The organism is Flavobacterium sp. P1_E4, from assembly GCF_056405915.1.
Map to the genome: position 1 here is coordinate 1 of NZ_JBFUBE010000016.1, position 101,175 is coordinate 101,175.

80 protein-coding genes and 1 rRNA gene are annotated in these 101,175 nt (G+C 33.6%); 50 read left to right on the forward strand and 31 right to left on the reverse strand.

Annotation, left to right across the window (positions count from 1 at the left end; translation table 11 throughout):
• The 7 genes from AC1DY0_RS14145 to AC1DY0_RS14175 form a co-directional block, all read left to right on the forward strand.
• The coding region (locus AC1DY0_RS14145; protein WP_477189234.1) for a hypothetical protein at positions 1-2,214 on the forward strand (2,214 nt) is incomplete at its 5' end.
• 26 nt (positions 2,215-2,240) lie between these two features.
• The gene (locus AC1DY0_RS14150; RefSeq protein WP_477189235.1) at positions 2,241-3,302 is read left to right on the forward strand and encodes a glycoside hydrolase family 130 protein; all 1,062 of its coding nucleotides are present in this window, start codon (positions 2,241-2,243) and stop codon (positions 3,300-3,302) included.
• Positions 3,295-4,593 (forward strand): MFS transporter, encoded by a 1,299-nt coding sequence (locus tag AC1DY0_RS14155; protein ID WP_477189236.1) that lies wholly within the window; start codon positions 3,295-3,297, stop codon positions 4,591-4,593. The genes AC1DY0_RS14150 and AC1DY0_RS14155 overlap by 8 nt, the downstream gene beginning before the upstream one ends.
• A 532-nt stretch (positions 4,594-5,125) precedes the next feature.
• Positions 5,126-6,844 carry a hypothetical protein gene (locus AC1DY0_RS14160; protein WP_477189237.1) on the forward strand — a complete coding sequence of 573 codons (1,719 nt, stop codon included), beginning with the start codon at positions 5,126-5,128 and terminating at the stop codon, positions 6,842-6,844.
• Complete coding sequence (locus AC1DY0_RS14165) at positions 6,828-6,968, forward strand: hypothetical protein (protein WP_477189238.1); 141 nt, start codon at positions 6,828-6,830, stop codon at positions 6,966-6,968. Before AC1DY0_RS14160 ends, AC1DY0_RS14165 begins: the two co-directional genes overlap by 17 nt.
• Positions 6,969-7,141: 173 nt before the next feature.
• Entirely contained in the window at positions 7,142-8,764 is a 1,623-nt protein-coding gene (locus AC1DY0_RS14170) for an alpha-amylase family glycosyl hydrolase (RefSeq protein ID WP_477189239.1), read from the forward strand.
• A gap of 56 nt (positions 8,765-8,820) precedes the next feature.
• Positions 8,821-9,336: a cupin domain-containing protein gene (locus AC1DY0_RS14175; protein WP_477189240.1), complete on the forward strand. Its 516-nt coding sequence runs from the start codon at positions 8,821-8,823 to the stop codon at positions 9,334-9,336.
• A 56-nt stretch (positions 9,337-9,392) separates the two neighbouring features.
• On the opposite strand, the gene nagB is transcribed toward AC1DY0_RS14175, so the two are convergent.
• The 5 genes from nagB to AC1DY0_RS14200 all read right to left on the reverse strand — a co-directional run bounded on the left by nagB (position 9,393) and on the right by AC1DY0_RS14200 (position 15,761).
• Complete coding sequence (nagB, locus tag AC1DY0_RS14180; RefSeq protein ID WP_477189241.1) at positions 9,393-11,321, reverse strand: glucosamine-6-phosphate deaminase; 1,929 nt, start codon at positions 11,319-11,321, stop codon at positions 9,393-9,395.
• Positions 11,322-11,365: 44 nt separating this feature from the next.
• Positions 11,366-12,748 carry a sugar MFS transporter gene (locus tag AC1DY0_RS14185; RefSeq protein ID WP_477189242.1) on the reverse strand — a complete coding sequence of 461 codons (1,383 nt, stop codon included), beginning with the start codon at positions 12,746-12,748 and terminating at the stop codon, positions 11,366-11,368.
• A gap of 84 nt (positions 12,749-12,832) precedes the next feature.
• Entirely contained in the window at positions 12,833-13,762 is a 930-nt protein-coding gene (locus AC1DY0_RS14190; protein WP_477189243.1) for an NAD-dependent epimerase/dehydratase family protein, read from the reverse strand.
• Positions 13,763-13,785: 23 nt separating this feature from the next.
• Entirely contained in the window at positions 13,786-14,664 is an 879-nt protein-coding gene (locus tag AC1DY0_RS14195) for a sugar phosphate nucleotidyltransferase (RefSeq protein WP_477189244.1), read from the reverse strand.
• Positions 14,665-14,684: 20 nt separating this feature from the next.
• Positions 14,685-15,761, reverse strand: coding sequence for a mevalonate kinase family protein (locus tag AC1DY0_RS14200; protein ID WP_477189245.1), 1,077 nt, complete (start codon positions 15,759-15,761; stop codon positions 14,685-14,687).
• A gap of 484 nt (positions 15,762-16,245) precedes the next feature.
• On the opposite strand from AC1DY0_RS14200, the gene AC1DY0_RS14205 reads away from it, so the two are divergent.
• From AC1DY0_RS14205 to kbl, 3 genes are all read left to right on the forward strand, one after another.
• Complete coding sequence (locus AC1DY0_RS14205) at positions 16,246-17,286, forward strand: substrate-binding domain-containing protein (RefSeq protein WP_477189246.1); 1,041 nt, start codon at positions 16,246-16,248, stop codon at positions 17,284-17,286.
• 562 nt (positions 17,287-17,848) lie between these two features.
• Positions 17,849-18,805 carry an NAD-dependent epimerase/dehydratase family protein gene (locus AC1DY0_RS14210; protein ID WP_477189247.1) on the forward strand — a complete coding sequence of 319 codons (957 nt, stop codon included), beginning with the start codon at positions 17,849-17,851 and terminating at the stop codon, positions 18,803-18,805.
• A gap of 3 nt (positions 18,806-18,808) precedes the next feature.
• Positions 18,809-20,002, forward strand: a complete 1,194-nt coding sequence (gene kbl, locus AC1DY0_RS14215; RefSeq protein ID WP_477189248.1) for a glycine C-acetyltransferase — start codon at positions 18,809-18,811, stop codon at positions 20,000-20,002.
• Positions 20,003-20,230: 228 nt separating this feature from the next.
• Here the strand turns inward: kbl and AC1DY0_RS14220 are convergent, their stop codons facing one another.
• The gene (locus tag AC1DY0_RS14220) at positions 20,231-20,881 is read right to left on the reverse strand and encodes a sugar-binding protein (protein ID WP_477189249.1); all 651 of its coding nucleotides are present in this window, start codon (positions 20,879-20,881) and stop codon (positions 20,231-20,233) included.
• Between the two features lie 717 nt (positions 20,882-21,598).
• On the opposite strand from AC1DY0_RS14220, the gene AC1DY0_RS14225 reads away from it, so the two are divergent.
• The 9 genes from AC1DY0_RS14225 to AC1DY0_RS14265 all read left to right on the forward strand — a co-directional run bounded on the left by AC1DY0_RS14225 (position 21,599) and on the right by AC1DY0_RS14265 (position 40,286).
• Positions 21,599-24,685 carry a SusC/RagA family TonB-linked outer membrane protein gene (locus AC1DY0_RS14225; protein WP_477189250.1) on the forward strand — a complete coding sequence of 1,029 codons (3,087 nt, stop codon included), beginning with the start codon at positions 21,599-21,601 and terminating at the stop codon, positions 24,683-24,685.
• 35 nt (positions 24,686-24,720) lie between these two features.
• Entirely contained in the window at positions 24,721-26,232 is a 1,512-nt protein-coding gene (locus AC1DY0_RS14230; protein ID WP_477189251.1) for a RagB/SusD family nutrient uptake outer membrane protein, read from the forward strand.
• 125 nt (positions 26,233-26,357) lie between these two features.
• A complete protein-coding gene (locus AC1DY0_RS14235) occupies positions 26,358-27,767 on the forward strand; it encodes an aryl-sulfate sulfotransferase (RefSeq protein ID WP_477189252.1) in 1,410 nt (469 codons plus the stop codon).
• Between the two features lie 72 nt (positions 27,768-27,839).
• Positions 27,840-28,829 carry a c-type cytochrome gene (locus AC1DY0_RS14240; protein ID WP_477189253.1) on the forward strand — a complete coding sequence of 330 codons (990 nt, stop codon included), beginning with the start codon at positions 27,840-27,842 and terminating at the stop codon, positions 28,827-28,829.
• Positions 28,830-28,886: 57 nt separating this feature from the next.
• Positions 28,887-31,904, forward strand: a complete 3,018-nt coding sequence (locus tag AC1DY0_RS14245; protein WP_477189254.1) for a glycoside hydrolase domain-containing protein — start codon at positions 28,887-28,889, stop codon at positions 31,902-31,904.
• 204 nt (positions 31,905-32,108) lie between these two features.
• A complete protein-coding gene (locus AC1DY0_RS14250) occupies positions 32,109-35,207 on the forward strand; it encodes a DUF5107 domain-containing protein (RefSeq protein WP_477189255.1) in 3,099 nt (1,032 codons plus the stop codon).
• Positions 35,208-35,327: 120 nt separating this feature from the next.
• Entirely contained in the window at positions 35,328-37,508 is a 2,181-nt protein-coding gene (locus AC1DY0_RS14255) for a M1 family metallopeptidase (RefSeq protein ID WP_477189256.1), read from the forward strand.
• A gap of 20 nt (positions 37,509-37,528) precedes the next feature.
• On the forward strand, positions 37,529-38,827 hold the full coding sequence (locus AC1DY0_RS14260) for a DUF3472 domain-containing protein (protein ID WP_477189257.1): 1,299 nt from the start codon (positions 37,529-37,531) through the stop codon (positions 38,825-38,827).
• A gap of 79 nt (positions 38,828-38,906) precedes the next feature.
• Positions 38,907-40,286: a Gfo/Idh/MocA family protein gene (locus AC1DY0_RS14265; RefSeq protein WP_477189258.1), complete on the forward strand. Its 1,380-nt coding sequence runs from the start codon at positions 38,907-38,909 to the stop codon at positions 40,284-40,286.
• Between the two features lie 9 nt (positions 40,287-40,295).
• On the opposite strand, the gene AC1DY0_RS14270 is transcribed toward AC1DY0_RS14265, so the two are convergent.
• Together AC1DY0_RS14270 and mnmE are read right to left on the reverse strand one after the other, a co-directional pair.
• Positions 40,296-40,532, reverse strand: a complete 237-nt coding sequence (locus AC1DY0_RS14270; RefSeq protein WP_477189259.1) for a hypothetical protein — start codon at positions 40,530-40,532, stop codon at positions 40,296-40,298.
• A 92-nt stretch (positions 40,533-40,624) separates the two neighbouring features.
• The gene (gene mnmE / locus AC1DY0_RS14275) at positions 40,625-42,037 is read right to left on the reverse strand and encodes a tRNA uridine-5-carboxymethylaminomethyl(34) synthesis GTPase MnmE (RefSeq protein ID WP_477189260.1); all 1,413 of its coding nucleotides are present in this window, start codon (positions 42,035-42,037) and stop codon (positions 40,625-40,627) included.
• Positions 42,038-42,212: 175 nt separating this feature from the next.
• Between mnmE and AC1DY0_RS14280 the strand changes: the two genes are divergently transcribed.
• The 3 genes from AC1DY0_RS14280 (at position 42,213) to AC1DY0_RS14290 (ending at position 46,016) form a co-directional block, all read left to right on the forward strand.
• A complete protein-coding gene (locus AC1DY0_RS14280; RefSeq protein WP_477189261.1) occupies positions 42,213-43,040 on the forward strand; it encodes a universal stress protein in 828 nt (275 codons plus the stop codon).
• 258 nt (positions 43,041-43,298) lie between these two features.
• Positions 43,299-44,135: a universal stress protein gene (locus AC1DY0_RS14285; RefSeq protein WP_477189262.1), complete on the forward strand. Its 837-nt coding sequence runs from the start codon at positions 43,299-43,301 to the stop codon at positions 44,133-44,135.
• A gap of 108 nt (positions 44,136-44,243) precedes the next feature.
• Complete coding sequence (locus AC1DY0_RS14290) at positions 44,244-46,016, forward strand: MutS-related protein (protein WP_477189263.1); 1,773 nt, start codon at positions 44,244-44,246, stop codon at positions 46,014-46,016.
• Positions 46,017-46,237: 221 nt separating this feature from the next.
• On the opposite strand, the gene dnaN is transcribed toward AC1DY0_RS14290, so the two are convergent.
• The 5 genes from dnaN to AC1DY0_RS14315 form a co-directional block, all read right to left on the reverse strand.
• The gene (dnaN, locus tag AC1DY0_RS14295) at positions 46,238-47,356 is read right to left on the reverse strand and encodes a DNA polymerase III subunit beta (protein ID WP_326400158.1); all 1,119 of its coding nucleotides are present in this window, start codon (positions 47,354-47,356) and stop codon (positions 46,238-46,240) included.
• A 107-nt stretch (positions 47,357-47,463) separates the two neighbouring features.
• The gene (gene gldG, locus AC1DY0_RS14300) at positions 47,464-49,149 is read right to left on the reverse strand and encodes a gliding motility-associated ABC transporter substrate-binding protein GldG (RefSeq protein ID WP_477189264.1); all 1,686 of its coding nucleotides are present in this window, start codon (positions 49,147-49,149) and stop codon (positions 47,464-47,466) included.
• Positions 49,149-49,874: a gliding motility-associated ABC transporter permease subunit GldF gene (gldF, locus tag AC1DY0_RS14305; protein ID WP_477189265.1), complete on the reverse strand. Its 726-nt coding sequence runs from the start codon at positions 49,872-49,874 to the stop codon at positions 49,149-49,151. The genes gldG and gldF overlap by 1 nt, the downstream gene beginning before the upstream one ends.
• Positions 49,875-49,973: 99 nt before the next feature.
• Entirely contained in the window at positions 49,974-50,270 is a 297-nt protein-coding gene (locus tag AC1DY0_RS14310) for a putative quinol monooxygenase (RefSeq protein ID WP_477189266.1), read from the reverse strand.
• 47 nt (positions 50,271-50,317) lie between these two features.
• Positions 50,318-51,148 (reverse strand): SAM hydrolase/SAM-dependent halogenase family protein, encoded by an 831-nt coding sequence (locus AC1DY0_RS14315; protein ID WP_477189267.1) that lies wholly within the window; start codon positions 51,146-51,148, stop codon positions 50,318-50,320.
• Positions 51,149-51,277: 129 nt separating this feature from the next.
• Between AC1DY0_RS14315 and AC1DY0_RS14320 the strand changes: the two genes are divergently transcribed.
• From AC1DY0_RS14320 to AC1DY0_RS14340, 5 genes are all read left to right on the forward strand, one after another.
• On the forward strand, positions 51,278-51,550 hold the full coding sequence (locus AC1DY0_RS14320; protein WP_477189268.1) for a hypothetical protein: 273 nt from the start codon (positions 51,278-51,280) through the stop codon (positions 51,548-51,550).
• Between the two features lie 144 nt (positions 51,551-51,694).
• Positions 51,695-52,648, forward strand: coding sequence for a PhoH family protein (locus tag AC1DY0_RS14325; protein ID WP_477189269.1), 954 nt, complete (start codon positions 51,695-51,697; stop codon positions 52,646-52,648).
• A gap of 236 nt (positions 52,649-52,884) precedes the next feature.
• Positions 52,885-53,727 (forward strand): Cof-type HAD-IIB family hydrolase, encoded by an 843-nt coding sequence (locus tag AC1DY0_RS14330; protein WP_477189270.1) that lies wholly within the window; start codon positions 52,885-52,887, stop codon positions 53,725-53,727.
• A gap of 184 nt (positions 53,728-53,911) precedes the next feature.
• The gene (locus AC1DY0_RS14335) at positions 53,912-56,260 is read left to right on the forward strand and encodes an alpha/beta hydrolase family protein (protein ID WP_477189271.1); all 2,349 of its coding nucleotides are present in this window, start codon (positions 53,912-53,914) and stop codon (positions 56,258-56,260) included.
• Positions 56,261-56,361: 101 nt separating this feature from the next.
• Positions 56,362-57,315: a phosphoribosylaminoimidazolesuccinocarboxamide synthase gene (locus AC1DY0_RS14340; RefSeq protein ID WP_477189272.1), complete on the forward strand. Its 954-nt coding sequence runs from the start codon at positions 56,362-56,364 to the stop codon at positions 57,313-57,315.
• A 277-nt stretch (positions 57,316-57,592) separates the two neighbouring features.
• On the opposite strand, the gene AC1DY0_RS14345 is transcribed toward AC1DY0_RS14340, so the two are convergent.
• From AC1DY0_RS14345 to porX, 5 genes are all read right to left on the reverse strand, one after another.
• A complete protein-coding gene (locus AC1DY0_RS14345; protein WP_477189273.1) occupies positions 57,593-57,967 on the reverse strand; it encodes a DUF4258 domain-containing protein in 375 nt (124 codons plus the stop codon).
• Between the two features lie 126 nt (positions 57,968-58,093).
• Positions 58,094-59,287, reverse strand: a complete 1,194-nt coding sequence (locus AC1DY0_RS14350) for an alanine dehydrogenase (RefSeq protein ID WP_477189309.1) — start codon at positions 59,285-59,287, stop codon at positions 58,094-58,096.
• Positions 59,288-59,572: 285 nt separating this feature from the next.
• The gene (locus AC1DY0_RS14355; protein ID WP_477189274.1) at positions 59,573-60,049 is read right to left on the reverse strand and encodes a GNAT family N-acetyltransferase; all 477 of its coding nucleotides are present in this window, start codon (positions 60,047-60,049) and stop codon (positions 59,573-59,575) included.
• Between the two features lie 7 nt (positions 60,050-60,056).
• The gene (gene tsaE / locus AC1DY0_RS14360; RefSeq protein ID WP_477189275.1) at positions 60,057-60,464 is read right to left on the reverse strand and encodes a tRNA (adenosine(37)-N6)-threonylcarbamoyltransferase complex ATPase subunit type 1 TsaE; all 408 of its coding nucleotides are present in this window, start codon (positions 60,462-60,464) and stop codon (positions 60,057-60,059) included.
• A gap of 100 nt (positions 60,465-60,564) precedes the next feature.
• Positions 60,565-62,118 carry a T9SS response regulator signal transducer PorX gene (porX, locus tag AC1DY0_RS14365; protein WP_477189276.1) on the reverse strand — a complete coding sequence of 518 codons (1,554 nt, stop codon included), beginning with the start codon at positions 62,116-62,118 and terminating at the stop codon, positions 60,565-60,567.
• Between the two features lie 329 nt (positions 62,119-62,447).
• Here porX and AC1DY0_RS14370 point away from each other — a divergent pair, with 329 nt between their 5' ends.
• Positions 62,448-63,302, forward strand: a complete 855-nt coding sequence (locus AC1DY0_RS14370) for an EamA family transporter (RefSeq protein ID WP_477189277.1) — start codon at positions 62,448-62,450, stop codon at positions 63,300-63,302.
• Between the two features lie 307 nt (positions 63,303-63,609).
• Here AC1DY0_RS14370 and AC1DY0_RS14375 read toward each other — a convergent pair whose 3' ends face one another.
• Both AC1DY0_RS14375 and AC1DY0_RS14380 read right to left on the reverse strand, forming a co-directional pair.
• Entirely contained in the window at positions 63,610-64,095 is a 486-nt protein-coding gene (locus tag AC1DY0_RS14375; protein ID WP_477189278.1) for a hypothetical protein, read from the reverse strand.
• A 135-nt stretch (positions 64,096-64,230) separates the two neighbouring features.
• Positions 64,231-64,755 carry a hypothetical protein gene (locus AC1DY0_RS14380; protein WP_477189279.1) on the reverse strand — a complete coding sequence of 175 codons (525 nt, stop codon included), beginning with the start codon at positions 64,753-64,755 and terminating at the stop codon, positions 64,231-64,233.
• A gap of 757 nt (positions 64,756-65,512) precedes the next feature.
• Between AC1DY0_RS14380 and fabG the strand changes: the two genes are divergently transcribed.
• From fabG to AC1DY0_RS14400, 4 genes are all read left to right on the forward strand, one after another.
• Complete coding sequence (gene fabG / locus AC1DY0_RS14385; RefSeq protein ID WP_116798052.1) at positions 65,513-66,259, forward strand: 3-oxoacyl-[acyl-carrier-protein] reductase; 747 nt, start codon at positions 65,513-65,515, stop codon at positions 66,257-66,259.
• A 74-nt stretch (positions 66,260-66,333) separates the two neighbouring features.
• Complete coding sequence (locus AC1DY0_RS14390; RefSeq protein WP_477189280.1) at positions 66,334-68,361, forward strand: hypothetical protein; 2,028 nt, start codon at positions 66,334-66,336, stop codon at positions 68,359-68,361.
• Between the two features lie 26 nt (positions 68,362-68,387).
• The gene (locus AC1DY0_RS14395; RefSeq protein WP_477189281.1) at positions 68,388-69,284 is read left to right on the forward strand and encodes a LysR family transcriptional regulator; all 897 of its coding nucleotides are present in this window, start codon (positions 68,388-68,390) and stop codon (positions 69,282-69,284) included.
• Positions 69,285-69,356: 72 nt separating this feature from the next.
• Positions 69,357-70,319 carry a YeiH family protein gene (locus AC1DY0_RS14400; protein WP_477189282.1) on the forward strand — a complete coding sequence of 321 codons (963 nt, stop codon included), beginning with the start codon at positions 69,357-69,359 and terminating at the stop codon, positions 70,317-70,319.
• Here the strand turns inward: AC1DY0_RS14400 and AC1DY0_RS14405 are convergent.
• Positions 70,308-71,036, reverse strand: coding sequence for a YoaK family protein (locus AC1DY0_RS14405; protein ID WP_477189283.1), 729 nt, complete (start codon positions 71,034-71,036; stop codon positions 70,308-70,310). The two genes, AC1DY0_RS14400 and AC1DY0_RS14405, sit on opposite strands and share 12 nt — an antisense overlap.
• 96 nt (positions 71,037-71,132) lie before the next feature.
• On the opposite strand from AC1DY0_RS14405, the gene AC1DY0_RS14410 reads away from it, so the two are divergent.
• Positions 71,133-72,137 carry a zinc dependent phospholipase C family protein gene (locus tag AC1DY0_RS14410; RefSeq protein WP_477189284.1) on the forward strand — a complete coding sequence of 335 codons (1,005 nt, stop codon included), beginning with the start codon at positions 71,133-71,135 and terminating at the stop codon, positions 72,135-72,137.
• A gap of 77 nt (positions 72,138-72,214) precedes the next feature.
• Here the strand turns inward: AC1DY0_RS14410 and AC1DY0_RS14415 are convergent, their stop codons facing one another.
• The 5 genes from AC1DY0_RS14415 to AC1DY0_RS14435 all read right to left on the reverse strand — a co-directional run bounded on the left by AC1DY0_RS14415 (position 72,215) and on the right by AC1DY0_RS14435 (position 77,283).
• Entirely contained in the window at positions 72,215-74,317 is a 2,103-nt protein-coding gene (locus tag AC1DY0_RS14415; RefSeq protein WP_477189285.1) for an LTA synthase family protein, read from the reverse strand.
• Positions 74,318-74,482: 165 nt separating this feature from the next.
• Positions 74,483-75,673 carry a DUF3570 domain-containing protein gene (locus AC1DY0_RS14420; RefSeq protein WP_477189286.1) on the reverse strand — a complete coding sequence of 397 codons (1,191 nt, stop codon included), beginning with the start codon at positions 75,671-75,673 and terminating at the stop codon, positions 74,483-74,485.
• A gap of 17 nt (positions 75,674-75,690) precedes the next feature.
• Positions 75,691-75,903, reverse strand: a complete 213-nt coding sequence (locus tag AC1DY0_RS14425) for a DUF4266 domain-containing protein (RefSeq protein WP_477189310.1) — start codon at positions 75,901-75,903, stop codon at positions 75,691-75,693.
• 17 nt (positions 75,904-75,920) lie between these two features.
• Positions 75,921-76,814 (reverse strand): FAD:protein FMN transferase, encoded by an 894-nt coding sequence (locus AC1DY0_RS14430; protein ID WP_477189287.1) that lies wholly within the window; start codon positions 76,812-76,814, stop codon positions 75,921-75,923.
• Between the two features lie 34 nt (positions 76,815-76,848).
• The gene (locus AC1DY0_RS14435) at positions 76,849-77,283 is read right to left on the reverse strand and encodes a thioredoxin family protein (protein WP_477189288.1); all 435 of its coding nucleotides are present in this window, start codon (positions 77,281-77,283) and stop codon (positions 76,849-76,851) included.
• A gap of 107 nt (positions 77,284-77,390) precedes the next feature.
• Here AC1DY0_RS14435 and AC1DY0_RS14440 point away from each other — a divergent pair, with 107 nt between their 5' ends.
• The 5 genes from AC1DY0_RS14440 to AC1DY0_RS14460 all read left to right on the forward strand — a co-directional run bounded on the left by AC1DY0_RS14440 (position 77,391) and on the right by AC1DY0_RS14460 (position 81,079).
• Positions 77,391-77,963: a QcrA and Rieske domain-containing protein gene (locus AC1DY0_RS14440; RefSeq protein ID WP_477189289.1), complete on the forward strand. Its 573-nt coding sequence runs from the start codon at positions 77,391-77,393 to the stop codon at positions 77,961-77,963.
• Between the two features lie 21 nt (positions 77,964-77,984).
• The gene (locus AC1DY0_RS14445; RefSeq protein ID WP_477189290.1) at positions 77,985-78,416 is read left to right on the forward strand and encodes a thioredoxin family protein; all 432 of its coding nucleotides are present in this window, start codon (positions 77,985-77,987) and stop codon (positions 78,414-78,416) included.
• A complete protein-coding gene (locus tag AC1DY0_RS14450; protein ID WP_477189291.1) occupies positions 78,413-79,081 on the forward strand; it encodes a response regulator transcription factor in 669 nt (222 codons plus the stop codon). The genes AC1DY0_RS14445 and AC1DY0_RS14450 overlap by 4 nt, the downstream gene beginning before the upstream one ends.
• 4 nt (positions 79,082-79,085) lie before the next feature.
• Entirely contained in the window at positions 79,086-80,462 is a 1,377-nt protein-coding gene (locus AC1DY0_RS14455) for a sensor histidine kinase (RefSeq protein ID WP_477189292.1), read from the forward strand.
• A gap of 122 nt (positions 80,463-80,584) precedes the next feature.
• On the forward strand, positions 80,585-81,079 hold the full coding sequence (locus AC1DY0_RS14460) for a DUF2231 domain-containing protein (RefSeq protein ID WP_477189293.1): 495 nt from the start codon (positions 80,585-80,587) through the stop codon (positions 81,077-81,079).
• Between the two features lie 74 nt (positions 81,080-81,153).
• On the opposite strand, the gene AC1DY0_RS14465 is transcribed toward AC1DY0_RS14460, so the two are convergent.
• Positions 81,154-82,698 carry a hypothetical protein gene (locus AC1DY0_RS14465; RefSeq protein WP_477189294.1) on the reverse strand — a complete coding sequence of 515 codons (1,545 nt, stop codon included), beginning with the start codon at positions 82,696-82,698 and terminating at the stop codon, positions 81,154-81,156.
• A 154-nt stretch (positions 82,699-82,852) separates the two neighbouring features.
• Between AC1DY0_RS14465 and AC1DY0_RS14470 the strand changes: the two genes are divergently transcribed.
• From AC1DY0_RS14470 to AC1DY0_RS14510, 9 genes are all read left to right on the forward strand, one after another.
• Entirely contained in the window at positions 82,853-84,016 is a 1,164-nt protein-coding gene (locus AC1DY0_RS14470) for a 2-isopropylmalate synthase (protein ID WP_477189295.1), read from the forward strand.
• A gap of 37 nt (positions 84,017-84,053) precedes the next feature.
• Positions 84,054-85,169, forward strand: a complete 1,116-nt coding sequence (leuB, locus tag AC1DY0_RS14475) for a 3-isopropylmalate dehydrogenase (RefSeq protein WP_116798073.1) — start codon at positions 84,054-84,056, stop codon at positions 85,167-85,169.
• A 277-nt stretch (positions 85,170-85,446) separates the two neighbouring features.
• Positions 85,447-87,120: a dihydroxy-acid dehydratase gene (ilvD, locus tag AC1DY0_RS14480; protein ID WP_477189296.1), complete on the forward strand. Its 1,674-nt coding sequence runs from the start codon at positions 85,447-85,449 to the stop codon at positions 87,118-87,120.
• Positions 87,121-87,188: 68 nt separating this feature from the next.
• On the forward strand, positions 87,189-88,877 hold the full coding sequence (gene ilvB / locus AC1DY0_RS14485) for a biosynthetic-type acetolactate synthase large subunit (protein WP_477189297.1): 1,689 nt from the start codon (positions 87,189-87,191) through the stop codon (positions 88,875-88,877).
• A gap of 52 nt (positions 88,878-88,929) precedes the next feature.
• Entirely contained in the window at positions 88,930-89,451 is a 522-nt protein-coding gene (ilvN, locus tag AC1DY0_RS14490) for an acetolactate synthase small subunit (RefSeq protein ID WP_477189298.1), read from the forward strand.
• Positions 89,452-89,535: 84 nt separating this feature from the next.
• Positions 89,536-91,005: a ketol-acid reductoisomerase gene (gene ilvC, locus AC1DY0_RS14495; RefSeq protein ID WP_477189299.1), complete on the forward strand. Its 1,470-nt coding sequence runs from the start codon at positions 89,536-89,538 to the stop codon at positions 91,003-91,005.
• A 427-nt stretch (positions 91,006-91,432) separates the two neighbouring features.
• The gene (gene acs, locus AC1DY0_RS14500) at positions 91,433-93,343 is read left to right on the forward strand and encodes an acetate--CoA ligase (protein ID WP_477189300.1); all 1,911 of its coding nucleotides are present in this window, start codon (positions 91,433-91,435) and stop codon (positions 93,341-93,343) included.
• Positions 93,344-93,751: 408 nt separating this feature from the next.
• Entirely contained in the window at positions 93,752-94,132 is a 381-nt protein-coding gene (locus AC1DY0_RS14505; protein WP_477189301.1) for an ankyrin repeat domain-containing protein, read from the forward strand.
• A gap of 81 nt (positions 94,133-94,213) precedes the next feature.
• The gene (locus AC1DY0_RS14510; protein WP_477189302.1) at positions 94,214-94,753 is read left to right on the forward strand and encodes a hypothetical protein; all 540 of its coding nucleotides are present in this window, start codon (positions 94,214-94,216) and stop codon (positions 94,751-94,753) included.
• Between the two features lie 100 nt (positions 94,754-94,853).
• Here AC1DY0_RS14510 and AC1DY0_RS14515 read toward each other — a convergent pair whose 3' ends face one another.
• From AC1DY0_RS14515 to AC1DY0_RS14530, 4 genes are all read right to left on the reverse strand, one after another.
• Positions 94,854-95,450: a DUF2238 domain-containing protein gene (locus AC1DY0_RS14515; RefSeq protein WP_477189303.1), complete on the reverse strand. Its 597-nt coding sequence runs from the start codon at positions 95,448-95,450 to the stop codon at positions 94,854-94,856.
• A gap of 25 nt (positions 95,451-95,475) precedes the next feature.
• The gene (gene cydB, locus AC1DY0_RS14520) at positions 95,476-96,513 is read right to left on the reverse strand and encodes a cytochrome d ubiquinol oxidase subunit II (protein WP_477189304.1); all 1,038 of its coding nucleotides are present in this window, start codon (positions 96,511-96,513) and stop codon (positions 95,476-95,478) included.
• A 10-nt stretch (positions 96,514-96,523) separates the two neighbouring features.
• Complete coding sequence (locus AC1DY0_RS14525; protein WP_477189305.1) at positions 96,524-97,876, reverse strand: cytochrome ubiquinol oxidase subunit I; 1,353 nt, start codon at positions 97,874-97,876, stop codon at positions 96,524-96,526.
• Between the two features lie 231 nt (positions 97,877-98,107).
• Positions 98,108-99,196 carry a M42 family metallopeptidase gene (locus AC1DY0_RS14530; RefSeq protein ID WP_477189306.1) on the reverse strand — a complete coding sequence of 363 codons (1,089 nt, stop codon included), beginning with the start codon at positions 99,194-99,196 and terminating at the stop codon, positions 98,108-98,110.
• Positions 99,197-99,279: 83 nt separating this feature from the next.
• Here AC1DY0_RS14530 and AC1DY0_RS14535 point away from each other — a divergent pair, with 83 nt between their 5' ends.
• From AC1DY0_RS14535 to AC1DY0_RS14545, 3 genes are all read left to right on the forward strand, one after another.
• Positions 99,280-99,939: a DUF4294 domain-containing protein gene (locus AC1DY0_RS14535; RefSeq protein WP_477189307.1), complete on the forward strand. Its 660-nt coding sequence runs from the start codon at positions 99,280-99,282 to the stop codon at positions 99,937-99,939.
• A 550-nt stretch (positions 99,940-100,489) separates the two neighbouring features.
• Positions 100,490-100,702, forward strand: coding sequence for a hypothetical protein (locus tag AC1DY0_RS14540; protein ID WP_477189308.1), 213 nt, complete (start codon positions 100,490-100,492; stop codon positions 100,700-100,702).
• Between the two features lie 48 nt (positions 100,703-100,750).
• Positions 100,751-101,175, forward strand: a 16S ribosomal RNA gene (locus AC1DY0_RS14545); the annotation flags it as partial.

Sequence of the window (101,175 nt, forward strand, 5' to 3'; positions counted from 1 at the left end):
AATATGGAACTAACCCGAAAAACCTATCTAGCAGACTTTGATTTGAATATTTCGGTTACCGTTTCGTATGAAGTTATCAATAAAAATATTGTAAAAAAGAAAATTGATATTACCCAAACGGGGATGCCAATTATATATTACACTTTGACCGAAACGTCAAAACCGGCACAAACACCTTCAAAATACGTAACCTTTGAATATGATAATTTTCCGGGAGGTTTTGCACATGAAATGTTTCCTTCAGCAGGATTTGTAACACCAGATAATTTGGTAGTTGGTTTCTTAATGGACGCAGGTTATAAAAATCATTATACAAGAACAACCCGAAGACGCTTTAACGGTCATGGTGGTGGATTTGTAGGTATGAGAAAACTTCCTGATCCAAATTTAGTATCTGTGGCAACTTTAGAGGAAAGAGCTAAAAATCAAAATTATATCAAACAAACCTTTGGTGAACTTTATAATTTAGATTCGGGAAAAGAACTGAAATTACAACTCAATAATCAATATAAGAAAGTTGGTTCTGTTGAAATTAGTAAAAATGACAGTATTTATAAATTAAATATTAATTCAAATGAGCAATCTGGTTTTGAAATGATTGCTCCTTTCAAAGATCAAAAAATATATACGGTTTCATTCCTATCTAAGGGATCTACGCCACTTGCATTAAAATTGTTCAGAATCAAAAATGGCAAGAAAACAGTTGAATTAGAAAACGGAATAAAATACATTGATAAGTTTCCCACTCAAGAAAAGGAGTGGACCATTTTTAAAGGAAGTATTTTGGTTCCTTATATTGAAAAAGACAGCGTTTCTTTGTTTATTGGAGCAAATGATGGAAAAGACTGTTCACTTCAGATAAAGAATCTTCAAATTGTAGCACATGAGCCAGCTATAGAGTCTTATAATAAGATAGCTATGGGCGAAACGGTGACTAAAACAACGTACATTTTTGTTGAGCCATTTATCAATCATCATGATTTTGTTATTTCTTCTCAAACCCGTTTGGCGGAAGCCAAAAAATTTGAAGGATCGCAAATAGAAAAAATGATGTATGCCAATTTTAATATGCTTACTTGGATTACTTCGATTGATGATTTTTCGCCTTTCAATGTTCCGAATATGAACTATTCGCCTGATATGTATAATAGAGATTCTTTTTTTTCGATAGTGTCAAGTTATAATAAGGAACTCAATCTGTCTATTTGGAATAAATGGGCGCAAACCCAAAATCAAAAAGGAGCAGTTGGTACCATTATAACGCCTTATATGGGTTCGATTGAAGTAAAAGACAACGAAGCTACCATTCAGTTCTTGATTTGGGCGATGATGAACAAAAGACGTTTTGGCGTTGAGTTGCCAAAAGATAAAATTGATAAAGCAGTCGATTTTGTCTTAAATGAATTTGATGATGACAAAGACGGAAAGTGCAAATCACATTTTCCTTTGTGCCAAGTAGATGTTCTTGATTTTAATCCAAAAACTGATAGACTTGCCGTCAATCAAGGGATGCTGGCGATTGCTTTGCGAACTATAAAAGAATTGGGTTATGAAATATCTGATTCCTATATTGAAAAAGCAGAAACAGAATATCGTAATTTTTATGATGTAAAAAGAAAACATCTTTTATACGACAAACAATTCCCAGACATTATAGCAATAACTGATTTAGAGCCAGAATTCTATTCTCTATGGTTATTTAAGCATCCTGTTTTGACAGATGAAATGGTTATAAATCATTTGAATCAAATTCCATTGCTGAATAAAGTACCCAATTCTCCACATCCCGAATACGGTACAACAGCGCCTTTAATTATTCAACTGACTAAAAATAAAAAAGGATATTCGTTTATGAATACCGATTACCAGCCTTTTGGTGAATTTGGAAAATCAAATTATGTAGGAGGGGCTAATGACGGAATATATTACAATGGGGGCAGTTGGTTTCGTGCTGAATATTGTGCTTATGTGGTCGGAGCAAAACATGGGTGGAAGAATGCTGAAAAAATTATGGAGAATAGAGCTTGGGCCGAAATTAACCTCAATCCGGAATGGCCTTACAGCAAAGAATTCATCCCAACAAAATGGACAACAACCGATTCATGGTGGCCTTCAACGCGAGGTTTGTGTTGGAATGTATTTATTCTGATGGCAGATGAGGTGTTAGGCAGCAGAACGCCAAAAATGGATCCAGACTTTAAAACTAAGAATTAGAAAATAAAAAACTAAAATTGAAGAGAATGAAAGACATAGCAAAACGATTCGAACAAAACCCATTATTATCACCAAAAGATTTGCCAGCAAGCATTGATGGTTTACAAATTACGTGTTTGTTAAATCCAGGTGTATTTCAATATGAGGGTAAAACTTGGTTGTTGGTAAGAGTTGCCGAAAGACCCGAACAAAAAGAAGGAATAATTTCATTTCCTATACTTACTGAAACAGGTACCGAAATTATTGAAATACTAACAAATGCACCAGAGTTAGATGCTTCTGATGCAAGAATAATTAATTACAAAGGTGTTGATTATTTAACTACCCTTTCCCATTTAAGGTTATTGTGTAGCGAAGATGGTGTCAATTTTTATGAGCCAGAAGGCTATCCATTATTGGTAGGCGAAGGAATTTTGGAGGCTTTTGGAATAGAAGATTGTAGGGTCGCTTTGATAGAAGGAAAATATTACCTGACTTTTACTTCGGTTTCAGACAATGGGGTTGGTGTAGGTTTACGTACTACCACCGATTGGAAAAATTTTGAGAAACATGGTATGATATTACCAGCTCATAATAAAGACTGTGCCATTTTTGAAGAAAAAATAAACGGTCTGTTCTATGCTCTTCATCGTCCTAGTAGTGTAGAAATTGGAGGGAATTATATATGGATTGCGTCATCTCCAGACGGATTGCACTGGGGAAATCATAAATGTATTATCAAAACAAGAAAAGGTCTTTGGGATAGCAAAAGAGTTGGTGCAGGAGCTGCGCCAATAAAAACAGAAAAGGGATGGTTGTCAATTTATCATGGTGCCAATGAAAATCATCAGTATTGTTTGGGTGCATTCTTAATGGACTTAGAAGATCCTTCAAAAGTGATTGCTCAAACGGAATTGCCAATTATGGTTCCTACAGCAGAATATGAATTAACTGGTTTCTTCGGGAATGTAGTATTCACAAACGGTCACATTGTAGAACCAGACGGAGATACCATTACATTTTATTATGGTGCTTCGGATGAATTTGTGTGTGGTGCTAAATTTTCAATCAAAGAAATCTATTCACTTTTAAAATTTAACCATGTTTAAAAAAATCCAAACTGAAATTGATCATTTTCAAAGTCAGACCCGTAATTTTCGCATCCTAATTTTTACAAATTTGGTCTATGCTTTAGTGTTGCCTGTAATCGATATTTTCGTGGCAGCGTATATCATGAGAAACTCCAATGACACTTCCAAAGTAGTTATTTATCAATTGGCTATTTATACTGGGATTCCGCTTACCTTTTTATTGAATGGTTTTCTGTTGAAACATTTTAATATTCGTAAATTGTATTCCTTGGGAATGATGATGAGCGGTGTTGCTATGATTATCATGATGTCGTTCAAAATATTGGATTTAACCGGTATTGGAATCGCTGGGATTACCATGGGAATGTCGTTTGGTTTGTATTGGTCAAACAGGGATTATTTGGCACTGGCCATTACAAATGACAAAAACCGTAACTATTATTATGGTTTGGAGACTTTTTTCTATACGATAATTGCAATTGTAATTCCCGCCACTATAGGTTGGTTTATTCAATCTAAAACTGGCGAAGCTGAAAAACATAGCGCCTATATTATCATTACAGGAGTTGTTTTTCTAATCACAATTGTAGCTTCGGTTGTTTGTTTCAGAGGAAAATTTGAAAACCCAGCACAAAAACAATATATCTTTTTCAAGTTTCATCCGTTATGGTATAAACTATTATCTTTGGCTACCTTCAAAGGTTTGGCACAAGGATTCTTGGTAACCGCACCAGCAATGCTTATTTTTAAATTATTGGGAGAAGAAGGCGTATTAGGGAATGCCCAATCGATTGGAGCTATATTGGCTGCCATCGTTATTTACCTAATTGGCCGTTTTTCTAAACCATCAGATAGAATAAAAATATTCTCTGCAGGGCTTATTCTTTTCGCTTTGGGAGCTTGTTTGAATGGATTCTTTTATAATAAAACGGGAGTAATTATATTCTTATTACTATTGTTGATCGCCAAACCTCTAATGGATTTAGCTTATTTTCCGATTCAATTGAGAGTTATTGATATTGTTTCCCATATTGAGAAAAGAGGAGAGTTCACTTATATTTTAAATCATGAAGCGGGATTGTATGTTGGAAGACTTTGCGGAGCTGGAACATTCTTGGTTTTATATTACACTCTTTCAGAAGACTTTGCCTTGCGTTATGCCATTGGTATTATTGCACTCTTGCAATTATGCTCTATTTATATCAGTAAAAAAATAATTGCCGAAGGGAATAGACTTTCTCCAGAAAATACAGAGTTAGAACTTATAGATCCGAAAGTTCTAGATCATGTTGCAGAACATATTGTTTAAAAAAAGATTTGATATTAGGGATTTTGATTAACGATTTAGGATGTAATTGAGCATAATTTAAAATCGTCTTTGTTTCTGTTTTAAAAGCTTTGTTAGTTCAGTAGTATCAAGTCCATCCAAGTGTACAGAGTAAATATTTAGCCAATTTGTCGCCTAATGTTTATCTGGATGTAATTTTTGTAAATCGTATAGAATGACTATATAAATCATATAATTATTCTATGCAAATCGTATAGAATATCTATATAAATCGTATAGAATATCTATGCAAATCGTATAGAATATTTATATAAAACGTATAGAATATCTATACAAATCGTATAGAATATCTATATAAGTCGTATAGAATATCTATACAAATCATATAGAATGACTATGCAAATCGTATAGAATATCTATACGAATAGTACAGAAGAACTATAAAAAAATTGTAAAAAAGAATTGGCAAAACAAAATCTGAGTAATCAGTTGCCAGTTTTATAGGTTTGGTATTAATCACGGATGCTCATAATTTTTATTCTAAATTCTAAAGATGAAAACGTATTTTAAAATTGCCATTTTGGGGTTGCTATTTTTAAGCACCAGTATAAATGCACAAGTTGCACAAAAAAAGATAGCTCGTGTAGAGCAAATGCCCAATATTCCTGCCCATTTGGAAATCATTGATTATAAGGAATTGGCACTTCGTTTTGATAAAACGGTGTTTGATTTTAATGCCAAAGGAAAATATTGGCCTATGGTATGGATGGACAACAGTAAAAAGAATTTTCCTCAAGATGTCGTAGGAATGTACACTGCCGTGGCCGATGTACGACAGGGAGTAAATAATAAAGGAATGTTTCATGAAGCATTGGCAACTATGGGAGCCACTTTAGGAGCTACTTTAGTTGGAATTGACAAGACCAAGCAGCAAAATCTGAATTATGTTGGCATGTTAAAAAACTATTTTAACAAAGATACAGGTTGGAATATTATGATGAATAATACCTGTCCGGAAGTCGCTTTGCTAGGAGGAGGCTATGGTCGTGACTGGTGGTATGATGTATATCCAAATCTTTTGTTTTATGCAATTTATAACCAATATCCAAATGAACCTGGATTTGATGAAATAGCAAAAAGTATAGCCGAAAAGTTTTTAATGGCCGATTCAATATTGAATGGAAATTATGACTATTCCTATTTTGATTATGGAAAAATGAAACCCATGAAAAATAACATCTGTGCACAGCCTGATGCAGCAGCTGGTCATGCTTGGGTTTTGTATGCAGCGTATAAAAAGTTTGGTGACCAAAGGTATTTAAAAGGAGCAAAGAGTGCATTAACTGCATTACAATCACAAACTATAAATCCAACTTATGAATTATTAATGCCTTTTGGAGCCTATTTGTCAGCCAGAATAAATGCCGAAGAAGGTAAGCAATTTGAAACTGACAAAATGTTGGGCTGGACTTTTGACGGAACAGCAATCTGTCGTGAAGGTTGGGGTGTATTAGTGGGTAATTGGAATGGAATGGATATATCCGGAACCGTTGGTAGTACGGTAGATCATGGTGGCTATGGTTTTTTGATGAACACTTATGATATGGCTTGGCCAATGGTACCTATGGTTCGTTATAATCAATCGTATGCTACAGCTATTGGAAAATGGATGTTGAATGCAGCAAACGCGTCCCGTTATTTTTATCCGCAGTATATGCCGGATGAACATGAAACTATTCCACAATTGGCCGAAGTTACCAAAGGAGTAATAGGGTATGAAGGAATTATTCGTCAATCGAGTTACAAAGCTCATGAAACTTTAAAAGGTCCTGTAGCACAAGGCGACGGTCCGCTTTGGGTACCGGGTCAAAATCCAGAAGAATCTCAATTTAGTGTGTATGGAAGTGGTCATGTTGGTATTTTTGGGAGCATTATTCGTCCAACCAATATTAAAGGGATTCTGCAATTGAATCTTTTGGCAACCGATTTTTATAGAGATAAGGCCTATCCTTCGTTTTTATATTATAACCCATATACTACAGACAAAACGGTATCTATAAAAACAGGAAAAGGAAAAAAAGTAAATTTATATAATACTGTTACAGGCAGTTTTGCTGCGAAAAATGTATCCGCTTCCGCAAATATTAAAATCACGGGATTAAATTCGGCTGTAATTGTTATCGTTCCCTCTAATGGAAAAATAACCTATTCTGGCTCAAAAATGTTGGTCAACGGAATTGTAGTTGATTATAATTTTGAAAATAAAAAATAGAATTGCTATTCAAACTATCAATGATTTTGAATTGCCTGTAGCTTTAGTTGAATTGCCTCCAGTTTTAGCTGAATTGCCTCCAGCTTTAGTTGAATTGCCTCCAGCTTTAGCTGGAGGAAAATGAATGAATCTCAAATTGGCTTTAGCCGAAAATTATATCTTTTTTGGCTAAAGCCATTTCATTATATTGCTCATTTTATGCTCCTCCAGCTAAAGCTGGAGGCAATTTAATACTTTGAAAAAATAAACTTTTGTACTTAGAATTGATTGAATGGCTACAAAATAAAATCTATACTTATGCAATCTAAATTTATCATTATCGTGCTCCTTTCTTTCTCTTTGTTTGATACCGGTTCTTCAAAAGCACAAAACACAGAAAATAAATGGTGGAAAGAATCCGTGTTTTATCAAATCTATATGCCGAGTTATGCAGACAGCAATGGTGACGGATATGGTGATTTTAAAGGAATGACTGCCAAGTTGGATTACCTGCAATCGCTGGGTATAAAAGGAATTTGGCTGACTCCTTTCCTGACTTCTCCCAAGGTTGACAATGGCTATGATATTGCCAATTATTATGAGGTAGATCCTACTTATGGAAGTAAGAGTGATTTTGATGTTTTTTTGAAAGAAGCCCACAAAAGGGGAATCAAAGTCATTATGGACATGGTTTTGAATCACACTTCCACCAATTGTAAGTGGTTTCAAGAATCTCGAAAATCAAAAGACAATCCGTATCGTGATTATTATATTTGGAAAGATCAGCCCAATAATTGGGAATCATTTTTTGGAGGAACTGCTTGGGAAATAGACACTTTGACCAATCAATACTATTATCATAAGTTTGATAAAAAAATGGCCGATCTCAACTGGTCTAATCCAAAAGTGGTGGCTGAGGTGCAAAAAGTCCTTCGCTTTTGGTTGGATTCTGGTGTAGATGGTTTTCGACTGGATGTGATTAATTTTTTGAGTACTGACGGAATTACAACCGACAATCCTTTTAAAGATGGTAAGCAACAACACATAAATGATATTGATCAAACCGGTGTTAAAAATGCCATTCGAATCATAAAATCGACCGTGAACGAGTATGATAATCGTTTTGTAGTTGGAGAAATTGGAAGCGATAAAATTGAAGTTCTGAAACAATACCAATCGCAGGATTTATTGGATGTGGTTTTTAATTTCAACTTTGGAAGCATCAAAACATTTTCCTCAAAACGTATTTTTGATGAGTTGCAAAGCATGGAAAAAAACATGAGTAATTATCCAACCTTGTTTTTTGGAAGTCATGATATGCCTCGAATGATTGATCGATTGGCAGATGGAAATCCAGACAGAGCTTTGGCATTAGCGGCTTTGATGCTTACCGCGAAAGGAGTTCCTTTTGTGTACTATGGTGAAGAAATCGGGATGCATAATATCATTGCTAATAATCTGGAAGAAATGGTGGATATTCAGGGAAAAACGCATTATGAATTGGCACTTGCCAAAGGAAAAAATTCTGTTGAATCACTTTTGGAAGGAAATGAACACAATCGTGATAAATCCCGTAGTCCAATGCAGTGGAATGGAAATCCTTTTGCAGGATTTTCAAATAAAAAAACATGGATTAAAATTAATTCTGATTTCCAAAAAAACAATGTCGAGGAGTTATTGAACAATGAAAATTCAATTCTGAATCGCTACAAAAAGTTGATAACCTTAAGAAATAATGAAAAAGTCTTGCAATATGGTAATTACAATAGACTTGAGCATATAGATGACCAAATTTTGTTCACACGATCTTTTGAAGGAGATCAAATTACAGTCGTAATTAATTTTGGTTCGGAAAAGAAAATAAACCTTCCAAAAGGAGGTGAAATTTTAATGGGCAGTACCCAATTAAAAACAAACAATTTTATTATTTACAGGAATTAGAATTAACAAACTTTAATTTCAAGCAGAACATTTACATTAAAAATAAAACTAAAAAAATGAATTTAAATATCTCAAATAATTTAGATAAGAGTGCTGTTTTTGAACAAATTTCAGAAGCACTAAAAAAAGAAAATTTTACAATAGTTAAACAAGATCAAACCCGACCATGGGGAGGTTTTTTTGTAATTGATGAAAGTCAGGCAAAAGCTTTCGCTACTAAATTTTTTCCGCATTTGGATATGGAAAACATTGAAATAACAAATAAGTTAAGCCCGAAAATTTTGGTGGTAGCTCCCAATAAACGATTGTCATGGCAATATCATTTTCGCAGAGCAGAAATATGGGAAATAGTCTCGGGTATAGTTGGTGTAAAAACAAGCTTAACAGATGAAGAAGGGGAGTTGCAAAAACTTTCTCCAGGAAGTTTTATCCAAATGGACAAAGGGGAACGCCATCGCTTAATTGGACTGGAATCATGGGGTATAGTTGCCGAAATCTGGGAACATACCGATCCAGAAAATCCTTCAGACGAGGAAGATATTGTTCGATTGCAGGATGATTTTGGTCGATAAATTAAATATTAAAAGGGGGCAAATAGCCCCCTTTTAATATTTAAACAGAAAGGAATTTAATATTCCCATCGAACAAAAGCTTCCATAGCGGCATAAGTAGAAAGTCCGAGTTGTTGGTAAAACATTGCAGTTTCTCGATTTCTGTCTTCGGCTCTTTGCCAGAATTCCCTAGCATCCGATCCTTGGAACACTACACCGTCTTTTTGGGACTGGTGTTTGAATATTCCCTGTCTTTTGGACAATACCTGATCAGGACTCATTGGCACAGCCATTTCAATTTCATCGATTCCCCATTCCTGCCAAGCTCCCCTGTATAACCATACCCAGCAATCTTCCATGAAATCTTTTGATTTCAATCGTTTAACGGCTTCAAAAATGGCATCTAAACAGACTTTGTGTGTACCGTGCGGATCTGCCAAATCACCAGCCGCGTAGATTTGATGTGGTTTAATCTTTTCGATAAGATTCATAGTTAATTGGATATCCTCTTCTCCCAAAGGTTTTTTCTCGATTGTTCCGGTTTCATAGAAAGGAAGCTCCATAAAATGAATTTGTTCGTCTGGCAAACCGACAAAATGGCTCGTTGAACGGGCTTCCCCTTTTCTGATTAACCCTTTTAAGTATCGAACTTCCGGAATGTCTATTTCGCTGGCTTTTTTATTTTTAAGAAATGCCTCTGCCTTTTTGTAGACATTCTCCGCTTCAACGCTTTTTATTCCGAATTTTTCATTGTAGTCACAAACAAAACTTGCAAATCGCAGTGCCTCATCATCGGCCACCGCAATATTTCCCGAAGTTTGGTAGGCCACGTGCACTTCATGTCCTTGCTGCTCTAGTCTCATGAAAGTGCCACCCATACTGATGATGTCATCATCTGGATGCGGACTGAAAATCAGTACTCTTTTTTTTGAAGGTTCCGCTCTTTCGGGTCTGTTCGAATCATCTGCATTGGGTTTTCCCCCAGGCCATCCTGTAATTGTATTCTGTAATTTATTGAATATTTTGATGTTGATGTCGTAGGCTGGTCCAGAATCGGCTAATAAATCGCTCATCCCGTTTTCTATATAATCTGCATCGGTAAGCATTAAAATAGGCTTCTTTAGATGAAGCGCCAAACCCAATACTGCTTTTCGAATCAATTTATCGGTCCACACAATTTTTTCAACCAGCCAAGGAGTGTTGATTCTTGTCAGTTTTGAGGAAGCCTCTTTGTCTAAAACAAAAACGGCATTTTTATGTTCCTGTAAAAAGGAAGCTGGTATCTGATTCGTCACTGTACCTTCAACAGAAGCTTTGATAATGTTAGATTTTCCTTCGCCCCAAGCCATTAGAATAACCTGTTTGGCCTCCATTATTTTTTTTACACCAAGTGTGATGGCTGTTCTCGGAGTATTGCTTAATCCGGAGAAATCGCCGCTTGCCGCCACCCTTGTGATATGGTCTAATGCCACCAATCTTGTTTTGGAATTCTGCAAAGATCCCGATTCATTGAATCCAATATGACCATTACCACCAATTCCTAAAATCTGCAAATCAATACCTCCCAAAGCCTCTATTTTGGCTTCATAACTGGCGCAATAATCCGCAATTTCTTCTTTTGACAAAGTTCCGTCGGGAATATGGATGTTTTCAGGTAAGATATCAACCTGGTCAAACAACAATTCTTTCATAAATCGCACGTAACTATTTATGGAATCGGGCTCCATAGGGTAATATTCATCCAGATTGAATGAAATCACATTTTTGAAACTCAGCCCTTCTTCCTTGTGCATTCGCACCAATTCGGCATATAATCCTTTTGGCGAAGATCCTGTTGCCAGTCCTAATATGCAAGATTCATTATTCTTTTGTTTTAATTGGATAAGATTCGCTATTTCTTTTGCAACAGCCATCGATGCCGAAGTTGAGTTATCAAAAACAAAGGTGTTAATGTTCTCAAATCTTTTTTCAAATCCTGTTGACTTATCTATATTGCTCTTTAACATTTTTTGATTTATTATGTTACTGTTTCTTTTACTGTGCTATTATTTTAGGCTCTAGACCAGCTTCTGTATTTGTGCCCTTTTATTGCAAAAAACAGAATCATAAAGTAAGAGGGCAATAATATTAAATAGGCGAGTTGATTTCCGCTTTTTGTTGTTGCCTCAATTACTTGAGCTTGGTTTGTTATATTAATGGAATCGGCTAATGCACCATACATTAATGGAAAAATGGCACCACCAATAATTGCCATAATTAGCATTGCACCACCAATTTTGGTATAACCTCCCAAGTCTTGAAGTGCCATAGGCCAAATTGCGGGCCAACATAGTGCGTTTGAAAGTCCCATCAACGCCACCAAAATAATTACGAGTGGTAATACTGGAATTCCAGGTATTGCAATCATCGTATTAGGTGAAACAGATACAATTGACAGTACCAAAATAACACCCAGTAAACCTGAAATTTTTAATGCTGTGATCTGAGAAACATATTTTGGAATTAAAGTCATTCCTAAAATGTAGCCTATAACCATTGCGGTCATAGTAAAGGAAGTCAGCTTTAAATAAAAATCACCATTATCACCGTATACCCCTAATTTTTTTCCGAAACTGCCTATTGAATCTCCTGCTAAAACTTCTGCGGCTATATACAACATCAAAGTTATCACACCCAAAACTAATTGAGGACGTTTTAATACATCTCTAATTTGCTGAAAAATGCTTAGATGTGCTACATTTCCATCTTCATCGAGGCTTATTTCTGGAAGTGGAGAAAATTTAACCAATATAGCTAAAACGAGAATAATTAATCCTATATAAATATAAGGGGTTTGTAGTTGTAGTGCAAGAGAATCTAATGCTGCTGATTTAGCAGCAGCGTCTAGAGCAGCAATTTTATCGACTGTATAATCTGCCATATTAGACAATACCAAAGTCGTTAATGCAAGTGGTGCTATAAATCCGGCCAACTTATTGGCCGTACCTAAAATACTTATACGCGCAGCTGCACTTTCGCGAGGACCAATTACTACAACATAAGGGTTGGCGGCAGTTTGTAAAATAGCCAAACCAGTTCCCATAATGAATAGTGCCCCCAAGAATAAACCAAAAGTTCTTGTTTCCGCAGCTGGATAAAACATAAATGCTCCAAATGCAATTATTATCAGTCCTATTGACAAGCCATTTTTATAACCTACTTTTTCAATCAACCAAGAAGAGGGGATTGCCATAACAAAATAGGCAATATAAAAGGCAAAAGTCACGAAATATGCCTGTGATTCGGATAGTTCACATGCTAACTTGAAAAACGGAATTAAAGGGCCGTTTAACCAAGTCACAAATCCAAAAATAAAAAACATAAAGGTTAAAATAGCCATTGGCACCAATGTACTATTCTGTTTATTTGCAAGGGAATTATTCATTTCGTTCATACTATTCTTGTTACTATTTATAATTTAAATCAAGGATTTTTTGGGTAGTTTGGTATAATAAAAAAAACTTCTTTAGTGAAGTAACTATTTTATTTGCATTAATTCATTCTCATAGAAACTAATAGTTTCCTGTAATGCCCTATCAATCGTATAGTCTGGTTTAAAACCTAATTGATTAAATTTGGTTGGATTTGCAATCGAATGTTTAATATCCCCTGGTCTTTCTTCTAAAAATTGAATCTGAGATTTTGAGTTGGTAATTTCGATTATTTTTTTGGCTAGCTCCAAAATAGAAGTGCTATATCCCAAAGCTACATTATAGGTTTCTCCACCCATTTTTGAAGCTAAAATATTTGCTTTAACAACATCCTTCACATAAATAAAATCTCTTGTTTGTGAACCATCTCCATAAATAGTTATGGGGTGATTTTGAAGTGCTTTATTTATAAAAATAGGCACTGCGGCTGCATATGCTGATTGCGGATTTTGACGGGGTCCAAAAACGTTGAAATATCGCAATGAAGCAGTAGGGACTTTCCATTGATCCTGGTACATTTTCAAATAAAACTCTCCATCTAGTTTTGTAACAGCATAAGGAGTCATTGGCTCGGGAGACATTGTTTCAATTTTGGGTAATATGGGATTATCTCCATAATTTGCCGCAGAAGACGACAGCACCACTTTACAGCTGTCGTTCTTCTTTGCAGCCTCCAAAATATTTATTGTTCCCAATGTATTTATTTCAATACACTCCTTGATGTTCAAAAGGGATTCAGGCACACTAACCAAAGCCGCTAAATGAAATATTCCACTGGCTCCTTGCACTAGTTCATCTACAAGATCTTTATCCCGAATGTCTCCTTTTATGAATTCAACATTCAAGCCATTGAGATTCTTTTCAAATCCTGTTCTTAAACTATCCAATATGATAACTTCGTGTCCTTTTCCTGATAAATATTCGGCAATATGACTTCCTATAAAGCCAGCTCCTCCTGTAATTACATATTTATTCATGATTTCCTTTTTTGAGTTTTTGCCTAGTTTTCGTGCCAGTTTATTTCAGGGTAATATTTTTTCAAATATTCTTTTACCTCGAGTATATCTTCTTTTGCTGTTAAGTCAGGCACGTGTTCAGAAAAAGGAATTCCAACAGTCCTATTTGGATGATCTTTTATGGCATTTAAAAGAGCTGTTGGAAGTTCTTTTTCGTCTCTTTCTGGATGAGCAGGACAGTTTTTTAGATAAGGATATAAAAGTGCTCCGTTAAATTTGAAGGCATTCATACTTACTCTTAATTTGCCTTCAGAATCTTTATAATTCTCAATACTATCAGCCGATGGTTTTTCAAGAATATCCAAGAGTTGATTATCTGTACCTAATTTTGCAATGGCAAAGCGCGAAATTCGCTCTGAAGGAAATTCCATAGCATCCCGATCATAACTTATGAAAGCATTCGGGCTACTCGTTTCTCTAAGTGCCAAAAGGGCTTTGGTTGAATATAAATTATCACTATTGCAAACCGAATATAATTGAGTGTTCAGTTCAGGATACTGTTCTACTGCCTGAAATAAAGCATCTGCTGTACCAAATGGCTTTATTCTGTTTTTAGGAATATATTGAACAGCAAATGAGATGTTTAATCCATGAAAATCATTGTTTTTATTTTTACTTCCGTAAAATTCTTTGAATAGTTCTCCCTGTTCACCAATGATAATATATATGTTCTTGTATCCGGCTTTTTTAGCATTTAGCAAAAGGTAATCTAATAAAGGCCTTCCATTTGGACCTACTCCAATAAGTCCTTTACTTCTCTCATTGGCTTGTTGGATTTCTTCATTGCTTAAATTTTCCAATGAAGCTTGCTTTTTCATTCTTGAAGAAGCTCCTCCAGCCAAAATAATTAAATTGTTATGCATGTTTTTTATATTTAATTATATTATAATATTCTTGCTCCAGGATCTACACCAACAGCATAAGCCTCTTTTGCACCTGCATCCAAAATGGATTGTACAACTCGGTCTTGATTTTTAGGGTCAGCAATTGCTACTATACAGCCTCCTCCGCCTGAACCAACAATTTTTGCTCCGTAGGCACCTGAGTTTAATGCGGCATTTATCATAGCATCAATTTTTGGCACTGTGATTTTTAATAAATCTCTCAAAACGGCATGATGTCCATTCATTAATTCACCAATCTTTTTTAAATCCAGAGTTGGTTTCTGAAATTCTTTCAAAGCAAGTTTAGTATATTGATGATTTTTTATTGCCGCTTCGAAATATGGAATCAAACGATCTGGTAAAAAGTTGCAATATTTCTTTAAATCTTCATTTTCGGCAGTATTTAAATCAAAATCTGTATAATTCTGTTTTACAATATCTATCGCCAATAATGCATTATTTTTTAATTCACCAATTAGCCCAATGGTTTCTTTAGGGACACCCGAAACACCTATGATAAGGCCTTTTAAATCAGTACCAATAATAGAGCACTGAAACGGTTCTTTTGTATTGATATGTACAATATTGCCCATACTGATGCTATAATGATCCATCATTCCTCCGGGTTCTCCATGTTCTAATACCTCAGAAACATAACCCATTTGTGCAATAAATTCAGGTGTTACTTCCTCATCGACACCAAATGCGGTTATCAAAAAGTTGATCCATGCAATTAGTAGGGCAGATGAACTTGATGTACCAGAATTGATTGGAATATCTCCGGTTATAGTGATATCATATCCAACATTTGGAATGCAACCATGTCTTCTCAGTACCCTTAATGAAGATGCAAAATAATCACGTGGTTTTAATTCTGGAAAAGTCTCATTGATGTTAATGATTCTTATTTCATTAATATCAATCATATTTAATTTAAATACGTCGGTGGTATTTTGTACTGCGGTTAATTTTATGTCTCTGTCAATTGCGCATGCTATAACAGGTAATCCAAGATAATCTTGATGGTCTCCAAAAAGACAAGTTCGACCTGGGGCTAAGGATATAATTTTCTTCACTTATAAAATATGTTAAGTTGCTGTATATTAATGTTTTAAATTTAAAATGAATGTAGGTAACTATTCTTTAAATCCTTTTCAACGCAACGAAATTATATATTAAGTTTTAATAAAACAAGTAAAAATCAATAAAATGTGCTCGAACACACTAAATTTATGTTTTCGAGCACACAATATTTGTGTTTTCGAGCACATTATTTGTAAAGTATCCTTAAATTAGCAAAATTATGTGCTGGATTTACTGATGTTAATTTTAAAATTTGATTAGGATTCTATTGTGTTTAAAATTTAAGTTACTATTTATAAAGTATTTCTTTGAACTCTTTGTTTAAAAGCTAAAAGAATGATTATTCTAAATGTTATGAAATAGTAAAACGATAATTCAATTTAAATCAAACACATTTGTTTCTATAAATTAGGAAAAATAGTTGTTAGTAATACATGAGGGTTAAAAACTTAACGAAAAACTTATATATTTGCGAATATGGATAAGAAATATACAATAAAAGATATTGCTCAGTTAGCTGGAGTTTCGAAAGGAACTGTAGATAGAGTTCTGCATAAAAGAGGAAAGGTTTCTGATGATGCTTTAAAAAAAATCAACGAAGTTTTAAATGTTATAAACTACGAACCGAATCTTATTGCCAGGAATTTAAAGAACAATAAAGTGTATCGCATTTGTATATTGCTTCCTGATCCTGAAATAGACCCCTATTGGCTGCCTTGTATCAAAGGTATTGAAGATGCTGTGCAAGAATTTAGAGCATACAATTTTGCAATTGAGACTTTTTTCTTTAATCCGGAAGGGAAAAAATCTTTTTTAAAAATTAATGAAACAGTTTTGGAAAAATCGCCAGATGCTGTTTTGTTACCACCTTTATTTCATAAAGAAACGTTGGAGGTTATCAAGAAATATGAGGAGTTGAATATTATTGTAAATACCTTTAATAACCAAGTTCAATCAGATTCAATAAAGAGTTTTGTTGGTCAGGACTTATTTCATAGTGGAAGAGTGGCTGCCAAATTATTGGATTTGCTTTTGAAAAAAGGACAAATTGCCGTTATCCATATTGACGAATCAATAAAGAATGCAATTCACATGCAGGAGAAGGAGAGAGGCTTCCGAAATTATTTCAGTGAAAAAGAAAACCAGGACTATAATATCACGACCCTAAAATTAAAAAATCCAAATGTTGAAATCAATTTCACTAACTTTCTTAATGAAAATCCAGATTTGTCTGGAATCTTTATTTCTACTTCTAAAGCCTATCAACTAGCTAAGGTAATTAGTGAGGCAAAGGATAAAAAAATAGCTATCATCGGATATGATTTGATTGAGAATAACGTGAATTATTTGAATCAGGGAGTAATCGATTTTTTAATCCATCAAAATCAAAAAAGGCAAACTTATCTGGGCGTTACCTCTATAATAGAGTTTTTCCTTTTTGATAAAGAGATTCCAAACACAATCCTTTTGCCTATTGATATAGTCAATTCTGAAAACGCTTCATTTTATATTGAATAGTTTTTTCTTTTAATAAATAAGATTAAAAAAAATACAGAAGGCTTAGTTGACTTCTGTATTTTTTTTTGGTTAACTATTTAGCAGCAAAACATCCGTTTTGTACTAAGAATATCTTGGATTAAAATCCCTTTAATCAATTTTAATGGTTTTAATTAATTTAACTCGTTGACATAATCCATTTATTTTGCGCTTCTTTGCATTTTTGTGTGCTCGAGAACATTATTTTAATGTGTTCGAGCACATTTTATTGATTTTTACTTGTTTTATAAAAATCTAATCTATAATTTCGTCACGTAATAAATTAAAAAAGTTTTAATTTCTTCATGAATATTATTCTGCTAAAATTTATTTTATAAATATATATGCCTGTAAATAAGTATTTTATGTTTGTTTAAATTAATTATTATTCTTAACGAATCAATAATCTATAGAGCTTTCAATCATGAGTTTTTGGATATTATCAAATAGAAAAAGTAATTTTTTAGAAACAAATTAACCCAACTGCTTTTTAACCCAATTATTACAACTTGAAGAACTGCTAACAAATAAATTGTTTTATAAAATGATAAAAATATTAATAGTTGGAGCTAGTGGACAACTAGGTTCTGTTTTGACCGAAAAACTACAGGAAAAATATGGAGCTGATAATGTAATTGCTTCAGATTTACGCATGAACTCATCTTTTAATGGTTGTTTTGAAGTTCTTGATGCTACAGATTTTGATGCCTTAAAAGAAATAGTTTTAAAATTTAAAATTACCCAAATATATCATCTGGCAGCAATTTTATCCGCAAATGGGGAGAAAGCGCCACTAAGTACTTGGGATATAAATATGAAATCTCTTTTTAATGTTTTGGAGGTTTCAAGATTGACCAATATGGACAAAGTATTTTTCCCAAGCTCTATTGCTGTTTATGGAAATGATGCTCCAAAGATTCAAACACCACAAGATTATGTTTTGGCACCTTCAACGGTATATGGTATTAGTAAAGTAGCTGGAGAAAATTGGGCCAAATATTATTATGAAAAATATGGTCTTGACATCCGTTCCATAAGATATCCAGGTGTAATTGGACATCAGTCATTGCCGGGTGGTGGTACAACAGATTATGCAATTGATATTTTTCATAAAGCAGTTAAGAATGAGGTTTTCGAATGTTTCTTGGAACCTACATCAGTATTGCCAATGATTTATATGGATGATACCATCAGAGCTACCATCGAGTTAATGGAAGCGCCCAAAGAAAACATTACCGTAAGAACGTCTTATAACTTGTCGGGGATGAGTTTCTCACCTGAAGAGTTAACAAAATCCATTCAAAAGATTTATCCAGAATTTGAGATAGTTTACAAACCAGATTTTAGACAAAAGATCGCCGAAAGTTGGCCATCCAGTATTGATGATTCTACAGCTAGAACAGATTGGAATTGGAAACCACAATTTGATATTGATGCGATGACAGGCATAATGATTGAAGAATTGAAACTAAAATATACTACCGAACTTAATATTAGTTAGATCATGTACGGGACAGCAAAAAATGAATTGATAAGGGAGTTGGAAAACATAAAATCTAACGGACTTTATAAAAATGAAAGAATAATTACTTCAAAACAAGGAGCTGAGATTAATACAACAGCTCAAAATAATGTATTAAATTTTTGTGCAAATAACTATTTGGGACTTGCATCGAATGAGGAAGTTATTGAGGCTGGAGTTCAGACTTTAACTAAATACGGTTTTGGGCTTTCTTCAGTTAGATTTATATGTGGGACACAAGATATTCATAAAAAATTGGAACAAAAAACAGCTGCGTTTTTAGGAATGGAAGACTGTATTTTATATGCTTCTGCATTTGATGCCAATGGGGGGATTTTTGAGCCGTTACTATCTTCTGAAGATGCAGTAATATCAGATGAGTTTAATCATGCTTCTATAATTGACGGTATTCGCCTTTGTAAAGCAAATAGATTCAGGTATAAGCACAACGATATGGGAGATTTAGAAGAACAGTTAAAAGCAGCTAGTTCTTCAAGACGAAAATTAATTGTTACAGATGGTTCATTTTCTATGGATGGAACAATAGCCCAGTTGGATAAAATATGTGACTTGGCAGATAAATATGGTGCTTTGGTCATGATCGATGAGTGCCATTCGACTGGGTTTATTGGGAAAAAGGGGAGAGGTGTGCATGAATATCACAATGTAATGGATCGTGTTGATATTATCACAGGAACTTATGGAAAAGCATTGGGCGGTGCATCGGGTGGATTTACAGCTGCAAGAAAGGAAATCGTTGAATTGTTACGACAAGTTTCCAGACCTTATTTATTTTCAAATACAATAGCTCCGTCCATTGTTGGAGCTACTTTAAAAGTACTTGAAATTTTAACTGATTCCACTCATTTAAGAGATAAATTGGAAGAAAATACAAAATACTTTCGTCAGGAAATGACTGCTGCCGGATTTGATATTGTTCCTGGTTTGCATCCGATAGTGCCTATTATGTTGTATGACGCACAACTGGCCCAGGATTTTGCACGAAAACTATTGGAAGAAGGTATTTATGTAATTGGATTTTTCTACCCAGTTGTGCCAAAAGGAAAAGCGAGAATACGAGTGCAGCTTTCGGCGGGACATGAATTAGATCAAATAAAAAAAGCAATTAAGGCTTTTGTAAAAGTTGGACAAGATTTGAAAGTAATTATAGGGTAGTAATACTTTAATAAATGATTTTAAAAAGCAATTTACAGGTATTAAAATCAGTAAAATGTAAAAGTTTGTTAGTTATGAATGCTAAAATCGGGTGTTATTTGATTCAAATAATATCCGATTTTTTATTTTAGCATGGTCAAAAAAGACAAGCTCGTCCTGAGAGCACTCTTTGTGCTTTTTTTTATTAGAAATCATGATGATTAGAAGAACACTTTGGTTTTTATAAATCTACTCTTTTAAAATTAAGGTTCCGAAAGAAGAAGCTATATGGAAATTCGGCGTTTCTGTATCTGGATTTACCCATGTTATCCAGGTTGGTTCAAAACTTCCTTTTTCGTTTGGAGAATATTTCGCCCTAAATATACCTGTCTCTATTTTGTTGTTTTTAATTAAATTAAAATCTTTTAAGGATTGCATAGAAATTGAACCTTCAACAGTGAAAGAATCCTCTTTTATGGATGATTTTACTACTATATCTTCCTTTGGCCAATTCCAACTAAAATCCAAATTCTTATTTGGATAAGCGATAAAATCCATTAATCGAGCATCGGTATCCATTTCTAAGCAATAATAAGGATTCAGGGAATCGTCAGGTCTAAAAAAAAGTTCAACTCTATCCGAATTATTTATACTATCAAGACTATCATCCTGTTTTTCTATGTGAATTGATGAATCTAGGACAGTGAAGCTGAAATATAATTTTTCAGAATCCCAAAGTGCCCTAAATGTAATTTTTGATGGTTTTTCACTATCCCATGGAGAGCAAAAATCGGTTAGCTTCATGGCATTATTCCACAAATTGTCATCTCCTTTTCCGGAGATAATCAACTGTTCTTTTTCGATTAAATTAACTGTGTATTCTTTTATTTTGTTGTTCATTTTATGTCGAATTTATTTTTTGGATAAAGCTCAGTCCAAACTATTTTTTGTAAAAAATAATTAAAAATAATTTCAATTTATTTCTTTATAAAATCACCATTTCAGTAGTCTCATTAACAGTGCTTTTTCAGTGCTAATTTTTAACCACAAATAAAGCAAATAAAACTCTAAAAAAGAGTAATTATAACCTTAGAGAGTAATTATTTAATTTTCAATGATACTATTTATTTTCTACAAATTAATATCATTTAATCAGTATTCCAATCATTTGCCAGAAAATAAAATTTTAAATCTGCCAAATACCTTTTTTAAATGATTGGAATTGTATTACAAAAAATGAGTGATTATCTGTTTTTTTGTGCTCGAGAACACAAATTTAATGTGTTCGAGCACATTTTTTGTGTTTTTCCTTGTTTAATAAAAATATAATATATAGTTTCGTAATTGAATTGTAGATTTTATTGTTTGAATTTTAATTTTTAAGGATCAAAAAAATGACTTTTTAATCATTTTAACTTTAAAAATGAATATGTATTTAGTTAAGCATTTTCTTTTTTTAAAAACACTTTTAAAATTTAAAAATCAGGATAAATAAAACAGTAATAATTCTTCTTTTTTTATGATATTAAAATAGACGTGTTTGATATCACAGCAAATAAAGAAGGGTGAATTAATAAAAGATTGATTAAGTATACCAAACCAAAAAAAACAGTAAGTATGAATGAAATAACCAAAAACAAGCAGGAACACTTTCGGCTTAACATTATCTCAGGGAGAATGGTCAAAATTACGACAGTTTTACTATTCAATTGGACTTTGCAAGCTTCAGCATCAGAAAGTTTTAAGACAAATCTTCCTATTGAAGTTAATGTTCAAAATATACAAAACCAAATTAAAGGGAAGGTTACCGATGAAAATGGTCTACCTATACCAGGAGTAAATATTCAGGTAAAAGGGAGTAAAGAATCTGTTCAATCAGAATTTGACGGGTCTTTTGCAATTAATGCAGATGATGCTTCAGTTACTTTAGTTTTTTCTTTTATAGGGAAGGAAACTAGAGAAATTAAAGCTGGTGCAGGTTTCATGAATGTCGTTCTAAAAGAAGCAGGTCAAAAATTAGATGAAGTTGTTATTGGATACGGAAAACAAAAGAAAAAAGACCTTACAGGTTCAGTTAGTTCTGTTGGTAAAGACAACCTGAACTTAGGAGGAACTGTTTCTAATGTTGGTCAAGCTTTACAGGGGCGTGCCTCAGGAGTACAGATACAACAAAACAGTTATGCTCCTGGTACTAATCCTACGATTATTATTAGAGGAGGAAATTCAATTAACGCATCCAATGCTCCTTTGTATGTAGTAGATGGATTTATAACGGCTACAGGTGCTTCGATTAATCCAAACGATATTGAAAGTATCCAAGTTCTAAAAGATGCAAATGCTACTGCAATTTATGGTTCAAGGGGAGGAAATGGTGTAATAATGATAACAACCAAAAAAGGGAAATTAGGTAAATTACAAATTGAAGGTGAAATCTCTGATGGTTTTCAAAACATAATCCATAACCCTACATTATTATCCGGGCAACAATATGCAGATATTCAAAATGCAATTGCAGCAGAAAACTCTTTGCCTCCAGTTTTTCCAGTAAGTTTTCCTATAGCAAATACCAATTGGTTTGAAGCTGCTACCCGTCCGGGAGAAGTAATCAACAGAACATTAACTTTTAGCGGAAGTGATAAAGTTTCTAAATTTTATCTTTCAGGAAATTACCTAAAACAAAAAGGAGCTGTAGAAAATACTGATTATGAAAGATATAGTGTTCGAATGGGCAGTGAGAAAAGATTTAATGATAAACTAAACATAGGCACTAATGCTTATGGTGCGTTTAGTGAAGGAAATAATAGTGATTTTGGAGACAATATTTTATCTCCAATGTTTTCTGTTCAAACAGCTCCTCCTTCAATCCCTATTTATAATGCTGATGGAACCTATTATAAATACAAAGGAAAAGATAATGCTTTAGCRCTTTTATTGGAACCTACTGATCATAGAATTACACGATTAGTAAATGGAAACATGTTTTTAGATTATGAACTTATTAAAAACCTAACCTTCCATTTTGGAGCTGGAGCAGAATGGCAAGAAAGCATTCAAGGAAAATACACTCCTAGAACATTGGTTGCTGGAGCGGCTTTACAAGGTTCTGGTTCTGAAAACAATACAACAAATTTCAGATGGAGTACTGATTCCTATTTAACCTATAAACTTAACATAAAAGAACATGCTGTAACAGCAATGGTCGGAACATCTAATCAAAAAGATACTTTCGAATATTTAAATGCTGCAGGCACTGGTTTTTCAAGTGATTTATTAACGTATTACAACCTTGACGGTGCTGCAGTTTATTTAAAACCTGAAACTGAGAAATCAGAAGCTAAACTTAAATCTATTTTCGGTAGATTGAATTATTCTTTTACGGATAAATATTTATTATCGTTTACCTTTAGACATGATGGATCCTCTCGATTTGGAGAAAACTATTCATATGGAAATTTTCCATCTGTAGCTGTTGCATGGAAACTTATTAATGAATCCTTCATACAAAAATTAAATACTTTTTCCGATCTAAAATTAAGAGCGAGTTGGGGTATTGCAGGAAGTGATGCCAGTCCAGATTATGCATACTTGTCAAGGTTAACTTCTTGGGGAGTTACAATTGGCCCTGGTAATTTTGTACCAGGAACTGAGCCTGCCAATTTATCAAATCCTAGTTTGTCATGGGAACAACAAGCTCAAACCAACTTAGGTTTAGACATGGGATTCTTTGATGACAGACTTTATGCGACAATCGATGTGTACAAAAAACAAACTACAAAAGCACTTATAGATATTCCTGTTGGAGGATGGTGGGGTTTCAGTGGTCAGAGACTTAATTCAGGAGTTGTTGAAAACAAAGGAATTGAGTTAGGAATAAGTAGTGATAACATTAAAAACGATAACTTTTCTTGGAAAACAAATCTAAATTTTGCTTACAATAAACAAGAATTAATATCCCTTGCAGATAATGTAAAAATTATTAGCCGTAACACATCTAACCCAAGCGGAACCGTTTCCGGGCAAGAGTTTACAAGACTGGAACCAGGTAAGGAAATGGGAGTATTGTATGGGTATAAATATGCAGGGGTAATAAAAACTGGTGAAGTTTATGCGCCACAACCGCTTTCGAAACCGGGAGATCCAAAATATGAAGATCTAGATGGAGATGGTAAAATTACAGCCACGGACAGAGACTACTTAGGAAATTCTACTCCTCATTATGTTGCGGGATTCAACAATGATTTTAAATATGGAAATTTCGATTTAAATATCTTTTTCCAAGGAGCATTTGATTATTCTTTATATAATATGACTGCAATGGTGGGGGAATCTACTACAAGTACAGATGCCCTAAACAGATGGGTTGCAGGCACAAATGAAAATACTGATATTCCAAGAGATGGGTATTACAAAAGTAAGTATGGCAGTTATGTAAATTCAAAATTCGTTGAAGAAGCCTCTTATATTCGTTTGAAAAATGTTTCTCTTGGATACTCTATTCCAGAGAGTGCATTAAGACAAGTTAAATTTGTAGATTATATCAGATTATATGCTATAGGCCAGAATTTAGCAACTTTCACAAACTATTCTGGAAATGACCCAGAAGTAAATGGGCACTCCGGCAGCAATTTGGGTGGAGGAATCGATTTTAACTCTTTTCCAGCTTCCAGAACCTTTATTTTAGGTATCAAAGTTGGAATTCATTAGTCTAAAAAGTTTTTAGTAACATTAAATTTATTAAAATGAAAAAATATACAATACTATTGCTTTTACTTACCGCAGGAGTACAAATTTCATGTAATACTGATCTTGATCCTACAGTATATAGCAGTTTGACGAATGCCAACGGTTATCAAACCAAATCGGATGCGATGGCTGCCGTTAATTCCATTTATGGCAGACTAAAAGGACCCGCAGTGGGCGATAACTTTTCGTACTGGGCAACTCGACATTTTGCCTTAACCGATATTGCTACAGATTTAGGTCATTGCCAATTTGGTGGAGATCCAGGGCAATTGTCATTAGGGCTATGGAGTTCTAACAATGGATTGCTTCTAGAAGATTGGAATGCAATGTATAAGTTGATTTCCAATGCTAATAATGCTATTTATTATATTTCTAAAATGTCCGAAATTTCGACAGAGGAAAAACAACAATTTATAGCTGAAGCAAAATTTCTAAGAGCTGTTGCCTATATGGATTTGACAGATTCTTGGGGCCCCGTAGTTTTGATTACACAAGATAATTTGGGAAATCCTGATTATCTAGGACAAATACCACCAACTTCTGTTGAAGAAATTGATGCTTTTCTAATAGGTGAACTTAATGAAGCTGCAAGTATATTGCCTGTTAATTATCAAAGTAATCCTATATATGGTAGTAATGATGTAGGTCGTGCGACAAAAGGTGCTGCGCTAACGTTACTAGCAAAACTATATTTACGTGCTCATGATTGGCAAAATGTAGTTAAATACACAAAACAGGTAATGGATCTAAACCAATATCAACTTTTTCCTTCATACTTGGGCTTGTTCAAAGAAAGTAACAAATGGTGTGATGAAAATATTTTTTCTTCACTTAGTGATGCCAATGTAAACGGAACAGAATTGTTAAATCACTTTGGACCAGAAAGCCATCCTGTTGTTGCGGAAAGATGGCAATATTACGCTGTAAATTGGGATTTCTACAACTCTTTTGGTGATGAAGACGAAAGAAAACAATGCTTTTTCCCTGAATATATGGGCACTGATGATTTATTGCACAAACAAGCTCCTTTTTTGGGCGCTGAACCACCAGCTGGTGAATTCTACATGCAAGATGTGGCTACTCGAAAATACGCAGATGATGAAACTACAACCTATTATGATGGTCACAGTGTAGATATATTACGTTATGCAGATGTATTGTTAAGTAGAGCTGAAGCGATAAATGAAATTAGTGGACCTACTGCTGAAGCAATAGACCTTATCAATCAAGTTAAAGGAAGATCACATGCTAAACTTTTGGTTATGGGAGATTATAATCAAACTACCTTAAGAGATGCTATTTTGCAAGAAAGAGGTTGGGAACTTTTCTATGAAGGGAAACGCCGCGCAGATTTAATCAGGATGAACAAATATGATGTTCTTGTAAATGCATATCATCTTAGAGTTGGAGAAACTGCAACAATAAAAATGCCACAAAATAAATATTATACGTATCCACAAAGTCAAGTTAATCTTAACCCTAAGTTAAGCAACGCCGACAGACAGTAAGATAGTAAGCACTAATTTGGTTGTTTAAATTAAAGACCAAGGATATAAAATATAATAAATTGTGAGACTATTATATCCTTGGTCTTTTTAAAAAAAAGTATGACATTTTTTAAAACACACATAAAATGATCAAGAGATTTTTATCAAAGGGACTTTTTGTTTTATCGCTATTAATGCTGATGAGTTGCACTAATAAAGGCAATTGCATCAAAAATATCATAGTAGGAACTCATGGTAACAACGAATTGAAGATTCAAATCGATGTTACCACAAGTACTGATGCAAAGGTATATGTAGAGTATTGGCGTGAAGCAACGGGAAATAAAGGTAAAATGGCTTCCTTGACAACATCTGGAGGAACAAAACATTCTTTGATTCTTTGTTCTATCAGACCAGAGACTAAGTACAACTATCAAGTTGTGACGATTCAGGGTGATGAAAAAAATACAAGTAAAGTTTATGCTTTCAAATCGAGACGATTGCCAGAATGGTTGCAAAAACAGTTCAAAGCCAATTGTCAAAAACCGGAACTTTTGCCCGAAAATTTCAAAAAAGGTTTCATGCTTTTAGCTAAAAGAGAAACTCCGGGCGTGGCTTATATAGTGGATTATAAAGGAAACTTGAGATGGTATCATACCGTAGAAGGAACTGGATTTAAAGTTACCTGTTTTACAGATGACCAAACGATTATTTCCATTCTTGGAAAAAATGATGAGCCAACGAGTTATGGTAGTGAGATTTTAGAAATTAATTTGCAAGGCGATACGCTAACACACATCAAAAAAGGTCAAGGCGATTTTAAACAAGTCATTCATCATGAAATTATAAAAAAATCGACCAACGAAATAGTAACCTTGTTTGTTGACGAAAGAATAACTGACTTATCTTCGATAGGCGGTAAAAAGAAAGATACCATTAACGGTGACGGAATTATTATTTTGGATAAAAAAGGAAAACAACTCTGGAAATGGAGTGTTTTTGATGATTTAGATCCAATGAAAGATAAAGCATTGTTGAAAACCAAAAAAGATTGGATGCATGCCAACAGTTTGAATTATGATAAAGACGGCAATTTTATTATTTCGTTTTACAATAACGGTCAAATTTGGAAAGTAGATGCTAAAACCGGAAAAGTAATCTGGAAAATAGGAAAGGGCGGAACAATGACAATGCCAGCCAATTGTAATTTCTCTCAAGCCCATGCGGCACATATTAATCAAGAGGGAAGTTTAATGTTTTTTGATAATGGAGTCGATAAAAAACAATCTTCTGTTTTTGCAATGAAAGTAGATGAAAAAGGCAATGCCATAAAACTAGATTACCAAGTGAAATTACCAAAAGAAATCTATAATGACAGAATGGGAAGTGCCTATATGATTGATAAAGAAACCATTTTATGTTGCTGTTCTAAAAGACACATAACTGTTCTGACTAATAAAAAAGGAGTATTACTTTGGGCCTTAGAATCCGAAATTCCTCCTTATAGAGTTAAGTTTATTCCAGAAGATAAACTCAAACCGTTTCTTTTTAACTAAAAAATAACCAAAAGGTAAGAGCTGTTTCAATTGGGGCAACTTTTAAATACCTGGATTTAATACCTTATAAGTATGAAAAAAATAGTTGTTGTAGGAATCCTTTTTGCTTTGCCAATAATGATTTTTAATTCTTGTAATTCTTCTTCGGCTAATACAGTTGTAAAAGAAGAGAAAAAAGATGAATCTTATATCACAATCGATACTTCAAAAATTCCAAATGATAAGTTTGGTGAATCGGTACGTTATGGAAGAGAGCTAATGCTAAGAACAGCATATTATATTGGTCCAGAAGGAATTAAAGGAAAATATTTGGGAAACAAAATGAATTGTACCAATTGCCATCAAGACGCGGGAACTAAGCCTTATGCTTTCAATTTGATGTCATCACATGATAATTATCCACAATATCGTGGGCGAGAAGATAAAGTACTCACGCTTGCTGAACGTGTAAACAATTGTGTTATGCGTCCGCATTCTGGAAAGCCATTACCATTGGACAGTGATGAAATGGTTGCTTTCTTATCTTATTTTAAATGGATTAGCAAATTTGTACCAAAAGACAGCGTCTTTAATGGAGCAAAAAACCTAAAAATTGAATTTCCGGAAGTAGCGGCAAGTCCTGAGAGAGGAAAAGTACTTTTTACTGAAAACTGCGCTCGTTGTCACGGAAATGATGGAGAAGGGAAATACAATGAAGACAAATCAGGATATGTTTACCCGCCTTTATGGGGAAAATATGCTTATCAACCCGGTTCAAGCATGCACAGAGTTATTAAACAAGCACAATGGTTAAAAGGAAATATGCCTTTTGATAAAGTAACTGTCGGTAAACCGTATTTGACAGATGCACAAGCACTCGATATTGCAGCTTATGTTAATGATGATTCTGTTCATACCAGACCAAACCCAAAAACATTAGACTATCCAGATCCAAAGGCAAAGGCAATAGATTATGCGCATGCGCCTTTTAGTGATCCTTTTACCGAAAAACAACATAGACTTGGACCTTTCAAACCAATTATTGAATATTGGAAAAAACAAGGTTGGGAGGCTATTTACTAAACGGTTTGATAAAATAATCTATTACTATTCTATACATTTTTTTGAAAAAATACAATCATGAAAAACAACTCAAAACAGAGATTTTTTATAAGTAACTTATTTGCACTTTGTCTTTTTATAGCTACTGGTGCTTTACGTGCACAAGAGTTAAAGTACACTGATGGAAACAACAGTTGGAATTCTAGTATACTAGGAAATCACCGTGCTGTAGTACAATTTACAGGTAGCGGAACAGTTGCCAAAACAACAATCGACTGGAGAAGAAGAGACGAAAACCCAGAGATGAAACAGATTATAGTTCAGGACGCAAAAACAGGTAAAGACATTCTTAATGTGAAGCCTGAAAATATAAATAGAGAATCGGGAACTGTTTTTTTTGAACCTGTTTCTGGTAAAGGAACTTATTATGTGTATTATTTGCCATACATAGATGAAGGTCCAGGCGTATACTATCCAAAAGGGGTTTATGTTAAAGCTAAAAATACTGCTGATGCCGCATGGTTGTCGAAAGTAAAAACCGATGTAAAGACGAATTGTAGTGTTTCGGAAATTCAAAGTATCAATGCTTTCAATAGTTTTTATCCTATGGAAGTAATTGCTACGGCAACGGAAACACAAAATCTAATTGCTCAAAATAATGGAAAAGCATTCTTGGTTTTCCCAGAAGATCGAATGAATTCTATCAGAATGCAAAAAGATTTACCAAAACGATGGATTGACAAGGGAATTCAAAATACTTTCACTGATACTGCATTAAAGGGTGAATATCTAGCTTTTCAATTGGGAGTTTATGCTTTGCAAGATTTAAGCAATGTAAAAATTACGTTTTCAGATTTAAAAAATGCAGCTGGAAAAATAATTTCAGCAAAAAATATAAGCTGTATCAATACAGATGGAATAAAATATGATGGTTCTGTTTTTTCAAGCAGTGTAAATGTTTCTAAAGGTAGAGTACAAGCGATGTGGTGCGGAATTGATGTTCCTGAAAGCACTGCAGCTGGAGATTATTTAGGTGAGGCTTTGGTTAGTTCTGGTGGTGCCACTCAAGCAGTTTCTCTTCATTTAGTGGTTAATGAAGGTGTAACTCATAATGGTGGCATTGACCAACCTGAGAAAATGACCCGATTAAAATGGTTGAATTCTACAATGGCGCAAGAAAACACAGTTATTGCACCATATACATCATTGGATGTAAAAGAAACAGAGATTTCATTGTTAGGAAGAAAAGTGCTTTTGAATAAAAATGGATTACCAACACAGATTCAAACTTTTTTCACACCCGAAATGACTTCAATTGGCACTAAAGCCAATAATATATTAGCCGCTCCTGCACAATTCCATTTAGTGGATAATGCTGGAAAAGAAATTAATAATTGGAAAAATACCAGTTTCAAATTTACAAAAAAAGAAGCAGGAACAGTTGCATGGGAAAGCACCAACACAGATACTGCTGTTGAGATGCAGGTAAACGGAACCCTTGAATTTGATGGGTTTTTATCATACACTGTTAAAATTACGGCTCTTGAAGATGTTACTTTCAACGATATCAATTTTCAAATGCCTTTACAATCTACATCAGCTAAATATTTGATGGGATTAGGTCAAAAAGGTGGAGAACGTCCTGAAACACTTAAATGGAAATGGGATGTTGCCAATAAAAATCAGGATGGTGCATGGATTGGAAATGTGAATTCTGGATTGCAGTTTTCTTTGAGAGATGAAAAATACAGCCGTCCTTTAAACACTAATTTCTATTTGCAAAAACCATTAATCTTGCCAGCTTCTTGGGGCAATGAAAACAAAGGAGGAATTGATATTGTTCCTAGCGGAAAAACGGTTTTGGTTAATGCTTACAGCGGAAACCGAACCATGAAAAAAGGCGATGTTTTGTACTATAATTTCAATTTGTTGATTACACCTTTTCACGCAATCAATACAGATTTCCAGTGGGATAGTAGATTTTATCACAGATATAATAATTTAGATACCATTGCAAAAACGGGAGCTACAATTGTGAATATTCATCACGCAACACCTATAAATCCATATATCAATTATCCTTTTATCGAACATGAAAAGATGAAAAATTATATTGATGAGGCACATAGTAAGGGATTAAAAGTAAAAATTTACAATACTATTAGAGAGCTTAGTAACAAAAGTTATGAGATACATGCTTTACGCAGTTTGGGGCATGAAATTTTCACTCCTGGTAAAGGTGGAGGATTTAATTGGTTGCAAGAGCATATTGGTGAAGATTATATTGCAGCATGGTTTGTTCCCGAAATTAAAGATGCAGCTATTGTTAACAGCGGTATGAACCGTTGGCACAATTATTATGTTGAAGGAATGAATTGGTTGGTTCAAAACGTAGGTATAGACGGTGTTTATCTTGATGATGTTGCTTTTGATAGAGTTACGATGAAGCGAGTTAAAAGGGTATTGACAAAAGACGGACATCCTGGAATAATTGATTTGCACAGTGCTAACCAATACAACAAAAGTGATGGGTTTAATAACAGTGCCAATTTATATATGGAGCATTTTCCATATCTAAATAAACTTTGGTTTGGTGAATATTTTGATTACGAAAAAAAACAACCTGACTTTTTCTTGACAGAAGTAAGTGGAATCCCTTTCGGACTTATGGGTGAAATGTTGCAAGATGGAGGTAACGCTTGGCGTGGAATGATTTATGGAATGACGAACAGAATGCCTTGGAGTGAAAATGCAGATCCAAGACCAATCTGGAAAGTATGGAATGATTTCGGCATCAAAGGTTCAGAAATGGTAGGGTATTGGAGCGATAATTGTCCAGTAAGAACTACTAATACCAAGGTATTGGCAACAGTTTATAAAAAGAAAGGTTCAGCATTAATCTCTATTGCAAGTTGGGCCGATGAGGATGTAAAAGTAAAACTGAACATAGACTGGAAAAAGTTAGGAATTGATCCTGCTAAAGCTAAAATAACGATTCCAGAAGTGAAGAATTTTCAATTAGCTCAGCAATTTTCTGCTAATTCGGAACTATCGGTTGCAAAAGGAAAAGGATTTCTGTTGATCGTTAATCAATAAGTCTTTTTAAATTAACTCGATTGGTTCTTTATTGGACTGACCTCAAATTATGCTTTGAAACATAAAAGGGAGACCAATAGAAAGATATAAATGACATAATGTATGAAATCGCCATGATCTAAAACACAAAGGAGAATGGCGATTACATACTACTTAACCTGTTAGTTATTGCCCGAATCCGTTAAAAAAAAATAAATATCTATCATGAAATTTAAATCAGGATTATTTCTTATATGTTTTATAAGTCAGTTTGCTGTCGCACAAAATAGTACGCCAACTATCAAAGTGTATAAAAAAGTTTTTACAACCTATCCTTTTTCGGATCCGGATCCTATTCCAAAACCAGACTCAAAAATCTATCCATATTATCGATTTGATGGCTTTACAGATAAGCCTGTACAGAAGGAATGGAAAGTGATAGAACTGGAGAACGATTATATTAAACTAACGATATTGCCAGAAGTTGGCGGTAAAGTTTGGTCAGCTATTGAGAAATCAACAGGAAAAGATTTTATTTATAACAATCATGTGATTAAATTCCGAGACATTGCTATGCGTGGACCTTGGACTAGCGGTGGTGTTGAAGGAAATTATGGAATTATTGGGCATACGCCAAATTGTGCCACACCGGTAGATTATATAACAATTACCAGAGAAGACGGTAGTGTAAGTTGCGTGATTGGAGTATTGGATTTGCTTACCCGAACTTCTTGGAAATTAGACATCAATTTGCCAAAGGATAAGGCTTATTTCACCACCAATTCTTTTTGGTATAATGATACTTCATTTGAGCAGCCTTACTATACTTGGATGAATACGGGAATTAAATCAGCCGGTAATTTACAATTTATTTACCCAGGCAAAAATTATCTTGGTCACGATGGTGAGTATAATTCATGGCCTATCAACAAGGAAAATGGGAAGGATCTTTCTTTTTACAACAATAACAATTTTGGAGGTTACAAATCATACCATGTGTTTGGGAAATACAGCGACTTTTTTGGAGGGTACTGGCATGACGAAGAATTCGGAATGGCTAGATACAGCAATCACGATGATAAGCCCGGAAAAAAAATATGGATTTGGGGTTTATCCCAACAAGGGATGATCTGGGAAAAATTATTGACGGACACAGACGGACAATATGTAGAAGTACAAAGCGGAAGATTATTCAATCAATCTGCTGAAAACAGTATGTATACCCCTTTTAAACATCGCTCTTTTTCACCGTATCAGTCGGATTCTTGGACAGAGTATTGGTTTCCAGTTAAACAAACCAAAGGATTTGTAAAAGCAAATAATTATGGTTCCGTAAATGTAAAAAACGAGGATGGCTGGTTGAAGATTTATTTTTCGCCATTGCAAAAGTTGAACGAAAAACTGGTTGTGTTTGATAATGGAAAAGTGGTGTATTCCAAGGATATTTCCGTTAAGCCGATGGAATTATTCAAAGACTCTATTCGTGTTTCCGTTGATGAAAATAAGTTAAAACTAGCAATCGGAGAGAATAAATTGGTTTGGAATTCGGCGCCAGAAGATGGAAATCTAAGTCGTCCATTAGAAATTCCAAAAGATTTCGACAATAATTCGGTATATGGTTTATACCTTCAAGGGAAAAACTACATCAGTTTTAAGGATTATATAAAAGCGGAGGAAAAGCTTATCGAATGTTTGAAAAAAGATCCAAATTATGCTCCTGCATTATCAGATATGGCATCTTTGCAAATCAGAAATTCTCAATATGCCGAGGCAGTTTTAACCGCTAGTAAGGCTTTGGCAATTAATACATATGATCCAGCTGCCAATTATTATTATGCGATGGCCAATTTGTATTTAGGAAACACAACCGACGCAAAAGACGGTTTTGATCTTGCCGCTTCGAGTGTTGAATATCGCAGTATTGCTTATACAGAATTAGGAAAACTTTACTTTTGTGAAAACGAAACAACCAAAGCAATTGAGTATGCTGAGAAAAGTTTATTGAACAATCAATATAATCTGGAAAGCATGCAATTGTTGGCTGTGATATATCGCTTGCAAAATGATACTACAAAATCAACTGAAATACTTAACAGAATTAACGCGGTCGATCCTTTGAATCATTTTGTTCGTTTTGAAAAATTTCTTTTAGAAGGTTCTGAAGCCTCAAAGCAACGTTTTACTTCGTTGATACAAAATGAAATGCCACAACAAACTTATCTGGAATTAGGAATGTGGTATTATCGATTAAATCGTAAGGAAGAGGTATCAAAAGCTTTTTCACTTGCTGTTCCAAATGCAGAACTATTGTATTGGAAAGCATTTTTGGAAAACAAAGCTCTAGATTTAAGTCAGATTCAACCTGGAATCAGTTTTCCATTTCGTGCTGAAACCGCCAATGTGTTAGAAAAATTGATTCCAACAAATAGTCAATGGCAATTAAAATACCATTTGGCATTGATTGAATGGAACCGAAATAATATAGCAAAGGCAAAAGAGTTGTTTCAGCAATGTGGCTCTAAACCAATGGATCCAGCTTTTTATGCGGCAAGAGCAGCATTGATGAAAGACAATCCAGAATTGGCTTTGATTGATCTTCAACAAGCCATTAAACTGGATAAACAAGGATGGAGATACTCTAAATTATTGACGGAACATTTTATCGTGCAAAAACAGTATGATAAAGCATTAGCAGTTGTAGAACCTTTTTACAAAGGACATAAGGAGAACTATATCATAGGAATGTTATATGCAAAAACACTGCTACTTACCAAAAAATATGCTGTTGCAGATGCGTTCTTAACCCAATTGAAAATCCTGCCTTTTGAAGGAGCCACGATTGGCCGACAATTGTATCATGAAGCCAAACTAATGCAGGCTGTAACGGAAATGAAAAATAAGCAATACAAAAAAGCATTGCAGTTTATCGCTGAAGCAAAGTTATGGCCAGAAAATTTGGGTGCGGGAAAACCGTATGAAGAAAACATTGACGAAAGATTAGAGAACTGGTTGAATTATATGTGTTACACGAGTCTTGGAGATAAGGCAACCGCTAATGAGTCATTACAAAAAATCATCATTTTTAGTCCAAAAGTGGATAATACGGTTATGAACTTTTTACCGGCAAATCAATTGGTTTCGGCATGGGCTATTGAAAAAACTGCTAATGCAAAAAAAGCAGAAGAATGGTTGCAGGCTCAGGCAAAAATGTATCCTTCGAATAAAATTATTCAATGGTGTTTGCAGACTTATACCAAAAAGCAATCCGTTAGTTTAACTGAGGATGAAAAAGATGGTGAAGTCAGAATTTTGGAAAAACTTTAAAAAAATAAACTAGCACAAAAAGTCTAATCATAACTAACATAAAAAAGGGTGATAGAATTACATCAATGTATGATTTAGCGTAATTTTATCATCAAAACAACCATCATAAACAAAATAAAAATGAACAAGCTTTTTTTAAAATGTACAGTTTTTAGCTTCATCGCACTGGTATCGGTAGAAATGAGTGCGCAAAATGCAAATAAAAACACAGACGAGCTAGCCGCTTATAGAGTTACTTCGCAAAAAGTAAACGATCTCGTAAATACAAAACTTGAAGTGTCATTTGATTATGGCAAGCGATATTTATACGGAAAAGAATGGCTTACTTTAACGCCTCATTTTTATGAAACAGATACGCTTACTTTGGATGCCAAAGGAATGGATTTTAAAGAAATTGCAATAATGGAAGGAACAAAAAAAGTCCCTTTAAAATACACTTACGACACGGAGCAACTCTTTATCACTCTAAACAGAAAATATAAAAGCACAGAGAAATACACCATTTATATTGATTATACTGCAAAACCAGATGAGTTAAAAGCAAAAGGAAGTGCTGCAATTACTGATGCAAAAGGATTGTATTTTATAAACCCAGATGGTAAAGAAGATAAACCAATTGAAATCTGGACACAAGGTGAAACAGAGGCATCATCTGCTTGGTTTCCTACTATTGATAAACCAAATCAAAAAACAACTTCTGAGATTTCGATGACTGTGGATGCTAAATACACAACCTTATCGAATGGAAAATTAGTTGCACAAAAAGCCAACAAAAACGGTACTCGTACAGACACTTGGAAGATGGATGTCCCTAATGCACCTTACTTGTTTATGATGGCAGTGGGAGATTTTAAAATATTTAAGGATTCCTATAATGGGAAAGAGGTTAGTTATTATTTAGAGCCTAAATATGCGCCTTATGCCAAACAAATTTTTGGTAAAACACCGGATATGATGAATTTTTTCAGCAAAATGTTAGGGGTTGAATATCCGTGGGTGAAATACGCTCAGATTGTAGCTAGAGACTATGTTTCTGGTGCAATGGAAAATACTTCGGCTACGCTACATGGTGAGTCTGTGCAAAATACAGAAAGAGAATTATTGGACTATAATGGAGAAAGCACTATTGCGCACGAACTTTTTCACCAGTGGTTTGGAGATTATGTAACTGCTGAATCTTGGTCTAATATTACGATGAACGAATCTTTTGCAACTTTTGGAGAAGTACTTTGGCATGGACATGATGCCGGACAAGATGCAGAAGACAGATCACGTTATGAAAAACTGCAAAATTATTTGGGTTCCAGCAAAAATGGAATGAGTCCAGTTTTGGCCCGTTTTCATTACAATGATAAAGAAGATTTGTTTGATAATATTAGCTATTCAAAAGGATCTATAATATTGTACGCTATAAAAAATCAGATGGGTGATGAAGCTTTCTTTAAATCTTTAAATCGTTATTTGACGATTAATGCTTTTAAGAGTGGAGAAACACATCAGTTACGATTAGCAATGGAGGAAGTGACCGGAATAGATTGGAGCCCTTATTTTAACCAATGGTACTATCAAGGAGGTAATCCGATTTTAGAAATTAAATATGGTTATGCTAATGGGAAAGCTACTATTTCTGTAAAGCAAACACAGGATAGTTCGGTACAATTGTTTAGTTTGCCTCTAAAAGTTGATTTTTATGTAAATGGAAATAAAATAAGAAAGAATATTTTAATTGAAAATAGAGAGCAAAATTTCAGTTTTGACGTAGCTGCTAAACCTGATTTTGTAGATATGGATGCAGATAAAATTTTGGTTGGTCAAATTATAGAAAACAAGAAAGCGGAAGATTATCTATATCAATACAAAAATGTACCATCGTATTTCAACAGAATTGAAGCAATAAAATTTGCACTTAAAGATAAAAGCCAGACTGCTCAGCAGATACTATTGGCAGGTTTAGGCGATCAGCAAGATGATTTAAGAACACTTAGTGTGAGAGGATTGGATTTAAACAATTATCAAACAAAAGATGCTGCATTGAAAAGCTTGCTTAACATAGCCAAAAATGATAAAAACACAACTGCTAGGGCTGCCGCAATTTTAAAATTGGCAACTACCGGTGATGCCGCTTATAAAGAATTAATGAATGAAAGTGTTAAAGAGCAGTCTTATAGAGTAATTGCCGCAGGTTTATCTGGATTGCTAAAATTCTCACATGAAGAAGGAAATAAAGCATTGGCATCATTGGATGAAGATACCAAAAAACATGTAACACCAATGATAAAAAAAATTGAAAGTATAAAATAGTTTTCATAATCCAAATTAAAATGAAATATTCAAAAGTTGTTTTTTCTTTCTTTTTTACGATTCTTATTAGTGTTATATCGACAGCACAGAATTCAAAAATTGAATTATCATTTCCTCTTGGAGGAAATGCATTTAGCTCTTTACATTTTGAAGAAAATCCAACAGTATCTAATAACGGAATAGAAAACTGGACTAATCCCAAAGAGTATTTCACAGCTTATTTTCGAATTTCGAAACCTGGAACATTTTCGATTGCTATAGATGAATCGGTTGTAGTTTCTGGAAAATCAGTTTTAGAATTTATTATCAAGAATTCATCGAAAAGAGTTACATACGACGAAACAAAAAAACAGTCTCTAATTGTTGGAAATTGGAAAATCTCGGATACAGGTTATGTTGCCATAAAAATAAAAGGAATAAGCAAGACAGCAAATGCTTTTCCTTCTATTCCGGCATTAACAATTAGTAGTTCTGATTTCAATGGGAAAATTGCACTAGTTCCTAATAATGAAGGAAATTTTTATCATTGGGGCAGACGTGGACCTTCAGTTCATTTAAATTACCAAGTGCCTGAAAATGTAAATGCCGAATGGTATTATAATGAAATAACTGTGCCAGTAGGTCAGGATATTATAGGTTCTTATTATATGGCAAATGGTTTTGGAGAAGGTTATTTTGGAATCCAAGTTAATTCTGATCATGAACGTAGAATTCTGTTTTCCGTTTGGAGTCCTTTTGAAACTGATAATCCAGAAAGTATTCCAGACTCTCAAAAAATTAAGTTATTGAAAAAAGGGAAAAACGTAACAACCGGGGAGTTCGGTAATGAAGGCTCTGGAGGACAAAGCTATTTGAGATACAATTGGATTGCTGGTAATACTTATAAATTTCTACTCCATGGTGCGCCCCAAAAAGATAATACTACTATTTATACAGCCTATTTTTTTGCTCCAGAATTGAATCAATGGCAGTTAATTGCGAGTTTTAATCGCCCGCAAACAAATACCTATTTGAAACGGTTTCATTCATTTTTAGAAAATTTTATTCCAGAACAAGGAGATATATCACGTAAAGTTTTATTTAGTAACCAATGGGTTTGCGATAATTTAGGAAATTGGATTGAAGTAAACTCTGCAAAATTTACAATTGATAATACTGGGAATAAAGGGTATCGCATGGATTATTCAGGAGGCTTGGATGAGAAATCATTCTATTTAAAAAACGGAGGTTTCTTTAATAATTACACTAAGAAGCAAATTATTTTCACAAGACCCTTGACTAGCAATAAGCCAAACATTGATTTTAAAAATTTACCATAACAGTTTTAGTCAATTTTGGAATAATTTTAATCAAGAAATATATTGTTGTACCTATTTTTTATAACTAATTAACATAATAATGAAATCTACTTTTTTTAAAAACATTCTGATTATTTGTTTTCTGTTAGGATGGATAGGGGCGTCTGCCCAAATGATAAAGACGGCTACGCCAAAACGTCCCAAAGGTCAAACAGATGTTTTGCGTTTGGCTTGTGCACCAATACCAACGGTTCGTGTTGCTTTTATTGGCTTAGGAATGCGTGGACCAGGGGCGGTTAAAAGAATGACAAATATTCCTGGAGTACAGGTTGTTGCTCTTTGCGATATGTTGGAAAAAAACACGAAATCGGCAAATCAGATTTTAGAAAAGGCAGGACTTCCTAAAGCGCAAGAATTTTTTGGTGATGAAAATGCCTGGCGTAAAGTAACTGCACTTCCTAATGTTGATCTTGTTTACGTGGCCACCGATTGGAAACATCATGCCCAGATTGGTGTTCAAGCGATGAAAGATGGAAAACACGTAGCTATAGAAGTGCCTAGCGCCATGACAATGGACGAAATTTGGGAACTAATCAATACTTCTGAAAAAACCAGAAAGCATTGTATGCAATTAGAGAACTGTGTTTATGACTTCTTTGAATTGACAACGCTGAATATGGCTCAACAGGGATTGTTTGGAGAAATTCTTCATGCCGAAGGTTCCTATATTCATAATCTTGAACCGTATTGGATGGATTACTGGAACAATTGGCGTTTGGATTACAACATAAAACATCGTGGAGACATTTATGCAACTCATGGAATGGGACCTGCTTGTCTAGCGTTGAATATCCACCGTGGCGATAAGATGAATTATTTGGTTTCAATGGATACCAAAAGCGTTGGTATTCCTGCTTTTATTAAAGAGAAAAAAGGTGAAGATTTAAAAGATTTTAGAAATGGAGACCATACTATGACAATGATTCGTACCGAGAACGGAAAAACGATTCAGATACAGCATGATGTGGCTAATCCGCGTCCGTACACTCGAATGTACCAATTAACAGGAACAAAAGGATTTGCCAATAAATATCCGGTAGAAGGATATGCTTTGGGAGCTGCAGCGGTTGGTCAAGATATTACTCCGGATTACCAAAAATTGGATGCTGAAGAATATGTGTCTGAAGAGGTTAAAAAAGCATTAATGATTAAATATAAACATCCTATCGTAAAGGGAATCGAAGAAAAAGCCAGGCAAGTTGGAGGTCATGGAGGAATGGATTATATAATGGATTACCGTTTGATTTATTGTCTTCAAAAGGGACTTCCATTGGATATGGACGTATATGATTTGGCCGAATGGTCCTGCTTAGGTCCATTGACCGAAATATCTCTTGACAATGATTCTGCTCCTGTACAAATTCCCGATTTTACTCGCGGGGGATGGAACAAATTAAAAATAGTGGAGTTTTCTAATTAAAAAAAAACATTACGAACAAATCAATACTGTGGAGGCTAAAAGACGCTTTAATTCTTCGGCATTTATTTCTGGAATCATATTCGGAATAAGTCTTGCAGAAGAAATTACATAATGTAGAAAATGATCAAAATTAAAGTAAGGGTCTTCAATTTTCATTGGTAATGTTGCTACAAATTCTTTAGAATGCCCCATTATTGTCAATGTTCTTATGGCTTTTTCTTTACTCTTAGGAATTATAAAACGCATTGGCAATTTTTTAAATTTAGGGAGTGCCTAAAAGCCGAATTGTCAATTATGAAAAGTACAAAATTCAAAACAAAGTAAGGTGTTTCGTAAGTTTATTTCCCGATACAAAAGTTAGCAAATATATTTCCCAATAATTCGTCATTCGTGACTTGGCCTGTGATCATTCCGAACTGATACAGCGCTTCTTTAATGTCAAGTGCCATGAGGTCACTGGAAAGATTTGTTTCAAGTCCGTATTTCACTTTCTGAATTTCGTCCAGAGCTTTGAGTAGCGAATCGTAATGTCTAGTATTAGTAACGATGGTTTCGTTATTGCGTAATGCGCCAGTGTTTACAAAAGATAGAAGTTGATTTTTAAGTTCATCAACTCCCAGTTTCTCTTTGGCAGAAATGTAAATGGTTATTGGTTGTTGGTTGTTTGTTGCTAATTTTGCATCTATTGTATCTATCACTTCTTTAGAAAGTAAGTCTTTTTTATTGATTATAACCAAAATAGGTTTTTGTGGGTATTGATTTTGTGTTTTGTTAATTTCTACAAGTAAGTTGTCCAGTTTTCCATCAACTGATAACTGACAACCATCAACTAAATACAAAACAACCTGAGCTTGCTCTATTTTTTCGAACGTCTTTTTAATTCCAATACTTTCAACCACATCTGCCGTTTCGCGTATTCCAGCTGTATCGATGAATCTAAAACCGATACCGCCTATTACCAATTCGTCTTCAATCGTATCACGGGTAGTTCCGGCAATTTCTGAAACAATGGCGCGTTCCTCGTTCAGTAAAGCATTCAATAGCGTTGATTTTCCCACATTGGGTTCACCCACAATAGCCACTGGAATTCCGTTTTTAATAACATTCCCAACGGCAAATGAATCAATTAATCGCTTGAGGACAAATTCAATTCGGTTCAATAATTCGTGGAATTGGGTTCTGTCGGCAAATTCAACGTCTTCTTCGGCAAAGTCCAATTCAAGTTCAATGAGCGAGGCAAAATTCAAGAGTTCTTCACGCAGTTTGGCAATCTCATTGGAGAAACCACCACGCATTTGCTGCATCGCAATTTGGTGCGAGGCTTCATTGTCAGACGAAATCAAATCAGCTACGGCCTCGGCTTGTGACAAATCCAGTTTTCCGTTCAGGAAAGCTCTAAGTGTAAACTCCCCAGCATCTGCCATTCTACATCCTTTTCGCAATAATAACTGAATAATTTGCTGCTGAATATAGGTGGAACCGTGACACGAAATCTCAATGGTATTTTCACCCGTGTAAGAATTGGGTCCTTTGAAAACAGAGACCAAAACCTCGTCAAGTGTTTTTTTGTCATCAACAATATGCCCCAAATGAAGTGTATGTGATTTTTGCTGTCTTAAATCTTTGTTTTTTATGGATCGAAAAACCGAGTGTCCTATAGCAATGGCATCTTCGCCAGAAATTCGAATTACGGCAATGGCACCCGCTCCCGAAGGAGTGGCTAAGGCAACTATTGAATCGTTTTGGATCATAACAAAAAATTTATGCAAAAGTAAGCAAAACTTACTACCCTACAAGTCTTCGGAATCAATGCATTTTATGTTATTTTTTTATTAATATGGAATCAAAATGACAATTATCATGCTTTCTTTTTAGAAGTTTTGTAACTTTATATACATTATTGATATTCAGTAAATTAATAGCCATATGAAAAAAATATTGTTCCCTACAGATTTTTCAGAAGTTTCAAAAAACGCCTTTATTTACGCTTTAAAACTAGCCGATGCCATAGATGCCGAAATTATTACTTTGCACGTGTATGAATTAGATTCGCCAGCTTATTTAGATGTTTCTATCTACTTACAGGATATTTATGAATATGAAGAGTTAAGTGATTTTGAAAATTACAAAGACGAAGTTCCTATTTTGCGAAAAATAGCAGCAGAAAATAATCTGGGGCATATAAAACTGAGCAACGTTCTCATACAAGGTTATTTAGTGAAAGAGGTAGTCAATATTTCCAAAAAGGAAAACATAGATTTTATTGTCATGGGAACCAAAGGTGTGACTCATTTGCGGGAAGTGTTTTTAGGGACTGTGGCCACAAAAATAATGAATGAATGTAATGGTATAGTTTTAGCCATTCCGGAAAAATGCAATTATGCACCTATTGAAAAAATATTGTTTAACACAAGATATCACATGGAGGATATTGAACCCCTAAAAAAAGTGGTGGCTTTGGCCAATGTCTTTCAATCACATGTAGATTGTCTGAACGTGAAACCCCCTCACACTGTCTATAAAGATGATTTTGTGGTCGATTTTAAGAACATTTTCAAAGACCAGAACATTACTTTTCATTCCGTTTTAGGGAATGATATAGAAGGAGAAATTTTAAACTTTATTGAACAAAATAAAATAAATATGGTAGCAATTCATGAGCGTCACAGAGGTTTCTTCGAAAAAATTTTCCAGGTAAGTCTTAGCAAAAAACTGACGTTTCATATTAACATTCCAATTTTGTCAGTTCATTAAGTCTACAGATTTTGAAATAATTTGGGCGTGCCCCAGTTGAGCAAAGGGGCTTATGTATAGAGCCGCTTATAAGCCCCTTTGCTCAACTGGGTCGGGCTATCCGGGCTACTTTGGTAGCTTCCTTTTATCCCTCACGCGCAACCTGCAAAACAACAAATAACCATATATAAGAAAAGAACTTGTGGTTAGTTTTGCAAGAGTATTGAATTAGTAAACAGAATCGTTTATAAAAAAATTAAACCTTTAATTCATATAGAAATGAAAAAGATTTTATTCCCCACCGATTTTTCTGAAGTCGCCAATAATGCTTTTATCCATGCATTAGAATTTGCAAAAATTGTAAATGGAGAACTGTTGTTATTGCATACTTTCGAATTGCCTATTGTCGACAATCAATTTATTCCAGACAACTATTATAATATTTTTGATTCTTTACAATTGGCACAATTTGACATGTTCAAAGAAGAAATTCCTAAACTCCGTGAACTGGCCAAGAAAAGAAACTTGGATAATATTAAATTAAGTCACAAACTCATGGATGGTGATTTAATTTATGCGATCAAGAAAGTTGTCAAAGAAGAAAACATAAATTTTGTTGTAATGGGAACTTCTGGTGCGACAGGTTGGGAATCTTTTTTCATTGGTTCTAATACAGGGGCCGTTGTTACAGCTGTTGATGTTCCTGTTCTTAGCATACCTGCTGAAGCCCAATTTGAAAAGATTAAAATCATTGGTTTTACAACCCGATTTAGAGATAAAGACAAAGCACCATTAAAACAAGTCATCAAAATTGCCAAAAAAACATTTGCCGTCGTAAAATGTTTGTATGTGAAAACCAGTAAGTCTGATGTTTCTGAAGAAACGATAAATCAATGGAAAACAGAATTCGAAAATGAACCCGTTAAGTTTTCCGTTATAAATAGCGATCTCGTTAAAGAAACAATTTTGGATTTTACATCCCATAAAAATATTGATATTTTGGCTATGATAACTCATAAACGAAATTTCTTCTCCGAATTGTTTCGTCCAAGCCTGACACAAAAATTATCTAATATTTCAATTGTGCCCGTATTGGCAATGCACGAAGAGGAGTGATTTTAGATTAAAGATTTGAAAATTTAGACTGTTATTGAAATTAGCATTGTTATTGTCATTGCCATTGAAATAGACTTTCCCTACATTTGTGTATCATTAAAACAAACGATGGAAATATACAAAAGCAATAGCCAAAATTATACAGAGGAGTTAAAGGCAATCAATAAGAAATATAATAGTATTAGTTTTATAAGACTTACAAGCGTTTTGCTTTTTTTAGGAAGCTTATTTTATTACATAAAAACCAGTGAATCAATATTTGCCATTTCGGCAGTTATACTGTTTGCTGGTTTTATTGTTTTGATGCGAATCCACTCGAAACTGTCTTTTCAGAAAAAGATAAAAAATGCTTTGGTTGAAATTAACCAAAACGAAATAACCTATTTGGAACGAAAATCAATTCCTTTTGAAAACGGCTTAGAATTCAATGATTTTCAGCATCCGTATGCTTATGATTTGGATATTTTTGGAGAACATTCGTTATTTCAAAACTTAAATAGAACTGCTACTTTTATTGGTAAAAAAACCTTGGCCAAACAATTATTGACACTTTTTCCAAATGATGAAATACTAAAGAATCATGAAGCAGTTAAGGAATTAAAAGAGAAGTTAAACTGGCGTCAAGAGTTTTTGGCTGTTGCCAAAGTTGGACAGGATAATGAAACATTTTATAAAACCTTATTACAATGGAGTGTCTTTAATAGCAGGCCTTTGTCAAAAGTAGCTGTGTTTATTTCCTATTTGTTTCCTGCACTGCTTTTAAGTAGCTTTTTGGGGTATTTAATAACTTCAAATATTGTTTTTCTTTCTTATTTTTCATTTTTGTTTGTTTGCAATTTGACCATTTTGGGTTATTTCGTAAAACGTATCAAAATGGAAATTGCTCAGGAGGATAATATCAATGTGATTATAAGTCAATATAGTTTATTGGTACAAAAAATTGAAAATGAAAGCTTTCAGTCTGAAAAATTAATTGCTTTGCAGCAAAAACTGAACTTCCAAAACGAGAAAGCTAGTGTTCATCTTGAGCAATTGGCCGAGTTATTTTCTAAAATGGATAGCATTGGAAATTTTGTAACAGCTCTATTGTTCAATGGAACTTTTCTTTTTAATGTACACGTCTTGAAATCAATGATAGCTTGGAAAAAACAACATGCTGTAGTATTGGAAGAATGGCTGGAAGTAATAGGAGAATTTGAAATGCTGAACAGTTTAGCCAATTTCTCGTATAATAATCCTGAATTTGTGTACCCAAAATTAAATTCCAATTACGAGATTGATTTTACCGATTTAAGCCATCCTTTATTGAATCCGAACTCAAGAGTAGGGAATGAGGTTAAATTTCACCCGCAATCGTTTATGATTCTGACTGGTTCCAATATGTCTGGAAAAAGTACTTTTCTGCGTAGTTTAGGAGTAAATATGGTACTTACGGGAATGGGGTCCCCAGTTTGTGCAAGTAATGCAAAAGTTCATCCTTTGCCTGTTTTAGTCTCTATGCGACTCTCGGATTCGTTATCTGACAGTGAGTCATATTTCTTTGCCGAAATCAAGCGCTTGAAGCAAATAATGGACGAATTGGAAACGAATCCTGCTTTTGTTCTTTTGGATGAAATTTTGCGAGGTACCAACTCCGATGATAAACGAAATGGAACAATTGAAGTAGTCAAAAAAGTAATTGCCAAAAAAGCAATTGGAGCAATAGCCACACACGATATAGAGGTTTGTTTGACCACAAATGAGTTTCCAGATATTCTTACTAACAAATGCTTTGAAGTTGAAATCAGCAATAACGAATTACATTTTGATTACAAACTTCGTGACGGTATTTGTAAAAACAAAAGTGCTACTTTCCTAATGCAAAAAATGGGTGTTATTTAGCACACTGTAAGTCTTTGCGAGGTACGAAGCAATCTCACTACTGCGCGTAAAGTAAATCAATTAGAATAGACATTCGATATGAGATTGCTTCGTACCTCGCAAAGACATAACAATTTTGCAAGTTTTTGAGTTTAGACCAAAAAAAAACCAAAACTCTGGTTAGGAATTATGGTCTTTTCAAATATAAAAATGGTTTTGGTTAGTTTAGTATTTTGAAGTAACTAGCTGTTTAACATTACTGGCATCACAAGCATTGTTACTGTTTCGCCTTCTTCTAGTCCATCTATTGGAGTTAGGATTCCGGCTCTGTTTGGTAATGACATTTCGAGCATAATCATGTCTGATTGTAGGTTGTTCAACATTTCGGTCAAGAAACGAGAATTGAAACCTATTTGCATATCGTCTCCTTGATAATCACAAGTCAATCTTTCTTCTGCTTTGTTAGAGTAGTCGATATCTTCTGCAGAAATGTTCAATTCTGCTCCTGCAACTTTCAAACGAATTTGGTGTGTTGTTTTGTTAGAGAAAATAGCAACACGACGTACTGAACTCAAGAATTGAGAACGATCCATCATCAACTTGTTTGGATTTTCTTTTGGGATAACCGCTTCATAATTCGGGTATTTTCCATCGATTAAACGACATAATAAAATGTAGTTGTCGAAAGAGAAAGTAGCATTCGAATCGTTGTATTCTATTTTTACTTCAGCATCTGAGCTGCTTAGGATACTTTTTAAAATATTCAAAGGTTTCTTTGGCATAATAAACTCAGCCACTTGAGATGCTTTTACATCAGAGCGAGCGTATTTTACTAATTTGTGAGCATCAGTTGCCACAAAAATCAAACCTTCTGGAGAAAACTGGAAGAAAACCCCAGACATTACCGGACGTAAATCGTCGTTTCCTGCTGCGAAGATAGTTTTGCTGACAGCAGTTGCCAAAACATCAGCAGGTACTAGAGTTACCGATGGGTTGTCTAAGTTTACTGATTTTGGGAATTCTTCTCCTGGAGCATATGCCAAAGCATATTTTCCTGAGTTCGAACTAATTTCTATAGTGCTGTTTTCTTCAACTGTAAAAGTTAAGGGTTGCTCCGGAAAGGTTTTAAGGATTTCCAATAATAATTTTGCAGGTACTGCAACACTTCCTTTACTTTTTGAGTCGATGGCCAATGTAGCAGACATAGTAGTCTCCAAATCGGATGCCGAAACAGTTAATTCGTTATTATTTAATTCAAATAAGAAGTTATCCAAGATTGGCAAAGTGTTGTTACTGTTGATAACGCTACCTAAAACTTGTAATTGTTTTAATAAGTACGAACTCGATACTATAAATTTCATCTGTATTGTTTTGTTTTTAATGGTGTGCTTTTTCTGAATTAAAATTTAGAATACACTTTACAAATATATTGTAAACTATTCTAGTATTGCAAATTTTTTATTAACATCTATTTGCTGTATTTCCTTTTCCTTAAGAACGTAAATCCGAGTCCAAACAAGAGCAAAATTAAGATTGGAAGCCCGATAGTTATGAATTGGGTAAAGGTATAGTTTTCATACACTTTTTCTTTATCTAACAAAGGCAAATCAAGATCTTTGCTTCGAATGTTAATAAGTCCGGTATCATCCAATAGATAATTGACACAATTCATCATAAAATCTTTGTTGTCGTATAAATTCCCAGATCGTTGGTCGTAGCCCAATTCTACAGGTTGTCCTGTCTTATCCAATTGATTTTTTATAATATCTCCATCCGAAATTACAATCATTTTGCTTTCTGTTCCTTTGGCTTGAAATGATTTTTCTTCAAAAGGCAAAATGCGATTCTCAAACATGGAATGAAAAGAACCTTCCAATAAAACGGCCATTGGAATATTTCCTTTATTGAGGTAATCTGCTGGCGAAGTCTGCTCGGAAACCATGTTAAGGCTGATTTCTACAGGAGTTCCTATCTTTTTGGAATAAGGAGAAGATTGTAATAAAACTGTTTTCTTAATTCCGTTTTTCAAAGTGTCCATTGCATTGGCAAAATCAAATTTGATGCCTCCCAGATTTTTCACAATCGGATGTTTGCTGATAGGATATACCTGAGGCGCAAATTTCCAGTTGAAATCCTGATATTGTGTTCCGCTTCCTTGTTCTCCACTGGCAAGTTTTATAGGACTTCCTTGTTCGTCTTTAACCAAGTCTGGATTGATACGAACTCCATATTTGAAGAGCATATCATTTAGATTTAAGTCTTTTGGAAATGCTAATGTAGCTCCCGAAGGATTGTAAAGACTGTCCATTTCGGCATTGACTTGATCTATCAACCAAAGGGTTTTTCCTCCGTGCATGATGAATTGATCCAAGACTAGTTTTTCTTCATCGGTAAAAGCTTCTGTTGGCTTCGCAATGACAGCCAAATCATAATTTTGCAACGATTTTAATGTGCCTTCTGGATTTTTGGCAACCGAATCCAAAGTGAATGGTCCAATGAAATAACTTTCGCGCACTTGCATCAAAAATTTAGCAATATGACGCTCCTGAAGCTCGCCGTTTCCTTTTATGATGGCAACTTTCTTTTGTTTGTCTTTGGAAATTTTATTGATTCCATCCGAAATAGAATATTCAAGATGTTGAACAGATCCAATCACTTTTTGTGTGGTAGAAGCTCCCATAATGTTTTTCAACAATGGAATATTCACTTCTTTGTTATTGTAAACAGCAATTGCCCAAGGGAAAACCATTGATTGTGACTGTTTTCCTTTGTCATCAACAGTGATATTTATTGGAGTTAAGCCTTTTCTATACAATTCTTTGATATTGTCCATACTTTCGTCTTTGTTCTCCAATGGATCTACAAATTCGATGATAATATTAGAATTGTACGCTTGAAATTCTTCCAATAGTTGTTTGGATTCCAATTGCAGTCGCTTGAATTCTGCAGGCAATTCTCCTTGCAAATACACTTTTATAGATAATGGATTCTTTACATCTTTAAGAATCTTTAAAGTAGTAGGGGATAGGGTATAACGATGGTCTTGGGTTAAATCAAAACGATGGAAAAAGAAATTACCAATGATATTTAAAAGAAATACTACCGCAACAGTGATCAATAAGGATTTGGCGTTTTTTATATTGAATGCTTTCATTACGATTTAATAGATTTTAAATTAAAGACTGTGAAAGAAAGGAAAAGAACTGCAATGCTAATAAAATAGATTACATCTCTAGTGTCTATAACGCCTCGACTCATACTCTTGTAATGATCTTGCATTCCGAAATATGAAATAAAAGAAGAAAAACTTGGTAAAATTGAAGCCAATCCCTCAAAACCAAAATAGAAGAAGAAGCATAGGAAAACGGCAATAATAAAGGATACAATCTGATTTTCTGAAATTGAAGAAGTAAATATTCCTATTGCAGAATAAGCGGCGATTAAAAACAGCAATCCGAAATAAGAACCAAGAGTACTTCCTAAATCTAAATTTCCTTCTGGTGAGCCCAAATTCCAAATCACTTCCACATAAATAAAGGTAGGAATGATGGCCATTACAATTAATAGAAAAGCACCCAAGAATTTTCCGTTAACAATCTCCCAAAGACTGATGGGTTTTGTAAGTAATAATTCAAGTGTTCCCTGTTTCTTTTCATCCGAAAAACTGCGCATGGTTACCGCAGGAATCAAGAAGATTAGAATCCATGGAGCCAAAGTGAAAAATGGTGTTAAATCGGCAAAACCGGTGTTTAGAATATTGTAATCACCTTCGAAAACCCAAAGGAATAATCCGTTTCCAATTAAGAAAAGGGCAATTACCAAATACCCGATTGGTGAACCAAAAAAGGATTTTATTTCGCGAAATACGATTGACTTCATTTATTTTTTTGTTTAATCATTTATTTGCCACAAAGGCGCAAATATACTAAGTTTTTTAATCTGAAATTTGCAATCTAAAAACAGCAATCTAAAATCTACTTACTGTAAACTTACTAATTTATCGACGCTCCAAGCTTCTGGTTTTGCATTGAATAATTGTTTGGTAAATGTCCAGACAGTATTGAAAAGCTCAGAATTCCTGTAGTTTTCTAAGTCATCTTCGGTTTCCCAATAACTATAAGTGAAGAAAATACTTTTGTTGTTTTTATCCTGATACAGTTCCAGGAAACGATTTCCGGGAGCATTTCGTATTTTATCTTTCATTAATTCAAAGTTTTCCAAAAAGGCAGGAATATTTTCCTCGTGAAAACTCAGTTTTACTATTCGTACAAACATGTTTAAATTTTATTTAATGCTAATGCAATATCAATTTCAAAGTAGGTTTAATTTTTAAATCGTATCGAAATCACATCCCTATAATTAAGTCCCAGTAATGTGCTTGCAGAACCGACCGTTAATGGATTACTTCTAAAAATTGCAATTTCAAGAAAGCCAGCTTCGTTGAAAATGGCCAATTTTTGGCCTTCATAATATTTTATCGGATATTTATCAGAACTGGCAATGGCCGAATAATAAGGTAAAATAGTTTTGATGGATTGGTTTCTGTATATAATTTCATAATCTCGTCCTTTGGAACATTCCAAAAACTGTTTCTTGGAAATATTGGTCACCACATTCCCAAAATGATCTATGTAAATTACATTTCCCTTTAATTGATTTCCGTCGTCGCTAAGGACTACTTGTAAATCGGTTACTTGTTTCAGGCTTTTAATTTCTTTCCCAATTACGTTAAGAACCCCACCTTTTGCAATATGACAAGCTACTTTGACAAAAACATCTAAATCGGTAGCGTCATTATGCAGTCGATCATGGATGGTTATTGCAACTATTTTTTGTGGAAGTATCTTTTGCGAAAGCATACTTAAGATACCATTATCAGCAGCAATAAAGAAATGATCATTCCATTGCATGACAATATGTTGATTTTCTTTGTTGGATTCTAAATCGACTCCAATGATATGAACAGTCCCTTTTGGAAAGCTGTCATAGGAGGCCGAAATAATATAACTGGCTTCAACAGTGTTAAAGTGATCTATGTAATGTGAAATGTCAATAATTGTAGCGTCAGAATACTCAGATAATATTTTCCCTTTCAAAGCACCAACAAAGTGGTCTTTTAAGCCATAATCGGTAGTAAGGGTAATTATTGACATAAAATTGTTTATAACTATTGGGTTTTGTAGCGACCGAAACTTATTTTTTCTTAAATTTGAGAAATGCAAAGCTAAAGTATTTTATACTTTATTTGAACAGAATTTAATTAGAATTAAAAACAAAAATTTATGCCTAAGTTTATTGTTGTTTTTTTTCTTTTCTTTTGTAGCCTGCATTGTTTTAGCCAGAACGGTTTGTCAAATACCACAACAGATAAATCGAATTTTTCAGGTAAATCAGGCGAAATCGAAAAAGAAAAAATAGAGGATGTTACAGCTATGGATATAAACGGAACTGAGATTGAATTGCTTTTTAAAGACAATCTTTGTGAAATTTTATCTATTAAAGCTTCCGATTTCTTGAATGAGTCTATGTTAAAAAAATTAAAGGCCAACGTATAATTTAGAACTAGAATTTCCCGGATTCTAGAAAGATGTTTTTTAGTATTATTTACCGATTTAGAAATTAAAAACTGTAATGGAAGTATTGCAGCGTAAATATTAAAATTGATTGAAACTCAATTATTAACTTAAAAACTTCTTATTTTGAACGAAAGAATCATCGAGCTCATCGACATTGCTCCAAAAGATTTTTGGGGCACTCAAGACTCACACCTAGAGTCAATTAAGAAATATTATCCAAAACTAAAAATTGTCGCAAGAGGCACTACTCTTAAAGCTTTTGGAGACAAAGATGTTTTAGATGAATTTGAAAAGCGGTTTCAGCGCCTGATGTTGCATTTCACCCGATACAATACTATTGATGATAATGTAATCGAACGAGTGATTCAAAGTGATGATCAGGAGGAAAGAAAAGCTTTTGGTCATGACAAAATTCTAGTTCATGGCGTAGGTGGAAAAATCATTAAACCTATGACTCCCAATCAACAGTTGTTGGTGGATACAATGGAAAAAAATGATATGGTTTTTGCCGTTGGACCTGCTGGTACCGGAAAGACCTACACGGGTGTTGCGATGGCAGTAAAAGCTTTAAAAGAAAAACAAGTCAAGCGAATTATTCTGACCCGACCTGCAGTAGAAGCTGGTGAAAATCTAGGTTTTCTTCCAGGTGATATGAAAGAGAAACTAGACCCTTATATGCAGCCTTTATATGATGCATTACGAGATATGTTACCCAATGAAAAATTGGAAGATTATATCTTAAAGGGAATTATTCAAATTGCACCTTTGGCTTTCATGCGTGGACGAACTTTAGATCATGCATTTGTAATTTTGGACGAAGCACAAAATACGACGCATTCGCAAATGAAAATGTTTCTGACTCGTATGGGAAAAAGTGCCAAGTTTATGATTACCGGTGATCCTGGACAAGTAGATTTACCTCGAAGAACAATTTCTGGACTTAAAGAAGCTATATTGGTTTTAAAAGATGTTGACGGAATTGGAATCATTTATCTTGATGATAAGGATATTGTACGTCATCGATTGGTGAAAAAAGTGATTGATGCTTACAAACAAATTGAAAACAATGATTATTAAGTTAGACTACTTTTTAGTTTAAGATTTAATGATAAAAAGTAATAATCAAATTAGAAAAGGAGAAACTCAATTATTGAGTTTCTCCTTTTTCTTTGTAAAATAAAGAAGATTCTTAGTTCTGTATTCGATTTCCCAATTAAAGTTAACATATCGATATAATTACGTTAAAAGCGGTTTATATATGGGTTACTTTTTGGGTATCTTCTTGAAATGCAATAAATTTGAAAATATTAAAAATGAAAATGAATTTTAAAATGTCGAAACAAAAAATTAAAGTAGTAATTAGTGATTTAGACGGAACATTACTTAACTCAGATCATACAATATCAGCCTATACCAAATCTGTTTTTCAAGAACTGCATGAACAAAATTATTTAATTATTGTTGCAACTGGGCGTCATCACATGGATGCTATGGCAATAGTTAGCAGTTTGGAGCTCCCTGTTTATTTAGTGACTTCAAATGGAGCAAGAATCCATTCACCAAAAAAAGAACTTTTGTATTCTTTTAATTTAGAAGGAGATGCAGTTAAATCGATTTTATCATTGGATATAGATCCAGAAATTACCACGGTTTTATTTAAGGAGACTGTTTGGCAAACTTCAAAAACGAATAAAAAACTTAATGCTTTTCAGAAAGATTTGGCCTATCCTCCAGAAGTGGTAGATTTTGCAGCATTGGATGATTATAGCGCCATAAAAATATTTTTTACCCATGATGACCATCAGAAATTAGTAGATTTGAGAGATAAAATTCTTGAAGATCATTCGGATGTGTTTAGTCATGCTTTTAGTTTGCCAATTTGTTTAGAGTTTATGGATAAATCTGTGGATAAAAGTGTAGCTATTGCCAAGATTCTTGAAAAAGAAGGTTATTCGTTTGAAGAAGCTATTTCTTTTGGTGATGGATTTAATGATGAAAAAATGCTAGACGCAGCAGGAATTGGATTAATTATGGGTAATGCACCAGAAAACTTAAAAAGCAAATTGCCTCATTTAGAAGTGATTTCAACCAATAATGAAGATGGTGTTGCCAAATATTTAACTGAAATATTAGAAGGATTTAGTGTTTCATCTTAGATATATATGATCAATTATTTTGTTGAAGTTTAGCTAAACTATATTTTAGGGATTCTATTTCATTGACAGTTTTAATCAAAATTTTATAATATTAAATAACACTTTTACCCTCTTTTTTTCAATGGAAAATAGGAGAGTGAGAGTGTTATTTTTTCTGTATTTTTGCAGGATTAAAATATAAAAAATGTTGAAAAAAATAATTATTTTGTTTTGTTTGGTCTATGGTATAGGTAGCCAAAGTCAGAGTTTAAAATTAGAAGAAATCATGAAAGGCGAATCATTTGTAGGTGTACAACCAACGAATGGGCATTGGTCTATAGATGGTAAAAGAATCTATTTTGAATGGAATCCGAATGACGATATTGATAAAAGCATCTATTATTGGGAGAAAGGAATGACAGCCCCGCAATTGGCTCCAGCAAAAGAAGCTAATTTTTCAAGAATTGATTTAAAAAGAAATCCAAATTCAGATTTAGGGTACTTTATTGAAAATGGGACTTTATATTCCTATTCCGTAAAGAATAAAATAACTAAAAAGCTCTTACAACAAGAAAATCCTGTTTCAAATTTGAAACTGGCTTTTGAAACTGGAGTGCTTTTTTTTGAACAAAATGGCAATCTTTTAAAATACAATGCCAAAGAAGGAACAGTATTGCAACTTACTAATTTTAAGGAAGGAAATAAGCAAGAATCTGAAATTGAAAAAGAATCTTTCTTAAAAAGTCAGCAAAATGAATTATTTCAATTTATTCGTGACCAAGCGGCAAAAAAGAAATGGAATACTGAAAAAGAAAAGGTTAGCAAATCTGATTTTCCAAAGGCATATTTCTATGGTAAAAGTGATTTCGGAAATTTAAGTTCAAATCCTCAAGGAAACTTCGTAACTTTTAGATTAACAGATAAGGCTACAGTTCAAAGTGAAAAAATGGAGGTTTTTATAACAAAAGATGGTTATAATAAAACTCCTGATACTAAAGAGAAAGTTTCTGTAAATAATTTGGTGCCTTCAAAATTTGGAATCTATTCAGTTGCTAAGGACACTGTTTATTATATGAACTTCTCATCATTAAGTCATATCCAGGATGTACCTAAATATTACGATTCATACCCAAATTTAAAAAGTGATAAAAAAACAGATAAACTAATTGTTGTTCAGGAACCTATATACAATCAGGACGGAACTCTTGCAGTAGCCGAGATTAGAAGCCAGGATAATAAGGATAGATGGCTCGTGAAACTTGATTTAGAAAAGAATACTTTCGAAGAAATAGAGCATCAGCATGATGAAGCTTGGATTGGAGGACCTGGTATTCCGTCCTATGCTTTTGACTCTGGGATAATTGGTTTTCTTGGAGATAATGAAACCATTTATTTTCAATCAGAAGAAACAGGGTATTCTCATTTGTACACTTACAATATTAAAAATAAAAAGAAAACTCAACTTACTAAAGGAAATTGGGAAGTACGAGATGTGATTTTATCAAAAGATAAGAAAACCTTTTATTTGACAACAAATACTACCCATCCCGGTAACAGAAATTTTTATAAATTATCGACTACTGATGGTGTTTTACAGCCTATTCTAACTAATGATGGAGCACATGAAGTAAGTTTATCACCAGATGAAAGTACACTATTAGTTCGTTACTCTTTTAAGAATAAGCCTTGGGAATTATATTATGCTGAAAACAAAAAGAACACAAGTCTTCATCAAATAACTTTTTCGACAAAAGAGGAATTCAAAAAGTATCCATGGCGTACTCCAGAAGTGATTACATTCCAAGCTCAAGATGGAATATCAGTTTATGCCAGATTGTACAAACCTCAATCTGATAAAAGTAATAAAGCAGCAATTATTTTTGTTCATGGTGCTGGTTATCTTCAGAACGCCCATAACTATTGGAGTAACTACCACAGAGAATATATGTTTCATAATTTGTTGACAGATTTGGGGTATACTGTATTGGATATTGATTACAGAGGAAGTGATGGATATGGTCGAGATTTTAGAACAGGGATATATCGCTTTATGGGAGGGAAAGATTTAACTGATCAAATTGATGGGAAAAATTATCTAGTTAAAAATTTCGGTGTAGATCCTAATAAAGTTGGTATTTATGGAGGTTCTTATGGTGGATTTATTACTTTGATGGCTATGCTTACAGCTCCTAAGGAATTTGCTTCGGGAGCAGCTTTACGATCTGTTACTGATTGGGCACATTATAACCATGGATATACTTCAAATATTCTAAACTTTCCAGAAACCGACCCAATTGCCTATAAAAAGAGTTCTCCAATCTATTTTGCAGATAATTTACAAGGAAATTTGTTAATGCTACACGGAATGGTTGATGACAATGTAGAATACAAAGATATTGTTCGTATTTCACAACGTTTTATTGAATTAGGAAAGAAGAATTGGAGCCTTTCTTCTTATCCCGTGGAATCTCACGGGTTTAAAGAAACATATTCTTGGGTTGATGAATATAGTCGAATATTAAATTTGTTTAATACGACACTTCTTAAAAACTAAACGATATTATGTTTTGAGTCTGAATAATGTATAAACATTTTTGTGTATCTCTTTTAAACAGACTATTTTTGCCAAAACAACAACATTACAACACACTACTGATGAGCAATACAATTACTACTACCAATTTTAATTTTCCGAATCAAAAATCTGTATATCGCGGAAAAGTAAGGGAAGTTTACAATATAAATGACGATTTACTTGTAATGATAGCTACTGATAGACTATCTGCATTTGATGTCGTTTTGCCAAAAGGAATTCCATACAAGGGACAAATTTTGAATCAAATTGCTACAAAATTTATGGAATTGACTCAAGATATTGTGCCAAACTGGTTAATTGCCACGCCAGATCCAAGTGTTGCTGTTGGTCATTTGTGTGAGCCTTTTAAAGTTGAAATGGTTATTCGTGGATATCTTTCTGGACATGCTGCTCGTGAATATGCTCTTGGTAAAAGACAAATTTGTGGAGTAACTATGGCAGAGGGTTTGAAAGAAAATGATAAGTTTCCAGAACCGATTATCACACCAACTACAAAAGCCGATAATGGAGAACACGATGCCGATATTTCAAGAGAAGCTATTTTGGCTAATGGAATAGTTACTGAAGAAGATTATTTAGTATTAGAAAAATATACTCGTGCTTTATTTCAAAGAGGAACTGAAATCGCTGCAAGTCGTGGTTTGATTTTGGTGGATACAAAATACGAATTTGGAAAAACCAAAGACGGTGTTATTGTATTGATTGATGAAATTCATACTCCAGATTCTTCTCGTTATTTCTATTCTGAAGGATACCAAGAAAGACAAGATAAAGGGGAAGAGCAAAAACAATTGTCAAAAGAATTCGTAAGACGTTGGTTAATCCAAAACGGTTTTCAAGGTTTGGAAGGACAACAAATACCAAATATGACAGATGAATATATTGAGACTGTTTCGGATAGATATATTGAGTTGTATGAAAATATTCTTGGTGAGAAGTTTGTAAAAGCTGATATTTCGAATATCAATGAAAGAATTGAGAAAAACGTTTTGGCTTACTTGACTCAAAGATAATTAGAATCAAATCGCTAAATAGCGATAAATATAAAACCATAATTCTTTGATTTGAATTATGGTTTTTTTATTGTTTTTAGTTGTTGTAATTGTAAATAATAACAAAGAGATACTATGTTTGGTTTAGCCCCGATAGCAGTGGAAATCCTTTTTGTTTTTTCTTTAAAAATAAAAAGATTGTAACGAATAGCGGGAACAATGCTTCCAAAAAAAAACTTTTGTTTTTGCTTCAAAAAGAAATAAAAAAAAACTCTTCGCGAGGAAGAGTTTGATATGCTTATTTTTTATTGATGTCTTCTAAGACCGCTTTGTTCTCGTAGTTAATCACTTTGATTATGATTTCTTGGTTTTTTCTGGTTTTGCCTTCAATAACGTATAGTTTTCCTTTTTTGTAAGGAACATTACTTTGGTCAAAATCGACGTCTCCAAGTTTAAGTGTGTTTTTAATATCGGTAGTGTCAATCCATTTTTGCGATAAAATAAGGGAAGCTTTATCCGAATAGAAAAAAGGTTTACTGCTTAAATCTTTCAAAACTCTGGCATTTGGGAAATAATTACAACGAGTATCTTTTCCGCTGAATATAGCTGCAACTACAAATAAACCCATTATCAAACCTACTAGATAGTAAGCAAAACGTTGTATAAAATTCATATTTAATATTTATTGTTTTTTATTGGTCATATGTAATTCGCATATTTACTGTTGGTCTTAACAACCTATTTAAATGTATGCTCATTTCATATTTTAATTTTTGCGCAAAGGTATGGGAAAGTTTAGTTAAAAAACAATTAAATTAATATCGTTATCAGGTAAATCAAACCAATCGCCAATGGCTTTGTTGGTAAGTATGCCGTGATACAAATAAATACCGTTTTTTAGGCCTGCATTGCAACGTATAGCGCTTTCAATACCGCCATCTTCTGCAATTTGCAATAAATAGGGAGTGATAATGTTGCTTATGGAAAGCGAAGCTGTTTTAGAGTAACGGGAAGGAATATTGGGTACACAATAGTGCAAAACATTATTCTTTATAAAAGTAGGTTTTTCGTGTGTCGTAACTTCAGATGTTTCGAAACAACCGCCGGTGTCAATACTGATGTCAACAATTACGGCACCTTTTTTCATGTGTTCAACCATGGTTTCGCTCACTACAACTGGGCATCGTTCTGCTCCTCTCATAGCACCAATAGCTACATCACAGCGTCTTAAAGCTTTGAGTAATGCTTTTTGTTGAATGGTTGAAGTAAAAATGCGTTGGTTTAAGTTGTTTTGTAAACGACGTAGTTTGGTAATTGAATTGTCAAAAACTTTAACGCTGGCTCCAAGTCCAATGGCTGTTCTGGCGGCAAATTCTCCTGCAGTTCCGGCTCCAAGAATCACCACTTCGGTTGGGGCAACTCCTGTAATGTTACCAAACAATAATCCTTTTCCGAATTCATTGGTAATCATTAATTCGGCAGCAATTAATATGGAAGCAGTTCCTGCAATTTCACTCAATGATTTTACGGCAGGGTAGGAGCCATCAGTATCTTTTAGATATTCAAAAGCAAGTGCGGTTATTTTTTTTCGGGATAAAGCTTCGAAGTATGATTTTTTTCTGGTTTTTAATTGAATCGCAGATAAAACAATTGTTTTTGGATTCATCATTTCAATTTCGGCAACTGTTGGTGGCTCTACTTTTAAAAGCATTGGACAACCAAAAACTTTTTTGGTGTCTTGGGTAATTTCGGCACCGGCTTCGCTATATTCTTTATCACTATAACTGGAACTTACACCAGCTCCAGCTTCAATCATTACTCTATGTCCTTGATAGGTAAGGGAATTCACGGCATCAGGTGTAAGGCAAATGCGTCTTTCTTGATAACTGGTCTCTTTTGGAATTCCTATAAAAAGTTGGCTTTTATGTCTAGCTATTTCTAGTTTTTCTTCTTGAGGCAGTAATTGTTCTTTTGTGAATGGACTTAGAGACATTGATTTCATGTAATTAGTGGTACAATTTACAAAAAAGATTCAAAGTATTATGTTTTACCAGTACCTAATTCAGAACAAGCGCTTGAGTTTTTTACCGCAGATTCGCAGATTTTAATGCAAAATTATTAGTGAATTAACCGCTTTCAGCTGAATTAACGCAAATTAGTTTTTATGAAATAAGGAAATTCTAATTTTTTTAAAAAAATAAATTAGCGAATCTGCGGTCATTTTTTTTGCTTATGAGTTTGCTCTAGCATCTAATTAAATTATCTAAAAATAACAGAATTAAGATATTTTTTTCTCCATTTTGATATCGGCTCTTTCATAAACACCTTCTTCGACAGGAATTTCAATGAAGCCAAAACTCTCATATAAATGTATCGCAGGAAGTAATTTTCGGTTGGAATACAGAATCAATTTTTGAATTCCTTTCGCTTTTGCCTCATTCAAACAATGTTCCATTAGTTTTTTGCCAATGCCTAAACCTTGATTTCCATCAGAAACAGCCATTTTTGTTAATTCAAATGTGGTATTGTCTATTTTTAATAAAGAAACCGTACCGACAATGTTATTGTTGTATTGTGCATAAAAAATCATTCCGCCTTTGTCTATTATTTCGCCTTGAGGATCGGATAATACTTTTTCATCTTTAGGTTCAACCTTAAAATATTTATGAAGCCATTCTAAATTTAAGGTTTTGATTGGCTCCTTTAATTCGATTGAAAAAGGGATGATTTCGACTTTATTGGTATCTAAACTCATTATTCAATTACTTTAATTCTAATAAACGCTCACCATTAGGCAATAATTCGATTGTAATTACAGTGTGTTGTAGCGGAATCAAATTCTCAATTTTTTCAGACCATTCGATAAAACACCAATTTCCGGAATATAAATAATCGTCAACACCCATATCCAATGCTTCCGTTTCTTTGTTTAATCTGTAAAAATCAAAATGATAAACCGTTTGATTATTGTCTGTTTGGTATTCATTTACCAAAGAAAACGTAGGACTGCTGGTTGCGTCATTTACGCCCAATGTTTTACAAAGCTGTTTGATTAATGTTGTTTTACCAACGCCCATATCTCCATTGAAAAGGATTACTTTATTGGGGTTTTGATCTAAAATTTGTTTAGCAACCTCTGCAAGTTGTTCTATAGAAAATGTGATAGTCATTCTTTTGTATTCAGTTATGAATTATAGTTTTAAATGCAGTTTTCAATTTTTTCATCAGCATAATAACTGCTAACTAAAAACTGAAAACTGTCTTCTTTTTTTATTTTGGGTTAAAAACCAGAAAAGGAATAATCATTTCTTCCAATGAGATTCCACCGTGCTGATAAGTGTTTTTGTAATAACTAACATAATGATTGTAGTTGTTTACATAAGCCAAAAACAAATCATTTTTTGCAAAAATATACGAACTACTCATATTTATGGCAGGTAAACCGATAAGTTTTGGTTCTTTTACGGCATAGACATCCTTTTGTTCGTAAGTCAAACTACGTCCTGTTTTATAGCGTAAATTTAAACTGGTGTTTTTATCACCTACCACTTTTGATGGATTTTTTACATTGATTGTACCGTGATCGGTAGTTAGTATTAATTTGAATCCTAATTTTTGTGCCTGTTGAATAATTTCCAGTAACGGTGAGTTTTTGAACCAACTCAAAGTCAAGGAACGATAGGCTTTATCATCAGAAGCCAGTTCTTTTACCACATCCATTTCTGTTTTGGCGTGTGAAAGCATATCAACAAAATTGTAAACTACAGTCACAAGATCGTTGTCTTTTAGTGATTTAAAACTTTCGGCTAGTTTTTTTCCGCCGGCCAAATTGGTGATTTTGAAATAATCTTCTTTTAAATCTAGTCTTAAACGCTTAATTTGGGCCGTTAAAAATTCGGCTTCATACAAGTTTTTACCTCCTTCTTCCGGGTCATTTTTCCAATATTGTGGAAACTGTTTTTCCATTTCAAGAGGAGTTAATCCAGAGAAAATAGCATTTCTAGCATATTGCGTAGCCGTAGGAAGTATAGAGAAATAAGGGACTTCTTTTTCAAGTTTGTAGTAATTGCCAACAACACTTTCAAATGATTTCCATTGGTCATAGCGTAAATTGTCAATTACAACAAAAAGTACGGGTCTATCTTTTTTCAGAATCTCCGGTACGACCAATTCTTTGAATAAATTATGGGATTGAATCGGTTTGTCTGCTTTTGGTGCAAACCAATCTTCATAATTGCGTTCAATGTATTTCCCAAATTGAGAATTGGCTTCCACCTTTTGCGATTCGAGAATTTCAATCATTCCTTGATCATTGATATTCTCCAATTCAAGTTCCCAAAAAATAAGTTTTTTGTATAATTCCACCCAATCTTCATAGGAGTTGACCATTGCCATTTCCATAGTGATTTTTCGGAACTCTTTTTGGTAATCCAAAGTCGTTTTTTGCGAAATCAATCGGGAATGGTCTAAGTTTTTCTTCAAACTCAATAAAATCTGATTAGGATTTACGGGTTTGATAAGATAATCGGCAATTTTAGAACCAATGGCTTCTTCCATTATATATTCCTCTTCACTTTTGGTAATCATTATCATCGGAATAGAAGATTTTTTCTCTTTCATCTCAGACAATGTTTCCAAACCGCTCATTCCGGGCATATTTTCATCAAGAAAAACAATGTCAAAATTGTTTTCGTCAAAAATATCTATGGCATCACGACCATTATTACAAGTGGTAACGCTGTAATTTTTTTTCTCCAGAAATAATATATGTGGTTTCAGCAAATCGATTTCATCATCAACCCAAAGTATTTTTATGTTCTCCATTTCAATTTATTTTAGTGCAATTTAGTTTTATAGAACTTAAATAATATTAAAAATAGTATAAAGTTGATTAAAAATATTTCGGAGTAACCATATTTGTTGTTGGGAACAGAATTTAATTCTAGTTAAAGACAAGAGTAAAAAGAATAACCGCAGATTCGCAGATTTTAATGAATACCTATTCAATAAATTGATTTCTTTGAAATTAGAAAATTTAATTTTCAAGAAATTAATCTGCGAATCTGCGGTAAAAATAAAACATATGTTTGCTTTGAGAATTTAATGCGCATTCTAGGTTTAAACACTATTTTTGCAGGAATAAAAATAGAACTATGTTATTTCTTATTCTGTCTGTTATTTGCAGCGTGACTGTAGGTGTTATTTTCAAAATTGCTCGCAAATATCAAGTGTCTGCAACACAAATTGTGGCGTATAATTATGTATTCGCTTTAGCGTTGTGTTATTTGGTTTTTAGCCCAGATTTAACGGTTTTGGACGCTTCTTCGCCTTGGGGAATCTTCATTTCATTGGGTATTTTGTTGCCTGTTGTATTTCTTTTTCTGGCGACTTCCATAAAACATATGGGCATCGTAAAAACCGATGTTGCTCAACGATTATCACTGATTATCTCCATTTTAGGAGCCTGGTTGTTTTTTGGAGAGCAATTCAGCGGACTTAAATTGACTGCCCTTTTGTTTGGATTTCCGGCAATCATCCTTATTCTGGATAAACCTACCGAAAACAAAGAGAATAAATGGATTTATCCAACACTTGTATTGCTTGGTTTTGGAGTGATTGACCTTCTTTTTAAACAAATAGCGCTGACTTCTACATTGCCTTTTACCACTTCGTTATTTGTTCTTTTCTCGATAGCGCTTGTTATAATGATACTTTTCAATGCTTATGAAATACTTTTCAAGAAGACTAAAATTGATTTCAAAAGTGTCATTTTTGGAGGTTTGGTTGGGGTTTTCAATTTTGGAAACATCCTGTTTTATCTAAAGGCGCATCAGGCATTTGCCGAAAATCCTTCTACTGTTTTTGCCGGTATGAATATGGGGGTTATTATGATTGGCAGTCTTGTGGGGATTTTTATTTTCAAGGAAAAAGTAACCAAGTTGAATATAACAGGCCTTTTGCTGGCCTTGATTGCAGTTATTTTTATAGTGATTTCCCAGTTGAAATAATCTAAGTTTCAGGAGCGAAAGAATGGGCTTTATTAGGAAGGATGGATTCCTGCTTTCCGCTATATTCCTTCCCGTCAAAAAAGACGGGACGGGATGACGCTTCCATCAGGGCTAAAGAGTTGGTATTTTGGATTTTTAGGAACAAGCCCCAAAAAGAAAAATTACAAAAAAAATAAGTTGGAGAGGGCACGAATTGCAAATCCACGCTATCTGGTTGCCAAATCATCCCAAAGACAAAACCAACTTTCCATTAAGCCTATTGCCCAAATCTTTTGTAGTACCTGTTAGCATTCGTAATTTTTATTCGTTAGCTAAAGAACTCTTTTATTTTATTCAATATTGATTTCTTTTCTATGTTTATTTCTTCAGTTCCATCGTCCATTCTTGTTGGTATACAATCAAATGATTTTATAAAAGTAATTAAACCATCTGTCCCGCCATACGGAAAAGAATATGCATTGAAAATTAGCTTACCTTTATTTGGGTTGATTAATAAACAATCAATATATTCAATTTCATAATTTACTTCCAATAACTCTATTAGAGAATAAAAATGCCAAACATTTTTACTCAATTTTACGGTTTTAAAATCAGGTTTGATATCATTTTCAACAAAATAAAATTTCTGTAAACAATACTTTGGAAAATTCTCAAGCCAAAATTTATCACCTTTTGGTTTTTGAAGCTCTTTCGCTTCTTTTATTAATTTGAACACACGTTTCATATCTTCAAAATTTTGAATTTTGAGAATGTCGAATTCGATATATTCATTTATACTTTGTGCGATGTTCATATTATGAGTGCTAATGTTCTGGTGCTTGGCGAGGTTGGGGAATAAAGAGGCGAGATTTTTCGGTTAGACACAAATTTTTCAAATACAAAACCATCTTTAAATTTAGCCTAAAACCCCAATCTCGCCAAACGGCTGTTATGTGGCGTTTTTTATCTCAATCTTGTTTATTTCACTATCATAAGTCATTGTCAAATGTCTATCCCAATTCAAAAATTCGTCACAAGTAAATTCAAGTTTTGTTTTATGCCAATTTTTAAATTCTATTATATCCATTTGAATTGGGCTTTCAATTCGTTCTTTCTGGTTTATACTTGTGGTAATTTTTTCAAAGTTGTAATAGTCAGCAAGAATAAAATCTCCATTCGGTGCAACTGTTAGATTTTGATATTGTGGTTGGTCTTCAAAATCTGTCAAATTTCCCGTTTTTCTGTCAAGTTTAAATAAGTAGTCAGAAGTCAAGACCAAAATAATATCACGCATTGTCGAGATAGCAACTTCTCTTGGAAATCCACGAAAATGTCCACACCATTCTGAATAGTCATCATTGGTGAACTTTATAAATGTCCAACTTTGAGAATTCCACACGCTTTCATTGTCGTAAACTCTTTCGCTGTATTCTCCTGAATATGGTTGATTTATTATTTCTGCTTTGATTATCATTCGTGGTTTTGGTTCTTAAAATGCCTCATAACTTTTGTATACTTGCTATACAGCAGCAACTATAAACCTACAACTGGGTTGATTGACGATGGTTTATTTTGTTTTATTCCTTTTCCAAATATAGATAATAATACTCACAATTCTGTAAAGGGAGAATTTTGGTTATTTTAACTATTTTTATACTCCGCTCAGTAAAATAGGGCGTCCGAAGAGAAAATAATGACCTGATACGTGCTTCGGAGTCTCTGTTGTATGCTTCGGACTGCCTGATACGAGCTTCGGACTCCCTCAAACGGTCTTCGGACAGCGTCAAACAATCTTCGGACTGCTTCTTGCGAGCTTCAGACAGCTATTTTTAGTTTTTTTTCTTTTTTGAATGATGATAAAAAAGCAAAAGATCTTCCTTTAGCCCCGATAGCAGCGGAAATCCTTGTGAGCCGGGGTTCGGCTCACAAGATTGTAACGAATAGCGGGACTAATCTTGATAAAAGAGCCAAATGTTTCTGCTCCAAGTTTATAATAGAACTCGATTGCAAAAACGGTAGAATTGAAATTGTAATTTTTTTCATTCCGCATTTTTATTATATATTTGACGAATGTTATCAAGCTCATTTGCGTCAGATTGCAAAGGATAACAGCCTAATAAAATAAATATTAAGTGAATATGAAATCGCTATTAATGAGCAGTTTGCAGAGCAAACACCAATGAATAGCAAGCGATAACATATATGACATCTAATAAATAATTTTTACAAATATGAAATTACTAGAAGGAAAAGTAGCCATTATTACTGGCGCAAGTCGTGGAATTGGAAAAGGAATAGCCGAAGTTTTTGCAAAAAATGGAGCAAATGTTGCCTTTACTTATAGCTCATCAGTAGAATCTGCAAATGCTTTGGAAAATGAATTGAATGCTTTGGGGATTAAAGCCAAAGGATATAAATCTAATGCAGCTGATTTTAATGAAGCACAAACTTTTGTTGATGCAGTTTTGGCTGATTTTGGAACTGTCGATATCTTGATAAACAACGCTGGAATCACTAAAGATAATTTATTAATGAGAATGTCCGAGGCTGATTTTGACCAAGTTATCGATGTTAACTTGAAATCGGTTTTTAATATGACTAAAGCGATTCAGAAGACATTTTTGAAAAAACGCGCTGGTTCTATCATCAATATTAGTTCTGTAGTTGGTGTTTCTGGTAACGCAGGTCAAACAAATTATGCAGCTTCGAAAGCAGGTGCTATTGGGTTTACTAAATCAGTAGCTTTGGAGTTGGGTTCACGTAACATTCGTTGTAACGCAATTGCTCCAGGTTTTATTGAAACTGAAATGACTGCAAAATTGAGCGAGGATGTGGTAAAAGGATGGAGAGAAGGTATTCCTTTGAAACGCGGAGGTTCTACAGAAGATGTTGCAAATGCTTGTTTGTTTTTGGCCTCTGATATGAGTGCTTATATTACAGGTCAAGTTTTGAATGTTTGCGGTGGAATGCTTACCTAAAATAATTATGAATTATAAATGATGGATTTTGAATGTAGAAATAATTAAAAATTCATTGTTTAAAATATAAAAATATGACAGCAGGAACGATTCTATTACTTCTACTTTCTTTAATAATAGCGGGTTGCTTGTCATTTTTTCAATATTTATACAAAGTCAAAAACAAATCGAATGTGTATTTGTTTTTGACTTTTTTGCGTTTTCTGAGTATTTTTTCGATTTTGTTGCTTTTGATAAATCCCATTATCACGACCAACAAACTGGAAATTATCAAAACGCCATTGCCTATAGTGGTTGATAATTCAAGCTCTATCTCTTTTTTGAATGCCAAAGAAAAAGCTCTGGAATTAGCCCAAAAATTAACTTCAAATAGTGCTATTCAAGAAAAATTTGAAGTGCAATCCTATCTTTTTGATACCGATTTTCGACAATCGGACAGTTTGACTTTTAAAGGGAATCAAACTAATTTGGATTTGGTTGCAAAAAACTTGAAGAGTATCTATAAAAATGCGTTTTATCCAACTGTAATCATAACCGATGGAAATCAAACTTCCGGAAATGATTACGTTTATAGTTTTGATGAAAACAATAAAGTTTATCCTTTGGTTTTGGGTGACACGACCAAAGTTTTTGATTTAAAAATCAATCAGCTGAACGTTAATAGATACGCATTCTTGAAGAATAAATTTCCGGTTGAAGTGTTTTTGCAATATGCCGGAGATAAAAATGTGACGGCAAATTTTAGTATCACACAAGGAAATGAAGTGCTGCATAAAGAAAGTGTTTCGTTATCGCCATCTAAGAAAACAGCTGTAGTAAATGTGCTTTTGCCTGCTAATAAAGTGGGATTACAGGTTTATAAAGCTAAAATTGAATCCAAAGAAAGTGAAAAAAACACTTTCAATAATATCAAGAATTTTGCAGTTGAAGTTATAGACCAAAAAACTACAGTTGCCATTGTTTCGGCCATAAATCATCCTGATATTGGTGTTTTAAAAAGAGCGATTGAATCCAATTTGCAACATAAAGTAGTATTGTTGAAACCGAATGAGGTAAAGTCGTTGCAGGATTATAATGTGCTTGTTTTGTATCAGCCAAATTCGGCTTTCAAGTCTGTTTTTGAAGCGAATAAAAAAGCCAATTTAAATACTTTTGTCATAACAGGAACCGCTACCGACTTTTCATTTTTGAACCAAGAGCAAAACAATTTTGTTTTTAAAATGAGTAGCCAGGAAGAAGATTATTTGGCTGGTTTTGATTCGCAGTTTAATCTTTTTGCGGTGGATAATTTAGGTTTTGAAAATTTACCCCCTTTGCAGAATAATTATGGTTCAATAACCTCAAATGGAGAAGTCAATATATTGCTTTCAGCCAAAATCAGAAATATAGATACCAAAGCGCCTTTATTGTCTTTTACGGAGAATCAAGGGAAAAGAGCGGCTTATTTGTTTGGGGAAAACAGTTGGAAATGGAGTCTGCAAAGCCATATCGACAATCAATCTTTTGAAAAATATGATGTTTTCATCAATAAGATAATTCAATATTTGGCTTCCAATAATGCCAAAAAATCATTGGTTGTCAATCACGAAAGCTTTTACAACTCTGGTGAAGCTATCGAAATCACTGCTCAATATTTCAACAAGAACTATGATTTTGATGAAAAAGCACGTTTGACAATTGCTGTGACCAACGTTAAAACAAAGCAAACCAAGAATTACGACCTTTTAAAAGGAAACAATACCTATAAAGTTAATCTTGACGGGCTTTTGGCAGGAAGTTATAATTTCTCGGTAAAAGAACTAAACTCTAAAACATCGTATTCTGGTCATTTTGAAATCCTGGATTTTGATATTGAAAAGCAGTTTGTAAATCCAGATGTTCAAAAATTGAAACAAGTGGCAGCACAAACAAAAGGAAAGGATTTTTACCCAAATGAAATCGATGCTCTGATAAAAACACTTTTGAAAAATGAGGAATACAAAGCTGTTCAGAAAGATATCGTGACCAAATCTCCTTTAATTGATTGGAAATGGTTGCTGGTTCTGATCGCTGTTTTCCTTTCTACCGAATGGTTTGTTCGAAAGTATAATGGGATGTTGTAATTATTAATTTAGACAAAAATGCGATTATGGATTTTAGACTAAAAGTATTTTACACTGTAGCTACGCGATTGAGCTTTACAAAAGCCGCTGCCGAATTATTCATCACGCAACCCGCAATTTCTAAGCACATTCAGGAATTGGAAGAAGAATATAAAATTAAACTTTTCGAAAGAAACGGTTCGAAAATAGCGCTCACCAATGCGGGTGAAATGTTATTGAGACACACCAAAAACATCTTTGAAATTTACAGGGAAATCGACTTTGATATGAGTACTTTTATCAATGAACGTAAAGGCTTGCTGCGGTTGGGAGCGAGCACAACCATTTCCCAATATATTATTCCGCCGCTATTGGCTCGTTTTCATCAAAAACTGGAATCCGTCAAAGTGAATCTGTTAAACGGTAATACGGAACAAATAGAAAATGCCCTGCTGAATAAAGAAATTGAAATTGGAATTGTTGAAGGACAATCCAAAAATCAATCGATAAAATACACGCAATTTATTAGGGATGAGCTGGTTTTGGTTTGCAATTCCAATAATCCATTAGTTAAAAGAAAAGAAATCGATCCAGCCGATCTTAAATCGTTGCGATTCCTTGTTCGAGAACAAGGGTCTGGAACACTTGAAGTTATTGAATATGCTTTAAAACCTTTTCATATTAAAATAGATCAATTGCAGATCGAAATGCAATTGGGAAGCACTGAAAGTATCAAATCGTATTTGATGAATTCGAATTGTGTTGCGTTTATGTCAATTCACGCCGTTGATAAAGAGTTGAAAAATAAAGAATTGCAAATTATTGATGTCGATAATTTGATAATTGAACGTTATTTTTACATCATTACTTTACAAGGAAAATCAGATTCTCTTTCTGAATTATTCATAAAAAACATTTCAAGCTATTATAACCTAAAGTTATAGTAGATTATTATTTACGATTGGCAACGCTGTAGATTTATAGTGATCTTTGTGATGTTAAAAAGAACAATACTAATGAAAGCGGCTATAGTTAATATCCAACAATTATTGAAAATGAATGCTGTAGTACAGCAGGTCATTTTCATCTTAATAATTCTTCTTTGTTTATTCCCTATTATTTCTCCTCCTATTGCTTTAGTATTAGGTTTGGTTATAGCTAATGTCTCTGGACACCCATTTTTACATTTAAATCATAAAGCGACCAATATATTGCTGCAAGTTTCAGTAGTGGGATTGGGGTTTGGTATGAATGTCAATAGTGCTGTTGCTGCAGGAAAGGAAGGTTTTGTTTTTACGATTGGTTCCATAATAGCAACCATAGCTTTGGGTACTTTATTAGGGAAATTGTTTAAAGTTCAAAAGAAAACATCACATCTCATTTCCTGTGGGACTGCAATTTGTGGAGGAAGTGCCATAGCTGCAATTGCTCCTGTGATACAGTCAGACGAAAAGCAGACTTCGGTGGCGTTGGGAGTTATATTCATTCTTAATTCAATTGCTCTGTTTGTTTTTCCATTGGTGGGACACTGGTTGAATATGTCTCAAAACGATTTTGGCTTGTGGTGTGCCATTGCAATTCATGATACGAGTTCTGTAGTAGGAGCGGCCAATAAATATGGCGCAGAAGCCTTGCAAGTAGCCACAACGGTGAAATTAGCCAGAGCTTTGTGGATTATTCCTGTGGCTTTGATTACAGCAGTGGTTTTTAAAAATAAAAAGAGCAAAGTTAAGATCCCTTATTTTATTGGATTGTTTATTTTGGCTATGGTTTGCAATACCTATTTTTCTCCTGTTGCAAGTGTTGCCCCACATTTGGTCTCAATAGCAAAGATTGGACTTACTGTTACTATGTTTTTGATAGGAGCAGGGCTTAATAGTACTGTTTTGAAATCTGTCGGGATGTTTCCTTTGTTGCAAGGTGTATTGCTTTGGGTAAGTATTGCTGTTGGGACTTTATTGGCTATTCTATATTTCTAAAAATGTTTTCTTCTTGCGTTTAATGGCAATAAAATGCAATCGAATATAATCATAGTAAAGTGCAATCAATAGAAAAATAGCTGCTATTAAAAGCGTTTCAAGTGCTAAATATCCATATATAAACCCACCTATGAAACAACCGAGAAAGAAGAATGAAATAATCGAAAGTCTTAAGTAGATACTGGTTTTTAAGGCTTTTCTTTCTTCAGATTTTTTATAGAAAAACAATTGAGACAATTCAATTCCCAAATCAGTAAAAAGTCCAGTTAAGTGGGTTGTTCTTACTGTTGCTTGCGAAATTTTAGTGACTAAAGCGTTTTGGATTCCCATAGCAAAAAGAAGACCAAATGCAATCCATTTGTCATTCAATAAATGTGTACCCATAATACCCAGAGTAACCAAAATAAGAAATTCGATAGTTATCGAGGGTAAATGAGAAAGTTCTTGCTTCTTTTTTGAAACTAATTCGGCTAAAAAATTAGACGTAAAAGCTCCCGCCAAAAAGAACAATGTATAAATTAAAAATACAATGGCAGCTTGATAATTGTGTTTGGTTACTTCTTCGGCAAAAAAAGCAAAATGTCCAGTAACATTGGTAGTCAATGTTTTTACGGCCAAAACCCCCGTTACATTAACAATTCCCGCTACAAAAGACAATAATGTAGCAAGACGCAAATTATGTTTAGAAGTTCTGTTTTTGCCTTGATGTCTAAACATTTTAATTTATTTTCTTTGGATTAACATAAATTTAAACCTGATTTGTTCAAATTATCTTTAAAAAAAATACTTTTGTAGTTCAATTAAATAAATATAATGAAAAATTTTAAATTTAAACCTACAGCTATTACTTTTTCTGTTGTTGGTGTCGCTTTTGTTGTTTTGTCGTGGGGTGTTTTTGGACACGAACATATCAATAATGCGGCAGTTATGGCGTTGCCAAAACCAATGCAGACTTTTTTTTACAATCATCTTGATTTTATAACTCAGGAATCAACTGTACCTGATTTGCGTAAATACACATTACGTGATAAAGCTGAAAATCCACGCCATTATATGGATTTGGAGAATTTTGGCGACATTGCATCTATTCCATTGCCATATGAGGAAGCAAAGAAAAAATACGACGAAAAATTTTTATTCGATAACGGTATTCTGCCTTGGTATATTCAGGAAACGATGACGAAGTTGACAAAGGCAATGAAAGACAAAAGAAGAAATGAAATTTTGTTTTTGGCAGGAGATTTGGCGCATTACATAGGCGATGCAAATATGCCTTTGCATACTTCTGCAAACCATGATGGACAGCTTACCAATCAAAAAGGGATCCATTCTATGTTTGAATCTCGTATCCCGACAATGTTTGGAAAAAATTATAATTACTATACGGGCGAAGCCAAGTATGTTGACAATGTTGAAAAAGCTACTTGGGATATGTTAAAAGATTCACACAGTCAAGTAGAGCCTCTTTTATTGATTGACAGAAATCTGCGTGCAAAATTCACTCCTGAAACTATGTATGATCATGATGCGAATGGAAATATTGCCAAAGGTAAGTTTGGAGATTTGATATATTCTAAGGAATATGTGACCCAATTGCACACAGCTTTGAATGGAATGGTGGAAAATCAGATGAGAAAAGCAATTGTTGCAACTGCCAATTTTTGGTACACGGCATGGGTAAATGCAGGGAAACCAAATTTGGATGAGTTAGATTCCAAAGAATTGACCAATCGCAATAAAAAGAATTTGAAAAATGATTTGAAACTTTGGAAAACTGGAAAACTTTTCGGTTTGGAAATTGAGAATGATTTTGATTAGGCTGTAGTCTAAAACAAATAAAAAAAGCCTGTAAATATTGATTTTACAGGCTTTTTTGTTTTTTGAATGATTGAAATTTAATCAACAATCACTTGGTATTTCTTTTTCTTCAATATATCCGAAGCTGTTTGGTAATACGATATGGTTTCGTTTATAAGATCTGTTCTTTTGTTGTTTAAAGGAACTTGATCATAATATATTTGAAAATCGGTTGCCGTTTTTTGATCCGGTTTTAAAGTCAATTGAAACTGTTTTACGGTTTGTTTTGGCGAAAGAATTGTCAAAACATTGTCTTTTATCAATCCCAAATCCTGATAAGTTGCAATCAATGCTCTTGGTTTATAATCAGGTTGCAAAACATCCTGTCCATAAAATTTACTTTGATAATCAAAATGCAATAATCCAAAAAGAGTTGGCATAACATCTATTTGAGACATTACATTTGTGTACTTTTGAGGTTCAATAAAACCTGGGCTATAAATCATAGCAGGGATTCTGTATTTGTCAACAGGAAGTTCTGTTTTTCCTGCGCTAGAAGCACAATGATCGGCAAGAATTACAAACACGGTATTTTTGAACCAAGGTTGTTTGCTCGCCATTGCAAAGAATTTTCTCAATGCATAATCAGTATATTTCACACCACCATCACGAGATTTTATGTCACCGGGAATATCAATTTTGTCGTTAGGATATGTAAAAGGACGGTGATTACTCACGGTCATCCAATGGTTAAAAAATGGTTTACCAGTCTTGGCCTCTACATTCATCACTTTTATGGCTTTATTGGCCATATCTTCATCGCAAACTCCCCATACATTTGCAAATGTAATTTCTTCTGGAGTGAATGATTTTTTATCGACAATGTCATAACCATTTCCAGAAAAGAAGTCTTCCATATTGTCAAAAAATGCATCTCCCCCGTAAAGGAATTTTACATTGTATCCTTTTTGTTTAAAAAGTGCACCAGTAGAAAATTTGTTTTTATTGTCTTCTCTTTTTACAACACTTTCTCCGGCAGTAGGAGGAAAGCATAAAGTTACCGCTTCAAGACCACGAACGGTTCTGTTTCCAACTGCATATAAATTGGTAAACAACATACTTTTTTGAGCAATACTGTCCAGGAATGGAGTGATATTTTGCTCGTTTCCGTATGCTTTCATGAAATCAGCACTGTAGCTTTCGATAGTGATTAAAACTACGTTTTTAGTATTTTCAGCCGTGTTGCTTTGTATTTGTCTTATGGTCGATATCCCAGATATAGAAGGGATTTGTTTGTCCAACAAAGCAAATGCTTCATTTTCGGGCAAGGTTTTATAAAATTTAAAATAATCTAATTCACTGTTCATGAAGGCTAGGTAAAAACGGTACATTCCGTTTGCCTGCAGTTCATTAGCAAACACATTTTGAGAGTTTTCTTTTTTGGCCAAATAAGGAACAGCCAATAAGGAAACGCCAAATAAGACAATATAGATAGCTGATAATTTTAATTTCTCATTAAAAGTTGGAATTTCATCAATGTAATTTCTTGTTCTTTTGACAATAAAATAAGTTACTGTTCCAGCAATTAAAAACAATGCCGAAAACAACGGAATCACAGGATAAGATTCCATAATATTTCCAATAACTTCATTAGTGTAAACCAAATAATTTACAGCTATAAAATTGTATTTAACACCAAATTCATTCCAAAAGAAATATTCGCTTATCCCGTTTTGAAGAATTAGAACTACATATAAAAACATCACAAATGAGAATAACCAAAATCTGATTTTGTCTCTGTGTTTTGGTAAAAACAAAAGAAGCCCAAATAACAGCGTTTTAATGCCAGCGAAAATCAAACCGATTTTTGGCAATGCTCCACCATATTCATGTAGAATAGATTTTCCTGACGCAATATATAGTAATAATGCCACTAAGAATCCAAATATAATGTAGCCATACGGCTTGTAGTATTTCGAATTGGATATAAAAATAAGATATAACCATAAAAAGCTTGTTGCTATCACAAACACAAAAGCATCCGAAATCAATCCCATTGAAAAGATTTTGAAACTATCGATAAAAGAAAAAGAGGTTTGTGTAATGGGGTGGAAGACCAAAACGATTCTTAAAACGAAACTTACAAGGATGTAAAAAAGAGCAAGGTTATAAAAAGGGGAAAACTTTTTTAAAAAATTCATAAAGTATTATTTTTTTGCAAAAGTACAGAAATGAATCTAAAATGGTATCTATTTAACAATTCTTTGATTCTTAAATTTGACTTAGGATTCATGTGTTTTATGTATTTACGCCAAAAAGAGCCAGTGTGAAAATTAGTTTTGAACTGGCTCTTTTTAACTTATTTTTTACTTGTATTTAATGTTTAAACTAATAATATCAGAGGTCATATTTGTTGTTCTTGTGTAATGTCCATACCTAATTTCAACAGTATTCCAATGCTTAAGACCAAAGACACCATTAGGCGGAGTGAATTTCATTCCCATTCCAAAGAAACTGCTGTCAAATTTAGATAAATCATAATTACTGGTGTAATATTCATCAGCTGCAGTATGTTCACCGTAGGGTTTGAAATATTTGGTTCCTGTCTGTGTATAATATCTGTAAAACGGACTCAATGAAAATGCCTGTGATAATTTTACAGGGATTTCAATATCGGCGGTATGCGCTTTTAAACTCCAGTCATCAGAATAATATCTATAATAAGCTCTAATAATAAAATTATCGCCTAAAAAATAACTAGCTCTGAATCCAAGAGGAATTTTTAATCTGGTATCAGGCATTTTTTCCTGATGTACAGATCCGTCGGCGAAATATACTCTATGAAAAGGCAGACTTAAATAACCATTTTGACTGATGATATCACCAACAATCATTACCTGAAGTCTTTGGTTTACAACTTGAGAATAACTTAAGGTTCCTGCAAAAGTATTTCGATTAGCACTACCATAACCTTCACTTCCATAAGTACGAAGTTCAATAGGTTCAATCAGTTTCAACTGATCTATATAAGTTTGGATTTTAGCGGTAAATTCTCCGTTTTTATTTTTAGTTTTTTGAGAGAAACTTAGATTTCCTCCAAAAGACTGATAATCAAATTCAGATGATGATGAAACGCCCGCGGAAAATGTTCTTCCCTTTTCTTCATTTTCTCTGATATAACTTAAAGATGGGTAAAAACGAATATCTGAAGATGATGCAGAAGAATTAGCACTCAAATCAATCATATCCGAAGAAGCTGAAGTATAATGATCAATTCCAGCTTCAATGTCAAAGGTGTGTTTGATACCGTTTTCTCCGTATTTGATCAATTTAACATCGATGGTATTTGCAATATCTGTCAGATGTTCAGAGCCAATACCTCCAGTTACTGCCGAATTATTTCCATCTTGTGCATAATAACTCGAAACTAAATTTACTTCATCAACCTTTAATTTTTTGTTTTGATAGCTGGTAGAATCTGTAGCAACATTTTGCGCTCTTAATTGGTATTGAAACAACCCCAATAAAGCAAGTCCTGTAATAAATATTCTTTTCATTTTACTTGTTATGAATGTTAGTTACAGCCACAGCCACCACCGCTTTTTCCTGCATTTGCTCCGGAAGCGCCTTCGCGGTAGGATTGAAAACTAAGTTCTGTCTTCTCGATTTTTCTATTTGCCAGTACCATTTCAGAATCATTAATTCTTCCTTTTTGATATTCTTTCACAGGAGTACAAGAGGTAAACAGCATGCTCATAAAAGCAATACTGTATGACACTAAGAGCATTTTTTGTTTATGCTTTTTCATTTCAAGTTGATGTTTTTTGAAGTGTAAATTTTATTGTTGTCATCAATAATAATGCAATATAAATCGGGTATTTGGTCAATTAAATATAGACCTGCCTTGATTCCCATTACGGCAATTGGAGTTGCCATTGCATCTGCAAATTCGGCATTTGAAGTAATAATAGTAACGCTCTTAATTCCGGATATTGGTAATCCTGTTTTTGGGTCAATGGTATGAGAATATTTTTTACCATTGATGATTACAAATTTTTCATAGTTCCCAGAAGTAGCAACAGCCTTATTGGATATTTCCATAAAAGAAAATGCAGAAGTTGGGGATTCTGGATCAGCTACACCGATGGTCCATTTTTTGCCATTTGGCTGAAAGCCCCATGCCGAAAGATCCCCGCTGGCATTAATGATACCACTTTTTACGTTATGTTTTATAAGTAATTTTTTTGCCATTTCAGCAGCATAACCTTTTCCGATGCCTCCAAAGCCAATTCTCATTCCTTCTTTTTTTAGAAAAACGGTTGTGTTTTCTTTGTCCAGAATTATATTTCTATAATCAATAAGGTGTACCATTTTTAAAGCTGTTTCAGCATCAGGCAGTTTAGTCATTGCTTTGTCAAAATTCCAAAGGCTTTTATCAATACTGCCGTACGAAATATCAAATGCTCCTTGCGTAATTTTTGAAATACCAATACATCTTTCGATGAGATTAAAAACTTCCTGATCTACCTTGACAGGCTGTATCCCTGCGTTATCATTAATCAGATTGGTTTGACTGTCATTTTTATAAGTCGTTAAAAGAGTTTCAATTCTTCTGATTTCGGCAATAGCAAGATTAATATTTGCATTAGCAGTCTTCTCATTTTGGGCAACAACAGTTATAGTAAAGTTGTTCCCCATCAGTTTTAGCGACTGCGAATATTTTTGTTCTATGTTATTTTTTACTATCACAAATTGCTTTTATTTCTGCTGTCCATTGTTCCGGTGTACTCTCTGGTTTTCCGTGCCATATTTTCAACACTTTACCATCGGAATCAAGTAGTAAAGTGAGCGGAAAACTTCCTTCTTTATTATAAATTTCGGCAAGTCCTTCGTTACGTTTAACTTGCTCAGGTGTGCCGATGTTTGCCTTTTTCCGGGGAAAATCAGCATTAACCATTACTAAATTTTCTTTTGCCATATCTGTGAATGCCTGACTTTCAAGGTAACTTTTTCGGAGTACAATACAAGGACCGCACCAGTCAGAACCTGAGAAGTTCAATAAGATTAATTCACTTTTTTCCTTTGCAATTTTCTTTGCATTATTAAAGTCAGGCTCCCATTGTATTGGAAGAACTGCTAGTAACCATATCATTATAATTAGTTTCATATGCATTCTGTTTTAGATAGATACGAAATAACGAATTGTTATACTTCTAATTGCTTTTAATTACTTAAGATTCGATTAATATTAGATCACTATAAAGTTTCTTAGAAATGAGCTTGTACTTAAATCGATGCAATAATGATTTTATTCTTAAATTTGACTTAAGACCTTCTTTTGAATCTAATGTAGCGGCTTATTTTGAGTTAGATTTGTTAAATAATAATCATGACTTTAGAAAAAAAAAAAATATTATGAACAGAAAAGCATTTTTTGAAAAGGTAGGTTTTGGAGCAGTGGCAGTATTTATTCCTGCTTGTATTGCTGGAGTAGCCACAAGTTGCAGTAGTGATTCAAATGGTGGAAATTCGATTGCGACACCTCCAACGAATATTGATTTTAGTCTAGATATCAGCACCGGTTCTTTGTCAACTAATGGAGGCTATTTAGTGACTAATGGAATTGTAGTTGCTAGAACGTTAGCGGGAGGTTTTTTGGCTGTTTCTGCTTCTTGTCCTCATGAAGGAACGAATGTTAAATACAATTCATCTGGAAATGATTTTTATTGCCCTAATCACAATGCTCATTTTACAAATACAGGTGTTGTAACACAAGGTCCAGCGACGAGTAATCTGAAAGAGTATAAAACAACATTGACATATACAACACTTAGGATTTTTTCTTAGTATATTTATCAAAAAGTAAAAATGAAATATCTAATCTATTTTATATTTTTGATTTCAACTGCTTTTGGATATTCCCAAAACTGGAATACCAATTTCGAGGAAGTAAAAGCAAAAGCCGAAAAAGAAAATAAAAATATTTTATTAGTCTTTTCAGGCTCTGATTGGTGTGGACCTTGTATAAAACTAGAAAAAGTAGTTTGGAAATCTCCAGAATTTCAAGTCGAAGCTGACAAAAATTGGGTTATTTATCGAGCGGATTTTCCAAATAAAAGAAAGAATAAGCTTGCTCCTGATATGGTCGAGACTAATAACAAATTAGCGGAGAAATACAATAAAAATGGAATTTTTCCCCTTGTTATGCTTTTAGATCCAAAAGGGAAAGTAATTGGAATGACAGGTTTTAAAAACGTTTCTGCACAAGATTATATTAAACTTATTCATTCATTTAAATGAAAATTCTAGTAGTTGAAGACGAAATAGGAATTGCCAATTTTCTAAAGCAAGGTTTGGAAGAGGAAGGCTATGAAGTAGTAGTAGCACATGATGGAAAATCGGGGCTAGAAATTGCGATGAACCAAAAAGTGGATATTATTTTGTTGGATTGGATTTTGCCTCAAATGTTAGGAATTGACGTCTGTAAAGAAATCCGAAAAGAAGATTCTAAAACACCTATTTTGTTTTTAACGGCCAAAGATACCATTCAGGAAACCATTGAAGGATTGAAGGCTGGAGCCAATGATTATATCAAAAAACCGTTTAGCTTTGATGAATTGGTGGAACGTATCAAAATTCATTTTCGAAATGAAAACCAAAATGATTTGCTTTCGCTTGGAAGAATTAAAATAATGCTGTCAAAACATCAAGTTACATTAAATAATCAAGAGGTTTTGCTTACGCAAAGAGAATACGAGCTATTGGTTTATTTGATAAAAAACAAAGGAAAAGTGTGCACTAGAAACCAAATAATTAATGATGTTTGGGATATTCATTTTGAATATGATACGGGGGTAATTGACGTTTTTATGAATGCCATTCGAAAAAAACTCAATTTGAATAAAGAAGAAGATCTTATAAAAACCATTCGTGGTGTTGGGTATATAGCAAACGATATAAATTAGATTAATGCTTTCATTCTCCTATAAAAACAGAATTGCTTTTAATTATATTCTCAGTACAGCAATATTGATATCGGTAGTGTTTTGCACAATATATGGAATAACAGCTTACAGTATTAATAAGCATATAAACGATGATATTTTAGAAGAATCAAGTGAATATATAGAAGAGGTTAAAATTGATAATAATAATGCTTATCTGATTCAAGTAGACCAATGGAGGGAAAGGGATAATAATAGAGTAAATGTTAATCCCGTTTTTGTTCAGTTTTTGGACGATAACAACAAATTAATTGATAAGTCTCCTAATCTTAAAGGATTTGAACTTAAATTGTATAAACAGAACAAAGACAATCAATTTGTTGATTCCTATTTGAATAAAAAGCCAATAAGACAAATTCAAATCCCTCTTTTTGATAAAGAAAAAAAAGTAGGATACCTTTTTGTTGCAATGTCTTTGGATGAAGCTACATTGATATTGACCAATCTTAGAAATACACTTTTTATAGCTTTTCCATTAATTTTATTGCTCTTATTTTTTATTGCCAGATTTATTGCGGGGCGCAGTATAAAACCAGTAACGCTAATTACCGAAACCTCTAGTAGGATAACAACAGACAATCTGAAAGACAGAATAATTTTGCCTCAAAATAGGGATGAATTATTTGTGCTTTCTAAAACAATTAATGATTTATTGGATCGTATTGAAAATGCTGTCGAAAGAGAAAAGCAATTCACTTCAGATGCTTCTCACGAATTGAGAACTCCTTTAACGGTATTAAAAGGAACTCTTGAAGTTTTGATACGAAAACCAAGAAATCAGACTGAATATGAAGAGAAAATTAATTTCAGCATTTCAGAAGTCAACCGGTTGAATAATTTAGTTGATCAATTGCTTTTGTTGGCTCGATTCGAAAATCATAAACAAAGCTTGCGTATTGAGAAAATCTATTTGAATGCTATAATTCTCGACACCCTCACGTTATATTCAAGTAAAATAAAAGATAAAAACATAGAAATTGTACATGATTTTGCAAAAGATTATTTCATAAAATCCGATAATTATTTAGTCAGTACAATTATTAGCAATATAATTTCAAATGCCATAAAATATTCCAATAAAAATGGTAAAATTTCAATAACTATTTCCAAAAGTGGTATGAAAACAAACTGTATTATTGCTGATAATGGAATTGGAATCTCAGAAACCGATTTGGATAAAATCGTGAATCCGTTTTTTAGATCCAATCCAACTCTTCATCCCGAAATTAAAGGCTCTGGTTTAGGGCTTTCTATCGTTGAACGGATAACGCAATTGTTAAATATTGAATTCAAAATTGAAAGTGAATTAAATAAAGGAACCCAAGTCTATCTTATATTTTAGTAATAAGTTTTTAAAAGCAGCTAAGTGAATTAAGCTAATTTTAATCATTCCTGTTTTTGAATAGCAAACAATTACATTACCTTTAGATAGATAATCTTTTAATAATTAAATCAAATTAAGTTATGAACGATGCACATTTACACATGGTAGTAAACCATTTTCCAATTATAGGAACCATTTTCGGTTTTGGTATTTTAATAGTTGGCTTAGTTTTGAAAAATAAAACACTGATAAATACCTCTTACGCAATATTTATAGTTGCGGCTATTTTTGGAGCAATCAGTATGGCAACTGGAGAAGGGGCAGAGGAATTGGTTGAGGATATGCCAAATATCGGTAAGCAAATTATTCATGAGCATGAAGAATTAGCCGAAAAATTAGCTGTATTGCTTTATGTTTTAGCGGGATTATCCCTTGCGGGTTTGTATTTGAACTTTAAAAACCATGCAAAAGCAAAGCTACTTTCCTTTTTGATACTGGGTGTTGCAACCGCTGGATTATTTCTAGTACAAAAAGTAGGTACTTCAGGAGGAGAAATTCGTCATACCGAAATTAGACCAAATGCCAATACAACGGTTGATGGTTCAGTAAAACAATCAGAAAACCATGAAGATTAGGTTTCTGAACTAAAAATAAAAACAAAAAAGCGATCACAATGATCGCTTTTTTGTTTTTGGAAAACATTGAAAAGTTAACGGTTAATCAACTTTGCTTTTTCCTTAATAATGTCACTTATTTTTTTATTTTCGATTTTACTTTCAAGCCAGGAAATAATATCAAGGTAAAGAAAAGCTCTTTTTTCATAGGTGTTTTTTTCTAATTCGATGAAACGTTCCCTCATTTTTATGAACTCTTTTTTGATATCACTTGGATACAAATTACTCAAATTCTTTAGAAAACGAATAATCTCTTTTTGTACCTCGTGTAGATCATTCATTTTAAGCAAAAATTTATAGGTGTTTTTAAGTTGATTCTCCAAATAATAATCCCTGCCTAGCTCATAATGTGCAATCAAGCATAAAATCCTCGCAAAACACATCAAATCTTCCCTCATCGTGAGGTTTTTATTGTTGATGATTTTCTCAAGATAGACAATACATTCTTGGTACTTTTCATTTCCGAAATAAATACAGGCAATCTTGTAATAAAACATCATCTCATGGTGTTCATCCAAGTGCTCACTGTGAACTTTTATTTTGTTTAAAACCTCAGGAATTAAATATTCGCTTTCAGCAAAAGTACCTTCTAGTATATGATAATTCAGTTTGTTATTATACAAATAAAGAAATGACAGCGAAGCAATATTGTCGTTTACAGGAAAACGAGGATCATTGATCGTTTCTTCCAATAACTCTAAATACTTTTTAAAATTTGATTTGTATTTAAGCATAAATAATGACTCTAATAAATAATGATTCCCTTTCAAAAAGAAAACAGGATTTAGGAAAATCATATTTTTATTGTCATAAAATAAAGTTACCCATTTGTAGGAGTACTTATAACAGGAAAGAAAATCTTGTACTAAGAAACTTCTCCATAAATTGGCATTATAAAACCAATACTTTTCTCTAAACTCAAATTTAGATTGATCTAAATGAGCAATATGTTTATTAAAATAATCATCAATGTATTTATATTCTTCGTCGCTTTTAACAAAGCCAGTTTTTAGCATAATGCCATATAATTGAAGAGATAAATTGGATAATTTACTCGAAATTGTATTGCGATAGTTTAATTCTTTGGCCTGAATAACCAATTCGTCAGCCCGACCTTGAATACTTCTGGTGATGTATTGTGATTCGATCAGTTTTTCAAATTCAACAATTTCAAAAGCCATGTATTTTTCATCATTTTCAATGGCTTGTTGTTTGGTTTTATCTAATATTTTTAAACTTTGCTTGTAAAGGCCTTTATTATAAAGGATTGCAGCAAAATCAATTTGTTCTCTAAGTTGGTAACGAATGTTCTGGCTTGGAATATTCAAGCGAATACTCACTAAAATTTGCTTGTACAAATACGATTTTAGGTTTGATAATTGAGCTTTTTTGATCAAACCATTCTTTAATATTAGTTTTTCATCATACACTTCAGATTTATCCAAAATATTAAATAATTCGATAAACTTAGTATTAGAACTTGTTTCAAGCCGACTTGCAAATATCTTAAATTGTCTTTTTTCAGATTTAGAAAGGGATTTTATTAATACAAATAAAAAATCTTTTTGATGGTTAGCCATTGTATTATAAAAGTATTTAAAATGTTGATTTACAGGTTATTAAGTTGTTATTTTTTACTTTATAAGTAGTATATTTATTTAAAAACAGGTTTAGTTCTAAGTAAATGAAAACTATTTTTGTTTTAAGATGTGAAATTACATTAAATAAATTAAAATGAATAGAGAGAAAGTCCAAATTTTTGATACCACTTTAAGAGACGGAGAACAGGTCCCAGGATGTAAATTAGACACCAACCAAAAACTCGTTATAGCTAACCGCCTTGATGAAATGGGGGTAGATATCATTGAAGCTGGTTTTCCCGTTTCTAGTCCAGGTGATTTTTTATCTGTTTCCGAAATATGTAAAATTGTTAAAAATGCAACAGTTTGTGGTCTTACAAGAGCTGTAGAAAATGATATTGATGTTGCTGCAGCCGCATTAAAACATGCTGTTAGACCTAGAATACATACAGGAATCGGAACTTCTGATTCTCATATCATCCACAAATTGCAGACAACTCGTGAAGATGTAATAGCAAGAGCAAAACATGCTGTTGCCCATGCTAAATCTTATGTTGAAGATGTAGAGTTTTATGCTGAAGATGCAGGTAGAACCGAAAATGCATTCTTGGCAAGAGTTTGCGAAGAAGTAATTAAATCAGGAGCAACAGTTCTTAATATACCTGATACAACTGGATATTGCTTACCAGAAGAGTATGGTGCAAAAATAAAATATCTTAGAGAAAATGTAAAAGGCATTGAGAATGTTATTCTTTCTTGTCATTGTCATAATGATTTAGGAATGGCAACTGCGAATTCAATTGCGGGAGCCATAAATGGTGCTCGTCAAATAGAATGTACTATCAATGGAATAGGGGAGAGAGCTGGAAATACAGCGCTTGAGGAAGTGGTAATGATTTTCAAACAACATCCTTATTTGAATTTATATACAGATATTGACAGTAAACAATTGAACGAAATGAGTAGATTGGTTTCTGAAAGTATGGGAATGATTGTACAGCCTAATAAAGCAATTGTAGGGGCTAATGCTTTTGCACATAGCTCAGGAATTCACCAAGATGGTGTGATCAAAAACAGAGCAACTTATGAAATAATGGATCCTTTAGATGTTGGTGTCAATGAGTCGTCAATTATTCTAACCGCAAGAAGTGGTAGAGCTGCTTTGGCTTACAGAGCCAAAAAAGTAGGCTATGAACTTACAAAAGTGCAATTGGATATCGTATATGTTGAATTTTTGAAATTTGCTGATATCAAAAAAGAAGTTTTGGATGCTGATATTCATCAAATTATTGAAGCAAGTAAAATAAGCGTTTATTAATTTTATTTGATATAATTTACTTTTAAAAATAAATATTATGAACTTAAAAATAGCAGTACTTTCAGGAGATGGCATAGGTCCAGAGGTTATTTTACAAGCTAAAAAAGCATTGTACGCTATTAGTGTTGCCTACAATCATGAGTTTATTTTTGAAGATGCTTTAATAGGAGCAACAGCCATTGAGAAAACAAGAAATCCATTGCCAGAGCAAACGCTGAATCTTTGTTTAAATACTGATGCAGTATTGTTTGGAGCTATTGGAAATCCAAAATACGATAACAATCCAGAATCAAAAGTTCGTCCAGAGCAAGGATTATTAAAGCTTAGAAAAGAATTGGGGCTTTATGCTAATATTAGACCGATTAAACCTTTCAAAAATCTATTGGATGCATCTCCTATAAAAAGAGAGGTTATTGAAAATGTAGATTTTGTGATTTTTAGAGAATTGACGGGAGGTTCTTATTATGGTGAGAAAGTGATTAATGAAGAAGGTACTTTCGCATCAGATATATGTGAATATTCTGAAAATGAAATTAACCGTATTACGCATCAAGCATTCAAAGCAGCACAAGGTAGAAGAAAAAAAGTGACATTGGTGGATAAAGCTAATGTGTTGGAAACTTCTAGATTGTGGAGAAAAATTGTTAAAAATATTGCTCTTCAATATCCAGACGTGAAATTGGAATGTCAATATATTGATAATGTTGCCATGCAAATAATCACGGATCCAAAACAATACGATGTAATCTTAACCGAAAATTTATTTGGTGATATTCTGTCAGATGAAGCTTGTGCTATTATGGGATCTATCGGTTTGATGGCTTCGGCATCTGTTGGAAATAATAAAGCGCTTTTTGAGCCTATTCATGGCTCTTATCCACGAGCAAAAGGTAAAAATATAGCTAATCCTATAGCTTCTATTTTATCTGCAGCGATGTTGTTAGAACACTTTGGATTAGATAAAGAAGCCAAAAAAGTATATGAAGCTGTTGAGAAAGCTATTGAATATAAAGTGGTTACCATTGATTTGAATCCAGGTTCAAGATTCGGGACTAATGATGTTGGGGATTTTATCTCAAATGTCATATTAAGTAAAGATGATTTGTACTTCAAAAACGATAATGTTCAAATTGGACAATCAACTATCGTTTAGTTAATAAAAATCATAAAATATTGCGTTATATCACTAAAAACTCTTAGTTTGTTGATAAAATGTTTTTTTATTGGATTTGTTTTTTATACTTTTGCAGAGTTAAAAATTAAAAAAAATGAAACGCATTACCAACGTCCTTTTAGTTCTAAGTGTCATTGTGATTATCACATATGAAAAGGGATTGGTATAAATATAAGTGAAAACATATTTAAAACCTCCCATAATTTTGGGAGGTTTTTTTTTAGATAAAATTTAAAATACACAAATTAATAATAGAATGGAATTAAATAAATACAGCAAGATAATCACGCAAGACGAAACACAACCAGCTTCTCAAGCTATGTTCTACGGAATTGGTTTGACGGAAGAGGATCTTAAAAAAGCACAGGTAGGAATTGTGAGTATGGGGTACGACGGAAATCCTTGTAACATGCACTTAAATGACTTGGCTAAAGATATTAAAACTGGCGTCTGGAAAGAAGATTTAGTTGGATTGATTTTTAATACTATTGGTGTAAGTGATGGTATTTCTAATGGTAATGATGGAATGCGTTTTTCTCTGGTTTCTCGTGATGTAATTGCAGATTCTATCGAAACGGTTATGGGAGCACAATGGTATGATGGTTTGATTGCTGTTCCAGGTTGTGATAAAAATATGCCAGGAGCTTTAATGGCTATGGGTAGAGTAAATCGCCCTTCTATTATGGTTTATGGAGGATCTATTCACCCAGGAAAATGGAAAGGTGAAGATTTGAATATAGTTTCTGCTTTTGAAGCTTTAGGTAAAAAAATTAAGAACACGATTACACCTGAAGATTTCAAAGGAGTAATTCAAAATGCTTGCCCAGGTGCAGGTGCTTGTGGTGGAATGTATACTGCAAATACAATGTCATCAGCAATTGAAGCATTAGGAATGAGTTTGCCTTACAGTTCTTCTAATCCTGCTTTGAGCGCTGAAAAGAAACAAGAATGTGTTGATGCTGGTAAAGCAATCAGAATATTATTAGAAAAAGATATTAAGCCTAGAGATATCATGACCCGTAAAGCATTTGAAAATGCAATTACAATGGTAGCTGTTTTGGGCGGTTCTACAAATGCGGTAATGCATTTAATTGCAATGGCACATGCTGTAGGTATTGAATTGACATTGAAAGATTTCCAAGATATCAGTGATAAAACACCATTATTAGCCGACTTGAAACCAAGTGGTAAATATTTAATGGAAGATTTACATAATGTAGGAGGTGTTCCTGCGGTAATGAAATATTTATTGAAGGAAGGTCTGTTACACGGTGATTGTTTAACAGTAACAGGAAAAACAATTGCGGAGAATTTAGCATCAGTTCCTGATTTACATGATGGACAAGAAGTGATTCATGAAATCCAAAAGGCATTAAAAGCGACTGGAAATATTCAAATTCTATACGGAAACTTAGCAACAGAAGGTTGTGTTGCCAAAATCAGCGGTAAAGAAGGAGAGTTTTTTGAAGGTACAGCAGTAGTTTTTGAAGGTGAAAAAGATGTAATTAGAGGAATTCAAGCAGGTGAAGTGAAACCTGGAAACGTAGTGATTATTCGTTACTGTGGTCCAAAAGGTGGTCCTGGTATGTCTGAAATGTTAAAGCCAACGTCTGCTATTATGGGGGCTGGTTTAGGAAATTCGGTTGCTTTGATTACTGACGGACGTTTCTCTGGAGGTTCACACGGTTTTGTCGTCGGACACGTTACTCCAGAAGCATATGAAGGCGGTGGAATTGCATTAATAGAAAATGGAGATGTCATTACAATTGATGCTGTAAATAATACTATTAACATGAAAATTTCTGATGAAGAATTGGCACATCGTAAGGCCAATTGGAAAAGACCAGAATCACCAATCAAACAAGGAGTTTTGCTTAAATATATGCGTTCGGTCTCCAGTGCCTCTGAGGGATGTGTTACCGACAAATAATTTAATAAAAACTAACAAGCCTCTAAGTCTAAAATTATAAAGATTTATAGGTAAAAAATATAAATAAAATGAAAATATCAGGAGCAGAAGCCGTTATAAGATGCTTATTAGCCGAAGGAGTTGACCTAGTTTATGGTTATCCTGGAGGAGCGATAATGCCTGTATATGACGAATTATATAAATTTCAAGATCAATTGCATCACGTTTTGGTACGTCATGAACAAGGTGCAACGCATGCTGCACAAGGGTTTGCAAGAGCTACAGGAAAAGTTGGAGTTGCAATTGCTACTTCTGGACCAGGAGCAACTAATTTAGTTACAGGAATAGCCGATGCTCAAATAGATTCTACCCCAATGGTATGTATCACAGGGCAAGTTGGTAAACATTTATTGGGATCGGATGCTTTTCAGGAGACTGATATCATTGGAATATCTACTCCAGTAACTAAATGGAATTATCAAATTACCGAAGCACATGAAATTCCGGAAATTATTGCGAAAGCATTCTTTATAGCAAGATCAGGCCGTCCAGGGCCAGTATTGATAGACATTACAAAAAATGCTCAATTTGACGAACTGGATTTTAGTTATGAAAAATGTACTAGTATTAGAAGCTATACACCAAGACCTACTTTAAATCTTGAAAAAGTTAAAGAAGCTGCCGATTTAATAAACAATGCCAAAAAACCATATATCATTTTTGGTCAAGGAATTATCTTAAGTGAAGCCGAAGAACAGTTAAAAGCTTTGATCGAAAAAACTGGTATTCCTGCAGCTTGGACAATTTTGGGTCTTTCAGCTTTGCCAACAGACCACCCTTTGAATGTTGGTATGTTAGGGATGCATGGGAATTACGGTCCAAATATTTTAACTAATGAATGCGATGTATTGATTGCATTGGGAATGCGCTTTGATGACCGTGTGACAGGAAATCTGGCAACTTATGCTAAACAAGCAAAAGTAATTCACTTTGAAATTGATCCTGCTGAAGTGGATAAAAACGTAAAAACAACAGTAGCAGTATTGGCAGATGTGAAAGAAGCATTGAACGCTTTGATTCCTCTTGTTGAAAGTAATTCGCATGAAGCATGGCATAATGAGTTCAAAGAAAAATATAAAATAGAACTGGAATCAGTTATCAATGAAGAGTTAAACCCATCTAAGAATCATGGTATTTCTATGGGTGAAACTATAGAAATGATCAATAAACATTCTAATGGTGATGCTATTATGGTTTCGGATGTGGGACAACACCAAATGTTTACTTGTCGTTATTCTAAATTCAATAAATCTAAAAGTAATATTACATCAGGAGGTTTAGGAACGATGGGATTTGCTTTACCAGCAGCTATTGGTGCAAAAATGGGAATGCCAGAAAGAGAAGTTGTCGCAATTATTGGTGACGGTGGTTTTCAAATGACAATTCAAGAGCTGGGTACTATTTTTCAAACTAAGGTTCCCGTTAAAATTGTGGTATTGAACAATGAATTTTTAGGAATGGTGCGTCAATGGCAAGAACTATTTTTTGATAATAGATATGCTTCTACCAAAATGATAAACCCAAACTTTATTGCAATTGCCGAGGGATATTATATCAAATCAAAAAAAGTAACCAAACGAGAAGATTTAGATGCTGCCGTTGCCGAAATGATGGCTTCAAAAGATTCTTATTTCTTGGAAGTAATGGTTGAAAAAGAAAATAACGTATTTCCGATGATCCCAACAGGAGCTTCAGTTTCTGATATAAGATTAAATTAAATCGTTATTGAGTTAGTCGTTTAAACGGTTAACCAATTAAACATAAAATAGTATGGAAAATAAAATGTTCACCATTTCTGTTTATTCAGAAAATAATGTTGGTTTACTAAATAGAATATCGGGTATATTCTTGAAACGCCACATCAATATATTGAGTCTAAATGTTTCCGAATCTGAAATTGAAAATGTTTCAAGATTTGTAATTGTTGTAAATACCACGGAAAAATGGGTGCAAAACATTGTAGGTCAAATAGAAAAACAAATTGAAGTTATCAAAGCATTTTATCACATCGATGAGGAGACTATCTTTTTGGAAAGTGCAATCTTCAAAATAGAATCTAGCTTACTTTTTGACGAAAGACAAATTCAGAATATCATAAAAGACAGTAAATCTGAAATAGTTACAGTATCTAGAGAGTTTTTTGTGATTTCAAAATCGGGTAAACGATCAGAAATTGAAGAATTATATGCAAAGTTAAAACCTTTCGGAATTATGCAGTTCGTTCGTTCTGGTAGAATATCAATTTCGAAAGAAAAAATGGAAATATCAACATTATTAGAAGCATTAAAATAAACCCAATCTGTAATAGCGATAAACAATTTTTACAGATTACAATTTTCAATTATTAAATTTTACATTCATTAAATATTAAAAAAAATGGCAAATTATTTCAATTCATTACCACTTAGATTACAATTAGAACAATTAGGAGTTTGCGAATTCATGGATCAATCAGAATTTGCAAATGGAATAGAAGCATTAGCAGGAAAAAAAGTAGTCATTGTAGGTTGTGGAGCTCAAGGTTTAAATCAAGGTTTAAACATGAGAGATTCAGGTTTAGATATTTCTTATGCATTACGTGCTGACGCTATAGCTGAAAAAAGAGCTTCTTTTAAAAATGCTTCTGATAATGGATTCAAAGTGGGAACTTATGATGAATTAATTCCAACTGCTGACTTAGTATGTAACCTTACACCAGATAAACAACACACTGCTGTAGTTACAGCAATCATGCCATTGATGAAACAAGGAGCTACTTTAGCTTATTCTCATGGATTTAATATCGTTGAAGAAGGAATGCAAATTCGTAAAGACTTAACTGTTATTATGTGTGCTCCTAAATGTCCAGGATCTGAAGTACGTGAAGAATACAAAAGAGGTTTTGGTGTGCCAACTCTTATTGCAGTTCACCCAGAAAATGACCCAAATGGAGAAGGGTTAGATCAAGCAAAAGCATATGCAGTTGCAACTGGAGGTCACAAAGCGGGAGTTTTAAGATCTTCGTTTGTAGCCGAAGTAAAATCAGATTTAATGGGTGAGCAAACTATTCTTTGTGGATTATTGCAAACTGGTTCTATTTTGTGTTTTGACAAAATGGTTGAAAAAGGAATCGATTCAGCTTATGCTTCAAAATTGATTCAATACGGATGGGAAACTATCACAGAAGCTTTGAAACATGGTGGTATCACAAATATGATGGATCGTCTTTCAAACCCTGCAAAAATCGAAGCTTATGAATTGGCTGACGAATTAAAAGACATCATGCGTCCATTATTCCAAAAACACCAAGATGATATTATTTCTGGAGAATTCTCAAGAACTATGATGATTGATTGGGCTAATGATGATGTGAATTTATTAAAATGGAGAGCTGCAACAGGAGAAACTAACTTCGAAAAAACTGCTCCACAAGAAGCTCCAATCGCTGAGCAGGAATATTTTGATAATGGAGTTTTAATGATTGCAATGGTAAAAGCTGGTGTTGAATTGGCTTTTGAAACAATGACTGAAGCTGGAATTATTGAAGAGTCAGCTTACTATGAGTCATTACACGAATTGCCTTTGATTGCTAACACAATTGCAAGAAAAAAATTGTTTGAAATGAATCGTGTTATTTCGGATACTGCTGAGTACGGATGTTATTTATTCGATCACGCTTGCAAACCGTTATTGACTGAATTCATGAAAACTGTTGAAACCAATATTATTGGGAAACCTTTTTCTACTACAAATGGTGTAGATAATGCAGTACTTATCGCGGTTAATAAAAGTATTCGTCAACATCCAATTGAAGAAGTTGGAGCTTGGTTGAGAGAATCTATGACTGCAATGAAAAAAATTGGATAAATAAAATAAAGATTAGGATTACCACACATGAGGGTGTGCTGGGATTTGCATAATATCAAATAGGTTTAAATATTTTGAATTAGTAAGCACTTATTGGACAGTTGATGATATTTTATGCTTTTACATTCACTTAACTTCAAACGAGTTGTAAGTTAAGTGAAGTAATCCCTAGTTTGTTTTTATAAAGAGATTCTTTTGATTAAAAAGAAAGAATATAATTGTTGTTAAATATTGTTAATAAAAGGGCATTTTAGTTTTCTATTATGTCCTTTTCTTGCTTTAAATATGTAGATAAAACTAAAACGTTATGAAAAATTCATAAAATTTTGAAGAAGTGCCGTTTTTTATTATGTTTTTGAAACATTTTGCAAATTAATAGTTTTGAAAACCGAACAGATTTAATACTTTTATAAAAAAATTAAAAAAGATGAGTTATTTTAAAATTGACAGTTTAGAACAATACTTTAAACATTATAATAAATCAATACGTGAACCTCGAAAATTCTGGGGAAAAATTGCTGAAGAGAACTTCACTTGGTATCAATACTGGGATAAAGTTGTCGATTTTAATATGGCTGATGCCGAAGTAAAATGGTTCGTTGACGCAAAAGTCAATATTACAAAAAACTGTATCGATAGACATTTGGCGAAAAAAGGTGAAAAAACAGCTATTATTTTTGAACCTAACGACCCTTCTGAAGAAGCATTACATATAAGTTATAACGAATTATATGAGCGTGTTTCCAAAATGGCCAATGTTTTAAGAGAACAAGGCATTACCAAAGGAGACCGTGTTTGTATTTATTTACCAATGATACCTGAATTGGCGATAGCAGTTTTGGCTTGCGCCAGAATTGGAGCGATACATTCTGTTATTTTTGCTGGTTTTTCTGCATCTGCTGTGGCTTCAAGGATAAATGACAGTGAATGTAAAATGGTAATTACTTCTGATGGAGGTTACCGTGGAAATAAAACTATTGATTTAAAAGGGATTATTGATGATGCTTTAGAAAATTGTCCAACTGTAACTTCAGTTTTAGTGGCTAAAAGAACTAATGCCGAAATCAAAATGAAAGCTGGTCGTGACCAATGGTTGGCTCCACTTCTTGACAACGCAATGAATAATAGTGTTGCCGAAATTATGGATGCTGAAGACCCTTTGTTTATATTATATACATCAGGATCTACAGGAAAACCAAAAGGAATGGTTCATACTACGGCTGGTTACATGGTTTATACAGCCTATACATTTAAGAATGTATTCAACTACGAAGAGAATGATATTTTTTGGTGTACTGCCGATATCGGTTGGATTACTGGTCACTCTTATATATTGTACGGTCCATTATTGAATGGAGCAACTACAGTAATTTTTGAAGGAATTCCTTCTTATCCTGATTTTAGTCGTTTTTGGGAAACAATCGAAAAACATAAAGTTACCCAGTTCTATACTGCACCAACAGCCATTCGTGCTTTGGCCAAAGAGAATTTATCTTATGTTCAAAAATTCCCTTTAAAATCACTGAAAGTTATTGGTTCTGTTGGAGAACCTATTAATGAGGAAGCTTGGCACTGGTTTAATGACCACGTAGGAGGGAAGCGTTGCCCTGTTGTAGATACTTGGTGGCAAACTGAAACTGGTGGTATTATGATTGCACCATTGGCATTTACTACACCTACAAAACCAACATATGCTACATTGCCATTACCTGGTATTCAGCCAGTTTTGATGGATGAGAAGCGCAATGAAATTGAAGGTAATCAAGTGGATGGTAGTTTGTGTATCAAATTTCCATGGCCAGGTATTGCAAGAACTATTTGGGGAGATCATCAAAGATATAAAGACACTTATTTCTCTACTTTTCCAGGTAAATATTTTACTGGAGATGGTGCTTTACGTGATGAAGTAGGTTATTACAGAATCACTGGACGTGTGGATGATGTAGTGATTGTTTCTGGACATAATTTAGGAACAGCACCTATTGAAGATGCTATTAATGAACACCCAGCTGTTGCTGAGTCTGCAATTGTTGGCTTCCCACATGATATTAAAGGAAATGCATTGTATGGTTATGTAATATTGAAAGAATCTGGAGAGTATAGAGATAGAGACAATTTGATTAAAGAGATTAATCAACATGTGTCTGATCACATTGGACCAATTGCTAAGCTTGACAAAATTCAATTTGTAAACGGTTTACCAAAAACTAGATCAGGAAAAATTATGCGACGTATTTTGCGTAAAATAGCCGAAGGAGATTATTCTAATTTCGGTGATATTACAACATTATTAAATCCAGAAATTGTTGATGAAATTGTAAAAGGGAAAATAGTATAATGCTATTTAGCCTATAACTTCTATAAAAGCTGCTTCAATATTTGAAGCAGTTTTTTTTTGCTTCAGTTTTTTTTGATTCATATTACTTCAATTTTACATAAAAGAATAATGCTGAAAGCTTTATATTTTGGACTAATGTTAAATTTTTATTAATTGAAGTAACATTATGATGAAAACAAAGTCTATTGAATATCAGTTTGTTATAAAATAGATTTTTATGATACTTAAGTTAAATAGTACAGGGTTTATTTTTCCCAATAAAAACGCTTTAAATGTTAATATAAAGTTAAAATTAAGTACTATGTGATGCACAATACCTTTTTTAAGACATATATTTGTATAGGATATTATTATATGAATCAAGTTTAATAAATCAAAAATCAATCATCAATCAAAAAATTAATTATTATGAAAAAACCAATCGTTTATTTAGGAGTAGCTTTAGTAGCTTTTGCAAATGTTTCTTTAGCATCAAATGGAAATTCATTTTCTGAAATCAAAAACAAAATCGAATTCAATGAAACAATAACACCTTTGAGTGTTGCTATTAGTAAAGGGGATATAGAGTCTGTAAAAAAGTTTATTGAATATGGTGCTGATGTAAATGAGAAATCAAATGGCTTGAGTCCATTAATGATTGCAGCTCGTTATAACAAAACCGAAATAATTAAATTTTTACTTTCAAAAGGAGCTCGTCTTAAAGAAAAAGATGAAAATGGGTATACTGCTTTGAAATATGCTGAATTATCAAATGCAAATGAAGCTATTCAACTTTTGAAACAAAATTAAAAATTATTATAATGGGACATCATCAAATATGGTGTCCCATTAAAAAAAAACAATCTACCAATCAATCAAATCAAAATAATCATGAAAAATTCAATTTTAATTTTAGGAATAGCATTAGTGTCATTAATTAATGTTTGTAATGCAACAAATACCGTTGGCAGACCAGTTAATTCATTTAAAGAAGATGTTTTATCTAAAGAAAATGAAGGAATAGTATCAACTGAGAGAGTAAAAATAGCCAAACCTTCATTAAGCGGAGATGTAGAAATGTTTAACCCAGAAACAGTTATTGCTTATAATCGCAAAACATTGAAAGAAACCATTGCTGAAGGAGATAAAATCGTAGAGAATACAAGTTCAGATGATTTGGAGTTCATGTCTTATGAAGAATCTATGAAAGAAGTAATCACTCAATCTGATCTAATTATTGAGAATACAGTTTCAAATGAAGCATGTCCTCTTTATGGTGAAAGAACATTAGAAGATGAAATAGCAGAACTTGAAATGATCATTGAAAGTACAGAAAGTAACGAAGCAAGACCATTGAATTTTAAAAAAATAAACAACAATTCTTTGCTGATAAATACATTAAATTCTAAAAAATTTATTGGAATGAATTAAATGTAGACTAGGTGATATAAGCAAAAGCTTATTTAGAGACTATAAAAAAGCACCATTATGAAGAGTATAATGATGCTTTTTTTATGAACTATAATTAAAATTACATTTTTATAAGTTGCTTGTCTTGTGCTTTTGAAAATAATGTTAAAGCGACAATAGCTCCAATAGTAGCAAACAACATATCCGATTGTGTATCCCAGACATATCCTTGTGTTCCTAAAAAAGCATCTCCGCCATCTCCAGTAGCGATAGAAACTAACCATTCAATCCATTCATAGGCAGCACTAATTGCCAAGCAAATGGAAACAATAATAAAGTTGAAAAAGCTTTGGTTCTCAATTACCTTTTTTCGGATAAATAATTCTCGAATAATCATTGCAGGCACAAAACCTTGAGCAAAATGACCAACCTTGTCATAATTATTTCGGCTTTGATGAAAAATCTCTTTGATATAATCAAAAAATGGAACTTCGGCATAGGTGTAATGTCCACCAATGAAGAGAATAATACAATGAATTAGAATTAAAGTATAAGTAAAATTGGTGAATCGAAATTTTTTAAAAGTCAAAGTCAAGATCAGTAATCCAATTATTGCTGGAATAATTTCTAGGAAACAAGTAAACTCTTCTTTTGGATTTATAATTGACCAAAGTAAAGTTGCACAAAATAGAATTAGTAATATGTAAATGTATTTCATTTTTTGATTTTAAAAATAGGTTAAATTAGTAGCTGGTATCGTCAAGCTTCACTTTTCCATTGAACGTTCTGTACAAAAAGAAAAAATAAGCGGCCAATAAAGGAGCACCAATGGCAACAATAGTCAGCATAATTCCTAATGATTTTTGAGAAGAAGCTGCATTGTAAATTGTCACGCTAAATTTTGGGTCAATCGTAGAGATTAGTAGGGTAGGGTACAATTGTAACGCCACAAGAATCAGTAAAAAAGCCATTGTTAATGACGAAAATATCAATGCCAGCATATATTGTTTTTTTGAAACTAATCTGGGAACATTGGCTACAGCCAAAAAAGAGATAACTGGAACAATAAAATAAACAGGATTAGCCCTAAAATTGGCAGTAACTTCAGGAATAAAAACTAAAGTGTAAAGTGTTGTAATTCCAAAGCTGATGATAAAAAATATCATTCCTTTTTGGAGTAAGAACGTAAGTCTAGCATGTAATCGGCCTTCTGTTTTTAATAAAAGATAAATAGCGCCTTGTGTCATAAAAATGGAAAGGGTTGTAAAACCAACCATTATGGCATATGGATTTAAAAAAGAGAAAAACACACCACCTTGATAACTGAAATTTGGGCCTAAAGCAAAACCTTGCAAAATATTAGCCAAAACAACGCCCAGCAAAAATGCAATTAATATGCTGGAAACACTGTAAATAACATCCCAACTTTTTCTCCACCATGTCATTTCTTCGACACTTCTAAATTTAATGGCTGCAGCTCGAAGTACGTTTAGCATTAAAAAAAGCATAAATGGGACATACATTGCTGAGAGCATTGTTGCATACATTACAGGGAATCCTGCAAATAATGCTCCACCACCAATAATTAACCAAACTTGATTGGCATCCCAAACTGGGGCAATTGCATTTATTGCAATTCTTCGACTTAAATCTTTTCTGAAAAATAAATGCCAGGCGCCTGCTCCAAAATCAAAACCTTCCAATATTGCATAGCCTGAAAACAATAACCCGATTACTAAATACCATAAAGTAGGATAATCAATTCCTAAAAAAGTTTCCATAATATAAAGATTAAAAGGATTTGAACGTTACAGGGGTTTTTGACTCGTCATAAGGGCCATGTTTGATTTTTTTGTTGACCGTATACAAAAATAAGGCTAACAACAGAGAATAAACCACTGTAAACATAACCAATGAAAACACAATTTGATTGGAGGTGACTTCTTGGGAAAAAGCATCGCTGGTTCGTAATTGTCCATAAACTACCCAAGGTTGTCTTCCCATTTCGGCAGTAAACCACCCGACTTGATTGGCTATTTGCGGTAAAATGACAGCAAATGAGAAAATCCATAATAGCCATTTGGTTTCAAACAACTTTCCTTTCCACCATAAAAAACTAGCGTATAATGTAAGTCCGATTAATGCCATTCCTATGGCAACCATAATGTGGTAAAATTGAAAAACCGCATTTATTTGACTAGGTCTATCTTCAACCGGAAAATTATTTAATCCTTTTATGGGGGCATTAAAATCCTGATGAACCAAGAATGATAATCCGTCAGGAATTCCAATTCCGGTTACTTTTTGATGTTCTTTATCTACCCAGCCCAGAAGATATAAATCGGCAGGTTTGTCTTTTTCAAAATGACCTTCCATTGTAGCCAGTTTTGCAGGTTGATTAACGGCAACTCCATCTGCCGTACTGTGACCTGAAATCAATTGAGTAAGTGAAAAAATGGTTGCAACTACCAATGAAATTTTAAATGCTTTTTTTGATATTTCTACATAACGTCCTTTTCGGATGTAATAAGCATGTACACTTAAAACCAAAAAAGCTCCTGCTAAAATAGCACCTTGCCAAGTATGTATTATTCTGTCAACACTTGAGGGATTGAAAACCATAGCCCAAAAATCTGTTACTTCGGCACGTGCGTGTAATCCCGTTCCAATAATATGATAACCAGCAGGAGTTTGCTGCCAAGAATTAGCCACTACAATCCAAACAGCAGAGAACATTGAACCTAAAAAAACTCCTAATGTAGATACAAAATGAACCCAAGGTTTTACGCGATTCCATCCAAAAAGCAATACTCCGAGGAAAGTACTCTCTAAACCAAAAGCGAATAGTCCTTCGGCAGCTAATGCGCTTCCAAAAATATCACCTACATAACGTGAATACACAGCCCAATTGGTTCCAAATTCAAATTCCATAATAATTCCGGTGGCAACACCTATCCCAAAGGTCAATGCAAATATTTTGATCCAAAAGCGAGTCAAAATTTCGTAATCTTTATTTCTTGTTTTAAGGTAAAGTCCTTCCATGATTACCATTATCAATCCAATACCTATACTTAGTGGGGGATAGATATAATGAAAGGCAATTGTGAAGGCAAATTGTATTCGGGCTAGTATTTCAACATCCATGCGAAAATATTTTATTTAAAAGTATGCGTAAATTTACGACAGAAACATGACTAATGTGGTATAATAAATCAATTTGACAGCTGTCTTTTGTAACGTTTTGGACTAATTTTTTTATATTTTTTTAAATGTAGTTAGAATGGATTCATAATGAAGAACTAAGTTTAAGCTATTCAATTAAAAAGAAAATCTTTTTCATAAAAAAAGCACCATTATAAAATGATGCTTTCGTTTTTATTTAAAATAAGAGAACGTTTCGTTATTCTCAATCTTGAGTAATGTTTCATAAATCAATTTGATTACATTTTCTACATCCTCACGGTGGACCATTTCAACCGTAGTGTGCATGTATCGCAACGGAAGCGAAATTAAAGCCGAGGCTACACCACCATTGCTGTACGCAAATGCATCGGTATCTGTACCTGTAACTCTTGAAGAAGCCAAACGTTGAAATGGAATGTTTTTCTCAACGGCTGTATCTAGAATTAATTCTCTCAAATTATTTTGAACAGCAGGAGCATAAGTAACAACAGGCCCTTTACCTATTTTTGTATCACCTTCAATTTTTTTGTCAATCATCGGAGTAGTGGAATCGTGACAAACATCAGTAACAATAGCTACATTTGGTTTGATGGTTTGCGTAATCATTTCGGCACCTCTTAAACCAACTTCCTCTTGAACGGCATTAGTGATATATAAGCCAAAAGGCAATTTGATGTTGTTCTCGTGCAATAAACGGGCAACTTCAGCAATCATAAAACCTCCCATGCGATTATCTATGGCACGACAAACGAATTTATTTTCATTCATAATCATAAATTCATCAGGATATGTAATTACACAACCTACATGAACTCCCAATTTTTCTACCTGTTCTTTGGTTTCACAACCCAAATCAATAAAAATATTGCTAATCTTCGGATTCTCTTCCTTGTCTCTGTTTCGAGTATGTATGGCTGGCCACCCAAAAACACCTTTTACGATTCCATTTTTAGTATGGATATTAACACGTTTCGATGGAGCAATTTGATGATCAGAGCCACCATTGCGAATTACATATACTAAACCATCATCGGTTATATAATTCACATACCAGGCAATTTCGTCAGCATGACCTTCTATGACAACTTTGTATGGAGCGTCAGGATTAATAACTCCTACGGCAGTTCCGTAGGTATCAGTAATAAAAGTGTCTACGTATGGTTTTAAATAATCCATCCATATTTTTTGACCTTCACTTTCAAAGCCAGTTGGCGAGGCATTATTCAAATATTTTTCTAAAAAGGTAATGGATGATGCTTTCAATATTGATTCAGTACTCATATAAATTATTTTTTCGCTAAATTAGAAATTTGTCTTTATAGTTCTATATTTAATGTATAATTTTGTGTTAAAAATATTTCTTCATGAAGCTTTATAGAATCTTAGTTTTTTCTTTTTTCGTATCACTGTCAGGTTATGCGCAAGACACCAAAAATGACAATACTCAAATGGGATATGTCTTAACAGAAGCAGATAGCATATTTGGTGATACTATTGTACTTCCTGAATTAGTAATCGAGACACATAAAATGAGCGCCGATGATAAAAAGCAATTTTTATTACTGCAAAAAAGAGTTTATGCTACCTATCCATACGCCAGAATCGCTGCCGAAAGATTGACTTCATTAAATAGAGGCATGGAGAAATTTACGAATAAAAGAGATAAAAAGAGATATTTCAAAATAGTTGAGGATTATTTGAGTAATGAGTTTGAAGCTCGTTTGAAAAAACTTTCCAAAAAACAAGGGCAAATCCTAGTCAAATTAATAGATAGGCAAACAGGAACGACAACATATGAATTAATTCGGAATCTCAAAAGCGGTTTTAAAGCATTTGTGTCCAATACAACTGCCAGTATGTTTGATATTGATTTAAAAATGCAGTACAAGCCTTTTGAAGTCAATGAGGACTATTTAATAGAGACCATATTAGTCAGGGGCTTTGAATCTGGCAGACTAAGAAAGCAAGAAGCAGCAAAGCCCATAGATTATGAAAAGCTAGACGAAGCTTGGATTAAAAAATAAAGCTTAATAAGTTAATAGATAGAAGAGAGGTAATTATCGCCAAGATAATTGTCTCTCTTTTTTGTTTGATATTAATTAAGTAGCTATTTCCAGCTGTCCACTATATCTGTTGTCCCGAACCCCGGGACAACAGGATGCCGTTTCCATCTGGGCTAGGGCCCGGGTTTTTCATAAGAAAGGAAGTGAAAGATTCACACTATATATAGGAGATCCATTTACGGGAGGAAATCCACTCCTTATATATAGGAGACGAGGTTTGAAAAAGGAAAGATCCGCGGAAATCCGTTTTCCCCACATTATATTCAAGCCATTCCAGCCCCAAAACAAACCAAAAAGGAACAAGATCGATTAAATTATCAGAAACGGCCTATTGAAATTTTGAAATCGATAAAAAAGGTTATCTGTAAATTTCAATATATCAATGCGTTAAAAATTAATTGTAAAATTAAAGTAAAATAAATGTAAAAAGCCATTGTTTAAACGAATAAACTAGCTACTTTTGCACCCGCAACAACGCACAAGTTCTTTCACATACTGACAAGCAAACGAATTGAAACTGAAAATTTATTTTCAAAAAATATTCAAAAAAGCTTGTGAGAAAAGAAAAAGCTTTGTACTTTTGCACCCGCTAATCGAAAGACTAGCGCATAAGAAACAAGAAGAACACGTTCCTAGACATATTGAATTGACAGCCGTTCCGATGCAAATCGGAACAAATAAAATAAGAGTAATAGAATCGGAAGATTTGAATAATGACCACTAGACCTTCAGTCAAAAATTAACAGCTTAAATTTATTTAAGCAAACAATATACGATGAAGAGTTTGATCCTGGCTCAGGATGAACGCTAGCGGCAGGCTTAACACATGCAAGTCGAGGGGTATTGGTTTTCGGACCAAGAGACCGGCGCACGGGTGCGTAACGCGTATGCAATCTACCTTTTACAGAGGGATAGCCCAGAGAAATTTGGATTAATACCTCATAGTATAGTACAACCGCATGGTTGAACTATTAAAGTCACAACGGTAAAAGATGAGCATGCGTCCCATTAGCTAGTTGGTAAGGTAACGGCTTACCAAGGCTACGATGGGTAGGGGTCCTGAGAGGGAGATCCCCCACACTGGTACTGAGACACGGACCAGACTCCTACGGGAGGCAGCAGTGAGGAATATTGGACAATGGGCGCAAGCCTGATCCAGCCATGCCGCGTGCAGGATGACGGTCCTATGGATTGTAA

What these genes read in the sequence shown, in the direction of transcription:
- AC1DY0_RS14400 (WP_477189282.1), top strand. Translation starts at nt 69,357, where the DNA reads ATGAAAGCGGCTATAGTTAATATCCAACAATTATTGAAAATGAATGCT.
- fabG (WP_116798052.1), top strand. Translation starts at nt 65,513, where the DNA reads ATGAAATTACTAGAAGGAAAAGTAGCCATTATTACTGGCGCAAGTCGT.
- AC1DY0_RS14380 (WP_477189279.1), bottom strand. Translation starts at nt 64,755, where the DNA reads ATGATAATCAAAGCAGAAATAATAAATCAACCATATTCAGGAGAATAC.
- AC1DY0_RS14350 (WP_477189309.1), bottom strand. Translation starts at nt 59,287, where the DNA reads ATGTCTCTAAGTCCATTCACAAAAGAACAATTACTGCCTCAAGAAGAA.
- AC1DY0_RS14425 (WP_477189310.1), bottom strand. Translation starts at nt 75,903, where the DNA reads ATGCTCTTAGTGTCATACAGTATTGCTTTTATGAGCATGCTGTTTACC.
- AC1DY0_RS14420 (WP_477189286.1), bottom strand. Translation starts at nt 75,673, where the DNA reads ATGAAAAGAATATTTATTACAGGACTTGCTTTATTGGGGTTGTTTCAA.
- AC1DY0_RS14185 (WP_477189242.1), bottom strand. Translation starts at nt 12,748, where the DNA reads ATGAACGAAATGAATAATTCCCTTGCAAATAAACAGAATAGTACATTG.
- AC1DY0_RS14390 (WP_477189280.1), top strand. Translation starts at nt 66,334, where the DNA reads ATGACAGCAGGAACGATTCTATTACTTCTACTTTCTTTAATAATAGCG.
- porX (WP_477189276.1), bottom strand. Translation starts at nt 62,118, where the DNA reads ATGGAGAACATAAAAATACTTTGGGTTGATGATGAAATCGATTTGCTG.
- AC1DY0_RS14450 (WP_477189291.1), top strand. Translation starts at nt 78,413, where the DNA reads ATGAAAATTCTAGTAGTTGAAGACGAAATAGGAATTGCCAATTTTCTA.
- ilvB (WP_477189297.1), top strand. Translation starts at nt 87,189, where the DNA reads ATGAAAATATCAGGAGCAGAAGCCGTTATAAGATGCTTATTAGCCGAA.
- AC1DY0_RS14375 (WP_477189278.1), bottom strand. Translation starts at nt 64,095, where the DNA reads ATGAACATCGCACAAAGTATAAATGAATATATCGAATTCGACATTCTC.
- AC1DY0_RS14340 (WP_477189272.1), top strand. Translation starts at nt 56,362, where the DNA reads ATGAGCAATACAATTACTACTACCAATTTTAATTTTCCGAATCAAAAA.
- AC1DY0_RS14405 (WP_477189283.1), bottom strand. Translation starts at nt 71,036, where the DNA reads ATGTTTAGACATCAAGGCAAAAACAGAACTTCTAAACATAATTTGCGT.
- AC1DY0_RS14260 (WP_477189257.1), top strand. Translation starts at nt 37,529, where the DNA reads ATGAAATATTCAAAAGTTGTTTTTTCTTTCTTTTTTACGATTCTTATT.
- AC1DY0_RS14320 (WP_477189268.1), top strand. Translation starts at nt 51,278, where the DNA reads ATGCCTAAGTTTATTGTTGTTTTTTTTCTTTTCTTTTGTAGCCTGCAT.
- AC1DY0_RS14370 (WP_477189277.1), top strand. Translation starts at nt 62,448, where the DNA reads ATGTTATTTCTTATTCTGTCTGTTATTTGCAGCGTGACTGTAGGTGTT.
- AC1DY0_RS14455 (WP_477189292.1), top strand. Translation starts at nt 79,086, where the DNA reads ATGCTTTCATTCTCCTATAAAAACAGAATTGCTTTTAATTATATTCTC.
- cydB (WP_477189304.1), bottom strand. Translation starts at nt 96,513, where the DNA reads ATGGAAACTTTTTTAGGAATTGATTATCCTACTTTATGGTATTTAGTA.
- acs (WP_477189300.1), top strand. Translation starts at nt 91,433, where the DNA reads ATGAGTTATTTTAAAATTGACAGTTTAGAACAATACTTTAAACATTAT.
- ilvC (WP_477189299.1), top strand. Translation starts at nt 89,536, where the DNA reads ATGGCAAATTATTTCAATTCATTACCACTTAGATTACAATTAGAACAA.
- AC1DY0_RS14440 (WP_477189289.1), top strand. Translation starts at nt 77,391, where the DNA reads ATGAGCTTGTACTTAAATCGATGCAATAATGATTTTATTCTTAAATTT.
- AC1DY0_RS14265 (WP_477189258.1), top strand. Translation starts at nt 38,907, where the DNA reads ATGAAATCTACTTTTTTTAAAAACATTCTGATTATTTGTTTTCTGTTA.
- AC1DY0_RS14155 (WP_477189236.1), top strand. Translation starts at nt 3,295, where the DNA reads ATGTTTAAAAAAATCCAAACTGAAATTGATCATTTTCAAAGTCAGACC.
- AC1DY0_RS14530 (WP_477189306.1), bottom strand. Translation starts at nt 99,196, where the DNA reads ATGAGTACTGAATCAATATTGAAAGCATCATCCATTACCTTTTTAGAA.
- AC1DY0_RS14395 (WP_477189281.1), top strand. Translation starts at nt 68,388, where the DNA reads ATGGATTTTAGACTAAAAGTATTTTACACTGTAGCTACGCGATTGAGC.
- AC1DY0_RS14465 (WP_477189294.1), bottom strand. Translation starts at nt 82,698, where the DNA reads ATGGCTAACCATCAAAAAGATTTTTTATTTGTATTAATAAAATCCCTT.
- AC1DY0_RS14220 (WP_477189249.1), bottom strand. Translation starts at nt 20,881, where the DNA reads ATGAACAACAAAATAAAAGAATACACAGTTAATTTAATCGAAAAAGAA.
- AC1DY0_RS14240 (WP_477189253.1), top strand. Translation starts at nt 27,840, where the DNA reads ATGAAAAAAATAGTTGTTGTAGGAATCCTTTTTGCTTTGCCAATAATG.
- AC1DY0_RS14315 (WP_477189267.1), bottom strand. Translation starts at nt 51,148, where the DNA reads ATGTCAATAATTACCCTTACTACCGATTATGGCTTAAAAGACCACTTT.
- AC1DY0_RS14270 (WP_477189259.1), bottom strand. Translation starts at nt 40,532, where the DNA reads ATGCGTTTTATAATTCCTAAGAGTAAAGAAAAAGCCATAAGAACATTG.
- leuB (WP_116798073.1), top strand. Translation starts at nt 84,054, where the DNA reads ATGAACTTAAAAATAGCAGTACTTTCAGGAGATGGCATAGGTCCAGAG.
- AC1DY0_RS14280 (WP_477189261.1), top strand. Translation starts at nt 42,213, where the DNA reads ATGAAAAAAATATTGTTCCCTACAGATTTTTCAGAAGTTTCAAAAAAC.
- ilvN (WP_477189298.1), top strand. Translation starts at nt 88,930, where the DNA reads ATGGAAAATAAAATGTTCACCATTTCTGTTTATTCAGAAAATAATGTT.
- dnaN (WP_326400158.1), bottom strand. Translation starts at nt 47,356, where the DNA reads ATGAAATTTATAGTATCGAGTTCGTACTTATTAAAACAATTACAAGTT.
- mnmE (WP_477189260.1), bottom strand. Translation starts at nt 42,037, where the DNA reads ATGATCCAAAACGATTCAATAGTTGCCTTAGCCACTCCTTCGGGAGCG.
- AC1DY0_RS14330 (WP_477189270.1), top strand. Translation starts at nt 52,885, where the DNA reads ATGAAAATGAATTTTAAAATGTCGAAACAAAAAATTAAAGTAGTAATT.
- AC1DY0_RS14310 (WP_477189266.1), bottom strand. Translation starts at nt 50,270, where the DNA reads ATGTTTGTACGAATAGTAAAACTGAGTTTTCACGAGGAAAATATTCCT.
- AC1DY0_RS14230 (WP_477189251.1), top strand. Translation starts at nt 24,721, where the DNA reads ATGAAAAAATATACAATACTATTGCTTTTACTTACCGCAGGAGTACAA.
- AC1DY0_RS14345 (WP_477189273.1), bottom strand. Translation starts at nt 57,967, where the DNA reads ATGAATTTTATACAACGTTTTGCTTACTATCTAGTAGGTTTGATAATG.
- kbl (WP_477189248.1), top strand. Translation starts at nt 18,809, where the DNA reads ATGTACGGGACAGCAAAAAATGAATTGATAAGGGAGTTGGAAAACATA.
- AC1DY0_RS14435 (WP_477189288.1), bottom strand. Translation starts at nt 77,283, where the DNA reads ATGAAACTAATTATAATGATATGGTTACTAGCAGTTCTTCCAATACAA.
- AC1DY0_RS14515 (WP_477189303.1), bottom strand. Translation starts at nt 95,450, where the DNA reads ATGAAATACATTTACATATTACTAATTCTATTTTGTGCAACTTTACTT.
- AC1DY0_RS14255 (WP_477189256.1), top strand. Translation starts at nt 35,328, where the DNA reads ATGAACAAGCTTTTTTTAAAATGTACAGTTTTTAGCTTCATCGCACTG.
- AC1DY0_RS14205 (WP_477189246.1), top strand. Translation starts at nt 16,246, where the DNA reads ATGGATAAGAAATATACAATAAAAGATATTGCTCAGTTAGCTGGAGTT.
- gldF (WP_477189265.1), bottom strand. Translation starts at nt 49,874, where the DNA reads ATGAAGTCAATCGTATTTCGCGAAATAAAATCCTTTTTTGGTTCACCA.
- AC1DY0_RS14190 (WP_477189243.1), bottom strand. Translation starts at nt 13,762, where the DNA reads ATGAATAAATATGTAATTACAGGAGGAGCTGGCTTTATAGGAAGTCAT.
- AC1DY0_RS14285 (WP_477189262.1), top strand. Translation starts at nt 43,299, where the DNA reads ATGAAAAAGATTTTATTCCCCACCGATTTTTCTGAAGTCGCCAATAAT.
- AC1DY0_RS14470 (WP_477189295.1), top strand. Translation starts at nt 82,853, where the DNA reads ATGAATAGAGAGAAAGTCCAAATTTTTGATACCACTTTAAGAGACGGA.
- AC1DY0_RS14525 (WP_477189305.1), bottom strand. Translation starts at nt 97,876, where the DNA reads ATGGATGTTGAAATACTAGCCCGAATACAATTTGCCTTCACAATTGCC.
- AC1DY0_RS14460 (WP_477189293.1), top strand. Translation starts at nt 80,585, where the DNA reads ATGAACGATGCACATTTACACATGGTAGTAAACCATTTTCCAATTATA.
- AC1DY0_RS14355 (WP_477189274.1), bottom strand. Translation starts at nt 60,049, where the DNA reads ATGAGTTTAGATACCAATAAAGTCGAAATCATCCCTTTTTCAATCGAA.
- gldG (WP_477189264.1), bottom strand. Translation starts at nt 49,149, where the DNA reads ATGAAAGCATTCAATATAAAAAACGCCAAATCCTTATTGATCACTGTT.
- tsaE (WP_477189275.1), bottom strand. Translation starts at nt 60,464, where the DNA reads ATGACTATCACATTTTCTATAGAACAACTTGCAGAGGTTGCTAAACAA.
- AC1DY0_RS14245 (WP_477189254.1), top strand. Translation starts at nt 28,887, where the DNA reads ATGAAAAACAACTCAAAACAGAGATTTTTTATAAGTAACTTATTTGCA.
- AC1DY0_RS14505 (WP_477189301.1), top strand. Translation starts at nt 93,752, where the DNA reads ATGAAAAAACCAATCGTTTATTTAGGAGTAGCTTTAGTAGCTTTTGCA.
- ilvD (WP_477189296.1), top strand. Translation starts at nt 85,447, where the DNA reads ATGGAATTAAATAAATACAGCAAGATAATCACGCAAGACGAAACACAA.
- AC1DY0_RS14250 (WP_477189255.1), top strand. Translation starts at nt 32,109, where the DNA reads ATGAAATTTAAATCAGGATTATTTCTTATATGTTTTATAAGTCAGTTT.
- nagB (WP_477189241.1), bottom strand. Translation starts at nt 11,321, where the DNA reads ATGTTAAAGAGCAATATAGATAAGTCAACAGGATTTGAAAAAAGATTT.
- AC1DY0_RS14210 (WP_477189247.1), top strand. Translation starts at nt 17,849, where the DNA reads ATGATAAAAATATTAATAGTTGGAGCTAGTGGACAACTAGGTTCTGTT.
- AC1DY0_RS14410 (WP_477189284.1), top strand. Translation starts at nt 71,133, where the DNA reads ATGAAAAATTTTAAATTTAAACCTACAGCTATTACTTTTTCTGTTGTT.
- AC1DY0_RS14170 (WP_477189239.1), top strand. Translation starts at nt 7,142, where the DNA reads ATGCAATCTAAATTTATCATTATCGTGCTCCTTTCTTTCTCTTTGTTT.
- AC1DY0_RS14510 (WP_477189302.1), top strand. Translation starts at nt 94,214, where the DNA reads ATGAAAAATTCAATTTTAATTTTAGGAATAGCATTAGTGTCATTAATT.
- AC1DY0_RS14150 (WP_477189235.1), top strand. Translation starts at nt 2,241, where the DNA reads ATGAAAGACATAGCAAAACGATTCGAACAAAACCCATTATTATCACCA.
- AC1DY0_RS14195 (WP_477189244.1), bottom strand. Translation starts at nt 14,664, where the DNA reads ATGCATAACAATTTAATTATTTTGGCTGGAGGAGCTTCTTCAAGAATG.
- AC1DY0_RS14335 (WP_477189271.1), top strand. Translation starts at nt 53,912, where the DNA reads ATGTTGAAAAAAATAATTATTTTGTTTTGTTTGGTCTATGGTATAGGT.
- AC1DY0_RS14430 (WP_477189287.1), bottom strand. Translation starts at nt 76,814, where the DNA reads ATGGGGAACAACTTTACTATAACTGTTGTTGCCCAAAATGAGAAGACT.
- AC1DY0_RS14160 (WP_477189237.1), top strand. Translation starts at nt 5,126, where the DNA reads ATGAAAACGTATTTTAAAATTGCCATTTTGGGGTTGCTATTTTTAAGC.
- AC1DY0_RS14415 (WP_477189285.1), bottom strand. Translation starts at nt 74,317, where the DNA reads ATGAATTTTTTAAAAAAGTTTTCCCCTTTTTATAACCTTGCTCTTTTT.
- AC1DY0_RS14445 (WP_477189290.1), top strand. Translation starts at nt 77,985, where the DNA reads ATGAAATATCTAATCTATTTTATATTTTTGATTTCAACTGCTTTTGGA.
- AC1DY0_RS14175 (WP_477189240.1), top strand. Translation starts at nt 8,821, where the DNA reads ATGAATTTAAATATCTCAAATAATTTAGATAAGAGTGCTGTTTTTGAA.
- AC1DY0_RS14535 (WP_477189307.1), top strand. Translation starts at nt 99,280, where the DNA reads ATGAAGCTTTATAGAATCTTAGTTTTTTCTTTTTTCGTATCACTGTCA.
- AC1DY0_RS14290 (WP_477189263.1), top strand. Translation starts at nt 44,244, where the DNA reads ATGGAAATATACAAAAGCAATAGCCAAAATTATACAGAGGAGTTAAAG.
- AC1DY0_RS14235 (WP_477189252.1), top strand. Translation starts at nt 26,358, where the DNA reads ATGATCAAGAGATTTTTATCAAAGGGACTTTTTGTTTTATCGCTATTA.